At 68.1% G+C, this 90,884-nt stretch carries 68 protein-coding genes, 1 other RNA gene, 1 pseudogene and 1 riboswitch; of the genes and pseudogenes, 38 read left to right on the forward strand and 32 right to left on the reverse strand.

Going from position 1 to position 90,884, the window contains the following annotated elements:
- Both AC5Y47_RS18425 and AC5Y47_RS18430 read right to left on the reverse strand, forming a co-directional pair.
- On the reverse strand, positions 1-739 hold a 739-nt coding region (locus AC5Y47_RS18425), incomplete at its 3' end, for a PE domain-containing protein (protein ID WP_499945675.1).
- Positions 727-2,313, reverse strand: coding sequence for a PPE family protein (locus AC5Y47_RS18430; RefSeq protein WP_499945676.1), 1,587 nt, complete (start codon positions 2,311-2,313; stop codon positions 727-729). The genes AC5Y47_RS18430 and AC5Y47_RS18425, both read right to left, overlap by 13 nt.
- Before the next feature lie 83 nt (positions 2,314-2,396).
- Positions 2,397-2,576: riboswitch (cobalamin riboswitch) on the reverse strand.
- Between the two features lie 203 nt (positions 2,577-2,779).
- Between AC5Y47_RS18430 and AC5Y47_RS18435 the strand changes: the two genes are divergently transcribed.
- Together AC5Y47_RS18435 and AC5Y47_RS18440 are read left to right on the forward strand one after the other, a co-directional pair.
- The gene (locus AC5Y47_RS18435) at positions 2,780-4,552 is read left to right on the forward strand and encodes an ABC transporter ATP-binding protein (RefSeq protein WP_499945677.1); all 1,773 of its coding nucleotides are present in this window, start codon (positions 2,780-2,782) and stop codon (positions 4,550-4,552) included.
- Positions 4,549-6,291: an ABC transporter ATP-binding protein gene (locus AC5Y47_RS18440; protein WP_499945678.1), complete on the forward strand. Its 1,743-nt coding sequence runs from the start codon at positions 4,549-4,551 to the stop codon at positions 6,289-6,291. The genes AC5Y47_RS18435 and AC5Y47_RS18440 overlap by 4 nt, the downstream gene beginning before the upstream one ends.
- Here the strand turns inward: AC5Y47_RS18440 and AC5Y47_RS18445 are convergent.
- Positions 6,280-7,095 (reverse strand): class I SAM-dependent methyltransferase, encoded by an 816-nt coding sequence (locus AC5Y47_RS18445; protein WP_499945679.1) that lies wholly within the window; start codon positions 7,093-7,095, stop codon positions 6,280-6,282. The genes AC5Y47_RS18440 and AC5Y47_RS18445 overlap by 12 nt on opposite strands.
- A gap of 31 nt (positions 7,096-7,126) precedes the next feature.
- The gene (gene gjpA, locus AC5Y47_RS18450; protein WP_499945680.1) at positions 7,127-8,323 is read right to left on the reverse strand and encodes an outer membrane porin GjpA; all 1,197 of its coding nucleotides are present in this window, start codon (positions 8,321-8,323) and stop codon (positions 7,127-7,129) included.
- A 300-nt stretch (positions 8,324-8,623) separates the two neighbouring features.
- Here gjpA and AC5Y47_RS18455 point away from each other — a divergent pair, with 300 nt between their 5' ends.
- Genes AC5Y47_RS18455 through AC5Y47_RS18470 form a run of 4 tightly spaced genes read left to right on the forward strand, consistent with a single transcriptional unit; the run spans position 8,624 to position 25,015 of the window.
- A complete protein-coding gene (locus tag AC5Y47_RS18455; protein WP_499945681.1) occupies positions 8,624-17,530 on the forward strand; it encodes an amino acid adenylation domain-containing protein in 8,907 nt (2,968 codons plus the stop codon).
- Complete coding sequence (locus AC5Y47_RS18460; RefSeq protein WP_499945682.1) at positions 17,527-22,962, forward strand: non-ribosomal peptide synthetase; 5,436 nt, start codon at positions 17,527-17,529, stop codon at positions 22,960-22,962. The genes AC5Y47_RS18455 and AC5Y47_RS18460 overlap by 4 nt, the downstream gene beginning before the upstream one ends.
- Positions 22,944-23,990: a saccharopine dehydrogenase NADP-binding domain-containing protein gene (locus AC5Y47_RS18465; protein WP_499945683.1), complete on the forward strand. Its 1,047-nt coding sequence runs from the start codon at positions 22,944-22,946 to the stop codon at positions 23,988-23,990. The genes AC5Y47_RS18460 and AC5Y47_RS18465 overlap by 19 nt, the downstream gene beginning before the upstream one ends.
- A complete protein-coding gene (locus tag AC5Y47_RS18470; protein WP_499945684.1) occupies positions 23,987-25,015 on the forward strand; it encodes a Gfo/Idh/MocA family oxidoreductase in 1,029 nt (342 codons plus the stop codon). The genes AC5Y47_RS18465 and AC5Y47_RS18470 overlap by 4 nt, the downstream gene beginning before the upstream one ends.
- A 15-nt stretch (positions 25,016-25,030) precedes the next feature.
- Here AC5Y47_RS18470 and AC5Y47_RS18475 read toward each other — a convergent pair whose 3' ends face one another.
- The 5 genes from AC5Y47_RS18475 to AC5Y47_RS18495 are packed head-to-tail and all read right to left on the reverse strand — an operon-like array spanning position 25,031 to position 30,133.
- The gene (locus tag AC5Y47_RS18475) at positions 25,031-27,367 is read right to left on the reverse strand and encodes an ABC transporter permease (protein ID WP_499945685.1); all 2,337 of its coding nucleotides are present in this window, start codon (positions 27,365-27,367) and stop codon (positions 25,031-25,033) included.
- On the reverse strand, positions 27,364-28,125 hold the full coding sequence (locus tag AC5Y47_RS18480) for an ABC transporter ATP-binding protein (RefSeq protein WP_499945686.1): 762 nt from the start codon (positions 28,123-28,125) through the stop codon (positions 27,364-27,366). The genes AC5Y47_RS18475 and AC5Y47_RS18480 overlap by 4 nt, the downstream gene beginning before the upstream one ends.
- A 25-nt stretch (positions 28,126-28,150) precedes the next feature.
- Complete coding sequence (locus AC5Y47_RS18485) at positions 28,151-29,014, reverse strand: SURF1 family cytochrome oxidase biogenesis protein (RefSeq protein ID WP_499945687.1); 864 nt, start codon at positions 29,012-29,014, stop codon at positions 28,151-28,153.
- Positions 29,014-29,508, reverse strand: coding sequence for a low molecular weight protein-tyrosine-phosphatase (locus AC5Y47_RS18490; RefSeq protein WP_499945688.1), 495 nt, complete (start codon positions 29,506-29,508; stop codon positions 29,014-29,016). Before AC5Y47_RS18490 ends, AC5Y47_RS18485 begins: the two co-directional genes overlap by 1 nt.
- Complete coding sequence (locus tag AC5Y47_RS18495) at positions 29,501-30,133, reverse strand: HAD-IA family hydrolase (protein WP_499945752.1); 633 nt, start codon at positions 30,131-30,133, stop codon at positions 29,501-29,503. The genes AC5Y47_RS18490 and AC5Y47_RS18495 overlap by 8 nt, the downstream gene beginning before the upstream one ends.
- Positions 30,134-30,248: 115 nt before the next feature.
- On the opposite strand from AC5Y47_RS18495, the gene cobC reads away from it, so the two are divergent.
- The 8 genes from cobC (at position 30,249) to AC5Y47_RS18535 (ending at position 36,483) form a co-directional block, all read left to right on the forward strand.
- Entirely contained in the window at positions 30,249-31,325 is a 1,077-nt protein-coding gene (gene cobC, locus AC5Y47_RS18500) for an Rv2231c family histidinol phosphate aminotransferase CobC (protein ID WP_499945689.1), read from the forward strand.
- A complete protein-coding gene (locus AC5Y47_RS18505) occupies positions 31,322-32,455 on the forward strand; it encodes a Nif3-like dinuclear metal center hexameric protein (protein WP_499945690.1) in 1,134 nt (377 codons plus the stop codon). Before cobC ends, AC5Y47_RS18505 begins: the two co-directional genes overlap by 4 nt.
- Before the next feature lie 22 nt (positions 32,456-32,477).
- Entirely contained in the window at positions 32,478-33,215 is a 738-nt protein-coding gene (locus AC5Y47_RS18510; RefSeq protein ID WP_499945691.1) for a zinc ribbon domain-containing protein, read from the forward strand.
- Entirely contained in the window at positions 33,212-34,339 is a 1,128-nt protein-coding gene (locus AC5Y47_RS18515; protein WP_499945692.1) for a bifunctional RNase H/acid phosphatase, read from the forward strand. The genes AC5Y47_RS18510 and AC5Y47_RS18515 overlap by 4 nt, the downstream gene beginning before the upstream one ends.
- 365 nt (positions 34,340-34,704) lie before the next feature.
- Positions 34,705-35,113, forward strand: an RNA gene (rnpB, locus tag AC5Y47_RS18520) — RNase P RNA component class A.
- A gap of 94 nt (positions 35,114-35,207) precedes the next feature.
- Complete coding sequence (locus tag AC5Y47_RS18525) at positions 35,208-35,828, forward strand: DsbA family protein (RefSeq protein WP_499945753.1); 621 nt, start codon at positions 35,208-35,210, stop codon at positions 35,826-35,828.
- 44 nt (positions 35,829-35,872) lie between these two features.
- Positions 35,873-36,103: a type II toxin-antitoxin system Phd/YefM family antitoxin gene (locus AC5Y47_RS18530; RefSeq protein ID WP_499945693.1), complete on the forward strand. Its 231-nt coding sequence runs from the start codon at positions 35,873-35,875 to the stop codon at positions 36,101-36,103.
- Positions 36,100-36,483, forward strand: a complete 384-nt coding sequence (locus AC5Y47_RS18535) for a type II toxin-antitoxin system VapC family toxin (protein WP_499945694.1) — start codon at positions 36,100-36,102, stop codon at positions 36,481-36,483. The genes AC5Y47_RS18530 and AC5Y47_RS18535 overlap by 4 nt, the downstream gene beginning before the upstream one ends.
- 8 nt (positions 36,484-36,491) lie before the next feature.
- Here the strand turns inward: AC5Y47_RS18535 and AC5Y47_RS18540 are convergent, their stop codons facing one another.
- Positions 36,492-38,042, reverse strand: a complete 1,551-nt coding sequence (locus AC5Y47_RS18540) for a CYTH and CHAD domain-containing protein (RefSeq protein WP_499945695.1) — start codon at positions 38,040-38,042, stop codon at positions 36,492-36,494.
- Positions 38,043-38,126: 84 nt separating this feature from the next.
- Between AC5Y47_RS18540 and AC5Y47_RS18545 the strand changes: the two genes are divergently transcribed.
- Positions 38,127-38,348 carry a hypothetical protein gene (locus AC5Y47_RS18545; RefSeq protein ID WP_499945696.1) on the forward strand — a complete coding sequence of 74 codons (222 nt, stop codon included), beginning with the start codon at positions 38,127-38,129 and terminating at the stop codon, positions 38,346-38,348.
- Positions 38,349-38,354: 6 nt separating this feature from the next.
- Here the strand turns inward: AC5Y47_RS18545 and panB are convergent, their stop codons facing one another.
- Positions 38,355-39,197, reverse strand: a complete 843-nt coding sequence (gene panB, locus AC5Y47_RS18550; RefSeq protein WP_499945697.1) for a 3-methyl-2-oxobutanoate hydroxymethyltransferase — start codon at positions 39,195-39,197, stop codon at positions 38,355-38,357.
- 305 nt (positions 39,198-39,502) lie between these two features.
- On the opposite strand from panB, the gene AC5Y47_RS18555 reads away from it, so the two are divergent.
- The 6 genes from AC5Y47_RS18555 (at position 39,503) to AC5Y47_RS18580 (ending at position 48,739) form a co-directional block, all read left to right on the forward strand.
- On the forward strand, positions 39,503-41,062 hold the full coding sequence (locus AC5Y47_RS18555; RefSeq protein WP_499945699.1) for an alpha/beta hydrolase: 1,560 nt from the start codon (positions 39,503-39,505) through the stop codon (positions 41,060-41,062).
- A 141-nt stretch (positions 41,063-41,203) separates the two neighbouring features.
- A complete protein-coding gene (locus AC5Y47_RS18560; protein ID WP_499945755.1) occupies positions 41,204-42,757 on the forward strand; it encodes an alpha/beta hydrolase in 1,554 nt (517 codons plus the stop codon).
- A 66-nt stretch (positions 42,758-42,823) separates the two neighbouring features.
- Positions 42,824-44,164 carry a type I glutamate--ammonia ligase gene (gene glnA / locus AC5Y47_RS18565; protein ID WP_499945700.1) on the forward strand — a complete coding sequence of 447 codons (1,341 nt, stop codon included), beginning with the start codon at positions 42,824-42,826 and terminating at the stop codon, positions 44,162-44,164.
- 74 nt (positions 44,165-44,238) lie between these two features.
- The gene (locus tag AC5Y47_RS18570; RefSeq protein ID WP_499945701.1) at positions 44,239-47,238 is read left to right on the forward strand and encodes a bifunctional [glutamine synthetase] adenylyltransferase/[glutamine synthetase]-adenylyl-L-tyrosine phosphorylase; all 3,000 of its coding nucleotides are present in this window, start codon (positions 44,239-44,241) and stop codon (positions 47,236-47,238) included.
- Positions 47,235-47,882, forward strand: a complete 648-nt coding sequence (locus AC5Y47_RS18575; protein WP_499945702.1) for a PaaI family thioesterase — start codon at positions 47,235-47,237, stop codon at positions 47,880-47,882. Before AC5Y47_RS18570 ends, AC5Y47_RS18575 begins: the two co-directional genes overlap by 4 nt.
- Positions 47,879-48,739, forward strand: a complete 861-nt coding sequence (locus AC5Y47_RS18580; protein ID WP_499945704.1) for a TIGR03619 family F420-dependent LLM class oxidoreductase — start codon at positions 47,879-47,881, stop codon at positions 48,737-48,739. Before AC5Y47_RS18575 ends, AC5Y47_RS18580 begins: the two co-directional genes overlap by 4 nt.
- 37 nt (positions 48,740-48,776) lie before the next feature.
- Here AC5Y47_RS18580 and AC5Y47_RS18585 read toward each other — a convergent pair whose 3' ends face one another.
- Together AC5Y47_RS18585 and glnA (AC5Y47_RS18590) are read right to left on the reverse strand one after the other, a co-directional pair.
- On the reverse strand, positions 48,777-50,372 hold the full coding sequence (locus tag AC5Y47_RS18585) for a protein kinase family protein (RefSeq protein ID WP_499945705.1): 1,596 nt from the start codon (positions 50,370-50,372) through the stop codon (positions 48,777-48,779).
- A 235-nt stretch (positions 50,373-50,607) separates the two neighbouring features.
- A complete protein-coding gene (gene glnA, locus AC5Y47_RS18590; RefSeq protein ID WP_499945707.1) occupies positions 50,608-52,044 on the reverse strand; it encodes a type I glutamate--ammonia ligase in 1,437 nt (478 codons plus the stop codon).
- Positions 52,045-52,272: 228 nt separating this feature from the next.
- Here glnA (AC5Y47_RS18590) and AC5Y47_RS18595 point away from each other — a divergent pair, with 228 nt between their 5' ends.
- On the forward strand, positions 52,273-52,695 hold the full coding sequence (locus AC5Y47_RS18595) for an RDD family protein (RefSeq protein ID WP_499945709.1): 423 nt from the start codon (positions 52,273-52,275) through the stop codon (positions 52,693-52,695).
- A gap of 10 nt (positions 52,696-52,705) precedes the next feature.
- Here the strand turns inward: AC5Y47_RS18595 and AC5Y47_RS18600 are convergent, their stop codons facing one another.
- From AC5Y47_RS18600 to sucB, 5 genes are all read right to left on the reverse strand, one after another.
- Complete coding sequence (locus AC5Y47_RS18600; protein ID WP_499945710.1) at positions 52,706-53,458, reverse strand: DUF4191 domain-containing protein; 753 nt, start codon at positions 53,456-53,458, stop codon at positions 52,706-52,708.
- Between the two features lie 26 nt (positions 53,459-53,484).
- Positions 53,485-54,420, reverse strand: a complete 936-nt coding sequence (gene lipA / locus AC5Y47_RS18605) for a lipoyl synthase (RefSeq protein WP_499945712.1) — start codon at positions 54,418-54,420, stop codon at positions 53,485-53,487.
- Complete coding sequence (gene lipB, locus AC5Y47_RS18610) at positions 54,417-55,106, reverse strand: lipoyl(octanoyl) transferase LipB (protein WP_499945756.1); 690 nt, start codon at positions 55,104-55,106, stop codon at positions 54,417-54,419. The genes lipA and lipB overlap by 4 nt, the downstream gene beginning before the upstream one ends.
- Positions 55,107-55,422: 316 nt before the next feature.
- Entirely contained in the window at positions 55,423-56,334 is a 912-nt protein-coding gene (locus AC5Y47_RS18615) for a TIGR01777 family oxidoreductase (protein ID WP_499945714.1), read from the reverse strand.
- A 15-nt stretch (positions 56,335-56,349) separates the two neighbouring features.
- The gene (gene sucB / locus AC5Y47_RS18620) at positions 56,350-58,296 is read right to left on the reverse strand and encodes a 2-oxoglutarate dehydrogenase, E2 component, dihydrolipoamide succinyltransferase (RefSeq protein ID WP_499945715.1); all 1,947 of its coding nucleotides are present in this window, start codon (positions 58,294-58,296) and stop codon (positions 56,350-56,352) included.
- A 223-nt stretch (positions 58,297-58,519) separates the two neighbouring features.
- Between sucB and AC5Y47_RS18625 the strand changes: the two genes are divergently transcribed.
- Positions 58,520-60,304 (forward strand): SDR family oxidoreductase, encoded by a 1,785-nt coding sequence (locus AC5Y47_RS18625; protein WP_499945716.1) that lies wholly within the window; start codon positions 58,520-58,522, stop codon positions 60,302-60,304.
- Here the strand turns inward: AC5Y47_RS18625 and AC5Y47_RS18630 are convergent.
- On the reverse strand, positions 60,301-60,651 hold the full coding sequence (locus tag AC5Y47_RS18630) for an aminopeptidase (RefSeq protein ID WP_499945717.1): 351 nt from the start codon (positions 60,649-60,651) through the stop codon (positions 60,301-60,303). The genes AC5Y47_RS18625 and AC5Y47_RS18630 overlap by 4 nt on opposite strands.
- Before the next feature lie 260 nt (positions 60,652-60,911).
- Here AC5Y47_RS18630 and AC5Y47_RS18635 point away from each other — a divergent pair, with 260 nt between their 5' ends.
- A complete protein-coding gene (locus AC5Y47_RS18635; RefSeq protein WP_499945719.1) occupies positions 60,912-62,498 on the forward strand; it encodes a phytoene desaturase family protein in 1,587 nt (528 codons plus the stop codon).
- Between the two features lie 106 nt (positions 62,499-62,604).
- Here AC5Y47_RS18635 and AC5Y47_RS18640 read toward each other — a convergent pair whose 3' ends face one another.
- The gene (locus tag AC5Y47_RS18640) at positions 62,605-64,149 is read right to left on the reverse strand and encodes a leucyl aminopeptidase (RefSeq protein ID WP_499945720.1); all 1,545 of its coding nucleotides are present in this window, start codon (positions 64,147-64,149) and stop codon (positions 62,605-62,607) included.
- 25 nt (positions 64,150-64,174) lie between these two features.
- Positions 64,175-65,305: an adenylate/guanylate cyclase domain-containing protein gene (locus tag AC5Y47_RS18645; protein WP_499945721.1), complete on the reverse strand. Its 1,131-nt coding sequence runs from the start codon at positions 65,303-65,305 to the stop codon at positions 64,175-64,177.
- Between the two features lie 14 nt (positions 65,306-65,319).
- Here AC5Y47_RS18645 and gcvT point away from each other — a divergent pair, with 14 nt between their 5' ends.
- Both gcvT and AC5Y47_RS18655 read left to right on the forward strand, forming a co-directional pair.
- A complete protein-coding gene (gene gcvT / locus AC5Y47_RS18650; protein WP_499945722.1) occupies positions 65,320-66,423 on the forward strand; it encodes a glycine cleavage system aminomethyltransferase GcvT in 1,104 nt (367 codons plus the stop codon).
- Positions 66,424-66,478: 55 nt separating this feature from the next.
- Positions 66,479-67,585: a branched-chain amino acid aminotransferase gene (locus AC5Y47_RS18655; protein WP_499945724.1), complete on the forward strand. Its 1,107-nt coding sequence runs from the start codon at positions 66,479-66,481 to the stop codon at positions 67,583-67,585.
- 64 nt (positions 67,586-67,649) lie between these two features.
- Here AC5Y47_RS18655 and AC5Y47_RS18660 read toward each other — a convergent pair whose 3' ends face one another.
- From AC5Y47_RS18660 to AC5Y47_RS18675, 4 genes are read right to left on the reverse strand one after another with little or no spacing between them, the layout of a single operon-like run.
- On the reverse strand, positions 67,650-68,381 hold the full coding sequence (locus AC5Y47_RS18660) for an adenosylcobinamide-GDP ribazoletransferase (protein ID WP_499945725.1): 732 nt from the start codon (positions 68,379-68,381) through the stop codon (positions 67,650-67,652).
- On the reverse strand, positions 68,378-69,424 hold the full coding sequence (gene cobT / locus AC5Y47_RS18665; protein ID WP_499945726.1) for a nicotinate-nucleotide--dimethylbenzimidazole phosphoribosyltransferase: 1,047 nt from the start codon (positions 69,422-69,424) through the stop codon (positions 68,378-68,380). The genes AC5Y47_RS18660 and cobT overlap by 4 nt, the downstream gene beginning before the upstream one ends.
- Positions 69,421-69,951 (reverse strand): bifunctional adenosylcobinamide kinase/adenosylcobinamide-phosphate guanylyltransferase, encoded by a 531-nt coding sequence (locus AC5Y47_RS18670; RefSeq protein WP_499945727.1) that lies wholly within the window; start codon positions 69,949-69,951, stop codon positions 69,421-69,423. The genes cobT and AC5Y47_RS18670 overlap by 4 nt, the downstream gene beginning before the upstream one ends.
- Before the next feature lie 6 nt (positions 69,952-69,957).
- On the reverse strand, positions 69,958-70,659 hold the full coding sequence (locus AC5Y47_RS18675) for a DUF3043 domain-containing protein (protein WP_499945729.1): 702 nt from the start codon (positions 70,657-70,659) through the stop codon (positions 69,958-69,960).
- A gap of 157 nt (positions 70,660-70,816) precedes the next feature.
- On the opposite strand from AC5Y47_RS18675, the gene AC5Y47_RS18680 reads away from it, so the two are divergent.
- Both AC5Y47_RS18680 and AC5Y47_RS18685 read left to right on the forward strand, forming a co-directional pair.
- Positions 70,817-71,893: a glycerate kinase family protein gene (locus AC5Y47_RS18680; protein ID WP_499945758.1), complete on the forward strand. Its 1,077-nt coding sequence runs from the start codon at positions 70,817-70,819 to the stop codon at positions 71,891-71,893.
- A 91-nt stretch (positions 71,894-71,984) separates the two neighbouring features.
- Positions 71,985-72,341 carry a HesB/IscA family protein gene (locus AC5Y47_RS18685; protein WP_499945730.1) on the forward strand — a complete coding sequence of 119 codons (357 nt, stop codon included), beginning with the start codon at positions 71,985-71,987 and terminating at the stop codon, positions 72,339-72,341.
- A gap of 1 nt (position 72,342) precedes the next feature.
- Here the strand turns inward: AC5Y47_RS18685 and AC5Y47_RS18690 are convergent, their stop codons facing one another.
- A complete protein-coding gene (locus tag AC5Y47_RS18690) occupies positions 72,343-72,999 on the reverse strand; it encodes an Rv0361 family membrane protein (RefSeq protein ID WP_499945731.1) in 657 nt (218 codons plus the stop codon).
- A 179-nt stretch (positions 73,000-73,178) separates the two neighbouring features.
- Here AC5Y47_RS18690 and AC5Y47_RS18695 point away from each other — a divergent pair, with 179 nt between their 5' ends.
- Positions 73,179-74,153 (forward strand): carbohydrate kinase family protein, encoded by a 975-nt coding sequence (locus AC5Y47_RS18695; protein ID WP_499945733.1) that lies wholly within the window; start codon positions 73,179-73,181, stop codon positions 74,151-74,153.
- A 73-nt stretch (positions 74,154-74,226) separates the two neighbouring features.
- Here the strand turns inward: AC5Y47_RS18695 and asnB are convergent, their stop codons facing one another.
- Positions 74,227-76,209, reverse strand: a complete 1,983-nt coding sequence (gene asnB / locus AC5Y47_RS18700; RefSeq protein WP_499945734.1) for an asparagine synthase (glutamine-hydrolyzing) — start codon at positions 76,207-76,209, stop codon at positions 74,227-74,229.
- 191 nt (positions 76,210-76,400) lie between these two features.
- On the opposite strand from asnB, the gene ctaC reads away from it, so the two are divergent.
- The 4 genes from ctaC to AC5Y47_RS18720 all read left to right on the forward strand — a co-directional run bounded on the left by ctaC (position 76,401) and on the right by AC5Y47_RS18720 (position 79,703).
- The gene (ctaC, locus tag AC5Y47_RS18705; RefSeq protein WP_499945736.1) at positions 76,401-77,489 is read left to right on the forward strand and encodes an aa3-type cytochrome oxidase subunit II; all 1,089 of its coding nucleotides are present in this window, start codon (positions 76,401-76,403) and stop codon (positions 77,487-77,489) included.
- Between the two features lie 8 nt (positions 77,490-77,497).
- Positions 77,498-77,917 (forward strand): cytochrome c oxidase subunit 4, encoded by a 420-nt coding sequence (locus tag AC5Y47_RS18710; protein ID WP_499945737.1) that lies wholly within the window; start codon positions 77,498-77,500, stop codon positions 77,915-77,917.
- A 181-nt stretch (positions 77,918-78,098) separates the two neighbouring features.
- Positions 78,099-79,052, forward strand: a complete 954-nt coding sequence (locus AC5Y47_RS18715) for an MmpS family transport accessory protein (protein ID WP_499945739.1) — start codon at positions 78,099-78,101, stop codon at positions 79,050-79,052.
- Positions 79,053-79,703, forward strand: coding sequence for a DUF2561 family protein (locus tag AC5Y47_RS18720; RefSeq protein WP_499945741.1), 651 nt, complete (start codon positions 79,053-79,055; stop codon positions 79,701-79,703).
- 104 nt (positions 79,704-79,807) lie between these two features.
- Here the strand turns inward: AC5Y47_RS18720 and qcrB are convergent, their stop codons facing one another.
- The 4 genes from qcrB to ctaE all read right to left on the reverse strand — a co-directional run bounded on the left by qcrB (position 79,808) and on the right by ctaE (position 84,192).
- The gene (gene qcrB, locus AC5Y47_RS18725; RefSeq protein WP_499945742.1) at positions 79,808-81,472 is read right to left on the reverse strand and encodes a cytochrome bc1 complex cytochrome b subunit; all 1,665 of its coding nucleotides are present in this window, start codon (positions 81,470-81,472) and stop codon (positions 79,808-79,810) included.
- Positions 81,469-82,629, reverse strand: coding sequence for a cytochrome bc1 complex Rieske iron-sulfur subunit (gene qcrA, locus AC5Y47_RS18730; RefSeq protein WP_499945759.1), 1,161 nt, complete (start codon positions 82,627-82,629; stop codon positions 81,469-81,471). The genes qcrB and qcrA overlap by 4 nt, the downstream gene beginning before the upstream one ends.
- Before the next feature lie 68 nt (positions 82,630-82,697).
- Positions 82,698-83,543: a cytochrome bc1 complex diheme cytochrome c subunit gene (gene qcrC, locus AC5Y47_RS18735; RefSeq protein WP_499945744.1), complete on the reverse strand. Its 846-nt coding sequence runs from the start codon at positions 83,541-83,543 to the stop codon at positions 82,698-82,700.
- Between the two features lie 37 nt (positions 83,544-83,580).
- Positions 83,581-84,192, reverse strand: coding sequence for an aa3-type cytochrome oxidase subunit III (ctaE, locus tag AC5Y47_RS18740; RefSeq protein WP_499945745.1), 612 nt, complete (start codon positions 84,190-84,192; stop codon positions 83,581-83,583).
- A 113-nt stretch (positions 84,193-84,305) separates the two neighbouring features.
- Between ctaE and trpD the strand changes: the two genes are divergently transcribed.
- Positions 84,306-85,397, forward strand: a complete 1,092-nt coding sequence (trpD, locus tag AC5Y47_RS18745) for an anthranilate phosphoribosyltransferase (RefSeq protein WP_499945746.1) — start codon at positions 84,306-84,308, stop codon at positions 85,395-85,397.
- On the opposite strand, the pseudogene AC5Y47_RS18750 reads toward trpD, so the two are convergent.
- Positions 85,335-87,155, reverse strand: a pseudogene (locus AC5Y47_RS18750) (DEDD exonuclease domain-containing protein); the annotation flags it as partial. The gene trpD and the pseudogene AC5Y47_RS18750 overlap by 63 nt on opposite strands.
- Positions 87,156-87,281: 126 nt before the next feature.
- Here AC5Y47_RS18750 and AC5Y47_RS18755 point away from each other — a divergent pair.
- The 4 genes from AC5Y47_RS18755 to pimB all read left to right on the forward strand — a co-directional run bounded on the left by AC5Y47_RS18755 (position 87,282) and on the right by pimB (position 90,853).
- The gene (locus AC5Y47_RS18755; RefSeq protein ID WP_499945748.1) at positions 87,282-87,548 is read left to right on the forward strand and encodes a hypothetical protein; all 267 of its coding nucleotides are present in this window, start codon (positions 87,282-87,284) and stop codon (positions 87,546-87,548) included.
- A 172-nt stretch (positions 87,549-87,720) separates the two neighbouring features.
- Positions 87,721-88,878: a peptidoglycan hydrolase RipC gene (gene ripC / locus AC5Y47_RS18760; protein WP_499945749.1), complete on the forward strand. Its 1,158-nt coding sequence runs from the start codon at positions 87,721-87,723 to the stop codon at positions 88,876-88,878.
- A gap of 85 nt (positions 88,879-88,963) precedes the next feature.
- Positions 88,964-89,674 carry a gluzincin family metallopeptidase gene (locus AC5Y47_RS18765; protein ID WP_499945760.1) on the forward strand — a complete coding sequence of 237 codons (711 nt, stop codon included), beginning with the start codon at positions 88,964-88,966 and terminating at the stop codon, positions 89,672-89,674.
- Between the two features lie 48 nt (positions 89,675-89,722).
- A complete protein-coding gene (pimB, locus tag AC5Y47_RS18770; RefSeq protein WP_499945751.1) occupies positions 89,723-90,853 on the forward strand; it encodes a GDP-mannose-dependent alpha-(1-6)-phosphatidylinositol monomannoside mannosyltransferase in 1,131 nt (376 codons plus the stop codon).
- The last annotated feature ends 31 nt before the right edge of the window (positions 90,854-90,884 follow it).

Genomic DNA, 90,884 nt, shown 5'->3' on the forward strand with positions numbered 1-90,884 from the left:
TGTACAGCCCGGTGAAGCGCTCGTAGAGACCACCGTTGGGATTGTTCGGGTTGCCGGCCAGGACGAACCTCAGATCGGCCGGGTTGGGTGCCGGTATGGAACCGTCGGCGATGCCGTTGAGGTAATTGGTCACGACGGTGGCGCTTTGGGAAAAGCCGAACACGATGGTCTGGGTGCCCGGCGGTTGAGCGGCGATGGCCTGCCGCAATATCTCGACGCCGCGCGCGATCGACGTGTCGAAGGTGAGGCTGCTCAGCCCGGTTAGGGGCCATCCCTGCTCCGGGGTGGTCAAACCCGTCGGGATGGCGGCAGGAGCGATGGGCGCGATGTAGGTGTGGTAGATGTTCATCACGTAAGCGGGATTCGGAACCGGGTTGCCGGTGCCGCCCATGATCAGGGTGTTCACGCCTGCGAGTGCCGAAACCGCTTCCGGCGCAACGCCGTTGAGCGCCGATGCGTTCCATGCGTCGGCGGCCAGGTAGGAGCCGGCCGCCGTGCTCAAGGTTCGAACGAACAGTTGGTGCACCCTGGCGATCTCAGCGCTGAGCGCCTGATAGTCCTGTCCGAACTCGGCGAACAGTGCCGCGACCCGGGTCGACACCTCGTCGGCGGCGGCGGCAATTAATCCGGTGGTGGGACTGGCGGTGGCCGCCTGCACCTCCGCCAGCGACGACTGGATCCTCGCCAGATTCATTGCAGCCGAACGCAAGAGGTCGGGTTCGACGGTCAGCGCTGACACATGCCCTCCTGTTTCTCGGCGCACCCCGACTCGTCCGGCGCCCAGGTGCTGGGCATCAGTGGCTCGCGCGCACCGCCACCGAACGCGTCACCGGTGAGCGTGGCCAGCCCCGCGGCTTCACCACCGGCCGTCCGCCGGGTGGCTCCCGCGAACCCCAGCGGACCTGCGCCGCGATCGGAGCTGACGGCGGCGTCGGGGTCGGAAACGGGCTCGAGGTCCATGTATTCGTAGCCGCGACCCTTTACGTCGACCTTGGCGCGCCGCTTACGGCGTTCCCGCGCTTTGTCCGCTGCGGAAGCCGCTGCCGCGGCCGGGGCCGCCGCGACGTCCGGCCGCGAAGCCCTCTTCTTGACGACAGTTCGGGTGCCGGCCGCGGAATCCATTCTGCCCGTGCCGCTGAGATAGGGAAACTGCCCGGGACCCGCGCCCGGCGGTGGCGATGCGCCCGCAACGCTCGATGCGATCGGAGCCGCAGCCGGCACCGGGGCTGCCGGCGCGACAACCTGTGCCGGTACGGCCGGGCTCGAAACGGCTACCGTCGCAACCGGACCCGGCATGGTGGCGGGGTTCGCGGCAAGCACGTCGGTGGGACCCGGGACTGATTCCATACCCGCGTGCACATGCAGGGCTACCTCGGCGATACCCAGCGCGCCACCGGTGCCGAGGAGGGCGGGGCCGACCAGCAGCGGGCTCAGTCCGGCCGCCAGCAGTGGAAAGGTGACCAGAAACTGGATGACCTGGATGGACAGGTCGTAGCCGATCGCCACACCACCGAAGGCGTAGGCCGCGAGCAGCAACAACGGGTTGTCCCCGGCCGCATTGAGCAGTCCCTGCATCAGCGCGGGATAGCCGCTCACCGGCGACGACAGGTCGGCGATCTTGGTGACGAACCACGTCATCGGATCGGTGCCCGGGGGGACGCTGAAGATATACGAGACCAGGTCGCCACTGTCGCCGCCGACGGTGTTGAAGACCCGCTCCACGGCGGCAAGGAAATCGGTGATCGTCGAAAAGGGATCTCCGGCTGCTGCGGCCGGTTCTGCTTTGACGATCTGTGGTGCCGCGGTCGCGTCCGGCGACGCGGCCACCGCCGCAGCCGAGACCCCTTCATAGGCGCTCATGGTGGTGGCGGCCTGAATCCACATTCGCGCGTAGTCGGCCTCGTTCAGCGTGATCGGGATGGTGTTGATCCCGAAGAAGTTCGTCGCCACCAATACGCCGTGGACGGCATGGTTGGCTGCCAACTCGCCCAGCGTAGGCATGGCGGCCAGGGCCGCGGTGTAGGCGGTGGCCGCGGCCTCGTGCCGGGCGGCGGTCGCGGCGCTGTCCGCGCCGGCCTGCACCAGCCAGGCCAGGTAGGGCGCGTGGGCGGACACATACGACTCGGCGCTCTGGCCCTCCCAGGCGCCGCCGCGCACCCCGCTCAACAGCGCGGTCAACTCGTCGGCGACTTGGGCGTACTCGGTGCTCAGCGTGCTCCACGCCGCGGCCGCAGCCAAGAGTGGACCCGGCCCCGGACCGCTCGACAGCAATGTCGAGTGCAGTTCCGGCGGGGAACCCATCCAGACCGTCATCGGCGGCTAGGCCGAGCGCTGGACCGACCGCAGGCGTGCCGCATCATGAGGCACCAGCTCTCTCCGGGGTGCTCCGCCCCGGGTTAGCAGGATGCGATGACGTGAGTGTCCTGGCTCTCGGATCACCGCTCGCCTCGCCTTCCAGCCAATGGCCGTGGCTTGTGAGGGTCGCTCCCCGATGACAGTGGCGGGACCGCGCCGGATTCGCACCGGCTTCCTGCATCATCATCGCCGTACAGGCGACATTGTCGCACTTGAGTCGGCCGGCGGATCGCACTTCGCAGAATCAAAGTCACCCCTGCAGAGCACCTGTTCCCCCGACCATAAACCTGGCGGGAGAGCTAGGCGGGCAATTTGCCACAATCCTGCGAATAATTTGCATGTAGTTGGCCGCCGCTCGGCGCTGGTGTTCGGCGTAGCAGTATTGCGCGGGTCGGCAGCACGAGCGTTGCGACGGAGGAAAAGCGTGCGACGAGACAGTCCAGCGGGACCCGGGCGCCCCCCGGCGATCCTGCGGTCGGCTCGGCCGACACTGGTCGCGTGCGCGCTACTGGCGGCGATCAGCGCACTGGCCGGCATGGCACCACTGTTCGTCGTCGTAGAGGTGAGCCGGCGCCTCCTCGCGGGTAACACCGACGTCTGGCCGATCGTCGTGGTGGCGGTCATCGCGCTGGCGGCAAAGCAATTGGGTGTCCTGGCCGCCGGGGTGATGACACATCTGGCCGACATCCGGGTGTCGTTCCGGATCCGTCGGGAGTTGCTGGCCAAGTTGAGTCGGGTGCCGCTCGGCTGGTTCGGCGAGCGCAACTCCGGGATCGTCAAGAAGGCCGTCGAGGACGATGTCGCGGCCCTGCATCGGCTCGTAGCTCATTCGATCGTGGAAGTCAGTGCGGCGGCGGTGCCGCCCGTGGTGGCCTTCGGGTACCTGTTCGTCCTGGACTGGCGGATGGCGCTGGTAACGCTGCTGCCGGTGTGCGCCGGGCTGGCGGCGTATCAGCGCGCGGCGGCCAGTGCGGGAACCAAGTATCCGGAGTACATGGACTGGTTGAGGCGGCTCAACAGCGCGGCCGTGGAGTTCGTGAACGGCATCGGTGTGGTGAAAGCCTTCGGCACGCCGGGCGCGACAAGTCGCCGGTTCCGGGAAGTGTCCCGCGCGTTCGCGCACTTCTTCCTCGACTGGGCCAAGTCCACCAGCGTGGCCAGCGTCACGGCGGAAATCCTGCTGTCGCCGCCCAGCATCCTGCTCGCGGTCGCGACGACCGGCGGGATCTTGACCGCCAACGGCGACCTCCCACTGCAGAACTTCATCGCATTCGCCGTGTTCGGCACCGTCATCACGTCGAACTGGATGACGTTGCTGATGTCGATACACCCGTTGGTCACCGGGTTGCAGGTGTCCCGCGAGATCCGGGAAATGCTTGGGACTGCGGAACTTCCGGTGCCGCACCGCCCGGCCGAACTCGATCCCGCGACACCGGGCCCGGTGGTGCGGCTGCGCGGGGTGCGCGTCACCTACGGCGACACGGTCGCCTTGAGCGGGATCGATCTCTGTCTCGAGCGGGGCACGATCACCGCGCTGGTGGGTCCGTCCGGTTCCGGAAAGTCCACCCTGGCCAAGCTGTTGCCGCGGTTCGACGATCCGTGCGACGGGGCGGTCGAGCTGTACGGGGTCGACCTGCGCCGGATCGACCCGGCGACGTTGTATCGGCACGTCGCGTTTGTCTTTCAGGACTCGCACCTGTTGTCGGCCATGAGTATTCGCGACAATATCCGGTTGGGCCGTCCCGACGCCGACGATCAAGCCGTGCGGGAGGCCGCCCGCCGGGCGCAGATCTTGTCCAGGATCGAGATGTTGCCGCGCGGATTCGATTCGGTGGTCGGCGAGGACGCTGCGCTCTCGGGTGGTGAACGGCAGCGCGTCTGTATCGCCCGCGCGATCCTGGCCGACCGCCCGATCCTGGTCCTCGACGAAGCCACCGCCAGCGCCGACCCGGAAAACGAGGCCCGGATCCAAGACGCGCTGAGCGCGGTCGCCGCGGACCGGACGGTGCTGGTGATCGCGCACCGGCTCAGCACCGTCCGAGGCGCCGACACCATCGTCGTCCTCGACGGCGGCCGCATTGCCGAAACCGGCAGCCACCCGGAATTGTTGGGGCACAACGGAATCTATGCACAACTGTGGAGACGGGAACGCGAGGCAGAACGTGGTGTCGCCGAGCAGTTGGAGGCGCGGCGATGAGCACGATCATCCGTTACCTGTTCGACCTGCTCGATGACCGCGGCCGCCGGCAGCTGCGCACCATGCTCGTCGTGCAAGCCGTGCAGGGAGTGCTGCAAGGTCTGGGTTTCCTGTTCGTGGTTCCGTTGCTCGGCGTCCTCTTCGAACGACCGGTGCGCGGGGGCGATCTGTGGTTCTGGATCGCGGCCATCTGCGTGACCGTGGTCGCCCATCACGGGTTGCTGGCCTGGAGCACTTCGCTGGGCTATCGCGTCGGCACCGACGTGCTGACCAATTTCCACGATCGGATCGGAAACCATCTGGCCGCGTTGCCGATCGGCTGGTTCGGTGCCGACCGGACCGGGCCCATCGGGCGTCTGGTCGCCAAGGATGCGACGGATCTCGCCGATTTCCCGGCACACCTGCTGCGGTACCTGGTCGTCGGCGTGAGTGCGCCGGTCACGCTGATCCTCGGTAGTTACCTGAGCGACTGGCGGATCGGGTTGGCATTGACGCTCGGCGCGGTGCTGTGTGTGCTGTCGTTGCGGATGTTCATGTCGGTCGTGCACCGCAACGACGACCAGTACGAGCACGACATCGGCGTCACCGCGTCCCGGATCGTCGAATACGCCCGGCTGCAACCCACGCTGCGCGCCTACGGCGTGTTGAGCCACCGCGAACTCGGCACGATCGAGGATTCCCTTGTCCGGCAACAACGCTCGCAATCCCGGCTCACGATCCGCGGAGCGTGGGGTCTGATCGGGTGCTTCGGCACCATGCAACTGGTCGTCACCGCGGTGGTGGCGCTGACCGTCGTTCTGACGCTGCGCGGCGACGTCGCCCTGCCCACCATGATCGGTCTGCTGATCGTCACGCTGCGGATGATCGACCCGTTGTCTCAGCTTGGCGACCTTGCCGGCCATGTCCAGGTCACCGCCGACGCGATCGTCCGGGTGCGCGACTTGCTGGCGGTGCGGCCGCTGCCCGAACCCGAGCAAGGTGCGGCACCTGCCGGCACCGGCATCGAATTGCGGGACGTCCGTTTCGGCTACGACGGTGTCGAGGTGATTCGTGGTGTGAACGCCCGCATTCCCGCGGGCAGCCTCACCGCGATCGTCGGGCCGTCCGGGGCCGGAAAGACCACGCTGCTGCGGTTGATCGGCCGCTTCTTCGACGTCGACGACGGCAGCATTTCGATCGGCGGCCGCGACGTGCGTGAACTGGGCACCGGTACGGTCGCCCACCTGACCGCACACGTCTTCGAAGACGCCTACCTGTTCGACGCCACCATCGCCGAGAACCTGCGGATGGCCGATCCAGAAGCCAGCGCGGCCGAGTTGGATCGCGTGGCCGCGATCGCGCGCCTGGACGAGGTGATCCTGCGGTTGCCCGGTGGCTGGGAGGCGCGCGTCGGCGAGGCGGGATCGGCACTGTCGGGCGGGGAGCGGCAGCGGGCGGCCCTGGCGCGTGCGCTGCTGAAGAGCGCGCCCATCGTGCTGCTGGACGAGGCCACTGCCGCGCTCGACGCGGTCAACGAAGCCGCGGTCGCGGCGGCGATCCGGGAATTGGCTCGGGAGCGGACAATTGTCGTTGTCGCACATCGACTTTCGACGGTGATGGACGCCGACCAGATCCTGGTCCTCGAAGACGGCCGCATCACCGCGCGCGGCCGCCACGAGGAGTTGCTGTCCGCCGGCGGCACCTATGCCCGGTTCTGGGCGCAACGATTGCGCGCCCGCGGTTGGCAACTAACGCGGTGAGAGCCGGAACAGGTTGAACTTATAAGTGTCGACCATCGCAGGGATCAGCCGGGCCAGGACCGGCATCCCGTAACGCCGTAGCGGGGGCCAGGTTTGGGCGACGGCGGGCTGGGGTTTGGCCAGTGTTCGCGTGTCGAGCAGTTCGAGACCCTCGATGCCGCCGGGGTCGTCACAGACCCATTGCAGCCGCGCCTTCACCTGCGCCAGCGACTTGTTGCGGTCCTGGTTGCCGACCATGCGTTCGCCCGCGGTGTCGAAAGCCAACTGCGCGCCCGGAAACCGTTGGGACAGTTCGGCAACAGCGCGACGCACCTCGTCGCCGTCGAGGTAGATCAACACGGCTTCGCTCAGGAACAGGTAGGGTCCCGCAGCGGCGGCGACCGTGTCGAACCAGTCGCTGTCGAGCACCGAACCGGCCAGCATCCGGTAGCGGTCGCTGTCGCGAAAAAATCTGCGGCGCAACGCGATGCTGTCGGGAAGGTCGATGTCGAACCAGTGGACGCTGCCGTTGTCGAGGCGGTCGAACCTGGTGTTCAGCCCGGTGCCCAGTTCGACCACGGTGCCCGCCGGGTGCTCGCGCAGGAATTGGGCCACCCAACCGTCGAAGATCGAGGATCGATACACCGATCCGGACAGCGACGATCCGCCGAATCCGCTGAAGTCGTAGTCGATCGCGGCGACGAGTTCGCGCGCCCGCTGGTCACCGAGCACCGGACGACGCGACGCCGCGTCGCACGCTCGCGCGTACAGCGGAATCAGCAGTGTCTCTTGGATGTCGCCCAGGCCGGGAGCGGTCTTACTCATCGCGCCGCCTTCCGTGAACGTTTCGTCGCGCCTACCGGAGGCTACCGCCCAGGGCGTGTCCGAGGAGGTCGAGGAACCCCGCGGCGGCACCGATCGGACCGATGCCGATGGCGGGGATCTCGATTCTGCCGCCGGCGAAGTCGTCGGGCGGGAAGAAGTCCAAATCCAGTCCCAGAGCGTTGAACGCTGAGCCGCCGGTCCCGTGATACAGCGGTCCGCCGGGACCGTCGACCACCTGACCGGGGCTGAACAATCCGCCGAAGGCGACGCTGAGGCCGCTGAGCTTTTCGGCACCGGCGGAGCCGCTTTCGACGAACGGGTTGAAGATCGGCGCCAGCGGGTCGAGGTTGAGGGTGGCGCCGTTGAAGAAGGCGTTGACGACGCCGGCGGGTGTGTCGATCAAGTGGCCGAGGGCGGCGGTCGCGTTGCCGTTGGTGAGGTCGGCGAAGATGCTGCCCGCGCTGTTCCACAACGCCACACCCGGGCTGACGAACGGGCTGACCGCACCGAGCAGCACACCGCTGAACGGGGACGAGGCGAAATTGAGCACGGTCGAGAGCAACAGACCGTCCGGACCCGACGGGATGTAGCCGTCGCCGAGCAGCCCGGTGTACACCTGGACGTGCGCATCGTCGACCGGGACGATTTCCGGGGGTATGACGGTCCCGTTGGTAGCGGTCGTGACGCCGCCGAGGGTGTGGCGGATGACCGCCTCCGCGACGTCCTGGGGTGAGCCGACCAAGAAGACCGATTGGGCCGCGGTCGTCAGGTTGCCGAAGAACGCCGCGGGGTTGGTCGTCAGCTGCCGCAACCCAGTCGCGGCACCGCCGGCGAAGGTGCTCAGGCTCTCCCGGGATGCGTCGACCAGTGTCAAGGCATTTCGAGCAGTGGTGGTGAACGTCTGTCGCCACGGCGCGAGCGGGTCGATGCCGGCGACGGCCGCGGCGTTGGCGGCCTCGGCCGCGGCGTAGCTGCCGGCGCTCGCGCCGAGCAACCTGACGAACTCGCTGTGGAAGGCTTGCGCCGTAACGCTGACGGCCTGGAACTCCCGGCCGAAGCTGCCGAACAAGGAAGAGATCGCCACCGAAATCTCGTCCTCGGCGGCCGCGGCGATCCCGGTGGTCGGACCCGACACGCTCGCGGCGGCATCGGACAGGGCCGACCCGAGACCTGCCAGGTGCTGAGTTGCGCCGTGCAGCAACTCCGTTGTTGCGGTCACAAACGACATGAGGCAGATCTCCTCGGGTACTCAGGACGGCAAGAGCGGGACTGCGAGTCTGCGTGTTCGGGGTGCTCGAGCCGAGTCTGACAACGAAGTAGCGCACCCCGGGTGGGGCCCAACTTCGAACTTGTCGCCAGCGCCACCCAGAAACCCGTCCTGCGCATGATTTGCATGTAGTAATTTGCACCCAGGGTTACCGCTTGTCAACTCTCGCGAGGCGCGTCGCGGGGTGTCGTGTGGTAGGGCTGAACGTGTCCGAAATCGGCCGGCTCGTCTGTCTTCGAGGCTGACCAGAGGAGTGCAACAGTGGCGTTCGCGGCGACGGGACCCCCGCAGTCGGCAACCGCGGTCGACCCCTCCGGACCGATGTCCAGCGCCCCCGGGGTGGCCCGACGCGCGAACGAGGTGATGGCCGACATTGCGGCGCGACGGCCCGATGCGGTCGCGCTTCGGATGGTCGACGCGACCGGACGCGACGTCTGGACATACCGGCGGCTGTGGGACCGTGTCCGGCGGATCCGCGACGGTGCATTCGCCGATCTTCCGGCCGGGTCACGGGTGGTGATGGCCCAAGCCGGTGACGCCGACTACGTGGCCGGGTTTCTGGCCGCAATGGACGCCGGGCTGGTACCGGTGCCGCTGTATCTGCCGACGGTCGACGCGCCCGAACGGTTTCTGCAGCGCGCCCGGCACATTCTGCGTGACTGCGCGCCCTCGGCCGTCTACACCAGCGCCGAACTCGTCGATGTGCTGACCGGCGATCCGCTGCTGGACGGGCTGGCGCTGCGGACTCCGGACTCCGCCGTCGACGCCAAGAGGCGCGCGCCCGACGGACCCGGACGGGTCGCGTTCCTGCAGTACTCGTCCGGGTCCACCGGAGAGCCGAAGGGGATCGTCAACACCCACGAGTCGATGCTGCATCAGCTCGACATCGCGCGGCTGCTGTGGAACCACCCCGAGGACATCCACACGGTCAGCTGGCTACCGCTGTACCACGATCTCGGCATCTTCTGGGGCACGCTGTTGGCGCTGGCCACCGGTGGGACCGCGACGCTGATCCCGCCGGTGGAATTCGTGCGCAACCCCCGCATCTGGTTGCAGACCGTCCACGAGGTACGCGGAAACTGGATCGCCGCACCGGATTTCGGATACCGGCTGTGCCTGGACGCGTTCGACGAAACGACGATCGAGTCCCTCGACTTGTCCTGCCTGCGGTTGGCGATCAGCGGTGCGGAGCCCGTCCGTGCCGCCACGTTGCGTGACTTCGCCGCCAAGTTTCGCCCGGCGGGCCTGCGCGATGACGTGCTGTCGCCCCAGTACGGACTCGCCGAGGCCGGTCTGGCCGTATCCGGGACACACCACCGCCGTCCATGGGTACAAGCCGATTTCGATGCCGAGCAACTGAACCGGGGCCGGGCGGTCGAGGTCACCGCGCCCGCGCCGGACCAGCGCACCCACACCCTGATCAGTTGCGGCAACAGCACATTGGGCTGGGAGGTGCGCATCGTCGACCCCGACCGCCGCGCCGTCCTGCCCGACGGCGCAGTCGGCGAAGTCTGGGTGAGTGGCACCGGACTGCCGGACGGCTACTGGCGCCGGCCGCGACAAACCGCGGAAACGTTCGGCGCCACAACCACCGACGGCCGCGGGCCATACCTGCGCACCGGTGACGCGGGATTCCGCAGCGGCGACGAACTGTACATCTGCGGACGCTACCGGGATCTGATCATCGTCGGTGGCGGTAACTACTTCCCGAACGACCTCGAGTCGACCGCCGAACAGGCGCGTTGCGGCATCGCGAGCGGCGGCGCCTGCGCCGTACAGCCCGAAGGCTCCGAGCACTGGTGGCTGGTGGCGGAACCCGACGTTCCCGCAGCAGATCTCGCAGATTTCAGCCGGGTGCTGCGACGCAGGATTCTCGCGGTGCACCAGACCGCGCCGGAGCGCATCATCTGGGTGCACTCCCGCGTCTTGCCCAGGACGACGTCGGGGAAGATCAGGCGCCGCAAGACGCTGGACATGCTTGACGCCGGCGAATTCGAGATCGTGCAAGAGCTTTCGGTGTCGTCGGAAGCCGAACGTCCGGTGTCCGAATTGGCCGGGTTTGTGGCGGGATTGCTTGGTGTGCAGACCCTTGGCGCCGATGTCGATCTGATCGGGCTGGGGCTGACCTCGATGATGACCGCTCAGGTTGTCGAATGGGCGGCGACCCGGTCCCGGCAGCTGGACTTCGCCGCCCTGTACGCCGAACCGAAGTTGGGCAGCTGGCAACGGATCTACGACACCGCCCCCACCTTGCCCCCGCCGCGATCTGCCGCATCCGACACCCTCGCTACCACGGCGCTGCAACGCGCCTACTGGATCGGCCGCGGCGCGCAGCAGCCCCTCGGCGGGGTCGGCTGCCAGACCTACTTCGAACTCAGCGGCGCGACCATCGACCCGGGCCGGCTCGACACCGCACTGAGCGCACTGGCACGCCGGCATCCGATGCTGCGCAGCAGCTTTCCCGATGCCTCCCGATGCCGCATCGCGCCCGACATCATCCACCCACCACTGCGGGTACACGAACTCACCGATGCCACGCAGCTGGCCGAGATCCGAGACCGATTGCGCAGCCACAAGTTCGACGTCGAGCGCGGAGACACCTGGCGGGTGGAACTGACCCGCCTGCCTGACGGGTGCATCCTGCACTTCGCCGTCGATCTCATCATCGCCGACCTGACCAGCATCGGTATTCTGTTGCGCGATCTGGCGGCCCTGTACCGCGGCGACGAATTACCGCTCGTCCCTTTCGGTTTCGGTGTGCCAACATCGGCGCCGGCGTTGTCGGGTGCCGTCGAGCCGCTCCCGGAGGGGCCGCAGCTGCCCCGGGCCGACGAACGCGCAATCTCCTTCCGCCGCCGGCAACACCTGGTGCCCGCCGACGAGATCGCGGCCCTCGACCGGGCCTGCGTGCGGCACGACGTGACCCGTGCCGCGGCGTTCCTGGCCGCCTATGCAACAGTGCTGGGACACTGGAGCGCCACCGACGACTTCCTGATCAACGTGACGACATTCGGCCGCCCCGCCGACATCCCCGATGTGGTCGGCGATTTCACCAAGACCCACCTCTATCGCACGGGACCGGATCGGCCGACCGCATTCGCCGCCGCCGCGCGAGGCGCCCAGCACGGCCTGCGCGCGGCACTGCGCGCAGCCGAATCCACCGCACTGCTGGAGGCTCAACTGCGGGCGGGAACCGGCCACAGCGGCCTGGCACCCGTCGTGTTCACCTATGCCGCCGACACCACCGTGCTGCGCCAAAGCGACATGGCGACATTGGGATCCGTGGGCGAAGTGACCTCGATGACTCCACAGGTGATCATCGACAACCAGATCGGCGCGCTGGGCGGGGACCTGATCGTGTCGTGGGACTACCGCGCGGGCTGCTTCCCACCCCATGTCGTCGACGACATGTTCGACGCTTACGTCGGCCTGCTCCGAAGTCTCGGCACCCGCGACTGGTCCGCGCGGGTCACCATCGATCTGCCGCAACGGTCCCGACTGGTCCGCCGACGACGCAACGCCACCGCCGCGCCGCGGCCACCGGGCCTGCTCCACGACGCCTTCCGGCAACAGGCCGAGCGGGATCCGGACCGGGTCGCATTGCGCTGGGCCGCAGAAGAATTCGACACAGACGACGATCCGATCGCCCGCTCGTCCACCTGTATGTCCTACGGTGCGCTCGACGAACAGGCGCGACGGGTCGCCGGGGCGCTGGCCGTCCGGCACGCGCCCGGGGACGTCATCGGCATTCAATTACCCAAGGGCCCCGCCCAGGTGGTCGCCGTGCTCGGAGTGTTGATGGCCGGCTGCAGCTACCTACCGGTCGGTGTGGAGCAGCCCGCCGAAAGGTTCTCCCGGATCCGTTCGCTGTCGGGTATGTCGGGGCTGATTCGGTCCGAGGACATCGAGTCGATGCTCCGCTCCGCTCCGGTGCAGCCGGTTACCGTGCACCCGGACGACACGGCCTACGTCATCTACACATCGGGCTCCACCGGTGCACCCAAAGGCGTGCTGATCTCGCATGCGTCGGCGCTGAACACCGTCGTCGACGTCAACCGCCGCAACAGGATCGGGGACACCGACACACTGCTTGCGGTGTCGGCGCTGGACTTCGACCTCAGTGTCTACGACATCTTCGGCCCGCTCAGCTGTGGCGGCGCCGTCGTGGTCATCTCGGAGAAGTCCCGCCGCGACGCGTTCCGCTGGAACGCGATGCTGACGGAATTCGGCGTCACCGTGTGGAATTCCGTGCCCGCCCTACTCGACATGCTGCTGATCGCGGCGGGGGACCGCGCCGCGGCGATGCCCGGTTTGCGGACGGTGTTGTTGTCCGGCGACTGGATCCCGCTGGACATGCCGGACCGGTTGCGCCGGGCGGCGCCGGATACCCGCCTGGTCGCGATGGGCGGTGCGACCGAGGCCTCGATCTGGTCGAACGAATTCGTCGTGTCCGACGTCGACCCCGACTGGGTTTCCGTACCTTACGGATATCCGTTGTCCAATCAGAGATTCCGGGTGGTCGACGAATCGGGTGGCGACAGACCCGACTACGTCGCAGGAGAATTGTGGATCGGCGGGGCGGGTCTCGCGCGCGGCTATCACCATGCGCCCGAAATGACCGCCGAGCGGTTCGTGGCCGACGAGGCGGGACAGCGCTGGTACCGCACCGGTGATCTCGGCTGCTATTGGCACGACGGCACATTGCAATTCCTGGGCCGCATCGACGCACAGGTCAAGATCAACGGCCACCGCGTGGAATGCGGCGAGATCGAGCACGTGCTGCGCGGATACCCGCAGATCGAGGCGGCCGCGGTGGTGCCGATTCACACCAACACCGCGCTGGGCGCCGTGCTGGTCTGCAGCGCCGAATTCACCGATGCGGAAGTGGCGGCGCTGCGCCGGTACCTCGCGTCCCAGCTGCCGCAGTACATGATCCCCAAGTCCTTCGTCTGCCGGGCCGCACTTCCCCTCAGCGACAACGGCAAGGTCGACCGTCGTTGCGCCGCACTGGAAGTCGAGACCTTCGCAGCGGTGTCGACCGACCCGACGGGCAGCGGGTTGAGCGCGGTCGAACAGCAGGTGGCCGACGTGTGGTCCGAGGTGCTCGGCACCCCGATCACCCGGCGTGATGACAACTTCTTCGCCCGCGGCGGCGACAGCCTGCGCGCCACCCAAGTCGCCGCGCAGCTGCGCCGACGAGGGGTGCTCGGCGCAGACGTGGCCCAGCTGCTCGGCCGGCAGACCCTCGGTGAGTTCAGCTCGATCTGTGTTCTCGGTCAACGGCCGATCCGAGACCACGTGGCGGCGAGCCGAAGCGAATTCCCGCTGACCCGACTGCAGCAGGCGTATGTGCTGGGCAGCGCCGGGCTGCGGGGGAGTACCCGCGCACCAACCTCTTTCGCCGTCGTTCTGGAGACCGACCGCGTCGAGCTGGATCGCTTCGCCGCCGCCGTCAGCCGCTGCATCGACGAATTCGCGGTGCTGCGCTGCGCATTGGAGTCCGACACCAGCCAACGCGTACACGCCGACGTCGGACCGGCGGCCCTGGTCACGGTCGCCGGGTCCGACCCGGACGCGTTGCTGCGCCACATGGCGGACGAGTCGTCCGATCCCCGGGCGGTCCCGGCGATCCGGTCTTACGCGCTGTCCGGCTCGTCGCGCCATGTCGGTCTGCTGGTCAACTACCTGAGCCTGGACGCCCGCAGCCTGGCCACCGTGATCGCGACGATCGTCGCCGACTATCAACAGGATCAGCGGCCGCGACCGGTCGATCCGTCCGTCGACGTCTTCGCGCGCTTCGTCACCGAAACCATGCCTGTGGCCGAGGAATTCAGTGCGCCGCCGGTGCTGCCGCTTACCGGCCGTGACGCCGCCACGGCGACCCGTTTCGAACGTCGCAGCTTCAACCTGCGCCCGCGGGAGTTCGCCGAGCTGCGTGATCAGGCAGCGCAACAGGGCGTGACCCCCACCGCGCTGATCTTCGAAGCGTTCACCGACGCGCTGCATTCGATCGGCGCGGGCGAGCAGTTCGCCGTTGTCGTCCCGGTCTCACACCGACCCGACTATGCGCCGACCGATCGCGAGGTGCTCGGCAACTTCACCCGATTGGCGCTGTGCGACACCGATTATCGCGTCGTTCAGCCGGGCTCGCCGGAAGCGGTAAGCGCCGCGCAGCAACAGCTGTGGCGTGCGGTCGGCAACAGCACGGATGCCACCGGCCAGCTGGCCGCGCTGCGCTCGGCCGATTCGACCGGTTATCCGGTCGTGTTCACCAGCACGCTGGGCCTCATCCCGGCTGGGCGGGCAGAGCTGGTGAGTGTCCGCTCGTTGACCCAGACACCCGGGATCTGGTTGGACTGTCAGGTCGAGGACGACCAGGGTGGTGCCCGGATCAGCTGGGACATCGCGGCCGGTATGGTGGCCGATCAACCGCTGGCGGCGGCGTTTGCACATTTCGAGCGCGCGGTGCGCCGGCATGCCGGTCAGGTCGAAGAGGCCGTCGCCGAATCCTGCTGGGCCGCTGCGGTGATTGCCGAAGCAGCGGGTCTGTGTGACTCCGAGCGGATCCGCCCGGAGTATGCGCAGTTGGTGCGACGCTGGCGGGAATACGCGCCGAACCCGGCGCACGACGTGCGGCGGGCGTCGCGGCGACTGGCCGATATCGTCACCGGAGCGGCGTCACCGCAGACGCTGATCGGCGACCCGCAACTCGCCCCCGAGGTGATGCTGCTGGCCGACGAGCGGCTGCAACGGGCCCTCGACGAGCTGACCGAACGCATCTTCGGGCATGCCCGCCGACTCGGCCGCCGGCTACGCCTCCTGGAAATCGGCTCTCGGACCGGGCTGATCACCCGACGAATCACAGCGTCGGTCGGTGCGGTCGCCGACGAATACTTCTGCTACGAACCGAATCCGGTGCTGGCCGAGATCGCTGCCGGCCGAGAACTGCAGACCGTGCCCGTCACGTCACCGAGCAGCGCGCCCGCCGTGGACGTCGTGCTCTGCTGCGGCTCGTTGCACCAACTGCCCGAACCCGCGACGATCCTCGATGCGCTCACGGTGACCGAGGGCGGCTGGCTGTGGGTGGCCGAGGTCTGCGAAGTCACCCCCGCGACGCTGGCCGGCGCCGCCGTGCTCAACCCGACGCTGCTCACGCGGGGCTCGTTGCACGCCCCGGACCAGTGGTGGCGGTTCATCGCCCAAAGCCGTTGGCGGCCAACGCAAATGGTGCAGGACGGCCCGGGGCTGACGCTCGTCGCCGACCAGCAGCCGCGGCTGCCTCGACCGCAAGCCGCGGACCTTGCCCACCGGGTACAGCCAAGGGCCGTCACGAAGACCGTCACTGGCGCTGACGAAGCCGTGCTGGCCCAGATAGCCGGGGTCTGGCAGCGGCACTTGCACATTGCCGCGGTGCCCGCCGCCACCGACGACTTCTTCCTGCTCGGCGGCGACAGCCTGGTGGCGACCCGGGTCTATGCCGAGCTACGCGCCGCCGGGTTCACAAGGCTGGCCCTCGTCGACCTGTTCAACTACCCGGTACTCGGTGAACTCGCCGCGCACGCCGGCGTACCCGCAGCGCCGCAACCGGTGCGGCAGACACCCCGGCCCCAGGCCGACCAGGGTGCCGAGTTTCCGCTGACCGCCGTGCAGCGGGCATATCTGGCCGGACGGCAGGGCGGGTTCATGCTCAGCGGGGTAGCGGCGCACTGTTACTTCGAGTTCGAGACAACCGGGTTCGACCGGCCGAGATTCGACGTCGCCGCACGTCGACTCGTCGCGCACCACCCCGGACTGCGCACCACGGTGGCAACCGCGACGACGGCGATCGTGCACGCGGCGCCGATCGAACCCGTCGTGCACGACTACGACGACGTGCGGGCACGAATGCGTGACCAGGTGATCGACATAATGACGCGACCCGGGATCGACTTCGGCGTGCAGGTGGGCAACGGCGGGCGCAGCATCGTGGGTATCAGCATGGACAACGTCATGCTCGACGGGACCAGCATGATGATCGCGCTTGCGCAGCTGGATTATCTCTACCGCGGCGGCACCAGCGACCAATTGCCGGCGTTGAAGACGACTTTCGCCGACTACCTGCGCACCCATCCCGAGTTGTCGCCCGACGCGGACGAAACCGCGTTGCCGCAGCTGGCCGCAAGCCGTGACTACTGGCGGGCGCGGTTGCCGACGCTGCCGCCCGCGCCCCCCTTGGCGCCCATGTCGGTGCTCTTCGACGTCGGCACACCGGTGTTCGAACGAGTGGAAGCCGTTGTGGCCGCGCCGGACTGGCAGCGCATCGGTGCGGCTTGCCGGAGTGAACAGGTCACCCCGGCCTCGTTCCTGCTGGCCAATTACGCCCGAGTGCTCGCGCAGTGGACGGCCACCACCCACTTCTGCGTCAACGTCACCTTGTTCGACCGCGACCCGGGTGTTCCCGGGATCGAGGACGTCATCGGTGACTTCACCTCGCTACTGCTGGTGGAATGCAATGTCGATGCGACCCTGTCGATCTGGGAGCAAGCCCGTCGGCTGCAGCGGCAACTGATCACCGATCTGTCGCACCGGGTTGCGGACGGGATATGGCTGCAGCGCGAACTGCTGCGCCACCACGGCCGGCCGTCGGACGCGGTCTTCCCGGTCGTGTTCACCAGTGGACTGGGCCTGCTCGATACGGTCGCCGCATCGGGATTCGATTTCGGCGCAATGACATTCGGCCTCTCTCAGACACCGCAGACGGTGCTCGACTTCCAGATGTGGGAGAAGGCCGGATCGCTGGCACTGTCGTGGGACTTCGTCACGCAGGCGATCCCCGCGGAGGTGGCGCGGCGCAACCTCGAGGCGATGGTCAGCGCCATGGTGGCCGCCGGCGCCTACGGCGTGTCGGCGCCGAACGACCCGGGCGACGAGTTCGACGAACGCGTGTTGACGATTTGCGCTGCGGCGCTGGGCAGGCCGCGGGTCGATTCGCGCGACAACTTCTTTCAGCTCGGCGGTGACTCGGTTGCCGCCACGCGAGTGGTCGAGCAGTTGAGCCGGGAGGTGTCCGGCACGGCGACGCTACGGCTGCTGTTCGAGCATCCGGTGATCGGGGACTTCGCCCGCAGTCTCAGGACGGCTCTGGCGGCGAGCGCAGCCGAGGCGGACTTCGAAGAGGGCGTGCTGTGAGCGTTGCCGAGCTGATCGACCGGGTGCGCCGCGTCGGCGTACAGCTCTGGGTCGACGGCGAGAACCTGCGTTTCCGGGCGCCCCAGGGGGTCCTCGGCGCGGATCTGAAGGCGCAACTGTCCGCGGCCAAAGCCGACGTCATCGCGGCGCTGACGAGCGAGACGGAAGTGGTTCGGGCGCCGCAGGACAGGTTCGAGCCGTTCCCGCTGACCGACGTGCAGGCGGCCTATGCGGTCGGCCGCACGTCGGCGTTCCGGTGGGGTGGTGTCGGCTGTCACGGCTATGCGGAGTTCACCGTGGACCGCAGTGTCGCGACACCGAGCGCCGAGTCCTATCGGACCGCGTGGCGCAAGGTCGTCGAGGCCCACGACATGTTGCGCTGCGTCGTGCACCCCGACGGCTACCAGGTCATCCAGCCGGACCTGGCCGACGGCATCGCCATCCGTGAGAGCACCGACAGTCGGCACATCGCCGGCGAACGCGCCCGTGTCGCCGACGAACTCGCGCAGCGCACCTACCCGCTGGGTATGGGCCCGATGTATGACGTCGTGGTCACGATCGGCCCGGAAGACACCGTGCTGCACGTGTCGGTGGACCTGTTGATCGCCGACTTCGTCAGCATCTTCCTCTTGATGACCGACTTCGGGCACTGTCTGCTGGACCCGGAATACACTCCCCCCGCAGCAGGTTTCAGCTTCCGCGACTACCTGCTCAATGTGATCCGTTACCGTGAGTCGGCCGCCGGATCGCACCGGCGGCAACGAGACCTGGACTACTGGCGGGCCCGGCTCGACCAGCTGCCGCCGCCGATTACGTTGCCGCTGTTGCCGTCCGCGCCCGAGGCCGAAGTAGCGCCGAGCTTTTCGCGACGGTCGATGCGGTTGCCGGCAGACGAATTCGCTGCCTTCACCCGGCACGCGACCGCACACGGCGGCACCGCCAGCGTCGCGATCGCCGCCGCGTTCAGCTCGGTGCTGGGCCGCTACGGTGACCGCGACCACTTCTCGCTGACCCTGACGACCATGACTCGTCAGCTCTTCACCCCCGAGGTCGGCCGACTGGTCGGGGATTTCACCGGCACCAGCATGCTGGAAGTCGACGTCGGCGGGCAGCGCACGTTCGCCGAATTGCTGCGCGTGATCGGCGGCCGGTTGTTCGACGATATGGATCATGCCGGTGTCAGCGGGGTGGACGTCGCGCGCATGCTGGCGCACGGTGACGAAACCCGCGGCGAACTCTCGCCCGTCGTGCTCACCTCCACGCTGGGTGCCGGCGTGAGCGCCGAATCGTCGTTCCTGCGTCCCATACCGGGCCGGGGACTGAGCCAGACCCCCCAAGTGCTGTTGGATTGCCAGGTTTTCGCGCTCGACGGTGCCTGCGAGATCAACTGGGACACCCGCGACGACGGGATCGCCCCCGAGGTGCTCGACCGCGCGTTCGCCGACCTTCGCACCGTGCTGGAAACCCTGAGCACCGACCCGCCGGCCTGGGACCGGCCGGTGCTGCCCGCAACCGCGCCGGCGCCCACCTCAGTGCGGGCTGCGCCGAACGCCCTGCTGCACTCGGGGTTTCTGCAGCACGCGGCCCGGACTCCGCAGGCGGTGGCGATCAGGCACGGGGATCAGTCCACCACCTACGCACAATTGCTATCCGCCGCTTCGTCGGTCGCCGCCGAATTGTCGGCGGCCGGTGTGGACTCCGGTGATCATGTCGCAATCCGCTTGCCGGAAGGGCGAACTCAGGTGGCGGCGATCCTGGGCACCATGCTGGCCGGCGCCGCCTACGTCCCGCTGGACGTGACGTGGCCGGAGCACCGGATCGCGCAGCTCAGCGAACAGTGTTCACCCGCTGTGGTGTGCGAACCCGGCGGACCGATCGAGCGGTTGCTGGCCGACCCGGCAACCTGGCTGGCCCGGACGGCGCCCCCACCGGATCGGGCGCAACCGGACGACACTGCCTACGTCATCTTCACGTCGGGATCGACCGGAATCCCCAAGGGCGTCATGGTGAGTCACCGCGCCGCACTCAACACCGTGGCCGACGTCAACGATCGGCTGGGCATCTGCGCGACCGATGCGGTGCTCGCGGTGTCGCAGCACACCTTCGACCTGTCCGTCTACAACATCTTCGGGATACTGGGCGCCGGGGGCACCCTGGTGTTCGCGGCCGGCGGTAACGATCCGCAAGCCTGGCTCGACGCGATCTCGGCACACGGTGTCACCGTGTGGAATTCGGTTCCCGCGCAGATGCAACTGCTAGTGGACCACGTCGACCGGCGGACGACGTTGCCGTCGCTGCGCCACGTCATGCTGTCGGGGGACTGGATCCCGGTGTCCCAGCCCAAACAGATCGCCGCGTTGGCGCCGCGGGCGGCGATGCTCAGCCTCGGCGGGGCGACCGAGGCGGCGATCTGGTCGATCTGCCACCCGATGCAGGCACGACGGTACGCGCGCAGCGTCCCGTACGGTACCGCGATGCGCAACCAGAGTGTGCATGTGCTGACCCACCGCGGCGAGCCGGCCGCACCCTGGCAGGTCGGTGAGATACACATCGGCGGAACGGGTCTCGCGCAGGGTTACCTCGGCGATCCGGCCCGCACCGCGGCAGCGTTCGTCACACACCCGGTCAGCGGCGAGCGACTGTACCGGACCGGCGACTACGGCAGGCTCATCGACGACGGCGTGATCGAACTGCTCGGCCGACGCGACAATCAAGTCAAGATTCGCGGCCACCGCATCGAACTGGCGGAGGTGGACTCGGCACTGTGCAACCTGCCGGGAGTGCGGACCGCGATGAGCACGGCGCTCGGTCAGGCACCGCAGGATCGGATCCTCGCGGCCGCGGTGGTCCCCGACGCCGCAACCGACGACGAGTTGTCCGAACGCCGTTGCCGCGCAGCGGCGATCCGGCGCGACATGGAAAAGGCACACCACCACCAGATCGCCGACCTGGACACCGGGGCGATCCTGCGATTCGCTGCCTCGGCCCGGGCGGCCGCACTGGACAGCATGTGCGCGGTGCTGGCCACCGCAATGGGCCCGCGCGAACGGGTCACCGTCGACGAACTGGCGCGCCGGCTCTCGGTGCCCGACCGGCTGCAGCGGCTGTTCCATCGCTGGCTGGACGCGCTCGCCGACGAGAGGCGCGTGACGCGACACCCGGGATGCATCCTGGAACTCGAAGATTTCCAAGAACTTTCGGACTGTGCTGTGGCCTGGCAGCGGGCACGCGAGTTGGGTGCGGCGGTGGACTACGGCGACGACCTGCTGGCATATGTGGGCGAATGCATCGAGAACCTTCCCGGGTTGCTCGCGGGCACCGTGGATCCGCTCGGGTTGTTGTTTCGCGAGGGGACGGTTGACACCGCGACGGCCGCCTACCGCGACAACCTGCTCAGCCGGTACACCAACAGCCTGGTGGTGTCCGGCGTCGCAAGCCGCGCGAGCCACGCAACGCCGGAGCGACCGTTGCGGGTACTGGAAGTCGGGGCCGGTGTCGGCGGCACCAGCGCGGGACTGGTGACCGCGCTCGCGCCCTACCCCGTGCGCTACACCTTCACCGACGTGTCGAACTTCTTCCTCGTCCGCGCCCGCCAGCAGTTCGCCGAGCACGACTTCATCGACTACCGGATGTTCGACGTCAACCATTCGGCCGCAGAGCAGGGCTTTCCGCCCGGTTCGTTCGACGTCATCGTCGCTGCCAACGTGCTGCACAACGCAACAAACATCGACACCACACTCAACCGGCTGGACCTGCTCCTGGCACCCGGGGGAGCGCTGGTCTTCATCGACGCCACAGCGGTCAACCACCCGCTGATGATCTCGATGGAATTCAAGGAGGGCCTGCACGGCTTCACCGACGCGCGAGCCGGGACCAACGCCGCGTTTCTGTCATATACGCAGTGGCGCAACGCTCTCGACCGGTCGCCGTTCGGTGAAGTGCAGACCTTCCCGCCCCCGGATCACCCGCTCGGCTGGCTGGGTCAACACGTCTTCTGGTGCGATACCGCCTCCACCGCGCACGCGCTGCGGCCGGCGGACGTGACCGAGCGGGCAAGGCAGGTGCTGCCGAGTTACCTGGTGCCGCAACAGATCATCTGCCTACCCGCATTGCCGCTCACCGCCAACGGAAAGATCGACCGGACGGCGGTGACGGCAGAACTCGAGACCCTTCGATCCGCGGGTCGCGCCGGTGGTCTGGCGACTGCGGGACGACCAGAAGACCTGGACGGCATGCAATCTCGCATCGCGGGGATCTGGGGATCGGTGCTCGGACTGGAACGTCAAGCTCTGACGCCGGCCTCGGACTTCTTCCTGTTGGGCGGTGACTCACTGCTGATGGCGCAGGCGATCGCCCGGATCCGTCGCGAGGTCCCCGAAGCCGCCGGGTTGGCCTGGGACGATCTGCTGCGGGCGATGGTCTCCGACTCCACCCTCGCCGCGGCCGCCGACGCGGTACGCGCACCGCGTTCCGCGCCGAGCCCGCCGGAGCAGCCGTCGCGCGTCTCGCCCCTGGTTTACCTCGGTGCGGGCCAAGGACTCATCCGCGGTACCGAGCTGGTGGTGTGCGTGCACGACGGCAGCGGGGGACTGGCCCCCTACCATCATCTGATTCCACACCTGAGCGCGGCCGGGATCACCGATCTGTATGGGCTGCAACGGGTTCCGGGGGACGGCTACTGCAGGATCGAACCTGCGGAGTTGTTCACCACGTTGGCCGCGCGATACTGCGCGCCGATCGTCGCGTTGGCACCCCGCAAGGTTCATCTGCTCGGCTACTGCATGGGGGGGTTGCTGGCCGCCGAGATAGCCAAGTGCCTGGAGGAGTCGGGCATCGACATCGGCACCGTGACCGTGGTCAGCTCCTACCGCGTCCCGATGGACGTCGAGGACGACGACGTGCTCGATTACTGTTTTGCGCAAATCCTCGGCGTGGCACCGGAAGTCCTCGGTCTGCAAGTCGACGACCACGCGGTCCGCGGCGCGTTCGCCCGCGCCCGCGCCCGCTACGCCGACGTGATACCAGCTGGCGCCCTGCGCAGCGTCGCCGAACCCGTGCTCGCGGAATGCCTGCAGCGCAGCGCGCAAGCCGGTGACCCGAGGCTCGAGCTGCTGGCCGAATCCGGCGTGCTGGGTGAGTCCTGGGACGTCGAGTCTCTGCGCGAACTGCGCTCGAGCTTCGTGCACAGCCTGCGGGCCGTCGTGCACGGAGCGGCCGAGCCGTTCCTCGGCGACATCCATTTCCTGCGGCAGCGCGGCGACATCCATTTCCTGCCGACACTGCAGGAAGACATGACCGCGTTCTGGGCGGACTACTGCCTGGGCGAGTTGACCATCAGCGACATCGACGGCAACCACTTCGACTGTCTCACTGGCGACAACGCGCGGTCCGTCGCCGCGATGTTGGTGGACTCGTGGACGCCCGGCCCGTGAAACGGGTCCTGCTGTTCGGCAGTACCGGCGCGGTCGGCCGCAGTTGCCTGGACGTCCTGACACGGGACAGCGACACCTCGCTGCTGCTCGCCGGTCGTGACGAGGGACGGCTGCGCGAGGCGGGATCCGATGTCGACACGGCCGTGGTCGACCTCACCGACCTGTCGGCGGTGGCGGACGTCGTCGCGGGGTGCGATGTCGTGATCAACTGCGCCGGGCCGTCACGACAACTCAGCGCTCAGGTGGCCGCTGTCGCCGTCGCAGCCGGGGTGCCCTACGTCGACCCGGGTGGTGACTCAGCGCTGCTCGACCGGCTCACGACGGCAACGGTTCCCATCCTCCTGCAGACCGGTGTGCAGCCCGGGTTATCCGGATTGTTGTTGCGGTTGCTCGACGGGCGACAACCGGTCACCGTCTGGTGCGGCGGACTGCAACCGCTGACCGAGGCGTCGGTGCTCGAATATCTGGCCAGCCTGCACGACACGGACAGCCACCCCGGCGCCGCCCTCTGCGACGGGGTGGTCCGCCGGATCGGCCGTAGCGAGTGCGAGCCCGCCCCAGCGGGGTTCTTTCCGGGTTCGGCCAGCGTCCACCCGCATCTGGATGCCGAAACAATAGCCGTGGCAGCGCATCTCGACATCGGCAATCTGTGTTGGCTGAACGTGTTCGACGGGGCGCACACCACGCGTGCGATGCAGTTACTGGCCCTGGACGACCAACGATCATGCGGCCCGGCGGAGGTGCTGTCGGCGGCCAGATTGGATCTGTTCGGGCGCCGACCGTATTTCGCGATCGTCGCGACCGCGGGCCCGACCACCGTCGCCTTCAGCTGTCCGGACAGCTACCGCGTGACGGGTGCGCTGACAGCCTTCGCGGCCCTGCGGGTCGCAGACATGCCGGCGGGTGCCCGCGCGTTCTGGCGTATCGAGGAGCCCTGGCAGGCACTGAATTTCATGATCGACGCCGTGCCGCAGGCGGAATTGACCTCGGCCGGGGCGCCGCCGCTGATCGAGGAGGGTTGCCTGTGACGCAGCGGCCGCGAGCACTCGTCGTCGGAGCGACCTTCGGTGCGGTCTACGCCGAAGCCTTGACGGCGCCGAGTTCACCGGTCGAGCTGATCGGCTTGGTGTCCAACGGCTCTGGGGCCTCCGCACGAGTGGCGGACGGCCTGGGACTGCGTCTGTATACGGATCTGGACAGTCTGCCGCCGGTCGACGTCGCGTTCGTGGTGGTGCGCGCCGGTGTGGTGGGCGGCGACGGCACCCGGATCAGTGCGCAATTGCTCACCCGAGGCATCCACGTCATGCAGGAACAACCGGTGCACGCCGACGAGATGCTGTCGCTGCTGCGGGTCGCCAAAGCGCACTCGACGACCTACGCCGTCAACGACTTCTACAGCCGCATCGCGCCGATGCGCCAATTCGTCGCCGCCGCACAGCGTCTCGACCGGCTGTCGCCCATCCGCTACGTGCATGCCCGATCGTCGGTTCACGTCGCCTATCCGCTGTTCACCATCCTGAGCACCTTCCTCGGCCCGCTCACTCCGGCACGGATCGCGGTGCCGCAACCCACGGAAGGCCCGCCCAGCGCCTTCGTCGCCGGCCGCGTCGTCCTCGGCGACGTCACAGTGGACGTGCTGATCCAGAACGAACTGTGCGCCGATGAACCCGACAACTTCGCGCGGCTGATGCACACCATCACCGCCGGATCCGATGCCGGCGAACTGGTCCTGGCCCATACCCATGGATCCACCCACTGGCATCGACGCCCGCATGCCGATGCGGGCGCGGCCGAGGTGCCGATCGCCCAACTCGTCGGCACCGCATACCAGCCCACCGCCGCGTGGGTGCGAAACGAGTTGTGGCCGGACGCAATCCGGCTGGCGGCCACTGACTTCGTCGAGTCGATCCGGCGTTCTCGCGGCCTGATCTCGCAGCGCTTCATTCGCGCGGCCCGGTTGTGGTCGGACTTCACCTCCGCCATCGGACCCGCGGCCGCACTGGATCCGACGCCACCGCGAGAGATCACGGCGTCGGAGTTGACGGCGCCGTGACGGTGCCGTCGACGCTCACAGCGCGCGTTCGCGCCCGATCCGCGCCAGATCGATTCCGTAAACCCGTCGCGCCACCGGCAATTGGGCCAATGCCGCGGCCACGAGAATGACGCCCGCCACCACCACCGGCGTGGTCGCGCGCATCTCGAGTCTCAGGCGGTAACCCAGACTGTGATAGGTGGACAGCAGGCCGTCGGCGAGCAGCGCGCCGCCGACCACGCCGAACGGGACGGCGAGTAAAGCGAGGCTTAAATTCTCCGCGGCGATCAGCCGGGACAACATGCCGGCACCCATTCCTTGGGCATGCAACGCTCCGAGCTCGCCGAGTCGATCGGATATGTTGGCGGACATGGCGTTGTACAGCAGCGCGGCCGCCATGACGGCCGCGAAGACGAGCATGATGCTGACCAGGGTGTCGTAGAGACTGAAGGCTTTCCGCATGGTCGATGCCAGCGATGTCGTCGAACGGTACGCGACGACTCCGGGTACCGCGGCCATCCGGTCCCCGAATGAGCGCTGGTCGGCACCGGGCTTGAGTTTGACCAGCACGCCGTTGACCGGAAGCCGATCGGCTTGTGCTCGTAGCCGATTCAGCGAGATGTAGACGACGGGTGAGAACGGTTCGTCGACGAATCCCGCTACCCGCTCGGTGAATCGCAGCCCGTACTGCGGGACCGCGATGTCGATGCGGTCCCCGAGCGAAGTGGACAACAGGTCGCGCAAACCGACTCCCAGCAGAACCCCGTCTTGCGGCAGCCGGTCGGCGCCGGATTCCGCCGGGAACGTGTGCATCTGGGGCTGCGGCGCCAGCCCGATCAGCTGGGTTTCGTAACGGTGTGCGCCGGCGGTGACCGTGACGCCGTGCGCACTGTAAGGCCCCGCGGCGGTCACCTCGGGATCCGCGCGCAACCCGTCCACCACCGCATCGGCCGGCCCGGACAGCACGACTTCCCCGTCCTGCTTGGCGATTTGACCGAACTGCCGGTTGACCATGCCGGGCAGGGTGTCGCGCATGCCGGCGAACACCATCACCAAGACGACCGCGACGGCAACACCCGTTACGGTGAGCACCGTCCGCCGACGGTTCCGACCGATGGCCCGCAACATCATTCGCCACCGCGCCGGTATCCGTCCCAGTAAAAGGCGTGAGCCGATCCTGATCGTCGGGCCGCGCTGCAGCGGTGGGGCTACCCGCATGGCTTCGGCGGGTGACATCCGCGCGGCCGCACGGGCCGGTGCCGACGCGGCCAGCAGCGCGACGGCGCACGCGGCGACGGCAGCGACCAGGTAGGTCACCGGATGAATCGCGGTGAGACGCATCGGCAACGCGATGGCAGTCGTGTACTTCGACGTAATCCATTGCGCCAACAGGTAACCGCCGAGCAGCCCGGGCGGCACGCCGATCGCCGCACATGCCACCCCGTAGGCCAGATAGTGCCGGCGCACGGCGCCCGCGGACAGGCCGTTGGCGATCAGGGTTCCGATGACGGCCCGCTGTGCGGCGACGATACGGAAGAGCAGCACATAGGTGCCCAGCGCGACAGCCGCGAGGAACAGCCACGGCAGAATCCCGGCGAGGCTGCCGAACTGCATGACGTCGTCGCGCAACGTGTGAAAGGACGGCTGATCCTCGCGTGCGACGAACTGCAGCCCGGCGTCTCCGGCAAGCCGGCGCACCGACTCGGTCAGGGCGGCGGCAGCCGAGCGGTCACGTGCGTAGACGGCCAACTGATCGGTGGCATTCGGCAGCACGCGCTGCAACTCCTCGTCGGGCAGAAACACCACACCGAAATCCTCCGGGGTGGTGAGCACTTCCTGGGCCGAGCGTGCCGGCCACAGATATTCGGTCGACAGGCCGGTGCCCGAGACGGTAAAGCGTTGCCAGCCTTGACTTCCCAGCAACTCGACGGTTCCGCCCGGATCGAGGTGATAGTGGTCGGCCAGATGCTGCTCGACCAGCACATGCCCGTCGCGAGGCAGTGCACCCGCCCGCACGTCGAGCAGCGACACGCTCGGCTGCTTCGCCTCGGGTACCCCGACGGCGCGGCCGTAGAGCGCGTGCCGGTCCACCCGGATCCCGACGTCGGCTTGATGGCGCGCCTCGACCAGCGGGCCGCCCGGCAGTGCGGCGACGGCATCGCGCAGGTGAAAGGCCCCGGGTCCGGACAAGACCGCGTCCGGCAGCCGTTGACTGGAATAGGACCGGTCGAAGGATTGATCGAGATTGCGGTAACTGTCGGTGGCGGCGACGAATACGGCCACACCGATTGCCATCACGACGGCGATAGCGGCGAATCGCCATCGTTCCCGCCACACGTCCCGGCGCAGTTTGCGGCGCAGTGCGCGACTCACCAGTCCAAGTCCGTTGCGTCCACCGGGTTTTCGACGATCTCTGTCTTGCTGATCGCGCCCGCGTGTAACCACAGCACCCGGTCGGCCATGCGCGCGATCTCGGAGTTGTGGGTCACCACGATGACTGTCTGCCCACCGCCACGGGCCAGGTCACCCAGCGCGGCCAGGACGTGTCGCCCGGTGACCAGATCCAGGCTTCCGGTGGGTTCGTCGCACAACAGCAGCGGGGGCTGTTTGACGATGGCCCGGGCGATGGCCACCCGCTGTTGCTGACCGCCCGAAAGCTGAGCGGGAAAGCGATCTGCAACGTCTCCGACACCCACCCGTTCCAGCGCGGCGCGACTGCGCGAGGGGGCGTCGGGTGCGGTCAGTTCGGCGAGTAGTTCGACGTTCTCCCGCGCGGTCAAGGTGGGTACCAGGTTGAAGAACTGGAAGACGAACCCGACCTGCTCGCGGCGGTACCGGGTGCGCGACTTGCGGTTCAGGCTTGTGACATCGGCGCCACCGACCTCGACCTGACCCTGCGTCGGCTGGTCGATTCCGCCAATGATGTTGAGCAGGGTCGTCTTTCCCGATCCGGACGGCCCGAGCAGCACCACGAATTCACCGGCCCGGATTTCCAGGTTCACCCCGTGCAGGGCGACGACCCGGGTGGGCTCGGCGCCGTAGGTCTTGCCGACATCGGTCAGCCGCAACGCGAACGGTCTGGCAGAACTGCGCGCCGCGGGTGCGTCGCCGACGTCTGACCCAGCGCTCATCTGCTCACTATGGCATCCGGCCGCGCTAGCGTCGGCGTCCGTACCGATCGGCGAGCTTCTGCTCGACGGTCATCGACTGGTCCGGTGGCGCGGGACCGCCGGTGGGTGCGTCGTGGGGCTGAGCCGGACGGACCTGTCTCTCCCGGCGCCGAGCGCGGACCTCGGCATAGACGAAATATGCCAGCGCGGACGGGGCCACGACGCCGAACAGGATCCACTGGATGCCGTAGGACAGAAACGGGCCGGCATCCAGGTGCGGTACCCCGATCACGCCGAGCCCGCCGGGCTGGCCCTCCACCAACTGCAGATACGACCCGGCCAACGGCACCCCAGTCAACGCCGACACCTGGCCGGTGCTGATCGAATACACCTGCTGGTAGCCGTCTCTGGTGAACGGCTCCTTGCCCGGCAGGGTCGCCTCCGAATCGCGCAGGCGCGCGGTGATGGTCACCGTGTGATCGGGTGGCCGCGGAATCGGCGGCACGTGCGAGCCGCTCTCGGGCCGCACGTAACCACGGTTGACCAGAACCGTCGGCCCGTCGTCGACGACGAACGGCGCCAGCACCTCGAACGCCTGGTCGCCGTCCACGACGCGGAGCCGGGCCAGCACCCGTACGTCCGGCAGGTAATGGCCGGTGGCCGTCACCTGACGCCACTGCGCATCGGGGGCCGACGAATCCTGTTGCGGCAACAGTGTTTTCAGCGGTGCTGGCGGCGTGTTCAGCGAATCGGCGATCTGCTGGTTCTCCCGCGACGTCCTGGTGTTCTTGCCCAGCTGCCACGGTGCCAGCACGGTGAAGCACAGGTAGGTGAATGCGATGCACACCAGCCACAGCGCCACCCATCCCGGCCGCAGCAGGAACCCGAGGCTGGGAACTCTGCGGGACATCAACCGGATCCGTTCTGCGCGAGTCTCTCGTCGACCCAATCGTGCAGACCGGGCAGCGCGGACTCGATGACCACGAACGCCTCCTCGAAGTCGCTGTGGTCGCCGTAGTAGGGGTCCTCGACGTCGAGCGCGTAAGCCCCCGACCGCGGGTCGAACGAACGCAGCATCCGCAGCCGCTGGTCCTCCACTCCCAGATCGCGCAGCAGTCGGACATGGTTGCGGCCCAACGCCACCACCAGATCGGCCTGCAGATGCTCGTCGTCGACTTGGGCTGCGCGGTGAGCGGTGGGATAGCCGTGGTCGCGCAGTACGCGCTTGGCCCGCCGGTCGGCTCCCTCACCGACGTGCCAGTTGCCGGTGCCGGCGCTGGACACCCGGACGACGTCGCCCAGTCCGCGCTCCTGGATCTGGTGGGCGAACATCTTCTCCGCCATCGGGGAGCGGCAGATGTTGCCGGTGCACACGAACGTCACGTGCAGTTCGTGCTCAGACACCGAGCGCCCTGCGCAACTCGTCGACCGTCGCGACGTGCGTCACGCCGGTGACACCGATCCGGTCGGGGAAGTCGGCACGTCCATAACCCCAGCCGACCACCACGGTGTCGATGCCGTGCGCGGCGGCGCCGTCGACGTCGTGACTTCGGTCGCCGACCATCAGCACCCGCTCGGGCAGCGGCTCTAACTGGGTGATGGCGTGCGCCAGGACCTCGGTCTTGGACTTGCGGGAGCCGTCCGCGGTGGCGCCGGCAATGATCTCGAAGTGCTGCTCCACGCCGAAATGGGCGAGGATGCGCCGAGCCGTCGGCTCCAGTTTGGAGGTGGCCACCGCCAGCCGGATCCCGGCTGTCTGCAGGTCGGCCAGCAGTGCCGCGATGCCGTCGAACAGGGTGTTCATCGACCAGCCCCGCGCGCCGTACTCGGCCCGAAACGCGGCGATCGCCTCGTCGGCCCGCCCGTCGAGTTCCATGGCGTGAAACGTCTCGTCCATCGGCGGCCCGACGATGCGGGCCGCCAGGTCGCCGTCCGGGATGGGGGCGCCGATGTGGGTGAGGGCGTGGCGGAAGCTGGACACGATGCCCAGTGCCGAATCGGTCAGGGTGCCGTCCAAATCGAAGATCACCAGCTGCGGCGCCTCGTCCGCGATCGAGCGTGTCACGCCCCTCATTGTCCTAGATGGGTGGCGCAGGGCTGCGCCGGATGTCTGGCCTGGCCGATCGCGCACTAAGGTTTCAGTGATGGCACGTCCAGATCCGAGCGCGTCGAGCCGGCTTGCGCTGGCGCGTTATCACGGTGATCAAGACGTCGTGCCGGGCATGCTGGATTTCGCCGTCAATGTCCGGCACGCGCAGCCGCCGGCGTGGCTGGTGCAGCGGTTGAGCGCGCGACTGGCCGACCTGGCCCGCTATCCCGGCTCCGCGGAGCTCCACGCCGCCCAGGACGCCGCCGCCGCGCGGCACCGCCGGGCCCGGGACGAGGTGCTGCCGCTGTCCGGCGCGGCCGAAGGGTTCGCGTTACTGGCCAACCTGCGCCCGCGCCTGGCGGCGCTGATCGCGCCCTCGTTCACCGAGCCGGAGGTCGCCCTGAGCGCGGCCGGTGTACCGGTGCGCCACGTCGTCCTACCGCCGCCGTACACCCTGGACGCCGCTCGGGTGCCGGAGGACGCCGATCTGGTGGTGGTCGGCAACCCCACCAACCCGACGTCGGTGCTGCACACCCGCGAGCAGCTGCGGGCGTTGCGCCGGCCCGGACGGATCTTGGTGGTCGACGAGGCTTTCGCGGACTCGGTTCCCGACGAGCCGCACTCGTTGGCCGGCGACTCACTGCCCGACGTGCTGGTGTTTCGCAGCCTGACCAAGACGTGGGCGCTGGCCGGGCTGCGAGTGGGCTACGCGCTCGGCGCGCCGGACGTGCTGGCCCGGCTGACCGCCGCGCGCCCGCACTGGCCGGTCGGCACCCTGCAGCTGGCGGCGATCACGGCGTGCTGCGCGCCCCAGGCCGTCGCCGAGGCGGCCGCCGATGCCACGCGACTGATGATGTTGCGCGCTGCGATGGTAGCCGGGTTGGAGTCGGCAGGTGTGGCGGTGGTCGACGGTTCGGCACCGTTTGTGCTGTTCCGCAGCCCCGCCGCGAAGGCGATACGAAATAGTTTGCGCGACAAGGGAATCGCGGTGCGACGCTGCGACACTTTCGTCGGTCTGGACGACACGTATCTCCGGGCGGCGGTGCGTGCCGAATGGCCCGTCTTGGTCGACAGACTGGTCGAATCCATGTCCGAACTACCGGTCTGCGCGCACAGCGGAGGTACTCGGTGAGCGTGCAGTTGGCCGACGTGATCGGCGTGCTCGACGAGGCGTATCCGCCGCGGCTGGCCGAGTCGTGGGATTCCGTCGGCCTGGTATGCGGTGACCCGGCCGACCCGGTGGAGTCGGTGACCGTTGCGATCGACGCGACCCCGGCCGTCGTCGACGAAGTGCCCGAGGCGGGCCTGCTGCTGGCTCACCATCCGCTGCTGTTGCGCGGCGTTGACACGGTCGCGGCCAACACGCCCAAAGGTGCGCTGATCCACCGGTTGATCCGCTCGGGCCGCTCGTTGTTCACCGCGCACACCAACGCCGACTCGGCCGCCCCCGGGGTTTCCGACGCGCTGGCCGACGCGCTCGGCCTCACCGTGGAGGCTGTGCTGGAGCGCTCGCCGGCGGTCGGTGACCTCGACAAATGGGTCATCTACGTGCCGCAGGAGAACTCAGACGCGGTGCGCGACGCGGTCTTCGGTGCCGGCGCCGGACACATCGGGGACTACTCGCATTGCAGCTGGAGCGTCACCGGCATCGGCCAGTTCCTGCCGCACGACGGGGCCAATCCGGCGATCGGCAGCGTCGGCACCGTCGAACGGGTGCCCGAGGACAGGGTTGAAGTCATCGCGCCCAGCAAGTCGCGCGGCGCCGTGCTGGCGGCGATGCGGGCCGCGCATCCCTACGAGGAGCCGGCCTTCGACATCTTCGCCCTGGCGCCGCCGCCCGCCGGCACCGGACTGGGCCGGATCGGCACGCTGGCACAACCGGAATCGCTGCGCGACTTCGTCGCCCGCGTCGGCGCGGCGCTGCCGCAGACGTCGTGGGGGGTGCGGGCGGCGGGCGACCCCGACCTGCCGGTGTCGCGGGTGGCGGTCTGCGGGGGAGCGGGGGACTCGTTGTTGAGCGCGGTAGCCGCGGCCGATGTGCAGGCTTACGTCACGGCCGACCTGCGACACCATCCGGCCGACGAACACCGTCGGGATTCGCCGGTGGCGCTGATCGACGTCGCGCACTGGGCAAGTGAATTCCCGTGGTGCGCTCAGGCGGCTGCGGTGTTGCGGTCGCGGTTCGGGGCTTCGCTGCCGGTGCGGGTGTCCACCCTGCGCACCGACCCGTGGAACCTGAGTGCAAGTGGGGGCGAATGCTGAGAACGAGACCAGGAGACCCGTCATGAAAGCCGAAGTGGCACAGCAGCGTTCGCTGCTGGAACTGGCGACGTTGGATGCCGAGCTGTCCCGCATCGCGCACCGCGCCGCCCATCTGCCGCAACGCGAGGCCTACGAGCGGGTGCACGGCGAGCACACCGCGGCCAGTGACCGACTGGCCGCGCTGCAGATTGCGATCGAGGACCTGGACGCCGAAGTGTCGCGTCTGGAATCGGAGATCGACGCGGTGCGCAAACGTGAAGACCGCGACCGCTCATTGCTCGCCTCCGGCGCCACCGACGTCAAGCAGCTTTCCGACCTGCAGCACGAGCTGGAGACTCTGCAGCGTCGTCAGGCCAGCCTGGAGGACACGCTGCTGGAAATCATGGAAAGCCGCGAAGAGTTACAGGCGCAGCAGGCCGCCGAGGCGATGACCATCGAGGGACTGCAGGCTGATCTGGCCGGCGCCCAGCAGGCCCTCGACGCGGCGGTGGCCGAGATCGACCAGACCCGCGGCGAACAGTCATCGCGGCGCGAAGTGTTGAAAGCGTCGCTGGACTCCGAGCTTTCGGCACTCTACGAACGGTTGCGGGCCGGGGGAGGACCGGGCGCCGGACCGCTGCAGGGACATCGGTGCGGCGCCTGCCGGATCGAGATCGGCCGCGGCGAATTGGCCCGCATCACGGCCGCCTCCGAAGACGAGGTGCTGCGCTGCCCGGAATGCGGTGCGATCCTGTTGCGAGTCAAAGGTTTTGAGCGATGAAGGTGGTCATCGAAGCGGACGGCGGATCGCGGGGCAACCCGGGGCCCGCCGGGTACGGCGCGGTGGTGTGGACCGCCGATCACCAGACGGTGCTGGCCGAGTCCAAGCACGCCATCGGCCGCGCGACCAACAACGTCGCCGAATACCGCGGTCTGATCGCCGGTTTGGACGACGCCGTGAAGATGGGTGCCACCGAAGCCTCGGTGCTGATGGACTCCAAGCTGGTGGTCGAACAGATGTCGGGGCGGTGGAAGGTCAAGCACCCCGACCTGGTGGAACTGCACGCCGAGGCGCGGTCGCTGGCGTCGCAGTTCCGCCGGATCAGCTACTCGTGGATTCCGCGGGAACAGAACGCCTACGCCGACCGGCTGGCCAACGACGCGATGGACGCCGCGGCCCAGACCGACCGTCGCGTCGACAAGGTCGCGGTGCCCGTTACCGAAGCGGCCCGCAAAGGTACGACGGAAACCCCCAACGAAATCACCACAGGACCGGGATGGACCGGTGCGCGCGGCGTCCCCACCCGGCTGCTGCTGTTGCGGCACGGGCAGACCGAGATGTCGGCGCAACGCCGCTATTCAGGACGCGGCAATCCACCGCTGAACGAAGTTGGTTGGCGTCAAGCGGGTTTGGCGGCGCGGTATCTCAGCCAGCGGCGCGGGATCGCCGCCGTCATCTCCTCGCCGCTGCAGCGCGCACATGACACCGCGACGACGGCGGCCAGGGCGCTGGGGGTGGAGGTCATCGTCGACAACGACCTCATCGAAACCGACTTCGGAGTCTGGGAGGGTCTGACCTTCACCGAGGCCGCCGAACGCGATCCCGAGTTGCACCGTCGGTGGCTCTACGACACCGGCACCGTCCCGCCGGGCGGGGAGAGCTTCGACGACGTGCTGCGGCGCGTCCGTCGGGGACGCGACCGCATCCTTGCCACCTATGGTGGCGAGAACGTGTTGGTGGTCTCCCATGTCACCCCCATCAAGTTGCTGCTGCGCATGGCGTTGGACGCGGGTTCGGGCATGTTGTACCGCATGCATCTGGACCTGGCGTCGTTGAGCATCGCCGAGTTCTACCCCGACGGCGCCTCGTCGGTGCGCCTGGTCAACCAGACGGCCTACCTGTAGTCGCCGAGCGTGTAGCCACTGTCAAAATCGAGCCGGTTTTTCGCAGTGGCGACACGCTCGGCGAACCTGCCCGTGGCCCCCTTCGCCGAACGTGTAACCACTGCCAAATCCAGGCCGAAATTTCGCAACAGCGACACGCTCGGCGAACCTGCCCGTGGCCCCCTTCGCCGAACGTGTAACCACTGCCAAATCCAGGCCGAAATTTCGCAACAGCGACACGCTCGGCGCTCACCACCACGCCATGTTGTCTTGACCACTTGACAACGGGGGCCCGTTTTCGCAGTGGCGACACGTTCGGCGTGTTGAGAGTAGGTGGCGACAGCTGACACATTTCACGGCAAAGGGAGTACCGTGTTCGTCGCGGACGAGTTGGCCGGGCGGCCGCGGCTCGTGCCTTGTGGTAGCGAGTCGAGGAAAGTCCGGACTTCACAGAGCAGGGTGATTGCTAACGGCAATCCGAGGCGACTCGCGGGAAAGTGCCACAGAGAACAGACCGCCATCCTCGCGATGGTAAGGGTGAAACGGTGCGGTAAGAGCGCACCAGCATCCCGGGTGACCGGAATGGCTAGGCAAACCCCACCCGAAGCAAGGCCAAGAAGGCCGCACCGAAAGTGCGGCTGCGCAGACGTTCGAGGGCTGCTCGCCCGAGTCTGCGGGTAGGCCGCTCGAGGCACCCGGCAACGGTGTGTCCAGATGGATGGTCGCCGCCGCGCCGCCGTTGGTTACCCCCGCGGCGGCGGGGAACAGAATCCGGCTTACAGGCCAACTCGTCCGCGCAGAATCACCCGCCGATCCTTCCGACATGATGGTGCTTATGACAGCGAGCGCTTCTGTGAGTCGGCCCGCCCGAACATCGATTGCCGTCGCGATGACGCTCGGATTGCTGGCCGCGCTGCTGGTGTCCAACCCCGGACGCGCATACGCGGCCGATGCCTCCTCGGCCGGTGACATCCTGTCGATCGGCGACCCGGCAGCGCCGGGCCAGATCGAGTTGTATCTGGATCCGCTGTGCCCCCACAGCGGGAAGATGATCCGCGAGCAGGGCAGCGAGATCGGTCGCCGCATCGAGGCCGGCCGCCTGCACATCAATCTGCGACTCGTCGATTTCCTCGAAAAGTACTCGGCCAGCGGCACTTACGACAGCCGCGCGATCTACGCGTCCTACGTCGTCGCCGATCAGTCCCGGTCGAGCGAGGTCACCTGGCGGTTCATCGAGCAGATCTTCTCCGCCGATCAGCAACCGGAAGAAGAAGGTCCGACGGATCTGAGCAACGATCAACTCGCCGGCCTCGCCGAACGAGCCGGCGCGCCGCCGTCAGCGCAGGCAATGATCAAGCTCGGGTTGCCGGTCCCCTACGACCCGCGCTCCATCGCGGCGAACAACCTCGTGTTGCTGCGCGCTCTGCCTCATCCCGGCGTGCCCATGGTCGTCATCGACGGTGAATCGATTGACGGCAACTCCAACTGGCTGGACCGACTTCCGCACTGAGCTCAGCCTAGTCCGACTAGACTAAGTCGACTAGGCTGGTCTTCATGGCGACGGTCAACATCCACGACGCGAAGACACATCTGTCGCAGCTGCTCACTCGCGTCGAAAACGGCGAGAAGATCACCATCGCGCGGGCCGGTAAACCGGTGGCCGATCTGGTGCCTCACTACCGTGCCGACATCGCCTTCGGCGGGCTCGCCGGCCAATTCCGTTACGACACAGACCACTTCGATGACACCGACCGCGACCTCAACGCCTTGTTCGGCATCGAATGACCGGGCTCTTGCTGGACACTCACGTCCTGATCTGGCTTCTCGAAGACAACCCGCGGCTGGGAATCGGCGCGCGCGAACGCATTACCGAAAGCTCGGCGGTTTTCGTCTCCGCCGCGTGCACCTGGGAGCTGGCCATCAAGTCGGCGCTCGGCAAGCTGACGCTGCCCGACCACCTCGACGAGGCGATCAGCCGCTCCGGCCTGCAGGACCTTCCAATCACGCGTCGCCACACCCTCGCCTGCGAGCTGACCGGGCTACCGCACCAGAATCCATTCGACGCCATCCTGGTCGCCCAGGCGTCCGTGGAGCGGCTCACTTTGCTCACTGCCGACGCGAAACTCCTGTCCGCGGTACCCGACGCGATCGACGCCAGGATCTGATGAGCCGCTCAGCGCCGGGCGCGCTTCACCGCCTGGTCCAGCTTGCGCAGCGCGGGGTCCAGCTGCCCGGTGCTGCTCTCGGCCAGATCGCTCTCCCGCTGATACAGCAGACCGTAGGTGAAGGTGTCTTCGCCGGCGGCGTGCGCGGCGTCGGCCTGGGCTAACAGGTGTTCCCGGCTGACCGCGCTGTCCTGATGGTCGCCGAGCAACGCCTGGATCGCCTTGGCCTGCGCGGCGACCTCGTCGTCCCCGGTGGCCGCGGCGGTATAGCGCAGCCGCTTGGCGCGCTTGCGGATGACATGCAGCGCCTCGTCCGCATCCTGGCCGGCGTCGTCTTCGGCTTTCTCCGCGGCTTCGGCCTTCTTCACCGCTTTGCGCACCCGCTTGTACGCCGCATCGATGGTGACGGGCGCAGGTTCCTCGCCGAACGGGGTGACCGGCCGCTTGGCCACCAACGCGTCGAGCGCGTCGAGCAACCGGAAGTACCTCTTGGACCGCATCGCCACCAGCGAGCGCCGCAGCCCGATCTGGTAGCGGCGCCGGGCGCCCTCGACGAGACGCTCCCACACCGGACCGCGCACCAACGACTCATCGAAATCGTTGAGCGCCTGCTCGTACCGCTCACCGAGCACCTCGGCATCCCGTGCTACTCCCAGCACACCGGCGAGTTCGCGCAGTTCGTCGAGAACCCATGCGCCGTCGGCCAATCCGAACAAATCCTGGGAATCCTTGAGCAGACTGCGGATCTTGCGGGTGATCACCCGCATCTGGTGCACGGAGTCGTAGACGTCGTCGCGCACGGCACGATCCCAGGCAACCAACTCCTCGACGTGCTTGGCAACCGCCCTATGCACCGGATCGGAGGGCGGCGGGGCGCTGGCCGGTTGCGCAGTCTTGTCGAGCACCCGCGCCAGCTTCGACCCGTGCCCGGCCGGCGCTGCCCCGGCGTCCAGCAGCCGATTGCTCAGCCGGTGGAGTAGCTCGTGGTTCGCGGTCTGGTCGGCGGCCTCGTCGGTGTCGAGGATCTCGAGTTCCCATTCGTGCCAATGCTGCTCGTGGGGGTCGGCGTCGTCCGAGCCGTCGGAGCGTTCAGAGGCAGACCAGGCGGTGACGTGGTCGTCGCTGAACTCCGCCAGCGCCGCACCCTCGCCGTCGTAGAGGACTTGGCGTTCGCGTCGCGTGGTGATGCGCGCGACCGGCTCGACCGGACGGTCACGCACGATGGCCAGCACCACGTCCAGCAACTCGGGCGGCACCGTGTCGTCGTCGGATGAGTCCAACGAGGCGTGGATCTCGGTGCGTGAATCGGGTCCGGCGGGCAACTTCAGATGCCAGCCGGCGTCAGTTCCGCCGGTGCGGCGGCGCAGCGTGATCTTGTGGCGCGCCAAGTCCTGCGCCGGGGTGTCGAAGTAGACCGCATCCAGTTCCTGGACCGGCGACTTCTCCACCCGCGCCACCGCCGCGATGCCCTCGAAGGACGGCGACACCGTCGACTCCACCACGTCGAACTTGCGCTCGACCTCCAGATGTCGCGCCGACTTGGGCGCTTTACCGGGCATTTGTTCTCCAGTAAGAGGATCGGGGCGGGACGGGCAACCATAGAGTGCCACACCGGGGTTACGCGGCAGGTTAGCGTGGGTGCCATGACTGAGCAGTCGTGGAACGTCGTGATCGGTGAAGCCGACGAGCAGAGCACGGGCGTGCCGCCGGTGCCGACCACTGTGTACGAAGGCGACGAGGCCGGTGCGCGCGCAGCCTACGACGAGTTCACCGCGAAAGCGGAGGCATCGGGATACCGCTATGTGATGCTGCGCAACATCGGCGAAGTCGTCGACCTGTGGGGCACTCCGCCCGCCGTCGGGTAACCGCGCCTAGAAGCAGTGCTCTTCCGCCGGGAACGTGCCGCTGGCCACCTCTTCGGCGTATTGGGTTGCGGCGCGCCGCAATTCGCCACCCACGTCGGCGAATCTCTTGACGAAGCGCGCGGCCTTGCCGCCGCTCATCCCGGCCATGTCCTGCCACACCAATACCTGGCCGTCGCAGTTGGGTCCGGCGCCGATCCCGACAGTGGGGATGGTCAGCTTGCCGGTGATCTGGGTGGCCAGTTCGGCCGGCACCATTTCCATCACCACGGCGAACGCGCCGGCTTCGGCGACGGCGATCGCGTCGGCGACGGTCTGTTCGGCGGCGTCACCGCGGCCCTGGACTTTGAACCCGCCCAGGGTGTTGACGCTTTGCGGGGTGAAGCCGATGTGCGCCATCACCGGGATGCCGGCGGCGGTCAGGCACGCGATCTGCTCGGCGACCCGCTCACCGCCCTCGAGTTTGACGGCGTGCGCGCCGCCCTCCTTCATGAACCGGGTGGCCGAGGCCAGTGCCGCCGCCGGGCCGGCCTCGTAACTGCCGAACGGCAGGTCGGCGACGACCAAGGCGTGCGGCGCGCCCCGCACCACACCGCGGACCAGGGGGATCAGCTCATCGATCGAGATCGGCACCGTGGTGTCGTAGCCGTACACGACGTTGGCGGCGGAGTCGCCGACCAGCAGCACCGGGATGCCGGCCTCGTCGAAAATCCGCGCGGTGGAGTAGTCGTAGGCCGTGAGCATGCCCCAGCGGTGGCCTTCGGACTTCCATTTCTGCAGGTGAACGGTGCGAATCTTGGGTCGGGGCGCCGAAGCGGTGGCAGCGTTCGAACCGTAGACGTTCTCAGACATCGTTGTCCTAAAGGTGGTCGGGTCGATCCTCGTGGCCCAGATCAGGGTCCCCGGGTTCGTCTGACCCTGCCATTCTGCCATCTGGGACCGGTGGACGCACCGACCGGACCGTGTGAGAAGCGCCATCGCGCGACCTGCGTGCGCCGCCGGTACCACCGCGCAAGGGTGCACACCGCGAGGATGCACACATCGCCAACGCCAGCGGCGTGTCTCTGTACACCTGCGCACGTTCGCGGGTCAGAAGGCGAGCCCGGCAATTGGCCGCTGACCAGGACCGTGGATGCCCTCTGGCAGCATGGGGAGCCATGTGCCTGAGTCGCCGCGCCCATCTCGCGCGCCTGCTGCTGGTCTGGACCGCTCTGGCCACCGCGGTGCTGACTCTGGCCGGCTGCGTCCACGTGGTCGCCGGGCGCGCACGCATGGCGGAGCCGCGGTTGGGCCAGCCGGTGGTGTGGACACCGTGCCGTAGCTCCAATCCCGCGGCCAAGATCCCCGGCAACGCGATGTGCGGGAAGCTCGCCGTGCCCGTCGACTACGCCCACCCCGACGGCGAGGTGGCGGCGCTGGGCTTGATTCGCTTCCCGGCGACCGGGGACAGGATCGGCTCGCTGGTGATCAATCCCGGTGGGCCCGGGGAGTCAGGCATCGAGGCCGCGCTGGGCATCTTCCAGACACTGCCCAAACGGGTCCACGAACGATTCGACCTAGTGGGCTTCGACCCTCGGGGCGTGGCGGGATCGCGGCCCGCGATCTGGTGCAACTCCGACGCCGACAACGACCGGCTTCGCGCCGAGCCCCAGGTCGACTACAGCCAGGCCGGCGTGGAACGCATGGAGAACGAGACCAAACAGTTCGTGCAGCGCTGCGTGGACAAGATGGGCAAGGGATTTCTGGCCAACGTCGGGACGGACGATGTGGCCAAGGATCTCGACGCGATCCGCAAAGCGCTGGGTGACGCCAAACTGACCTACCTCGGCTATTCCTATGGCACCCGGATCGGCGCGGCTTACGCCGAGGCGTTCCCGCAGAATGTGCGGGCGATGATCTTGGACGGCGCCGTGGACCCCAACGCCGACCCGATCGAGGCAGATCTGCGCCAGGCCAAGGGCTTTCAAGATGCGTTCGACGACTTCGCCGCCGACTGCGCCAAGGATGCGGGCTGTCCGCTGGGCAATGACCCGGCCAAGGCTGTGGACGTCTACCACGATCTGGTGAACCCGCTGATCGATCCGGACAACCTGACCGTGAGTAGGCCGGCAAAGACGAAAGACCCACGCGGACTGAGCTACAGCGACGCCATCGTCGGCACCATCATGGCGCTGTATTCGCCCAACCTGTGGCACCACCTCAACGACGGGCTGACCGAACTGGCCGACGAACACCGCGGCGACACCATGCTGGCGTTGGCCGACATGTACATGCGTCGCGACTCACACGGTCACTACAACAACTCGACGGACGCGCGGGTGGCCATCAATTGCGTCGACCAACCGCCGATCACCGACCGTGCCAAGATCGTCGAAGAAGATCGCCGCGCCCGCGAGCTCGCCCCGTTCATGAGCTACGGGAAGTTCACCGGCTTCGCGCCGCTGGGCACCTGCGCGTTCTGGCCGGTGCCCCCGACCAGCCGGCCGCACCCCGTCTCGGCCCCCGGGCTGCCGCCGACCATCGTCGTGTCGACCACCCACGACCCGGCCACGCCCTACCAGGCCGGAGTCGACCTGGCCGCGCAGCTCAAAGGCGCGCTGCTGACCTTCAACGGGACCCAGCACACGGTGGTGTTCCAGGGCGACAACTGCGTCGACGACCACGTCACCGCCTACCTGATCAGCGGCACCACACCGCCGGGCGGCGCGACCTGCTGAGTCCTCTCCCGATCCCGCGAGCGTGAATCGCGCGACGGTACAGCGGTGTGTCGCGTCGTGTGATTCCCACTCGGCACAAGGCCGACAAGTGATCAAGGCGTGACCATTCCGCGTCCTGTTGCGGTATCCGAAGGTGAGACGATTTCGGCCATGTTGCGCCTGAGAACGGTGAGCTCGGCGCTGTTGTCGTTCGGACTGGTGTGCTGCGGACAGTCGGTCGCCGGCGCGACTCCCGAGCCCGACAGCGGGCAGACCCCGGTCCCGGCGGCGCCCGCCGCGACGCCACAACAGAGCTGGGGCTCCTGCCGCGACCTCGTCGGAGACACCACCGACATACCCACCGCGCAGTGCGCCACGGTGGCGGTGCCCGTCGACTACGACAAACCCGCCGGAGCGCAAGCGAAGCTCGCGGTGATCCGAATCCCGGCTTCCGGGCAGCGGATCGGATCGCTGTTGGTCAACCCGGGCGGGCCCGGCGCGTCCGCGGTGGACATGGTCGCCGGCATGGCGCCCAACCTTCAAGACACCGACATCGCCCGGCATTTCGATCTGGTCGGATTCGACCCGCGCGGGGTGGGCCACTCGACGCCGGAACTGCGCTGCCGCACCGACGCCGAGTTCGACGCCTACCGGCGCGATCCGATGGTGGACTACAGTCCCGCCGGAGTCGCGCACATCGAGCAGTTGTACCGGGAAATCGCCCAGCACTGCGCAGACCGGCTGGGTCAGGCATTCCTGGCCAACATCGGCACGGCGTCGGCCGCGCGCGACATGGACCTGGTGCGTCAGGCGCTGGGCGACGAGCAGATCAACTACCTCGGCTACAGCTACGGGACCCAGCTGGGCACCGCCTATATCGAGAGGTTCGCACCGCACGTGCGGGCGATGGTGCTCGACGGCGCCATCGACCCGATGATCGGCCCGATCGACCAGACCGTCAACCAGATGGCGGGCTTTCAGACCGCGTTCAACGACTACGCCGCGGACTGCGCGAAGTCGACCGCCTGCCCGCTGGGCACCGATCCAGCCCAATGGGTGAGCCGCTACCACGCCCTGATCGACCCGCTCGTCGCCAAGCCGGGCAAGACTTCGGATCCGCGTGGCTTGAGCTACGCCGACGCGACCACCGGCACCATCAACGCGCTCTACACGCCCCAGCACTGGAAGTATCTGACCAGCGGCCTGCTGGGACTGCAGCGCGGCACCGACGCGGGAGACCTGCTGCTGCTGGCCGACGACTACAACGGCCGGGACAAGCAGGGGCACTACGACAACGGCCAGGATGCGTTCAACGCGATCCGATGTGTCGACGCGCCGACACCGACCGACGCCGCGTCCTGGGTTTCGGCCGATCGGCGCCTCCGCGAGGTGGCCCCCTTTTTGAGCTACGGCCAGTTCACCGGTGCCGCTCCCCGCGACATCTGCGCGTTGTGGCCGGTGCCGGCGACCTCCACGCCGCACACTGCGGCACCGGCCCCGCCGGGCAAGGTCGTCGTCGTCTCGACCACGCACGACCCGGCCACCCCCTACCAGGCCGGCGTCGACCTGGCCCGGCAATTGGGCGGCACACTGATCACCTACGACGGAACCCAGCACACCGCGGTGTTCGACGGCAACAATTGCGTGGACGCGGCCGTGGTCCGCTACTTCCTCGATCTGACGCTGCCGCCACCCAATTTGCGCTGCCAGGGATGAGCACCGCAACGCGTCTGGCGAGGCATCGGTAACACGGATTTAACAGAGCATGCCTAGGGTGCGGGTATGGATCGGCAGAAGGAGTTCGTCCTCCGCACGCTGGAAGAGCGCGACATCCGTTTCGTCCGGCTGTGGTTCACCGACGTGCTCGGGTATCTCAAGTCGGTTGCGATAGCGCCGGCTGAACTCGAAGGGGCCTTCGAAGAGGGCATCGGCTTCGACGGATCGTCGATCGAAGGCTTCGCCCGGGTGTCGGAATCCGACACCGTCGCGCACCCCGACCCGTCGACCTTCCAGGTGCTGCCGTGGGCCGACAAAACCGACCACTACCACTCGGCCCGGATGTTCTGCGACATCACCATGCCGGACGGCTCGCCGTCCTGGGCGGACCCGCGCCACGTGCTGCGGCGCCAGTTGCAGAAGGCCAACGACCTCGGGTTCTCCTGCTACGTGCACCCCGAGATCGAGTTCTTCCTGCTGCAGCCCGGTCCGGAGGACGGGTCGGAGCCGGTGCCTATCGACAACGCCGGATACTTCGACCAGGCGGTGCACGAGTCCGCGTCGAAGTTCCGCCGCCACGCGATCGACGCGCTGGAATTCATGGGCATCTCGGTGGAATTCAGCCATCACGAAGGTGCGCCCGGACAGCAGGAGATCGACCTGCGGTTCGCCGATGCGCTGTCGATGGCCGACAACGTGATGACCTTCCGCTACGTCATCAAAGAGGTGGCGCTGGACGAAGGCGTGCGCGCGTCGTTCATGCCCAAGCCGTTCGGACAGCACGCGGGTTCGGCGATGCACACCCACATGAGCCTGTTCGAGGGCGACGTGAACGCCTTCCACAGCGACGACGACCCGCTGCAACTGTCCGAAGTCGGAAAGTCCTTCATCGCCGGGATACTCGAACACGCCTCGGAGATCAGCGCCGTCACCAACCAGTGGGTGAACTCCTACAAGCGACTGGTGCACGGCGGTGAGGCGCCGACCGCGGCGTCCTGGGGCGCGGCCAACCGCTCCGCGCTGGTGCGCGTTCCGATGTACACCCCGCACAAGACGTCGTCGCGGCGGGTCGAGGTGCGTAGCCCCGACTCGGCGTGCAACCCCTACCTGACGTTTGCGGTGCTGCTGGCCGCCGGACTGCGCGGCGTGGAGAAGGGTTACGTGCTGGGCCCGCAGGCCGAGGACAACGTCTGGGACCTCACACCCGAGGAACGCCGCACCATGGGCTACCGCGAACTGCCGTCCAGTCTGGACAACGCATTGCGTGCCATGGAATCCTCCGAGCTGGTCGCGGAGGCGTTGGGGGAGCACGTATTTGACTTCTTCTTGCGCAACAAGCGCGCGGAGTGGGCCAACTACCGCAGCCACGTCACGCCGTTCGAGCTGCGCTCCTACCTGTCGCTGTAGCTGATCGGCGACCGACAGGCCCACTGCGCTACCGTCATTGTCGTGGGCGCCACTCCTCATCGCTTCGCTCTGCATTGTCGTCGGCGCGTGTCGTGACCAAGCCGACGACGCAGCGACCCAAGCTGCCCAGCGTCGGCCGTCTCGGACTGGTGGACCCGCGAGCCGGTGCTCAGCTGTCCCAACTGGGGTGGGACCGCCACGACGACCAGGCGCACGTCGATCTGCTCTGGTCGCTGTCCCGCGCGCCGGACGCCGACGCTGCGTTGCGTGCGCTGATCCGGCTCTCGGAGAATCCCGACGCCGACTGGGACGAACTGAACGCGGCACTGCTGACCGAGCTCGGCCTGCGCGGTCGGTTGTTCGCGGTGCTGGGTTCCTCACTGGCGCTGGGAGATCATCTGATCGCCAACGCCCAGTCGTGGAAACTGTTGCGGGGCAAGGTCGAACTGCCGTCCCGCGCCGAGTTGCGCGCGGCGTTCCTGGAATGCGCCGAGGAATCCTCGGGCGCGCCCGCTACGGTCGTGCACCGGTTGCGGGCGAAGTACCGCGATCAACTGTTGGTCCTGGCCGCGCTGGATTTGGCCGCGACGGTGGAGGACGAGCCGGTGCTGCCGTTCACCACGGTCGCCGCGCAGCTCTCCGACACCGCCGACGCCGCCCTGGCGGCCGCGTTGCGCGTGGCCGAGAACACGGTGTGCGGCGACCGCACAGCACCGCGGCTGGCCGTCATCGCGATGGGCAAATGCGGTGCGCGCGAACTGAATTACGTCAGCGACGTGGACGTGATCTTCGTCGGCGAGCGTGCCGACCCGATCAGCAACCGCGTCGCCGGGGAGATGATGCGGCTGGCGTCGGAGGCGTTCTTCGAAGTCGACGCGGGGCTACGCCCGGAGGGTCGCAGCGGTGAACTGGTCCGGACGCTGGAGTCGCACGTCGCGTACTACCAGCGTTGGGCCAAGACCTGGGAGTTCCAGGCGTTGATGAAAGCCCGGCCCGCGGCCGGGGACCCCGAACTCGGCGAGCGATACCTCGAAGCGTTGATGCCGATGGTGTGGACCGCCTGCGAGCGCGAGGATTTCGTGCCCGAGGTGCAGGCCATGCGGCGCCGGGTGGAACGGCTGGTGCCCGCCGACATCCGCGGCCGTGAGCTCAAACTCGGCAGCGGCGGGTTGCGTGACGTGGAGTTCGCCGCGCAACTGCTGCAGTTGGTGCACGGCCGCAGCGACGACTCGCTGCACGTCGCCTCCACGGTGGACGCGCTTACGGCGTTGGGTGAGGGCGGCTACATCGGGCGCGAGGATACGGCGAACATGATCGCCTCCTACGAGTTCCTGCGACTGCTCGAGCACCGGCTGCAACTGCAGCGGCTCAAGCGCACCCATCTGCTGCCCGAGCCCGACGACGACGAGGCGGTGCGCTGGCTGGCCCGCGCGGCGCACATCCGCCCCGACGGACGCCACGACGCGGCCGGGGTGTTGCGCGAGGAACTCAAGCACCAGAACGTCCGGGTCTCCCGGCTGCACGCCAAGTTGTTCTATCAGCCGCTGCTGGAGTCCGTCGGCCCGGCCGGGCTGGAGATCGCCGGCGGCCGCATGACCCCGGAGGCCGCGGCGCGTCAATTGGGCGCGCTGGGTTACGAGGCGCCGCAGATCGCGCTGAAGCACATGTCGGCGCTGGTCAACCTCAGCGGCCGGCGCGGCCGGGTGCAGTCGGTACTGATGCCGCGACTGCTGGACTGGCTGTCCTACGCGCCCGACCCCGACGGCGGGCTGCTGGCCTACCGCAAACTCAGCGAGGCGCTGGCCGCCCAGACCTGGTACCTGGCGACGCTGCGCGACAAACCGACCGTGGGCCGGCGTCTCATGCATGTGCTCGGCACGTCGGCGTTCGTCCCCGACCTGTTGATGCGCGCACCGGAGGTCATCCAGTCCTACGGAGACGGCGCGTCCGGGCCCAAGCTGCTCGAGACCGAGCCTGTGGCGGTGGCGCGCGCGCTGGTCGCCTCGGCGGGACGCTACAGCGACCCGGCGCGGGCCGTCAGCTCCGCGCGGACGCTGCGCCGTCGCGAGCTGGCCCGCATCGGCTCGGCGGACCTGTTCGGGATGCTCGAAGTCCGGGAGGTGTGCGCCGCGCTGACCTCGATCTGGGTCGCCGTGCTGCAAGCCGCGCTCAATGCGGTGGTGCGCGCCAACCTGCCCGAGGACGGGTGCGCGCCGGCGGCGCTTGCGGTCATCGGGATGGGTCGGCTGGGTGGCGCGGAACTGGGCTACGGCTCGGATGCCGACGTGATGTTCGTCTGCGAGCCGACCGCGGGCGTGCCGGACTCCCAGGCGGTGAAGTGGGCGACGACGGTCGCCGAGCAGGTCCGCAAGCATTTGGGGACACCCAGCGTGGATCCGCCGCTGGAGGTCGACGCCAACCTGCGGCCGGAGGGCCGCAACGGCCCGCTGGTCCGCACCCTGGCCTCGTACGAGGCCTACTACGCGCAGTGGGCGCAGCCGTGGGAGGTGCAGGCCCTGCTGCGCGCGCACGCGGTGGCCGGCGATCCGGAGCTGGGCAGACGGTTCCTGCTGATGATCGACAAGACGCGCTATCCCGCCCACGGGGTGTCGGCCGAGACGGTGCACGAGATCCGCCGGATCAAGGCGCGCGTGGAGTCCGAGCGGTTGCCGCGCGGCGCCGACCCGAACACCCACACCAAGCTGGGCCGCGGCGGCCTGGCCGACATCGAGTGGACCGTGCAGCTGCTGCAGCTGCAGCACGCCCACGAGATCGAAGCCCTGCACAACACTTCGACGTTGCAGTCGCTGGACGTGATCGCCGAGACCGGTCTGGTCGACCACGACGAGGTCGACCTGTTGCGGCAGGCGTGGCTGACCGCCACCGCCGCCCGCAACGCGCTGGTGCTGGTCCGGGGCAAGCCCACCGACCAGCTGCCCGGACCGGGACGTCAGCTCAACGCCGTGGCGGTCGCCGCCGGGTGGCACAACGACGACGGCGGAGAATTCTTGGACAACTATCTTCGGGTGACGCGACGGGCGAAAGCGGTGGTGCGCAAGGTGTTCGGCAGTTGAGTCAGGAGATGGGGGCGCTGGGCGGCGTCGACTTCGAGGAGTTGAGCGCCGCGGAGGCGGGCCGGGTGACCGCCTTGTATGCGCCGCTGGCGCAGGCCGTCCGGGAACTCCTGGACGCGACCATCCGCACCGAGGCAGACGACGACGCCGTCGCCGCGGCGACGGCCACGATCGCGGAGGTCACCGAGTCGCTGCGGCAACGAACCCGCCCCGGCAGGGTCAGCTACCGAGTCGGCGACCGTCCCCTGCCGTTGGGCAATGCCGTTGTGGGCGTGTGCAATCCGATCGCGCCACCGATCGTCGTGCAGCACGAAGGCGGTGGGAGGTGCTGGTCCGAATTCGTCCTCGGCTGCGCCTACGAGGGTCCACCCACACTGGTGCACGGTGGCGTCAGCGCGTTGGTGCTCGACCACATGCTCGGCGAGGCGGCCAGCGAGGGACTCTCCAAGCCGCGTTTCACCGGAACTATCACGGTGAAGTATCTGCGCGGCACTCCGCTGGGGCCGCTGCGTTGTGACGCCTGGATCGAGCGCAAAGAGGGCGTCAAAGTGTTTGCGCGGGGCACCATTTCGGATGCCACAGGTGTCACGGTCGAAGCCGACGGTGTCTTCATCGAGCCTTCTTGGGTGAGGAACGGGCAGTGAAGTTCTACGTCAGCAGCGCGTTCCTGAACACCCCGGAGATCATCGAAATAGCCAAGGCCGCAGACGAACTCGGCTACGACGGCATCGGCATCCCCGACCACGTCGTCAACCTGGAGACGCTGGAGACCCCGTACCCGTACACCAAGGACGGGCAACGACGCTGGCAGCCGTTCACCGACTGGCCCGATCCCTGGGTTCTCATCGGTGCGCTCGCACAGGTCACCACGCGGTTGAAATTCGTCAACACGGTCTACATCCCGGCGATGCGCAATCCCTATTCGGCGGCCAAAGCCATTGGCACCGCAGCCGTTTTGGCTTCCGGCCGGGTGGAGTTGGGTATCGGCGTGGGCTGGTGCCGCGAAGAGTTCACCCTGATGGGGGAGCAGTTCGAGGCGCGCGGCAAACGCACCGACGAGATGATCGAGTTGATGCGGGCGCTATGGCAACCGGGCTGGACCGAATTCGAGGGCCGGTTCTACCAGGCGCCCCGCCTGGAGATGCAGCCGACGCCGCCGCCGATACCGGTGTACGTCGGCGGCCTCAGCGACATCGCGCTGCGCCGTGCCGCCCGCCACGACGGTTGGATCGGGGATCTGATCAAGACCGAGCGTGCCGTGGAAGCCGTCGTCCGGCTGCGCCAGCTGCGGGACGAAAACGGTTTGTCCATGGACGGTTTCACGGTCCTGACCCCGCTGACCGACGCGTTCACCGCCGTCGACTACCGGCGCGCCGAGCAGGCCGGCATCACCGGCATCATCACCATGCCGTGGATGTTCTACAGCGGCCCGGACGCTTCACTGTCGGACAAGATCGACGGCATGCGGCGCTTCCGCAAGGATCTGGGTCTCGACGGGTGATGATCATCGGGCGCCGCCCGAAGCTCTGAGGTGTCGGTCACCTGACCTGAACGGCGGTCTCGAGACTGACTTCGGCGATATCGGAATGGCTCCGGCCGCCGGTGGCGCCCAGAGTGCTTATCCAAACCAACACGAATGTCGTTGGCGCGGAGGCGGTTACCGGAATGACGTTGTGGCCGGGATGCACGGCGGTGGGGGGACTGAGTTCGGCGGTGTCGGAGAGCTTCGCGGGCGTTGCCGTCGCCGATGACCGGATCTGTATCACGGTGCCGGTGCTGTTCAGGTCGACGGTGACAGTGCTGAGCGATGTCGGTTGCGGAGCCTGCAATAGCAGTCCCACACCGTCCTTGAACCTGGGGAACGGCTGCGGGTCGAAGTAGGTGTCGGTCGACCAGGCGGTGCCGGGGTTGCCGTCGATCGCCAGGCCTGCGGAATCCGGACTGTCCGGCGCACCGCCGGGGGAGAACACCACTGCCTGAAGCGGTTTGAGCGGTCCCGGGCCGGCTGCCACCAGTGTCGGCAGGGCCGAGGGCTGGGACGCTTGGGTCGCCTGGAGCCCCAGCTTGTGCCCGTCCATCGCGACGTCGGTGTCCAAGACGCCTACCACCCGGCTGAGTGTGGTGGCGAAGCTGAGCAACAGCACCAGGACGATCGCCGCCGCCGTCCCGAGGCACGTCTTGACGAGCTGACGGCGCGCGTGTTCGGCCCGCTCGGCCGGCCCGAAATTGCGGAAGCCGGCGTAGCTACCCGGGGCGGGTACCGCAAGCAGCTCCTGAGTCGTGGCGGGATCCGCGGCGTGTTTGGCTTCGGCACTGGCTTCGCGCAGCAACGTCGTGAGTGTCTTGGCGCTGCGGATACCCTCTCCGTCACGAACCAGGCCGGCGGCGGTGGACGAGATGAGGAAGGGAACACGCGGGTCGAAGGCTGCGGGTTCCTTGATGCGACCTTCGGCATCCAGTTCGGCGTGACGCCAATCCTGGCTCACACCTTCGGTTTTGAAGGGCCAGCGGTTGACCAGCAGGGCATACATGACCGCACCGATGCCGCGGAGGTCGTCACGTGCGGTCGCGTCCGGCAGCGTCGCAGGAAAGGCCAACGCGGCACGACCGTCCCTGCTTACCCGGATCCGAGCCGGATGGTCGATGGACAGCATCAATCCAGCCCGATGCGCGGCTTCTGCGGCTTCGGCAAGCGATGACACGGCATCTGCGGCGCGGGCGGGCGACAGGCCGATATCGGCTACCTCTCTCAAGGTGGCACCGCGTAGCCATTCGGAGACCACCACCCCGCCGCAGTAGTCGCGACCCACGTCGATCACCGTTGCCAGGTGGGGCGAGTCGATGCCCCGCAGACTCGCGGTGCGGGGAAGGATCGCATCGACAGTCGCTTTGGGCAGGTCATTCTCCGGATCGACGACCGTGACCGCCAGATGCTGCCCCGTGACCGTGTCGGCGGCTTGCCAAAATTGCAGATGCGGCGACTCGCCGTAGAACAGCATCAACCGGATCCGGCCGCTTGCGATGGTGGCGCCCGCGACCAGGGGGTTCCGCTCTCCACTGGGCGAACGCGGTTCGGTCCACAGATAGGAGATCCGTGTCGTCGCCTCCGGCGCAAAGGGCTGGCTGCCGGTCATCGCTTCGTCTCGTTCCCGCAAGGCGTCGATCGCATCGCCCGGGACGCGAACCGATGCTGTGAATGGTTGCTCATTCACATAGCCGCGCCTGTGCCGTCCCAAACCCCTACGCGGCTGCTCGCCGATTGCCTCGTTGCCGACGACGGCGACCGACAAAGACGAAACCACCCGTGCCGCAACGGATTGCGGCGCGGGTGGCTTCGTCGGAAAGGGGTCCAGCAGGGGGTGATACGGGTTACACGTCGTAGTACAGCGCGAACTCGTACGGGGTCGGCCGGATCTGGACCGGCAGGATCTCGTTCTCCCGCTTGAAGTTGATCCAGGTCTCGATCAGGTCCGTCGTGAACACCCCACCCTCGGTGAGGTACTCGTGGTCCTCCTCGAGCCGGTCGATCACCGCCGACAGCTGCGTCGGAGCCTGCGGGATGTTGGCGGCCTCCTCCGGCGGCAGTTCGTAGAGGTCCTTGTCGACCGGTGCCTGCGGCTCGATCTTGTTCTTGATGCCGTCCAGGCCGGCCATCAGCATGGCCGAGAACGCCAGGTACGGGTTGCCCGACGAGTCGGGGCAGCGGAACTCCAGCCGCTTGGCCTTCGGGTTGCTGCCGGTGATCGGGATGCGGACACACGCCGAGCGGTTGCGCTGGCTGTACACCAGGTTGATCGGGGCTTCGTAGCCCGGCACCAGGCGCTTGTAGGAGTTCACCGTCGGGTTGGTGAACGCCAACAGCGACGGCGCGTGGTGCAGCAGACCGCCGATGTAGTGGCGTGCGGTGTCCGACAGGCCGGCGTACCCGGTCTCGTCGTACATCAGCGGGGTGCCGTCCTTCCACAGCGACTGGTGGGTGTGCATGCCCGAGCCGTTGTCACCGAACAGCGGCTTGGGCATGAACGTGACGGTCTTGCCGTTCTGCCACGCGGTGTTCTTGACGATGTACTTGTACAGCTGCATGTCGTCGGCGGCGTGCAGCAGCGTGTTGAACTTGTAGTTGATCTCGGCCTGACCGCCGGTGCCGACCTCGTGGTGGCCCTTCTCCAGGCTGAACCCGGCGTTGATCAGGTTGGTGAGCATCTTGTCGCGCAGGTCGACGTAGTGGTCGACGGGCGCCACCGGGAAATACCCACCCTTGGGGCGGACCTTGTACCCGCGGTTGGGGCTGCCGTCGGCCTCGTTCGGGGCGCCGGTGTTCCACCAGCCCGAGATGGCATCCACCTCGTAGAACGAACCGTTGGTGCGTGAGTCGAAGCTCACCGAGTCGAAGATGTAGAACTCGGCCTCGGCGCCGAAGTAGGCGGTGTCGGCGATGCCGGTGCTGATCAGGTAGTTCTCGGCCTTGCGGGCGACGTTGCGGGGGTCGCGGGAGTAAGGCTCGAGGGTGAACGGGTCGTGCACGAAGAAGTTCAGGTTCAGCGTCTTGGCTTCGCGGAACTGGTCGATCTTCGCCGTGACGGGGTCCGGGAGCAGCAGCATGTCGGACTCGTGGATCGACTGGAAACCGCGGATGGACGAGCCGTCGAAGGCCAGGCCGTCCTCGAACACGCTCTCGTCGAAGAACGAAATCGGGATCGTGAAGTGCTGCATGATTCCCGGCAGGTCGCAGAAACGGACGTCGACAAACTCGACGTTTTCGTCTTTGGCAAGTTTGAAGACGTCGTCGGGCGTCTTATCCGTCACAGAAGGCTCCTTTTACTCGGTGATTCGCGGCCGACGCTAGGGACGTGTTGTTACAAGTCCGTCAACCCCGTATTGCGCGGGCGTTACGTACCACGGCACCGCAGCAGAGCTCGGGCAAGTCCGGAGCCCTATTGTTGAAGCCATGGCCCGCAAGATCGTAACCGGTCACGTGTCAGTGCGGCACTGCGCTGTACCGGCACCCGGACATGTGGTGACCGGACGAACACGGTGACGCAGGAATCGACTGCCGGTTATCCGGGTCAGGCGCTGGGCTTGCCGCAGTCCGGGTCGGGTTCGCTGGCCCCGATGGGGCGCCGGTTGCTGGCCCTGCTGGTCGACTGGCTGATCGCGGGCGGGCTTGCGCTGCTGGCTCTGACGCTCGGTGCGATCCCGGACACGGTCTTGTCCACGATGCAGTTGGTCGTCTGGCTGGTGCTGGGTGCGGTGTCGGTGCGACTGTTCGGTGTCAGTCCCGGTCAGCTGGTGCTGGGACTGCAAGTGGCGGCCGTGGACGGTCGGCTGCCGATCGGCATCGGACGGTCCTTGGCACGTGGCGTGCTGATCTTCCTGGTGGTCCCACCGCTGTTCACCGATGCCGACGGGCGGGGGCTGCAGGACCGGCTGACCAACACCGCGATACTGCGACGCTGACGGGCGTGGGCTATTTGCGGCGCACGGTGCGCTGGACGCCGCGCATCTTGCCCGAGTTCGGCAGCGGCCCCTTCGGCAGCATGCCGGTCCCGGCCCGCGATCCCAGCGCGGCCAACCGCGACTCCAATGAGTCCATCTGCTTGGCGGAGATGTTGGCCGGCAGCCGGGTCAGGTGACGCTCCAGCTTGGCCAGCGGAATCTCGCCCTCGCCGTTGCCGACGATGATGTCGTAGATCGGAATGTCGCCCACGATGCGCGCCGTGCGCTTCTTCTCCTGCGCCAGCAGCGGCTTGACGCGGCCCGTCGACCCTTCCCCGACGAAGATGACCCCGGGCCGGCCGATCACCCGGTGTACCGCGTCGAAGTGACCGGTCTGCGCCACCCCGGGGGTCACCCGCCACTTCCCGCGCATGTTGTCCAGCACCCATGCCGCCGCCCCGGCCTGGCCCTCGGCTTGGCGGTAGATGCTCTTCTGGGCGCGGCGTCCGAAGATGATGAACGCCACCAGCGCGCCCAGCACCAGGCCGAATACCGGCATCATGATTGCGGTGAGACCGCCGGCCCAAATCCCGACCCCCACCGACGTGCCGGCGATCAGCACGAAAGCGACGATCATGTACGGCAACAGCCGCTTGTCCTGCTTGCGCTGGATGTTGAACGCCTGCCACAGCTGCTTGCGACGGTCTCTGGACGCCGCCTTGCGGGCGGCCGTCGCCTCGGCCTTGGCGGCCTTGTTCTCGGCAACAGTTCGGGGTTTGGCCATAGTCACCAAGGATACGTACGCGCCGGTTACCCGGGCGTCGAGGTGCGCGCGGTGCGGGCCTGTTCGTAGAGCCGCCCGGCCCGATACGAGGAGCGCACCAGCGGCCCGGCCAACACGCCGGCGAAGCCCAACCCCTCGGCGTATTGCGCGAAGCCGACGAACTCCTCGGGAGTGACCCACCGTTCGACGGGATGGTGTCGGGCCGACGGGCGCAGGTACTGGGTGATGGTGACGATGTCGCAACCCGCCGCGTGCAGATCGGCCAGCGCGATGCGCACCTCGTCGGGAGTTTCGCCCAGGCCGAGGATGAGATTGCTCTTGGTGACCAGGCCGGCCTCGCGCGCCGCGCCCAGAACGTCCAGGCTGCGCTGGTAAGTGAACGCCGGCCGGATCCGCTTGAAGATGCGCGGCACGGTTTCGACGTTGTGCGCCAACACTTCTGGACGTGATTCGAAAACCTCGGCGAGCCGGGCGGATTCGCCGTTGAAGTCGGGGACCAGCAGTTCGACACCGGTGTCGGGGTTCAGCTCCTTGATGGCGCGCACCGTCTGCGCATACAGCCAGGCCCCGCCGTCGGGCAGGTCGTCGCGGGCGACTCCGGTGACGGTGGCATACCGCAACCCCATGGTCTGGACGCTCTCGGCGACCCGGCGCGGTTCGTCGCGGTCGAGGTCGGCCGGCTTTCCGGTGTCGATCTGACAGAAGTCGCACCGGCGGGTGCACTGGTCGCCGCCGATCAGGAAGGTGGCTTCCCGGTCCTCCCAGCATTCGAAGATGTTGGGGCAACCGGCTTCCTCGCAGACCGTGTGCAGACCCTCGCGCCGGACCAGGCTCTTGAGCTCGGTGTACTCCGGCCCCATCCGGACCCGCGTCTTGATCCACGGCGGTTTGCGCTCGATGGGTGTCTGGGCGTTGCGCACCTCCAGACGCAGCAATTTGCGGCCTTCGGGTGCGACAGTCACGACGTCGATGTTACGCGGGTGATGTCGTGTTCCCGGACCGGAAGCAGACCGTCGAGTGCGGCGCAGACGGCGTCGGCGACGGCGCCGCGGACCTCCTCGACGGTGACCGTGCGCTGCAGTTCGGCAGACAACGACGTCACGCCGGCGTCGCTGATGCCGCACGGCACGATCGCGGTGAACGCAGCCAGGTCGCAGTCGCAGTTGAGCGCGAACCCGTGCAGCGTCGTCGCGCGTGCCACCCGGACTCCGATGGCGGCGACTTTGCGCGCCGGCCGGCCGGGGATCCACACTCCCGAGCGTCCCTCGACCCGCCCGGCTTCCACCCCGACCTCGCGGCACACCCGGATGAGGGCTTCTTCCAGACGCCGCACGTAATTCACCACGTCCAACGGCTCGGCCAGCCCGATGACCGGGTAGCCGACCAGCTGGCCGGGGCCGTGCCAGGTGATCTTGCCGCCGCGATCGGTGTCCACGACGGGAGTGCCGTCCAGCGGGCGTTCCTGCGGTTCGGTGCGACGTCCGGCGGTGTAGACGGCGGGGTGTTCCAGGAGCAACAGCGTGTCGGGGCCACCGGCGACCCGGGAGTCGGCCAACTCGCGCTGCAGTTGCCAGGCGGCACCGTAGTCGACGCTGCCCAGCTGGCGGATGTCGATCGCGCTGGTGGCGGCGCGGATCGACTCCGTCACCTTGGTCACGAACGCCAGGCTACCGGCCGGAGCCGCCCCGAGCGTCACGGCGGGGCATTGGCTTGGGTCGCTGTCGCGTTCGGTGTGAATCGTGGGCGTTCAGTGTGAATCGTGGGCTTCGCGAGTGAAGCCTGGGCGGAATCCCGGCCGATTTTCCCACCGTGGGTTCACTCCGAGAGCCGTCATTTCACAACCAACGCCGAGGATTCACGCTCAAGGCCGTGGACCGCTTCGAGCAAGCTCGCCGCGTGAACCGCCTGTGGAAGTTTCCTGGCATTTTGCGAGAAAGCCCCGCCGAACCTTGCTCAGACGCGCGCTAATCCCCGTCGCGGCGGGCGGTGGCGTAATGCAGCGCCTCACCGATCGTGTTGTGGTGGAACTGAAAACCGGCCCGCTCCAAGGCCGTCGGAATGGCCCGCTGACCGGTGAGCAGTCCCTCGTCGGCGAATTCACCGAGGGCCGCGCGCACCGCGAAGCCGGGCAGCACCAACGGAGTCGGGCGGTTGATCGCGCGCCCGAACGCGGTGGTGAACTCGGCGTTGGTGACCGGCGCGGGCCCGGTCATGTTGACCGGGCCGGACAAGGTGGGGTGCGAGATGGCGAACAGCAGCGCGCGCACCTGGTCTTCAAGGCTGATCCAGGACATGTACTGCCGGCCGCTGCCGAGCCGGGCGCCCAGACCGATCGAGAACACCGGACGCATCATCCGCAGCGCGCCGCCCGACGGGGCGACCACCACGCCGGTGCGGGCCAACACCACCCGGGTGCCCTCGTACTGGGCCGGCAACGTGGCCGCTTCCCAATCCACACACAGCTGAGCCAGGAATCCCCTTCCGGCCGGGGCGTTTTCGTCGACCACGCGGTCCTTGGTGTCGCCGTAGTAGCCGACCGCGCTGGCGTTGATCAGGGTGCCCACGCCGGCGTCGGCGACGGCGGCGGCCAGCACTTCGGTCGGTGCGATGCGGCTGTCCCGCAGGCTCTGCTTGAACGCTCCCGACCACCGCCGCTGGCCGACGTTGACGCCGCACAGGTTGACCACCACGTCGACGTCGACGAGCGCGTCGGGGTCGAACTCGCCGCCCTCTGGATCCCAGTGCAGCTCTTCGGAATTGGCCGGCGCGCGCCGCACGATCCGCAGCACGTCATGGTCGGCCGCGCGCAGCGCCGCGCGCAACGCCGAGCCGATCAATCCAGATGAACCCGCTATGGCGACAACGGCTTTGGCCACAGTACGGAAGCTTCCCTACAGTCCTAGATCGGCCTCGAAGGCACCCTCTTCGAGCCGGTGCTTGACGGTGGTGAGGAAGCGCCCGGCGTCGGCACCGTCGATGAGGCGATGATCGTAGGTCAGCGGCAGATAACTGATCGAGCGGACCCCGATCGACTCGTTGCCCAGGTCGTCGACGATCACCCGGGGCCGCTTGACGATGGCGCCGGTGCCCAGCATGGCGGCCTGCGGCGGCACCAGGATCGGGGTGTCGAACAGCGCGCCCTGGCTGCCGATGTTGGTGATGGTGAACGTGCCCCCGGAAAGCTCGTCGGGCTTGAGTTTGTTCGAGCGTGCCCGGGAGGCGATGTCGGCGATGGCGCGGGCCAGCCCGGCCAGCGACAGGTCGCCGGCGTTGTGGATGACGGGGGAGAGCAGCCCCTGCTCGGTGTCGACGGCGAACCCGAGGTGCTCGGCGTCGTAGTAGGTGATCTCCTTGCTCTCTTCGTTGTAGCTGGCGTTGACGTTGGGGTGTGCCTTGAGGGCGTCGATGACCGCGCGTGCGATGAACGGCAGATAGGTCAGGTTCACGCCCTCGCGTTCGGCGAACGCCGCCTTGGCCCGCGCGCGCAACGCCACGATCCTGGTCATGTCGACCTCGTGGGTCTGGGTGAGCTGGGCGGTGAGTTGCAGTGATTCGCGGGTCTTCTTGGCGGTGATCTGACGGATCCGGCTGGCCTTCTGCGTGGTGCCGCGCAGGTGCGCCAACGAGGACGTCGCGGCGGCAGGGGCTTTCTTCTCCGGCGCGGCTGCGGGCGCTTCGGCGGCGGGCGCGTCTTCCTTCGCTGTCTTCTTCTCGGCAAGCGCCAGCACATCCTGTTTGCGGATGCGGCCGCCCACGCCCGTGCCGGTCACCTCGGACAGGTCGATGTTGTTCTCCGAAGCCAACTTTCGCACCAGTGGAGTGACATACGGGGTGCCGTCGGATTCGGTGGGCTCTTTGTGAGTCGACGCGGGTTCGGCCTTGAGCGGCTCGTTGGCCTTTCCCTTTGGTTCCGCTTGGGATTCGTCCTCTGGCTCTTTTTTCGGTTCCTTATTGGGCTCTTTTTTCGGCTCTTCCTTGGCTTCTTCTTCTTTGGCTTCTTCTTTGGCCTCTTCCGGGGGCGCTTGCTTGGCGTCTTCCTCGGACTCGGGCTCTTTCTTCTGCTTCGGCTCGGACTCTTTCTTCGCCTCTTCCTTGGGCTCGGACTTCTTGGGTTTCGAGCCCGAGTCCTTGCTGCCGACGCGCGCCAACTCACCGCCGACCTCAACGACGTCGTCCTCTTCGGCGGTGATGCTGACCAGGACACCGGCCACCGGCGACGGGATCTCGGTGTCGACCTTGTCGGTGGACACCTCCACCAGCGGGTCGTCGACCTGCACCGAATCGCCGACGCTCTTCAGCCAGCGCGTCACGGTGCCTTCGGTGACCGACTCGCCGAGTTCGGGCATCAACACCGGGGTCGAATCCCCGTCGCCGGAATCCTCACCGGATTCGTCTTTCGCCGGCTCGGGCTCGGACTCGTCGTCGTCCTGCGCGGGCTCTTCCTCTTCGGCAACCGATTCCTGCTGGGCGGGCGCGCTGTCCTCGTCGCCGCCGTCGTCGGTGTCGTCTTGGGTGTCGTCGCTGTCTTCGGCGTCGCCGCTGTCTTCGGTGTCGTTGCTGTCTTCGCTGTCGTCGCTGTCGTCGCCGTCGGTGTCATCCTCGGAGTCACCGATGACGGCAAGCTCGCCGCCGACCTCGACCGTGTCGTCTTCCTGAGCGATGATCTTGGTCAGCACGCCCGCGGCCGGCGACGGGATCTCGGTGTCGACCTTGTCGGTCGAGACCTCGACCAATGGCTCGTCGACCTCGACCGTGTCGCCTTCCTGCTTGAGCCAGCGGGTCACGGTTCCCTCGGTGACGCTTTCACCAAGTGCCGGCATCTCAACGGAGAAGGCCATCTTTGTTGACTCCTCGATCGGTCGTCGGTCGGCACAGCTCGACCTCTGGCTTACCACATGGTCGTGCACCGGGTACGAAACCCGCGTGGATGTCAAAACTCATCCTGTCACGTGCGGTCGTCGCAGCACATGCAGGGCGCGTGACTGATCCACCGACCGGCGCCGCGCCGCTGCTACGGTGGGCCACTGGTACAGACAGCAAGTCGCAGGTGGCGGAGGTTCGATGCCGGCAACACAACACGCACCACAACAGTTCGTCGACAGCGCCGACGGCACCCGGATCGCCGTGTACGAAGAGGGCAATCGGGAAGGGCCGCCGGTGGTCCTGGTACACGGCTGGCCGGACTCGCACGTGTTGTGGGACGGGGTCGTACCGCTGCTCGCGCAACGATTCCGGATCATTCGCTACGACAACCGCGGCGTCGGATTGTCTTCGGCTCCCAAACCGGTCTCGGCCTACACGATGGCCCGATTCGCCGACGACTTCGCCGCGGTCATCGGCCAGTTGAGTCCCGGCCAACCGGTGCACGTGCTGGCTCACGACTGGGGTTCGGTCGGGGTGTGGGAGTACCTGACCCGGCCCGGCGCGGGCGACCGGGTCGCGACCTTCACCTCGGTGTCCGGGCCGGCGCACGATCAGCTGGTCCAGTTCATCTTCGGCGGTCTGCGGCAACCGTGGCGTCCGCGCAGATTCGCCCAAGCGGTCAGCCAGGCCGTGCGGCTGACCTATATGGCCTTCTTCTCGATCCCCGTGCTGGCGCCGCTGCTGCTGCGGTTGGCGTTTCGCAGTGCGGCGGTGCGGCGCGCCGTCGTCGACAACATCCCGGTCGAGCAGATCCGTCATTCCGACAACATCGCCAGCGACGCGGCGAACTCGGTCAAGGTGTACCCGGCCAACTACTGGCGCTCGTATTCCGGCAGCTTCCGCCGCCGCGGTGTGCATGTGGTCGACGTACCGGTGCAGCTCATCGTCAACACGCGCGACAAGTACGTGCGGCCGCACGGGTACGACGAGACCGCTCGCTGGGTGCCACGACTTTGGCGCCGCGACGTCCGGGCCGGCCACTTCTCGCCGATGTCGCACCCACAGGTGATGGCGGCCGCGGTGCAGGACTTCGCCGATCTCGCCGACGGCAAGCCGCCCAGCCGCGCGCTGCTGCGCGCCCAGGTGGGCCGTCCGCGCGGCGACTTCGGCGACACGCTGGTGTCGATCACCGGCGCCGGCAGCGGCATCGGGCGCGAGACCGCGCTCGCGTTCGCCCGGGAAGGCGCCGAGATCGTGATCAGCGACATCGACGAGGCCACCGTGAAAGAGACCGCCGCGCTGGTCGCGGACCGCGGCGGGGTCGCGCACGCCTATGTGCTGGACGTGTCGGACGCCGACGCGGTCGAGGCGTTCGCCGAGCGGGTGTGCGCCGAGCACGGGCTGCCCGACATCGTCGTCAACAACGCCGGGGTCGGGCAGGCCGGGGCGTTCTTGCATACCCCGGCCGAGCAGTTCGACCGGGTGCTGGGCGTCAACCTCGGCGGCGTGGTCAACGGCTGCCGGGCCTTCGGGCGCCGCCTGGCCGAGCGCGGCACCGGCGGGCACATCGTCAACGTGTCGTCGATGGCCGCCTACGCACCGCTCGGCTCGCTGAGCGCGTATTGCACCTCCAAAGCGGCGACGTTCATGTTCTCCGACTGCCTGCGCGCCGAGCTCGACGCCGCCGACGTCGGGCTGACCACCATCTGCCCGGGTGTGATCGACACCAACATCATCGCTACGACCCGGTTCGACACGCTGGTCGGGATTGACGACGAGCGGGTCGACGGCCGGCGCGGCCAGTTGGACAAGATGTTCGACATCCGCCGCTACGGTCCGGACAAGGTGGCCAACGCGATCCTGTCCGCGGTGAAGAAGAACAAGCCGATCCGGCCGGTCACCTTCGAGGCCTATGCGCTTTACGGCGTCTCGCGGGTGCTGCCCCAGGCACTGCGCAGCACCGCACGCGTGAAGGTGATTTAAGGCTGCGTGCCGACCGGTGCGCCCTCGGTGCGCCGAAGGGCGAACGCAGCGGCGATGCCGGCGATGCCGATCACCGTCAACGGGATCATCCACATCCGACGGCTCGACACCGACGACTGACACGCGCTCACGAAATCGGTGTGCGGGATGATCTGGTTGAGGATCGGGATGTTGGCGCCGTTCCTGTCGTTGGCGGCCCGCGCGCCGCTCAGGTCGCTGGCTATCCCATTGCCACAGCTAATCGTTCCGCCGTTGCTGTTGGACACCGTCACCGGGACAAGCAGGCCGATCACGCCGGCCAGCAAAAGTGCAGTACTTACTGCGATTATCAACCGTCGCACCGTCATCATCGGCCCTTCCCGCGCAGGGTTTTCCGTCGAGAAGATGTTTAGCCGCGTTCGACTACCGCTAAACGCGTGCGGGGTCGGTTCGGTCGAGGATGCCCCAGGAGCGGTAATTCGGCGCGGTCGGGGTATCCGGCAGGCGACGAACGAAGAAGGGACTTGCCGATGACGTTGACCGAGGAGCTGGCGACGACCCGGGACGTCGAGGCCTCCGTACTGGGTGCCCTCGCCGAACGGCTCGTGCCGGCTCAGGTCGCCTAGGCATGGAAGCCGTCGACGCCGTCGTCATCGGGGCCGGACACCACGGTTTGGTCGCGGCGGCGATGTTGGCCGACGCCGGCTGGGACGTGCTGGTGCTGGAGGCTCAACCCGAACCGGGTGGGGCGGTGCGCAGCGCCGAACTGACGCCGGGTTACATCACCGATCTGTTCAGTTCCTACTACCCGATGACGGTGGCGTCGCCGGCGATCACCGAGCTGCGGCTCGAGGAGCACGGCCTGCGCTGGTCGTACGCGCCGGCTGTGGTGGGGCACCCGCGCGACGGCGCGGACGACGACCCGCCCGTGCTCTACCCTGACCCGGCACGGACGGCTGCGGAGTTCGGCCGTCGTGAGCCCGCCGACGCCGACAACTGGTTGCGGGTAGTGGAGTTGTGGGACAAGGTCAAAGACCCACTGCTCAATGCGATGCTCTCACCGTTTCCACCGACTGGCGCTCTGCTGCAGTTGCTGCGCAAGCTCGGCACTTCCGAAGCGATACGCCTCGCCAATCTTCTTGTCCAGCCGGCTAATTCGATGGCCCAGCGGATGTTCGACGGCGAGGCGCCGCGAATCATGCTGCTGGGCAATGCAATGCACGCCGACATCCCGCCCGACGCCCCGGGCAGCGGCGTCATGGGCTTCCTGATGACGATGCTTGGTCAGGACGTCGGCTGGCCGGTGCCCGTTGGCGGCTCGGGGCAACTGACGGCAGCGCTGGTCAAGCGCGCATCGTCGGCGGGCGCACGCGTCGAGTGCAACCAGAACGTCGCCCGCATCCAGGTGCAGGGCGGCCGGGCGGTCGGAGTGACGACAGCGTCCGGCCGCACGGTTCGGGCGCGGCGCGCGGTGGTGGCCGATGTGACTGCGCCGCAACTGTTCTGCCAGATGCTGCCGCCGGACACGTTGCCGGACAGCCTGTTACAGGACCTCGAGCACTTCGAGTGGGATCCGCCGGTGGTCAAGGTCAACTATGCGTTGGACCGCCGCGTGCCCTGGCGTGCGGAGCAATTGCGCAGCGTCGGCACGGTCCATCTGGGCGCCGACGGCGACGGGTTGGTGCGCTGGATGGCGGACCTGAACACGCGGGTAGTGCCCGAGCGTCCGTTCATGCTGCTCGGTCAGACCACGACGGCGGATCCGACGAGATCACCGGAGGGCACCGAAAGTGTCTGGGCGTACACGCATTTGCCGCGGGATATCTACGACGATGAGTCGGCGGAGCGGCTGGCCGAGTCGATGGATCAGGTCATCGAGGAACATGCGCCGGGATTCTGCGCCGGGGTGATCCACCGCCACCTGCAGCGACCCTCGGATCTGGAAGCCAGTGACGCGAACCTGTATCGCGGCGCGGTCAACGGCGGGACCTCGCAGTTGCAGCAGATGCTGATCTTCCGTCCCGCGCCGGGAATGGGCCGGGCCGAGACGCCGATCGAGCGGCTGTACCTCGGCAGCGCGTCGGCATCGCCGGGCGGTTCGGTCAACGGCGCCTGCGGGCGCAACGCGGCCAAGGCCGCGCTGGCCGCCGACGGGGTGACCGGCTGGCCGCGGCGGAAGCTGAGCCGTGCGGTGATCTCGCTGCTGACGAAGTGACGCGTGAGCGCGCAGCCGTCGCCGAGCGTCACGCTGGCGCGGCATTCGCCGTCGAGCGCCACGCCAGCTTGACGCTCGGCGCGTAGAGAGCGGGGACAGGCGTCCGTCAGCCCTTTTCGCAGATGTCTTCCAGCACCGCGAACATGGTGCGGGTCGGGACGCCGGTGCCGCCCTTGGGTGAGTAACCCCAGGCGCTGCCGGTGTTGTAGGCCGGGCCGGCGACGTCGATGTGTGCCCATTGCACCGAGTCGGCGACGAATTCCCGCAGGAACACCCCCGCCACCAGCATCCCGGCGAACCGCTGCCCGCTGATGTTGGACAGGTCGGCCACGTTGGACTTCAAATCGTCCTTGAGTTCGTCGGGCAGCGGCATCGGCCAGCCGTTCTCGCCGACGCGCTGCGAGATCTCGGCAACCCGGTCCCGGAAGTCGTCGCTGCCCATCACCCCGGGAATGCGCGCTCCCAGCGCTACCGTCTGCGCACCGGTCAGCGTGGACGTCTCGATCAGATAATCCGGGTTGTCCTCACACGCCCGCACGATCGCGTCGGCCAGGATGAGCCGGCCCTCGGCGTCGGTGTTCTGCACCTCGACGGTGATGCCCCCGTACTGGGTCAGCACATCCCCGGGCCGCTGCGCGGTCGCCGACGGCATGTTCTCGGCCATCGGGACGGTCGCGATGACGTCGATCGGGAGCTCCCGCTGCGCGGCCAGAATCACGGTGGCGATCACCGCGGCCGCTCCGCCCATGTCCGAGGTCATGTGGTGCATCGAAGCGGCCGGCTTGATGGAGATGCCGCCGGTGTCGAACGTGACGCCCTTACCGACCAGCGCGACCTTCTTGGCCTGTCTGGCGTTCTTGGCCAGGCGCGAGCCGCGATGGGTCAGCCGCACCAACCGCGGCAGGCGCGAGGAACCCTGACCGACACCGATCAGCCCGCCGTACCCGGCCTTCTTCAGCTGCTTGTCGTCGAGGATCTCCACCTCGAGGCCGGCCGATTCGCCGAGTTCTTTGGCGCGTCTGGCGAATTCGGCAGGAAACAGATGGCTGGGCGGAGTGTTGACGAAGTCGCGCGCGGTGGCCACGGCGGCCGCCACTGCCGCACCGTGCGCGCTTTGCCGTTTGGCGTCCTTCGCGGTAGACAGCACGGTGATCCTGCGCAGCCCAGGGTCTTTCGGCGCCGTCTTGGCGCTGCGGAAAGCGCTGAACCGGTAACCCCCCAGGATCAAACCCTCGACCACCGCCGACGTCACGTCATGACCGGGCAGCTCACCCAGCGTCGTGATCACCGCCTCGGCTTTGCCCAGCGAACGCGCGGCCACACCGGCCGCGCGGCGCACCACGTCGGCCGGCCATTCGGTGCGGGCCTTGCCCAGGCCGACGGTCAGCACGCTGGCCACCGGCAACGACGACACCACCAGCCGGTGGGTCTGCTCGGTGCCCCCGGTGGCGCCCAGCGCCTGCAGGCCCGCCTCGATCTCGGTGACCGCCTCGGCCGGCAGCAACGTCTCGGCCGCAGCTACCTGAGCGCCGGTCTGCTCGTCGTCACCGGACGAGACGACCGGGACCAGTAACACCGCGGACCCGACCCCGCGTTTGGGCAGCGCGGTCGCGACGGTGACGGACGGGGGTTGGTAACCGGTGGTAGCCACGGGCAACCACCCTAGTCACTGCGGCCTAGGTTGGCTTCTCCGCCGGGTTGTCGAGCAGTTCGTAGGCCGGCACCGGAGCGTCGAAACCCTTGAGCGTCAAGGGTCCGACGGGGGCGCTGCGCCACTTCGGCAATGCGCCGTGCAGCGCCGAATCGACCAGGATCTGTCCCGGTGCTGCCGCCGAGACGAGTCGCGCGGCGAGGTTCACCGGGTTGCCGAAGTAATCGCCGTTGATGGCCAGCACCGTGCCGTGCGCCAGCCCGGCTCGCACCTGCAGTCCTTCCTCGCGTGCCTTGGGATGGCCGACGAGATCGAGCGCCGCCGTGGCGAGCTGTTCGGGTGACCCGCACACCCACATCACTTCGTCACCGATGAACTTGACCACCCGGCCGCCGTCGGCGTGCACCACGTCCGACACCGCTGCGGCGAACTCGTTGAGCAGTTCCGACAACTGCGCGGGGGTCAGCGCCTGGGTGAGCGCGGTGAACCCGGAGAGATCGGCAAAACCGATGCCGCACACCACGCTTGACGATGTGTCACGGATGACGCCCTCGAAGTGGGTGCGAGCACTGGTCAGGTGATGACGGTGCACGATGTCGATCAATGCCCCGATCCGCGGCACGAACTCGGCGATCGCGCGGTAGGCCTGGGCGGTGGCGAACTCGTCGTGGGTGTGGGTCATCTGGATGTCGGGGGCACCGAGGCGGATCATCGTCGACTCGGCTTCGGCGAGCCGGGCCATCGCGGCGCCCAGCACCCGCAGCAGCCCGAACGCGCCGTCCTCGCCCACCACACCCTTGAGCGCGACCCACGTCTGGAGCGCCTCGACGTCGGCTTGGCTCAGGGCGGGCACGTCGGAACCGGCGATGGTCAGCCCCAGCAACCCCCAGGCATGCGCCACCTCGCCGGCCGACAAACCGAGCTGCTCGGCGGCGGCCGCCACGGTGTAGATCGGGCGTCCCGACCAGCCCAGGACGTCCCCGGCCAGCCCGAACAGGCGCCCGCGCCGCTCAGCTTCGGCCATCTCCTCGACAGTGAAACCAAGCTCGTCCAGATACTTGATCAGGTCGGCGCGCTCGCGTGCGTTCGCGATTCCGGCGGCTTCCAGGCCATCCCAGTCGAACACCTGCCCAAGTTTGCCACCAGCGGCAGACATTAGGGTGAGACAGCGTGAGCGAGGCGCGGGAACTGCAGCAAGGCCCTCTGGAAGAACGGCATCGTGAACTGGGCGCCACCTTCGCCGAGTTCGGGGGCTGGTCGATGCCGGTCTCGTATGCCGGGACCGTCGGCGAACACAACGCGACCCGTGCCGCGGTCGGCTTGTTCGACGTCAGCCATCTCGGGAAGGCGCTGGTGCGCGGTCCCGGCGCGGCGCGGTTCGTCAACTCCGCGCTGACCAACGACCTGACCCGGGTCGGTCCGGGCAAGGCGCAATACACGTTGTGCTGCAACGAATCCGGCGGCGTCATCGACGACCTGATCGCCTATTACGTCGACGACGACGAGATCTTCCTGGTACCCAACGCCGCGAACACCGCCGCCGTCGTCGACGCGCTGCAGGCCGCCGCGCCCGCGGAGCTGACGATCACCAACCTGCATCGCGACTACGCGGTGCTCGCCGTGCAGGGACCGAAGTCCTCGGACGTGCTGGCTGCGCTCGGTTTGCCGACCGACATGGACTACATGGGCTACGCGGACTCGTCGTATTCCGGTGTGCCGGTACGGGTTTGCCGCACCGGATACACCGGCGAACACGGCTACGAACTGCTGCCGCCGTGGGAGTCCGCGGGGGTCGTGTTCGACGCCCTGGTGGCCGCGGTCTCCGACGCCGGTGGCCAGCCGGCGGGTCTGGGCGCCCGCGACACGCTGCGTACCGAGATGGGCTATCCGCTGCACGGACACGAGCTGTCGCCCGACATCTCGCCGCTGCAGGCGCGGTGCGGGTGGGCGATCGGCTGGAAGAAGGACGCCTTCTTCGGCCGCGACGCGATGCTGGCCGAGAAGCAGGCAGGTCCGCGACGGCTGCTACGCGGGCTGAAGATGCTCGGCCGCGGCGTGCTGCGCCCCGGGCTCAACGTGCTCGACGGCGGGTCGACGATCGGGACCACCACGTCGGGAACGTTCTCGCCGACCTTGCAGCGCGGCATCGCGCTGGCGCTGATCGACACCGACGCCGGGGTGCAGGACGGCGGCCAGGTCACCGTCGACGTCCGCGGCCGAGCGGTCGACTGCGAGGTGGTGCGGCCACCGTTCGTCGAGCTGAAAACGCGGTAGCCGGGGCGATTCGCGTGCCGAAAATGCGTTGGCGCACGGTTATACAATCGGCCCCATGACCGCCGCCCCCCTCGAGTTCACGGTTGCGCGCGCGGCCAACCCGGCCACCGAGACCGAGCGGGCGGCGATCCTGGCCGACCCCGGTTTCGGCCGGTACCACACCGACCACATGGTTTCGATCGACTACGTCGAGGGTCGGGGCTGGCACAACGCCCGCGTGCTCGGCTACGGCCCGATCGAGCTGGATCCGTCGGCGATCGTGCTGCACTACGCGCAGGAAGTGTTCGAAGGACTCAAGGCCTACCGCTGGACCGACGGCTCCGTGGTCTCCTTCCGGCCCGACGCCAACGCCGCCCGGTTGCGCTCGTCGGCGCGGCGGCTGGCGATCCCGGAACTGCCCGAACAGTTCTTCATCGAATCGCTGTGCCAGCTCATCGCGGTCGACAACGACTGGGTGCCCAAGGCCGGCGGCGAAGAGGCGCTGTACCTGCGGCCGTTCATCATCGCGACCGAGCCCGGCCTCGGGGTGCGCCCGGCCAAGGAGTACCGCTATCTGCTGATCGCTTCACCCGCCGGCGCCTACTTCAAGGGCGGCATCAGCCCGGTCACCGTCTGGATTTCCACGGAGTACGTGCGGGCCAGCCCGGGCGGTACAGGTGCGGCCAAGTTCGGCGGCAACTACGCCGCCTCGTTGCTGGCGCAGGCCGAGGCCGCCGAACACGGCTGCGACCAGGTGGTGTGGCTGGACGGCGTGGAACGCCGCTACGTCGAGGAGATGGGCGGGATGAACCTGTTCTTCGTGCTCGGCAAGGGCGGCTCGGCGCGACTGGTCACCCCCGAACTGTCGGGTTCGCTGCTGCCCGGCATCACGCGAGACTCGTTGCTGCAGTTGGCTCTTGACGCCGGTTTCGCGGTCGAGGAACGCAAGATCGACGTCGACGAATGGGAGAAGAAGGCAGCGTCCGGTGAGATCACCGAGGTGTTCGCGTGCGGCACCGCCGCCGTCATCACCCCGGTGGCGCAGGTCAAGTACGGCGAGGACGAGTTCACCATCGCCGACGGCACGCCGGGCGAGGTCACGATGGCCCTGCGCGACACGTTGACGGGGATCCAGCGGGGCACCTTCGCCGACACCCACGGCTGGATGGCGCGGCTCGATTAGGGGCGAGCAGACGCAGAATCGCATTCCGCGGGTCTCCCGCGTGCGATTCTGCGTCTGCTCGCGCTCAGAAGGCGACCAGCGTCACCGCGGTGACCGTCGTGGTCACTTCGATAGCGGCGCCCAGCACGTCACCGGTGATGCCGCCGAACCGCCGCACGCAATGCGCGACGAACAACGCCCCGCACCCGACCGCCAGCAGCACCGCCACCGGCCCCTGCCAGGGCCGCGCCCCCACCGGGACCGCGGCGATCAGCAGAACCAGCAGCCAATCCAGCACCACCCAGACCGGCTGGGTGCCCGCGACCTGCACACCCAACGCGCTGCCCTCGGCCGCGGGCACCGAGCGCCGGCACGCCAACACCGCGGTGCATCGACCGGCGAAGACGGCCAGGACAATCGCTCCCGCGCCCAGCGCGCATAAAGCAAAGCCCTGCAACCCCATGACCATGACCACCGCCGCCACCCCGAACGGCCCCGTCGACCCGTCGCGCATCACCGCGAGCGCACGCTGCGGCTCGCCGTAGCAACCCAGCCCGTCAGCCGTGTCGGCGACACCGTCGACGTGCAGGCCCCGCGTCGCCAACAGCAGGACCCCGACGGCGAGCCACCCGGACAACGGGCTGGCCGAACCGAACGCAGCGGCCCCGGCCCAGGCCACCGCCGCCGCCAATCCGCCCAGCGCCACACCGACCACCGGTAGCGCCGTCATCGCCCCGCGACCCATTGCCGCGGCCTGTGACCCCGGGACCGGCAGCACCGTTCCGAACGCGAAAGCCGTTGCCACCGAACGGATCACGATGTAGGTCCGGTGACTCCCGCGTCGGTGAACGTCGCCATCGAGGACAGCGCCGCCACCGCGGCCCGCAGCACCGTCAACGCCACCGCGGCGCCGGTACCCTCACCCAGCCGCATGCGCAGGTCGAGGATCGGCTCCAGTTCCAGCGCCGTCAGGGCCAGCGTGTGACCCGGTTCGGTGGACCGGTGCCCGGCCTGCCACCATTGCCGGGCGCCGGGCGCCAACCGCTCGGCCACCAGCGCCGCGGCCGTCACCGCCATGCCGTCCAGCAGCACCGGCGTGCGCCGGATCGCGGCCTGCGCGCAGAAGCCGGCCATCGCCGCGAAATCCGCACCGCCGCAACGGCGCAACAATCCGACCGGATCCTCGGAGCGGGCCCGGAACAGGGCGTCGCGCACGGCCGCGGTCTTGCGGGACCAGGCGGCGTCGTCGATACCGGTGCCGGTGCCCACCACCGCGACCGGCTCGGTGTTGGTCAGCGCCGCCACCAGCACCGCGGCCGGGGTGGTGTTGCCGATGCCCATGTCGCCCGCGATCAGCAGATCGGCGCCGGCGTCCACCTCGTCGTCGGCGATCTGCTGACCGGACGCGATCGCCCGGTCGACCTCCTGCTGGGTCAGGGCGTCCTCGACGGCGATGTCGCCGCTGCCGCGGCGCACCTTGTCGCTGACCTGATTCGTCAGGCCCAGCACGTCGTCGCAGTCCACCGCCATATCGACGATCCGCACGGTCGCGCCGGCGACCTGCGCCAGCGCGTTGATGGCGGCCCCGCCGGCTTCGATGTTGGAGACCATCTGGGCGGTCACCTCCGGCGGATAGGCCGAGACCCCCGACCGCGCCACGCCGTGATCCCCGGCGAACACCACCACCCGGGCCCGCTCGAATTGCCTTGGCGGACAGGCGCCTTGGCAGGACGCCACCCAGACCGAGAGCTCCTCCAACCGTCCCAGCGCGCCCCGCGGCTTGGTCAGGGTGTCCTGGCGGACGCGGGCGGCCGCCGCGGCGCCCGGGTCGGGCGGTGACACCGGCGCGAACCCGATCACACCGGCGCCTTGACCGTCAGCGCCTGTCCGGCCACCACCAGCACCACCCGCTCACACAGCGCCGCGGTGCGCTGGTTGAGGGTGCCCAGCTCGTCGGCGAACCGGCGGCCGGACGCGCTGGCCGGGACCACCGTCAACCCCACCTCCGGGCTCACCAGCACCAGTGTCGAGGCGAACGTGCCGACCGCGCACAGCAACTCGTCGAGTGGCGCGTTCACCGATCCGCCGTCCCAGCCGTGGCGGTCCAGGGTGCTGGTCAACCAGGTACCCAGGTCGTCGACCAGAGTCGGAGTAGTGGGGGACTGACGCAACGCGCCGGCCAGATCGCCGGTTTCCACCGTCGTCCAATGAGCGGGGCGACGATCGCGGTGGTCGGCGACGCGCCGCGACCACTCCGGATCGGACCCGTCGACCGGACCCGCCGCCAGATAGCGGACCGCCTCGCCAGGTGCCAGTGCTTCGGCGATGGCTTCCTCCGCCCACCGGGACTTGCCCGATCTGATGCCGCCGAGTACCAGCGTGCGCACCGGGAGTCAGTCGGCTTTCGGGCGGCTGCCGCGCTCGACCTGGGGCCGGGGCATCCGCATGCGCCGCATCTGCGAGGCCCGCCCGGCCGCGTAAATACCGAGCTTCCAATGGCTTTCGGTGTTGTCCGGGAATTTCGCGTCGACCAGCTTGCCGACCTTGCGGCCCAACACGATCCCGTCGATCATCATCAACGCCATCAGCAGCAACATCGCCGGCGACATGTAGTACTGCAACTGCGGCACGGCGAACATGACGGCCAACAGGAACAGCGCCGACGGCATGAACAGGCCGAGCACGTTGCGTCGGGCGTCCACCACGTCGCGGACGTAGCGGCGGACCGGCCCCTGGTCGCGCGGCAGCAGGTAGGCCTCCTCACCGGCCTTCATGCGTTCCTGACGCTCGGTCATCCGGGCTCGGCGGGCGTCCCGTTCGGCGCGGCGCTCCTCGCGGCTGAGTTTCGGGCCGGCCAGCGACTTGCGCCGCGCGCGCGCCTCGGCGGCGGTCATCGGCGCGGGCGCGACCGGACCCTTGCGGCCCTGCCGCCGAGCCTCGTCGCGCTTGGGCGTCGGCCGTCCCTTGGGGCCGGTGGTGCGTGACGCGCGAGACGGCGCCTGGGCCGAACCGGCTTCCTGCTCGGTCGAGTCCGGCGTGTCCTCACCTTCGGCCCCGCTTTTTCCGGAGCCTCTATTGCGGCCCAACAACTTCACGACCGCCAGGTTACTTCGCCGCGCCCGGCCCGCTGAATGCGCCTGTTATGCCTGCGGCGGCGGGCGGGTTAGACCTACGCTGCCAGTAATGAACGGCTCGCAGGCGTCGGATGATGCTGCCGGTGACTTCGGGCCCGGCCGCCTCCAGCTGCCCGCCATGCGGGTGTTGGTGGCCCCCGATTGCTACGGGGACAGTCTGTCCGCGGTGGAAGCGGCCGCCGCCATCGCCACCGGCTGGACACGCTCACGTCCGGGCGACTCGTTCATCGTCGCCCCGCAATCCGACGGGGGGCCGGGCTTTGTCGAAGTATTGACCAGCCGGATGGGCGGACTGCGTCGACTGCGGGTGTGTGGCCCGTTGGACACCGACGTCGTCGCCGACTGGGTGTTCGAGGAACGCTCGGCGACCGCCTATCTGGAATGCGCGCAGGCTTGCGGGCTGGCTCTACTGGACGGTCCCCCCACGCCGGAGACCGCGATGACCGCCCACAGCAAGGGCGTCGGCCAACTGATCGCCGCCGCGCTGCAGTCCGGCGCCCGGCGGATCGTGGTCGGTTTGGGCGGCAGTGCCTGCACCGACGGCGGCCAGGGCATGGTCGACGAACTCGGCGGGCTGGACCTGGCGCGCAAACGGTTGGCCGGTGTCGAGCTGATCGCCGCGTCGGACGTCGAATACCCGCTGCTGGGCCCGTGGGGTGCGGCCCGCGTGTTCGCCCCCCAGAAGGGGGCCGACACGGCGACCGTCGCCAGGTTGGAGGTACGGCTGGAGGCCTGGGCGCTGGTATTGGACACCGTCGCCGGACGCGACGTGAGCGCGGAGCCCGGCGCGGGTGCCGCCGGCGGTATCGGGGCCGGACTGCTCGCGCTGGGCGGTCGCTGCGAGTCCGGGGCGGCCATTGTGGCCGAACTCACCCATTTCGCCGACGACCTCGAAGACGCCGACATGATCGTCACCGGCGAGGGGCATTTCGACGAGCAGTCCCTGCACGGCAAGGTCGTCGGGGAGATCGCGGCCGCCGCCCGCCCGCTGGGCATACCGGTGATCGTGCTGGCCGGGCAGGTGTCGGTGGACAAGGCCACCACCCGCGTGTCGGGCATCATGTCGGCCCTGGCGATGTCCGAATACGCAGGTTCGGTGCGGTTGGCACTGGCCGACGCGGCGAATCAACTGATGGGATTGGCGTCCGAGGTGGCCGCGCGACTCGGGAATAGCGGCCCGCCGGGGTACCGTTGAACCAGTGGGTTTTCACCCGAACAGTCCCCCGGACATCGAGCGGGAGAGCCGGGCGGAATCCACCCGACATATCAGGCATGTAGGAGAAGCAATGACGGTGCAGAACGAGCCGACCGCCACGGCCCACGGGGTGATCCTGACGGACGCCGCCGCCGCCAAGGCGAAATCCCTGCTGGATCAGGAGGGACGCGACGACCTGGCGCTGCGTATCGCGGTGCAGCCGGGCGGGTGTGCGGGCCTTCGTTACAACCTGTTCTTCGACGACCGGACGCTGGATGGCGACCTGACCGTTGAGTTCGGCGGGGTGACCCTGACGGTGGACCGGATGAGCGCGCCCTATGTGCAGGGCGCCTCGATCGACTTCGTCGACACCATCGAGAAGCAGGGTTTCACCATCGACAACCCGAACGCCACGGGTTCGTGCGCGTGCGGCGACTCGTTCAACTGAGCTAGTACTGCCCTCCGGTGCGCAGCACGTAGGAGCACACCAGGATCTGACCGCGCTGGAAGAGCAGCTGCGCGATGCCTTGCACCTCTTTGCGCGCCGGTCCTCCGGTGCTGGGTGTCGCGTTCATGCTGAACAACGCCTGAGCCTGGTACTGCGACAGGTAGACGATCTTGTCGATCGAGGTGACTTCCACCTCGGCGAACTGCTTGCGGAACGCGTCGCTGCTGAGCTTGGCCAGCGCCTGGTCGGAGCGCTTGTCCTTGACCGCGTCGTAGATGCCGCACATCGCGTTGCGGACGATGACGTCGGTGTCTTTGTGCGCCAGGGCGTTGAGGTAGGTCTGGATGACCGACTTGGCGGACGCCTCGGAGAACGTGGTCCTGGTGTTGGACCCGTTGGTGCGGACCCCGTAGACGATGGCCGTGGTCAGGCCCGCTATCAGTGCGATCGTCAGCAGGATGCCCAGCAGTAGCCGGCGACGCCGTCGTTCCGGGTAGGGGACCGGTGCCGGCGGCCCGGGATGATAAGGCGCCGGTCCGCCCCCGTCGGGCGGGAAGTCGAGGGTTTCAGGCTGGTTGGGGCCGGTCTCGGGGTACGGCTGGCTCTGCTGAGGTCCTTGGTCGCCGACCGGGAGGTTCGGCGGGTGCGGACCGGCCATCGTTGTTCTCCTACGCTGTGGGGTGAGAGGAATGAGCGGGTTGCCGTCCGAGTCCGGAGTCCGGCAACCGGGTGAGTTCTCTAGGCAGGCTAGCGCAACGGCTGCGGGCAGCAGCGTTGGTTGTCCGGCCGGCGTTCATGAGAGGCTAGACGACCTTAGAAACGAAGGGCGGAGATTTAGTGACCATCGCGGTAACCGGTTCCATTGCCACCGACCATTTGATGCGGTTTCCCGGTCGGTTTTCCGAGCAGTTGCTGCCAGAACACCTGAGCAAGGTGTCGCTGAGCTTCCTGGTCGACGACCTGGTGGTGCATCGCGGGGGAGTGGCCGGAAACATCGCCTTCGCCATCGGCGTGCTCGGGGGCAGCGCCGCGCTGGTCGGTGCGGCCGGCAACGACTTCGCCGACTACCGGGACTGGCTGCAGTCGCACGGCGTGAACTGCGACAACGTGCTCATCTCCAACACCGCCCACACCGCGCGGTTCGTCTGCACCACCGACACCGAGATGGCCCAGATCGCGTCGTTCTACCCCGGAGCGATGTCGGAGGCCCGCGACATCAAGCTGGCCGAGGTGGTGCAGAGCATCGGCACCCCCGAGTTGGTGATCATCGGCGCCAACGACCCGGCGGCGATGGTCGTGCACACCGACGAGTGCCGCAAGCTGGGGCTGGCGTTCGCCGCGGACCCGTCGCAGCAGCTGGCCCGGCTCTCGGGCGAGGAGATCAAGCAGCTCATCGACGGTGCAGCGATCCTGTTCACCAACGACTACGAATGGGATCTGCTGCTGTCCAAGACCGGTTGGTCGGAGGCCGACGTGATGGCGCAGGTCGATCTGCGGGTGACGACGCTGGGCGCCAAGGGTGTCGACATCGTCGAACGCGACGGCACGTCGCTGCACGTCGGGGTGGTGCCCGAGACCAGCCGCACCGACCCCACCGGCGTCGGCGACGCCTTCCGCGCCGGGTTCCTGACCGGCCGCAGTGCGGGACTGAGCCTGGAACGGTCGGCGCAGCTCGGTTCGCTGGTCGCGGTGCTGGTACTGGAATCGACCGGAACCCAGAACTGGGAGTGGGACCGGTCGATCGCGGCCGCGAGGCTGACCAGCGCTTTCGGCGACGAGGCGGCCTCCGAGATCGCCGCGGTGCTCGCCTGAGTCGTTACCCCGCGAGGAGACGCAAAAGCGCCCATTTCTCGCCGAAAATGGGTGCTTTTGTGTCTGTTCGCGCTCAGAGCTCGACCGGGTAGACCGGTTCGCTGATCTGGGGCACCACGCTGTGCTCGACGAAGATCGCGTGCCACAGCATGAAGATCAGCAGCGTCCACAGTCGTCGGCTGTGGTCGGCGGCGCCGAGACGGTGCTCGTCGAGCATGCGACGCACCGCGGCGACGTCGATCAGGTGGCCGGCCTGCGACGACTCGACCATCTCGTAGGCCCATTCCAGCAGTTCACCGGCGCGCAGCCAGTGCCGGATGGGCACCGGAAAGCCCAATTTGGGCCGGTGCAGCACGTGCGCGGGCACGATCGGATCCAGCGCGCGCCGCAACGCGTACTTGGTGGTGGTGCGGGTGATCTTGGCCTGATAGGGCAGCCGCGACGCGACGGCGAACACCTCGGGATCCAGGAACGGCACCCGCAACTCCAGCGAGTTGGCCATCGTCATCTTGTCGGCCTTGACCAGGATGTCGCCGCGCAGCCAGGTGAACAGGTCGAGGTGCTGCATCCGGGCCACCGGATCCCAGCCGACCGACTCGGCATAGATCGGGGCGGTGACGTCGGTGTGGGTCCACTCCGCCCGAAATCCGGGCAGCACGTCGCGCAACTGCGCGTCGGAGAAGCTGCGGGCGTTGCCGTAGTAGCGCTCTTCGAGGGTCAACGAGCCACGGTGCAACAGGCTCTTGCCGCGCATGCCTTCCGGCAGCGGCTTGGACACCCGGCCCATGGACCTACGCAGCGGCCGGGGCAGATAGTCGAAAGGCTTGAGCGACAACGGTTCCCGATAGATCGTGTAACCACCGAACAGCTCGTCGGCGCCCTCCCCGGACAACACCACCTTGACGTGTTTGCGGGCCTCGCGGGCGACGAAGAACAGCGGGACCAACGCCGGGTCGGCGACCGGCTCGTCGAGGTACCAGACGATTTCGGGCAACGCACCGACGAACTCCTCGGCGCTGACCACCTTGGCGATGTGCCGCGCGCCGATCGCCTCCGCCGAAGCCACCGCCACGTCGAGTTCGGAGAAGCCCTCGCGCTCGAAACCGGTGGTGAAGGTGATCAGCCGCGGGTTGTGCCGGATCGCCAGCGCCGCGATTGCCGTGGAGTCGATGCCGCCGGACAGGAACGACCCGACCGTGACGTCGGCGCGCATGTGCTTGGCCACCGAATCCTCGAGCACCGCGGTGATCTCGTCGTAGCGGGCCTGCTCGGTGTCCGACGTGATCGGCACCGCCCCGAAGCGCGGCGCGAAGTAGCGGGTGACGTCCGGTTCGGCGCCGGGGCGGATGACGGCATAGCAACCCGATTCGAGCCGGCGCACCCCACGGTGCAGCGTCTCGGGCTCCGGCACGTACTGCAGCACGGTGTAGTGCTGCACCGCGCGCTCGTCGATCCCAGAACCCGCAGCGTCGAAGCCGACCAATTCCGCCAGGTCCAGTAAGCACTTCTTCTCGCTGGCCACCGCGGTGCCGCCGGTGCCGGTCGCCATGAACAGCGGTTTGATGCCGAACGGGTCGCGGGCGCAGAACAGCTCCCGGGTGACGGTGTCCCACAGGGCGAACGCGAACATGCCGCGCAGGCGGGTGAGCACCTCGGCGCCCCAGAAGTGGAATCCGGCGACGATCGCCTCCCCGTCGCCGTCGGTGGTGAATACGTCGCCGTGTTCCGCGCGCAGTTCCTCACGCAGTTCCAGGTAGTTGTAGATCTCGCCGTTGAAGACCAGCACGTAGCGACCCGGCGCGTCCGGCGGCCCCCAGCGCAGTGGCTGATGGGAATGGGCGATGTCGATGATGGACAGCCGGTTGAACCCGAAGATCACCGAACCGTCGGCGTCCGGGTCCGCCCAGGTGCCGGATTCGTCCGGACCGCGGTGCCGCATCAGGTGCGATGCGCCGCCGATCGCGTCGTCGGCCCGGTCGATGTGCGCCGGGTCAGCCGCACCCGTAGCGCCTGGTTGACCGGCCGGAGCGGCGACGAAGGCCAGCAGTCCACACACGGCGCCCCAGTATGCCGCACGCGGCCGATACCTGCGCGATGCCGCTGCCCGGGCCCCGTCCGGCGGGTCGGGGTGACCAGGCAGTCGCCTGCCGGGTGGGCGTGGTCTACGCTGCGTAGTATTCGACATCCGAGTGAGCCGAGTCGGCTGACAGGCCGGTCGGCCCAGCTTGTGATACAGGAGGCGCCAACGTGACACGTCGCGGGCTCGACCGTTCGCAAAGCCTGTCGCAGTGCAGTTCTGGACGCGCTGGCGGTTTGGCCCGCCGTCTGCGTCCGGTGTTGCTGGTCGCGACTCTGGGTCTGCTGGCGTTCACCCTCAGTGGCTGCACCTGGCAGGACGCGCTGGCGCTCGGCTGGCCCGAGGGCATCACCCCCCAGGCCCACGCCAACAGGCAACTGTGGATCGGCGCGGTGATCGCTTCTTTCGTCGTCGGGATCATCGTGTGGGGCCTGATCTTCTGGGCTTCGGCCTTCCACCGGCACAAGAAGACCGACACCGAGCTACCTCGGCAGTTCGGCTACAACATGCCGTTGGAGCTGGTGCTCACCGTCACGCCGTTCCTGATCATCTCGGTGCTGTTCTACTTCACGGTTGTGGTGCAGGAGAAGATGACCCACCTGGCCGACGACCCCGAGGTCGTGATCGACATCACCGGTTTCCAGTGGAACTGGAAGTTCGGCTACCAGAGCGTCAACTTCAAGGACAAGACCTTCAAGTACGACGGTCTCGACGAGGCGAAGAAGCGGGCGATGACGTCCAAACCGGAGGGTAAGGACAGGCACGGTGAGGAGCTCGTCGGACCGGTCCACGGACTCAACACCGAGGACCGCACCTATCTGAACTTCGACAAGGTCGAGATCCTGGGGACCAGCACCGAGATCCCGGTCCTGGTGCTGCCGGCCCACAAGCGCATCGAATTCCAACAGGCTTCGGCCGATGTGATCCACGCCTGGTGGGTGCCGGAGTTCCTGTTCAAGCGCGACGTGATGCCCAACCCGGTCGCGAACAACAGCGTCAACCGGTTCCAGGTCGACGAGATCGTCCGGACCGGCGCGTTCGTCGGTCACTGCGCGGAGATGTGCGGCACCTACCACGCGATGATGAACTTCGAGATCCGCGTGGTCGAGCCCAACGACTTCGTGGCCTTCCTGCAGCAGCGCATCGCCGGTAAGACCAACGCCGAGGCTCTGCAGGCGATCAACCAGCCGCCGCTGGCGATCAAGACCCGTCCGTTCGACACCCGCCGCGGCGAATTGGCCCCGAGCCCAAGAGGTTAGGACAACTCATGCACATCGAAGCCAGGCTGTTCGAGTTCGTCGCCGCGTTCTTCGTGGTGGTGACGATCCTCTACGGAGTGCTGACCGCCATCTTCGCCGTCGGCGGTGTGGAGTGGGCCGGTACGACCGCGTTGGCGCTGACGGGCGGGCTGGCGTTGATCGTCGCCACCTTCTTCCGGTTCGTCGCGCGTCGTCTGGACACCCGGCCCGAGGACTACGAGGGCGCCGAGATCAGCGACGGGGCAGGGGAATTGGGTTTCTTCAGCCCGCACAGCTGGTGGCCGATCATGATCGCGCTGTCCGGGTCCGTCACGGCCACCGGAATGGCCTTGTGGTTGCCCTGGCTGATCGTCGCGGGCGTGGTGTTCATCCTCGCCTCGGTAGCCGGACTGGTCTTCGAGTACTACGTTGGTCCCGAAAAGCACTGAGCGCTGCCCAGAAGGTCACAATCAGGGCATCAGTTGATCGGTGCCAGTTTGCCGCGGCGGCTGTGTCCCAACCGGTTGGGTAGGGTTTCCGAGGCACCATGAGAAATCACCGAGCGCGTGTGCGCGGATCCAGTCGCCCAGTCACGCGCGCCGGTCGGGTAGTTGGACAGGGTAGGCAGACATGAGCGGGCCGTATCCGCCGGGATGGGAACCTGACGAATCCGACCGTGCCGGTGAGCCCACCGATCTGGACTCCGGTGGCGACGCACTCGACTACGAACTGTCAGACCCAGACCACGGTGACGGGCCGGATTCGCTTGATGCCGTGGACGTTCCAGCAGACCCCGCAGAAACCGACACCCACTCCCGGGCGTACTCGGCGCCGGAGTCCGAGCAATTCCTCAGCGGCCCGTACATCCCGGCCGATCTGGCGCTCTACGACTACGACAGTTACGACGCCTTCGACCGTGACGAGGACTCCGCTCCGCGCTGGCCCTGGGTGGTCGGCGTCGCGGCGATCGTGGCCGCGATCGCGCTGGTCACGTCGGTGTCACTGCTCGTGACGCATTCCGATTCCCGCCAACTCGCCAACCCCGATACCACCACTTCGTCGTCGACATCGCCGGTGCAGGACGAGATCACCACCACCAAGCCGCCGCCGTCGTCCTCCGAGCCGCCGCCACCGCCGCCGTCGTCGTCGGAGCCGCCACCGCCGCCGCCGCCATCGTCGTCCGAGCCGCCGCCACCACCGCCACCTTCGGCCACTGCGCCGCCGCCGTCACCTTCGGCCACTGCGCCGCCGCCTGCGGCACCCAGCCCGAGCGCGGCGGCCCCGCCTCCGGCGCCGACCACGACCCTGACCGGTCCGCGACAGGTCACCTATTCGGTGACCGGCAGCAAGGCTCCGGGCGACATCATCTCGGTCACCTACGTCGACTCCTCCGGCCGGCGCCGGACCCAGCACAACGTCTATATCCCGTGGTCGATGACGGTCACGCCGATCTCGCAATCCGATGTCGGTTCGCTGGAGGCCTCCAGTCTGTTCCACGTCAGCAAACTGAACTGTTCGATCATCACTAGCGATGGGACGGTATTGTCCGCCAACACCAACGACTCACCGCAGACGAGCTGCTGAATGGTCGGCAGATATTCCGCGTACCGGCGCGGGCCGGATCCGGTGGTCAATCCTGACATCATCGACCGCGTCATGATCGGTGCCTGCGCCGCGATCTGGCTGGTCTTGGTGGGCGTCAGCGTGGCAGCCGCCGTCGCCTTGACGGACCTGGGCCGGGGGTTCCACAAAATGGCGCGGAGCCCCCACACCACGTGGGTGCTGTATGCGGTCATCATCGTCTCCGCGCTGGTCATCGCGGGCGCCATCCCGGTGTTGCTGCGGGCCCGGCGGACGACGCAGGCCGAGCCGGTGGTCCGGTCGAGGGCGCTGCAGGGGCGTGGGCCCGCCAGGCAGCCGGTCCGGGTGGGCGGACGCCCCGGCTCGCGCGCGTTGGCCGAGCCGACGCGCCGGGACGCGGTGAAAGCCTATGGGGGCGTTGACGAGTGGTCCGGTGAGGCCGTCGACCGGCTCTGGTTACGCGGCACGCTCGCCCTGACCAGTGCCATCGGCGCCGCACTGACCGGCGTCGCGTTGGCGACCTACCTGATGGCCGCGGGACACGAAGGGCCTTCGTGGGTCAGCTACACGTTTGCCGGACTGATCGCCGCGGGCATGCCGGCGATCGAATGGGCCTACGTGCGACAGCTGCGTAGCGGGCAAGCCGGCCACTAGGCCACTAGCGGCGCGTCACCGCCGCCGGCCACTAGCGGCGCGTCACCGCCGCCGGCCACTGGCGGCGCGTCACCGCCGCCGGACCGGTCCCGCTGATCGTGCCTCTAGTGGTGCTCGCCGTTGGAAGAACCGTTACCGGAGCCGTTGATGCCTTCCTGGTGCTCCCGCAGCGCCGTGAGGACACGGTGTTCGGCAGCGTGGCTCGCCTCCCGCAGCGCCGAGTCCTCCGTCGTCGGGTCCGCGCGCAGGAAACTGCCGCTTCCGGGTGTGCCGGCCGAGCCCAGCTTGTTCATCTTCTTGGGCAGCGGGGCACCCTGGTACTCCAACGGCAGCGGGTGGCCGTGGTCGTCGACGGGGCCCAGTGGCTGATGCAACTCGATGTAGGCGCCGTGGGGCAACCGCTTGATGATGCCGGTCTCCACGCCGTGCTCGAGCACCTCGCGGTCGCTGCGCTGCAGGCCGACCGCCCAGCGGTAGGCGACGAAGTAGACCAGCGGCGGCAGGATCACCATGCCGATGCGGGCGATCCACGTGGTCGCGTTCAGCGAGATGTGGAACTTGAACGCGATGATGTCGTTCATGGCCGCCAGCGTCAGCACCATGTAGAAGGCGATCGCCATGGAGCCGACGGCGGTGCGCACCGGTGCGTCCCGCGGTCGCACCAGCAGGTTGTGGTGCTCGTAATCCCCGGTGAAGCGCTTCTCCAGGAACGGGTAAATGGTCAGCAGCACGAAGATCAGGCCCATGATCAACGCCACCCACACCGAAGCCGGAATGGTGTGGTGGAAGAAGTAGAACTCCCATGGCGGCCAGATACGGGCCAGGCCTTCGGTCCACATCATGTAGAAGTCCGGCTGCGAACCGGCGGAGACCTGAGATGGCTTGTAGGGTCCGAGGTTCCAGATCGGGTTGATCGTCAGCAGCCCGCCCATCAGACCGAGCACGCCGACGATGGCGGCGAAGTACGCACCGGACTTCACGGCGAACACCGGCATGACCCGGACGCCGACGACGTTGTGCTCGGTGCGGCCGGGACCGGGGAACTGGGTGTGCTTCTGGAACCACACCAACGCCATGTGGACACCGATCAGGGCCAGGATGATCCCCGGCAGCAGCAGGATGTGCAGGGCATACAGCCGCGGGATCAGGATGGTGCCGGGGAAGTCGCCGCCGAACAGGGCCCAGTGCAGCCAGGTCCCGATCACCGGCATGCCCAGCGTGATCGAGGAGAGCGCCGCCCGCAGACCGATCCCGGAGAGCAGGTCGTCGGGTAACGAGTAGCCGAAATAACCCTCGAACATGGCCAGGATCAGCAGCAGCGAACCGATGACCCAGTTGGCCTCGCGCGGCCTGCGGTATGCGGCGGTGAAGAAGATGCGCGCCAGGTGCACCATGATCGCCGCCGCGAAGATCAGCGCGGCCCAGTGGTGGACCTGGCGGACGAACAGGCCCCCGCGGACCTCGAAGGAGATGTGCAGCGCCGACTCGTAGGCGCGCGACATCTCCACGCCGCGCAGCGGCTGGTAGACGCCGTTGTAGGTGACCTCGGCCATGGACGGGTCGAAGAACAGCGTCAGGTACACGCCGGTGATCAGCAGCACGATGAAGCTGTACAGGGCGATCTCGCCGAGCAGGAACGACCAGTGGGTCGGGAACACCTTGTTGAGCTGACGACGCACCGCGGCCGACGGGTGGTAGCGAGTGTCGACCGCGTCGCCCTGGCCGGCCAGGACGTCACCGATTTTCGGAGGGCTCAGTTTAGGACTCATGAGGTTGTGCGCTCCCAGAATGCCGGTCCTACGGGTTCGACGAAGTCGCCGTTGGCGACGAGATACCCGTTCTTGTCGATTGTGATCGGCAGCTGCGCCAGTGCACGGGCCGCGGGACCGAAGATCGGCTTGGCGAAGTGCAGGGCGTCGAACTGCGACTGATGGCACGGGCACAAGATGCGGTAGGACTGCTGCTCGTACAGCGAGGCCGGGCAGCCCAGGTGCGAGCAGACCTTCGTGTAGGCGAAGAACTCCCCGAAGTTGAAGCTTTCCTGACCCTTGCGCTTGACCACCCGGTCCACGTCGCTGGGTTTGATCCGGATGAGCATCACCGGGTTACGGATGCCCATGGCGATTTCCGACAGTTTCTCGTGCGATTCCACCGTGGTTCCGTCGCCGTCGGATTCGCGCCAGGGGAAGACGGTCTCCATCCCGCCGGCGTCGATGTCCTCGGGACGCATCTTCACGAACGGCGGGCCGTCGTGGGCGCCCGTGGCCCGGGCCAGGAAGATGGTCTCGCCCTTGAACCGTGGTGTCCAGCCCGACGTCCACAGTTCCGCCTTCATGCCCTCGGCGGTGGGAACGACCGGCTTCCACGGGTTCTTGATCAGGCCGCCGGCAAACGCGACCAGGGTGCCCAGACCGAACGCGCCCAGGCCGATGCCGAACGAAAGTCCGATCAGCTTGCGGCGTCCGACCGTCGACCCTTCATAGGCGTCGGCCAGGTTCGCCACCACCGTCTTGCGGTCGATCTCGCGGGATGCTCCGTCGTGGCGGTCCTGGATCGTGATCTCTTGTGGGATAAACCGTTTCTGGTACAGGACCGCGCCGATGGCGATCGCCAGAATGGAGCCGCCGAACGTCAGCCCATAGAGCGGGGTGGCCAGCGAGTACCAGAAGTTGCCCGGTGTCCCGCTCGGTTTGTACTCCCACGGCCAGAACAGGAAAACCACCAGCAGGGCAAGCCCCAGTCCACCGCCCAGCAAAAGCCAGCGTGCCACCGAGCGCTCCGCGCGCTTCTCGGCTTTGGTGCCCTCAACGGGCCAGCGGGACTCTTTGTAGACGATCTGGACGCCGTCCATCTCGCTGCCCAGGTCCAGCAGTTCCTGCCGCGACATGTTGGCCAGCGCGCCGTCGTCCGGCTCCTTGCGACCCAGGTGGGTGTCGGTGTCGGTGTCCGAGCTGGCCTTGCGGCCGGCGTCGTGCGTCACGTCAGAACCCTCGCTCACGTCCGTGCCCCAATCCACAGTGCCAGCCCGATAGCAGCGACCATGCCGATGATCCAAGCGGCCATGCCCTCGGGTGCGGGTCCGAACCCGCCCAGTCCGTAGCCGCCCGGCGACGGCTCCTCAGCCGTGGTCCGCACGTAGGCGATGATGTCCTTCTTCGCTTCCAGCGACAGCTGCCGGTCGGAGAACTTCGGCATGTTCTGCGGACCGGTCAGCATGGCGGTGAGGATCTGCTGCTCGTTGGCCGGTCCCAGGTCCGGCGCGTATTTCCCGGACGACAGCGCGCCGCCCTTGCCGGTGAAGTTGTGGCACGACGCGCAGTTCAGCCGGAAGAGGTCGCCGCCGCGGCCGAGGTCGGTGCCGCGCAGCGACTCCATCTGCAGGCTGCCGTCGGGGTTGCGCAGCACGGTCGGGCCGCCACCCCTGGCTTGCACGTAGGCGCCGATCGCGTCGATCTGGTGTTCGTCGAAGACCGGTTCCTTGCGCTGTGCCTGCGCCTCACCGCGCATCGCCGGCATGCGTCCGGTCGACACCTGGAAATAGATGGCCGCCTCGCCGACACCGATCAGGCTGGGGCCGTGGTCGGGCACCCCCTGCAGGTTGGCGCCGTGGCAGGACACGCAGGACGTCTCGAAGAGCTGCTTGCCGGTCCGCTGCAGCGCCGAGCCCGATTCGTCGGCCACGGCCACCTGCGGTGTCGGCGTCAGCACCGCTGCCAGGCCACCGGCGATGGTCAGCGCGATCAGCAGCAACAGGCCGCCGGACAGGCGACGGCGCAGACGCCGGCGGGACCGGGCCTTACGCTCACCGCTACCAGATCGGGTAGACCCCAATTTCCTCAACCGACACTCCTCTTTTGCTGGATTCGGAGCCGCGGGCTCATCGGATGAAATAAATGACCGCGAACAGCGCGATCCACACGATGTCGACGAAGTGCCAGTAGTACGAGACGACGATGCTGGCGGTCGCCTGAGCCGGGGTGAACTTACTCATCCTGGTGCGGATCAGCAGGAAGATGAACGCGATCAGACCGCCGGTGACGTGCAGGCCGTGAAACCCGGTCGCCAGGTAGAAGACGCTGCCGTAGGCGCTGCCGGGGATGGTGGTGCCGTGTTGAACCAGGTGAACGTACTCGTAGGCCTGGCCCAGGATGAAGAACAACCCCATCCCGAAGGTGAGTAGATACCAGCGGCGCAGCCCGAAGACGTCGCCCCGTTCCGCGGCGAACACACCCATCTGGCAGGTGAACGACGAAGCGATCAGTACCAGCGTCACCGGCACCGCCTGATACAGGTTCAGCTCGGTCGGCGGCGGCGGCCAGTTCCCGGCTGCCTGCGCTCGCGCCGTGAAGTAGAACGCGAACAGGCCAGCAAAGAACATGAGCTCGCTGGAAAGCCACACTATGGTGCCAACACTGACCATATTCGGCCGATTCAGCGAATGCACTCGCGACGTAATCGCAGTACCCGAGGTCCCTACAGCACTCGTCACATCCGCAAGTATGACGCTTTGTAGTTGTCGAGCACTACCCGGGTGACATTTTTCGCGTAATTCGGCGTGGCGGCGGTTGGGTGGCGGTCGGGTACGCGTGGGACCATCGGCGCGTGGCTGCGTCGTCTGAGGCTGTTCCGTCCGGGGGTCTTCCCGGTGCGGCACCGTCCTGGCCGCGGGTGCTGGGGCGTCTGACCGAGCGGCAGAATCTGACGCGGGGGGATGCCGCCTGGGCCATGGACCAGATCATGGGCGGAGACGCGCAGCCGGCTCAGATCGCGGCGTTCGCGGTGGCGCTGAAGATGAAGGGTCCCACGGCCGACGAAGTCAGCGAGTTGGCCGGTGTCATGCTCGACCACGCCCGCCCCATGCCTGTCGACGCGCTGCCCGAGGACGCGGTGGATGTCGTCGGTACCGGAGGTGACGGGTTCAACACCGTCAACCTGTCCACCATGGCCTCGATCGTGGTGGCGGCGGCCGGCGTCCCCGTCGTCAAACACGGCAACCGCGCGGCCTCGTCGCTGTCCGGCGGCGCCGACACGCTGGAAGCTCTCGGGGTGCGCATCGACCTGGAACCCGAACAGGTCGCCCGCAGCCTTCAAGAGCTGGGGATCGGGTTCTGCTTCGCGCCGCAGTTTCATCCCTCCTACCGGCACGCGTCAGCGGTGCGTCGCGAAATCGGAGTACCCACGGTTTTCAATCTCCTTGGGCCGCTTACCAATCCGGCCCGGCCGCGGGCCGGCCTGATCGGTTGCGCGTTCGCCGACCTGGCCGAGGTGATGGCCGGGGTGTTTGCCGCCCGCCGGTCGAGTGTGTTGGTGGTGCACGGCGACGACGGGCTCGACGAACTGACCACCACCACGACGAGCACCATCTGGCGGGTGCAGGCGGGCACCGTGGACAAGCTGAAGTTCGATCCCGCGGGGTTCGGTTTCGCCCGCGCCGACATCGACGAGCTGCGCGGTGGCGACGCTCAGGTCAACGCCGCCGAGGTGCGGGCCGTGCTGGCCGGGGAGAAAGGTCCGGTGCGCGACGCCGTCGTGCTCAACGCGGCGGGGGCACTGGTGGCCCACGCGGGGTTATCCAGCCGCGCTGAATGGTTGCCGGCGTGGGAAGACGGGTTGCGCCGCGCCGCCGACACGATCGACAGCGGGGCGGCCGAACAGTTGCTCGCGCGTTGGGTGCGGTTCGGTCAGCAGGTGTGAATCGGCCTGCTCACCGGCCAGCCGCGCCGAGCGGGCCGTGGCCGCCCACGCCGCCCAAGCGCCCGCCGCCCGCAGTGGCGACGCCCAACCGTCACCGCTGATTCGCACGATCCGCACTCCCGGCGTGGCCAGCCACCGGGCGATCAGTGCGGTCTCTTCGACCAGCGCGCCGCCGAGCGGTGCCGGCGCCGGCAGGACCGCCTGGGCGCCGGCGACAAGGGTCTCGACGACGGGCATCGGCGGCACACCGCGCGCGGCAGTCCCCGCCGCGGCCAGTTGGCCGTGCCGGATGACGGCCAGCTGGTAGCCGTCCTTGCCGTCGGGGCCGTCCGGCTTGGCGACGATCAACTCGGGCAGCGCGGTCAGGGCCCGCAGCCGCTGGCCTCGCCACAGCACCTCGACGGCGGTGGCGATGTGGTCGCGCAGGCGGGCCGCGCTCTCGTAATGATGCCGTTCTGCCAGCGCGGTGACCGCCGCCGCAGCCGCGGCCAGCGGGGTGTTGTCGGTGCCCTCGATCAACCCCGTGGCACGGCGTACCGCCTCGGCGTAGTGCTCGGGACCCACGTCCCGGGCTGCCGGGCACGGCGATATCTCGACTTCGGCACACGCCGGACCGTGCCGGGCCGACCGGGCCAGCCTTTTGGTGCAGGTCCGTACCCCGGTGAACCGGGCAAGCAGGGCGGCGGTGTCCGCGGCCTCGGTGCGGGACCGGAACGGTCCGACGGCGCGGTCATGCCCGGGGTTGCGGACCACCGAGAACCGCGGGAACGCCTCGTCGGTGAGCACCAGCCACCACCAGCGGTGCGGGAACCGCGACCGGCGGTTGTAGGGCGGGGCGTGAGCGACCAGCAACCGGAGCTCACGCACGCCGGCTTCCAGCGCGTGCGCGCACTCCACGTGGTCGATCGCGCCGGCCAGGGCGACCATCTCCTTCATCCGGCCTCGCGGATCGGCGCCGTTGAAGTATTGGCTGACGCGACGTCGCAGGTCGACGGCGGTGCCGATGTAAAGCACCTCCGACGCCGGTCCGCGGAACAGGTAGACACCGGGGCGGCGCGGCAGTCCGTCGGCCAGCACCCGCTTGCGCCGCTGAGCGGGCGTGACGTCGGGCAGATACGAGCGCAGTTCGGTGTAGGTGTGGATGCCCTGGTTGCCGACCCGTTCGATGAGCGCGTGCAGGACGTCCACGGTGGCGCGGGCGTCGTCGAGGGCGCGGTGAGTGGGCTGGGTTGCCACCGCGAACAGCCGGGCCAACTCCGCCAGTCGCACGCTGGGGGCTTCCTCGCGGCTCAGCACCCGCCGCGCCAACCGCACCGTGCACAGCACCTTGGGGCGAGGCCAGTTCAGCTGACAGCGCTCGGCGGCGGCGCGCAGGAACCCGATGTCGAAACCGGCGTTGTGGGCCACCAGCACCGAGTCGGCGGCGAACTCGAAGAACATCGGCAGCACCGCGTCGATGGGCGGGGCGTCGCACACCATTGCCGTGGTGATCCCGGTCAGCTGGACGATCTGCGGCGGGATGCTGCGCTGCGGGTCGACCAGGGTGGCGAACTCACCCAGCACGACGCCGCCGCGCACCTTGACCGCGCCTATCTCGGTGATCGCGTCGGGTACGACGCCGGGGTGCCCGACCGCGCGCCCGCCCGTGGTCTCCAGGTCGACCACCACAAAGGTGGTCTCACGCAGCGAAGGCTCTTCGCCGGCGTCCCACCCGTCCAGTCCGGCGAAGCTGAGTTGACTCCCACCGGTAGCACTCATGGGCGTGACGTTAAGCAGGGGCACCGACACCGTCGGCGTTGCCACGCCGAACGTTGTTGTCGGTGCCGACCGTTACCGTGCGGATCAGCTCGATTTATGGATGCGAGCTCGGACGAAAGGACTCAGATGGCACTCAGCAGCGGAGCTGAAAGGGAGCGCCGTACCGTCGACGCCGGGGCGCTCCGGCCCGGGGAGTCGGTGGTCATCGACTGCGACGATTGCGCCGTGCGCGGGCCGGGGTGTCGCGAGTGCGTGGTCAGCGTGTTGCTCGGCGTGCCCGAAACCCTTTCCTACGACGAGCAAGTCGCGTTGCAGGCGCTCGCCGAGGTGGGATTGGCGCCGCGGTTGCGGCTGGTCCCGATCCGGCGCGGACGTGAGCCCGGGGTCGCGTGAGGCTCGTGTATGGTCGACGACGGCAAGATCCCTGCACCACATAGAAATGACAGAAATCTTCCTAATTTCTTAAGCCCTCCCTTTGGACAAACGCCGATATCGTTTCGTAACCTGTTTGAGACCTAAACCCGCTCGACGCATTGGCGTCGATGGCAGTTTAAGGAAGCAAATCTTGAGGCTCGACTTTTGGCATTCGACTGTGCGCGTCATCAAGAGGTCTGCCCTCGGTTCGTTAGCGAGCTTCGTCGTGTTGTCCGGCATTTCGGCCGCGGGTGTGATGGCCGATCCCGCCGAGGACGCGCTGGCAAAACTCAACGAGCTGTCCCGGCAGGCTGAGCAGACCACCGAGGCGATGCACAGCGCACAACTCGACTTGAACGACAAGTTGGGCGCCTTGCAGGCCGCGGAGCGGAAGCTGGCTGACGACCAGGCCGCCGCGGACGCCGCGAAGGCGCGATTGGCCTCGTTCCAGACCGCGGTCAACAAGGTTGCCGCAGCCGCCTACATGGGTGGTCGCACCGACGGGCTGGACGCCATGCTGACCGCGGAGTCGCCGCAGCTGCTGATCGACGGTCTGGCCGTGCAGCGGGTGATGGCGCGTCAAATGTCAACTCAGATGGCCAATTTCAAGGCCGCTGGCGAGCAGGCCGCCAAGGCTGAGCAGGTGTCTGCGAAATCGGCGGCCGACGCCAAGGCCGCCGCCGAGCAGGCCGCCGCGGTGCGGGCCAACCTGCAGCACAAGCAGAGCCAGTTGCAGGTGCAGATCGCCGTCGTGAAGTCCCAATACATGGCGTTGACGCCCGAACAGCGCACCGCCATGGCCAATCCCGGACCGGCGCCGGAGGGTGTGCCGGGTGCGCCGGCCCCCGAGGCGTTGCCGCCCGGCGCGCCGCCCGCGCCAGACGGTGCGCCGGCTCCCGGTCAGGTGCCGCCGCCCGGCGGTTTCACCGGAGCGCCGTTCACCGAACCCGGTGGCGGTGGCGGGGACCGTGCGGTGGTCGTGCAGGCCGCCTTGACCCAGATCGGATCGCCGTACGTGTGGGGTGGCGCTGCGCCCGGCGGATTCGACTGCTCCGGGCTGGTCATGTGGGCGTTCCAGCAGGCGGGCATCTCGCTGCCGCACTCGAGTCAGGCGCTGGCACACGGCGGCCAGCCGGTGTCGCTCGGCGAGCTGCAACCCGGTGACGTGCTGACGTTCTACTCCGACGCATCGCACGCCGGCATCTACATCGGCGACGGGATGATGGTGCATTCCTCCACCTTCGGCCAGCCGGTTCGGGTGGTGCCGATGAACTCCTCCGGCCCGATCTACGACGCCCGCCGCTACTGAGATTCGCGTGGCAGTGCCGCGCCTGCTGCTGGCAGGCGTACTGCTCGCTGAGTTGATAGCGGCGCTCGTCCTCCCGGTTCATCCGATGACGGCCACGCACGATCGCGTGGTGCGGGCGGTCAACCTCGGCGGACCTGACGCGGACCGTCTGCTGTCGCGGGTGTCGGTGCACATGCGTTCCGCGGTGGATGCAGTCGTGGACTTCTGGGGTGCCGATTGGCCACCCGAGATCCCGGTGGTGACCACCGGTTCGGACGAGCAGTTCCGAGTCGCGGCCGGCGGCGGTCCGGCCGCACAGTGGACGGACATCGCGGCGGTGACGGTGGCCGATCGTGTCGACCCGGCGCACCGCACGGTGGCCAACGCCCGGATCGTGTTCGCCCCTGGCGCAGCCGGCATGAGCGACAGCGCACTGCGAATTGTGCTGTCCCACGAGCTGTTTCATTACGCGGCGCGGGCCGACACCGCGCTGGACGCCCCACGCTGGCTGACCGAAGGGGTGGCCGACTACGTCGCCCGACCCCAGCCCGCGGTGCCGGCCGGCTCTGCCACGTCATTGCCGTCAGACGACGATCTGGACGCCCCCGGCCCGCTGCGCTCGCTGGCATACGACCGGTCCTGGTGGTTCGCGCGATTCGTCGCCGATACCTATGGGGCCTTGAAACTGCGCGAACTGTACGTGGCGGCGTGCGGTGTCGGGCACGCGGATGTGCCCGGCGCCGTCCGCGCGGTCCTCGGCCTGGATCTGCCCGGCGTGCTGACGCACTGGCAGCAGTGGATGGCCAGTCGCGCCTGATCCGCGCCGCTACCGGGTCGCGCGTGCCTGCCGCGCTAACGTGACGTGGTGAGCCGGGTCTTGCTGGTAACCAACGACTTTCCCCCGCGACGTGGCGGCATCCAGTCGTATCTGGGGGAATTCGTGGACCGCCTGGTCGACTCCGGTTCGCACACCATCACGGTGTATGCGCCAAAGTGGAAGGGCGCCGGGGAGTTTGACGAAGCCGCGGGCTACCGGGTGGTGCGCCATCCCACCACACTGATGCTGCCGGTCCCGACGGTGGACATGCGGATGCGCCGGCTGATTGCCGAGCACGACATCGACACAGTCTGGTTCGGTGCTGCCGCGCCACTGGCGTTGTTGGCGCCGCGGGCCCGCCAGGCCGGGGTGGCGAGGGTGCTGGCCAGTACCCACGGTCACGAAGTGGGGTGGTCGATGCTGCCGGTCGCGCGGTCGGTGCTGCGCCGGATCGGTGACGGGACCGATGTGGTGACCTTCGTCAGTCGTTACACCAGATCCAGGTTCGCGCCCGCCTTCGGGCCGGGGGCCTCGCTGGAATACCTGCCACCCGGGGTGGACAGCGACTGGTTCCGGCCGGATCCGGCTGCCCGCGCCGAATTGCGCGCGCGGTATCGGCTGGGTGATCGGCCGACGGTGGTGTGCGTGTCGCGGCTGGTGCCGCGCAAGGGCCAGGACATGCTGATCCGTGCATTGCCGTCGATCCGGCGCCGGGTCGACGGTGCCGCTCTGGTGATCGTCGGCGGCGGTCCGTACCTGGAGACGCTGCGCAAGCTGGCCCGGGAGAACGGCGTGGCCGACGACGTGACGTTCACCGGTGGCATCCCTGGCGACGCCCTGCCCGCCCATCATGCGATGGCCGACGTGTTCGCGATGCCGTGCCGGACCCGCGGAGCGGGGATGGACGTGGAGGGTTTGGGCATCGTCTTCCTCGAGGCGTCGGCGACGGGGGTGCCGGTGGTCGCCGGCGACTCCGGTGGCGCGCCGGAAACGGTGCAGCACAACGAGACTGGATTGGTGGTGGATGGAAACTCGGTGAACCAGATCGCCGAAGCGATCGCCGGGTTGCTGACCGACCGCGACCGGGCGGCGGCGATGGGCGCCGCCGGCCGGGAGTGGGTGACGGCACAGTGGCGCTGGGACACGCTGGCCGCGCGCCTCGCCGACCTGCTGCGTTAGGCGTGCCGAGCAGTTAGGTGTGCCGAGCAGT

It is taken from the genome of Mycobacterium sp. NGS22, from assembly GCF_059813095.1.

Excerpts from the sequence above, each read along its gene's own strand:
- AC5Y47_RS18555 (WP_499945699.1), top strand. The coding sequence starts at position 39,503 with ATGTGCCTGAGTCGCCGCGCCCATCTCGCGCGCCTGCTGCTGGTCTGG.
- AC5Y47_RS18480 (WP_499945686.1), bottom strand. The coding sequence starts at position 28,125 with ATGAGCGCTGGGTCAGACGTCGGCGACGCACCCGCGGCGCGCAGTTCT.
- AC5Y47_RS18645 (WP_499945721.1), bottom strand. The coding sequence starts at position 65,305 with ATGTCTGCCGCTGGTGGCAAACTTGGGCAGGTGTTCGACTGGGATGGC.
- sucB (WP_499945715.1), bottom strand. The coding sequence starts at position 58,296 with ATGGCCTTCTCCGTTGAGATGCCGGCACTTGGTGAAAGCGTCACCGAG.
- glnA (WP_499945700.1), top strand. The coding sequence starts at position 42,824 with ATGGATCGGCAGAAGGAGTTCGTCCTCCGCACGCTGGAAGAGCGCGAC.
- AC5Y47_RS18755 (WP_499945748.1), top strand. The coding sequence starts at position 87,282 with ATGGCACTCAGCAGCGGAGCTGAAAGGGAGCGCCGTACCGTCGACGCC.
- AC5Y47_RS18655 (WP_499945724.1), top strand. The coding sequence starts at position 66,479 with ATGACCGCCGCCCCCCTCGAGTTCACGGTTGCGCGCGCGGCCAACCCG.
- gjpA (WP_499945680.1), bottom strand. The coding sequence starts at position 8,323 with ATGTCGTTTGTGACCGCAACAACGGAGTTGCTGCACGGCGCAACTCAG.
- AC5Y47_RS18710 (WP_499945737.1), top strand. The coding sequence starts at position 77,498 with ATGCACATCGAAGCCAGGCTGTTCGAGTTCGTCGCCGCGTTCTTCGTG.
- cobC (WP_499945689.1), top strand. The coding sequence starts at position 30,249 with ATGGCACGTCCAGATCCGAGCGCGTCGAGCCGGCTTGCGCTGGCGCGT.
- qcrB (WP_499945742.1), bottom strand. The coding sequence starts at position 81,472 with ATGAGTCCTAAACTGAGCCCTCCGAAAATCGGTGACGTCCTGGCCGGC.
- AC5Y47_RS18510 (WP_499945691.1), top strand. The coding sequence starts at position 32,478 with ATGAAAGCCGAAGTGGCACAGCAGCGTTCGCTGCTGGAACTGGCGACG.
- AC5Y47_RS18680 (WP_499945758.1), top strand. The coding sequence starts at position 70,817 with ATGCGGGTGTTGGTGGCCCCCGATTGCTACGGGGACAGTCTGTCCGCG.
- AC5Y47_RS18535 (WP_499945694.1), top strand. The coding sequence starts at position 36,100 with ATGACCGGGCTCTTGCTGGACACTCACGTCCTGATCTGGCTTCTCGAA.
- AC5Y47_RS18765 (WP_499945760.1), top strand. The coding sequence starts at position 88,964 with ATGACGGCCACGCACGATCGCGTGGTGCGGGCGGTCAACCTCGGCGGA.
- AC5Y47_RS18440 (WP_499945678.1), top strand. The coding sequence starts at position 4,549 with ATGAGCACGATCATCCGTTACCTGTTCGACCTGCTCGATGACCGCGGC.
- AC5Y47_RS18540 (WP_499945695.1), bottom strand. The coding sequence starts at position 38,042 with ATGCCCGGTAAAGCGCCCAAGTCGGCGCGACATCTGGAGGTCGAGCGC.
- AC5Y47_RS18630 (WP_499945717.1), bottom strand. The coding sequence starts at position 60,651 with ATGACGGTGCGACGGTTGATAATCGCAGTAAGTACTGCACTTTTGCTG.
- AC5Y47_RS18515 (WP_499945692.1), top strand. The coding sequence starts at position 33,212 with ATGAAGGTGGTCATCGAAGCGGACGGCGGATCGCGGGGCAACCCGGGG.
- AC5Y47_RS18585 (WP_499945705.1), bottom strand. The coding sequence starts at position 50,372 with ATGACCGGCAGCCAGCCCTTTGCGCCGGAGGCGACGACACGGATCTCC.
- AC5Y47_RS18685 (WP_499945730.1), top strand. The coding sequence starts at position 71,985 with ATGACGGTGCAGAACGAGCCGACCGCCACGGCCCACGGGGTGATCCTG.
- AC5Y47_RS18625 (WP_499945716.1), top strand. The coding sequence starts at position 58,520 with ATGCCGGCAACACAACACGCACCACAACAGTTCGTCGACAGCGCCGAC.
- panB (WP_499945697.1), bottom strand. The coding sequence starts at position 39,197 with ATGTCTGAGAACGTCTACGGTTCGAACGCTGCCACCGCTTCGGCGCCC.
- AC5Y47_RS18545 (WP_499945696.1), top strand. The coding sequence starts at position 38,127 with ATGACTGAGCAGTCGTGGAACGTCGTGATCGGTGAAGCCGACGAGCAG.
- AC5Y47_RS18715 (WP_499945739.1), top strand. The coding sequence starts at position 78,099 with ATGAGCGGGCCGTATCCGCCGGGATGGGAACCTGACGAATCCGACCGT.
- AC5Y47_RS18690 (WP_499945731.1), bottom strand. The coding sequence starts at position 72,999 with ATGGCCGGTCCGCACCCGCCGAACCTCCCGGTCGGCGACCAAGGACCT.
- AC5Y47_RS18530 (WP_499945693.1), top strand. The coding sequence starts at position 35,873 with ATGGCGACGGTCAACATCCACGACGCGAAGACACATCTGTCGCAGCTG.
- AC5Y47_RS18430 (WP_499945676.1), bottom strand. The coding sequence starts at position 2,313 with ATGACGGTCTGGATGGGTTCCCCGCCGGAACTGCACTCGACATTGCTG.
- AC5Y47_RS18720 (WP_499945741.1), top strand. The coding sequence starts at position 79,053 with ATGGTCGGCAGATATTCCGCGTACCGGCGCGGGCCGGATCCGGTGGTC.
- AC5Y47_RS18525 (WP_499945753.1), top strand. The coding sequence starts at position 35,208 with ATGACGCTCGGATTGCTGGCCGCGCTGCTGGTGTCCAACCCCGGACGC.
- AC5Y47_RS18600 (WP_499945710.1), bottom strand. The coding sequence starts at position 53,458 with ATGGCCAAACCCCGAACTGTTGCCGAGAACAAGGCCGCCAAGGCCGAG.
- AC5Y47_RS18445 (WP_499945679.1), bottom strand. The coding sequence starts at position 7,095 with ATGAGTAAGACCGCTCCCGGCCTGGGCGACATCCAAGAGACACTGCTG.
- AC5Y47_RS18635 (WP_499945719.1), top strand. The coding sequence starts at position 60,912 with ATGGAAGCCGTCGACGCCGTCGTCATCGGGGCCGGACACCACGGTTTG.
- AC5Y47_RS18485 (WP_499945687.1), bottom strand. The coding sequence starts at position 29,014 with ATGTCCCGCAGAGTTCCCAGCCTCGGGTTCCTGCTGCGGCCGGGATGG.